This is a genomic window from Winogradskyella wichelsiae (assembly GCF_013403925.1).
Lineage (GTDB): Bacteria > Bacteroidota > Bacteroidia > Flavobacteriales > Flavobacteriaceae > Winogradskyella > Winogradskyella wichelsiae.
This window is the reverse complement of the sequence record NZ_JABFDJ010000009.1, coordinates 1-115,343: the sequence shown is the minus strand read 5'-3', so window position 1 is coordinate 115,343 and position 115,343 is coordinate 1. Positions and strand designations below refer to the sequence as shown.

The following is a 115,343-nucleotide window of genomic DNA, read 5'->3' as shown; positions in this document are numbered from 1 at the left end:
GTATTTATTTCTATTGCTGATAAATTATTATTTAAAAGTGGAAGTTATACTGTAACAACTAGGGCCAATGAAATTTTAGCTAAAGTTGCTAAAGTTATTAATAGCAAACCTGATTTTGAAGCTATGGTAGAATCTCATACAGATAACGTACCATACAACAAACCACCATTAGTTGACAACTGGGATTTAAGTGTAAAACGTGCAACATCTGTTGTTAGAGTTTTAGAAAGCTTAGACGTTAACCCTCAACAATTAATTGCCGCTGGTCGTAGTTCTTATGTGCCATTAGTAGAAAATGATTCTGCTGAAAACAAGGCGAAAAACAGACGTACACGTATTGTTGTAATGCCAAAAATTGACCAATTCTATGAAATGGTTGAAAATGAAATGAAAAATTTATCTGAAGAAAAATAATCTTAGTAGATTTTAATATAAAAAAGCCCAATGCAAATGCATTGGGCTTTTTGTTTTAAATCGTTATTATTTCAATTTCTCTTTTAGAATCTTCATCACTCAGTCTTATCACTTTAATTATTTTTTCTTCGTTAGATTTTCCATAATTTCTATAAATAGTAACTTTTAAACTTGCAGGTCCTGTAATTTTCTGAACACGGTCAGAGTAATAATCCACTGACACTTTATAGTCTCCTTTTTGAGCCTGTTTTATCCAATAACTTTCTGGACCATAACCTTCTGTTAAATCTTCTGATAATCTATCTCCAAATTTAGAAGTATCGTGTCCATAATAGATAACTTCATTTACAGGGTTTTTAACATACAAATCTAGATCCGTTTCACCATGATTCCAATCTACAACAACTCTAATATCAGTTTCTATAGATTTATACACTTTCCTTAATTCTCTAGACCTAGTACTGTTATCTGTATTTACTAAATGGCACAACTCTACATAAGCAATCTGCTCAATTCCATAATACATTTTTTGCTCATCCTTTTCTAATAAATCACCATTTATGATTTTAAGAAATAAATCAATTGCTGCATCAATATCCCCATTAGCTCCATAAGCTAATGCTAAATCTCTATAAGACTGTGGGTGCTCTGGACGTAATTCTAATATATTTTTATAAACATATATGGCCAAATCAAACTTTTTGTATTGCTCAAGTTTATAAGCTAAAGCTCTAATAAGTTCATGATTATCTAATTCTATTTCTATAAGATTAGTTGCGACTCTTAAAGCAAGATCTATTCTGTTTTTAGTTTCAAAAAAATCAGCTATATCCAAAAAGAACGATGGTATATTTCTATAATTCTCTCTAATTTTTAAATAAGCTTCATAAGCTTCTTCTACAGAATCCTGTTCACTTAAATACTGAATATAAGAGGCATTCTTATCCCATGTTTTCAATGTTAATTGCTCTTCTATTTTCTTATTTAATTCGTCTATCTCTTCCTTATTCGTTTTTTCACCTTCCTTTGTTGTAATTACAACGACTCCATTAGCACCTTTAGAACCATAGATTGCTATTGCATTAAATCCTTTAATTACAGATATAGAAAGTATATCTTCTGGATTGAGATGAGAGATATTACCAGTATAAGGAAAACCATCTATGACGTAAAGTGGCTCTTGGTTTCCATTTACCGATCCAAAACCTTTAATGCTAACCGTTGTGTTTTCTTTGAGGTTGCCGTTAGAATTAACAACATTAACACCTGCAACTTCACCTTCTAAAGATTGAGATATATTGTTTTCTATACTTTCATATGATATTGTTGATACTGATGTTGTATTAGACTCCTTTGCCATCGTGGCATAACCTGTCACTACAATTTCATCTAGAGATGCAGTATTATCATTTAGAACAATGTTTAAATTAGTATTAGAGCTTAACTTTTGTTCTACGCTATCCATTCCTACAAATGAAAACACAAGAGTTTCATTGGGTGCTGCATTAAGTGCAAATTTTCCATCAAAATCGGTTTGTCCTCCTCTATTAGTGCCTTTAACGATAACAGATGCGCCTGGTAAAGGTAAGCCATCACTAAATGTCGTTACATTACCGTATACAATAGCTTTTGTAGTGTCTATGGTATGGGTTACAATTGGACTTGGGTTTGTATGTTGAGAATGAGCATTAAATGTGCGTGTATCTGTATTTGAATTAGATACAGGACTGACATTATCTTTCGGGTTCTTATCTATTGATTTTGTTTTGATCATAAAATCTTGATTATACCAATCTCTTATTATTTTATAATCCGATTTTAGATCCGCTTTCTTATTCTCTAAATCAACAAGTAAGTTCTGTTGTTGTAATTTTGATTGTGATAATCTGCGCTTATATTCGTCTATTAATTCTGAAGGTGGTTCTATTTTGTAGCGTACATAATCTTCTATTCTATCTAATACAATCATTGATGTATAAGGTGAAATTAAATGGTAAGCTCTAGCCAATTCTATGATATCTTTTTTATTTTCTTCTTTATTTTTAGTTAGATAATTAAGCTTCGCTTTTGCCCATAGGCGCTTAGATAACACAGAATTTGAAGATGACGCCATGTTTACTTTTATACGTTCTGTAATTTCATCACCATAACCAAACAATAATTCAATAGGTTTCAAATCAACATATTTTCCGCTTAAATTGAAATTTTCATTAATAATAGTATTGGGTTTTGGATAGATTTCAAAAAGTGAATTAGCATGTTTTATACCAAGAAACTGAAATGCTTCATGCTTTAATTTTTCTAAAGCAGAATTTGTTGACGTATTATTTAAATTGATATAATTCCCGCCATTATCGGATGCCATAACACCTAATAATTGATGATTTGCAGAACTAACAGAATTTAAACAATATAAAGATGAATCATTATCAAAATTTAATGTTCCTAAATTATGTAGACCATCTGAAAACAGTAATATTTCATCAGACTTTGGTATAGATAATCCTTTATAAGATGTTCCACCATCATATCTAATTCCTTTTAAAGCATTAATTAAATCCTTACTCTCCCCTTTTTTAATGCTGTATACCGTATTACTAATTTCAGTATTACTAAATACTACTAAACTTACTTTTACATCGCTTAGATAATTTAAATAATTATAAATTAAATCTAACTCTTGCACTAGGTTGCGATAATGCATAGAATAAGAAGCATCCCAAAGTATTGTTATTGATTTAGGTTTAATTTTTAATCTCTTTTTTGGCACAAAAGTTTTACTCAGATGAAAATACTCCTCAAATGATTGTAAAGCAAATACATCTTTAATAGGTATTTCTAATTTTAAGTCTTTGTTAAGTAGTGTTTTTTTCTCATGGTATGTTGCAACAAGACTATTGTCGGTTTTATTAAATTTAAGGGCTTTATTAAAACTATCGGCTACAACTGGTAATTGATCTAAATTATGACATTTAATTTTAACTTTAAAATCATTTAGAGCTTCTTTAAACTCAAAAGGAATTATAAATTGATAGTTACCTTCATTTACTAAAAGGTTTTGTTCATAGGTTATTATAATGCGCTTATAGCCATTAGCAGGAATAGGATAAACTCTGGCTTTGTAATTATTTCCTTGTGTTTGCTCTAATAATGCTGGATCTATACGTTGCTTAATAGTGCTTTCATAAGCAACTCTGCCTAATTCTTTCTCTACAACAACTGCCGATCTTAATTTTCCATTTAAGTCCATAGCAAAATGAGATACACTCTGACCTTGAGCTAATGGAAAAGCCAATTCACCTTCTAGAACTTTATTGAGTTCGTTATAAAACGTCATGTTGTAAGTTACAGCGGCGTAGTTTCCAGAAATCTCTACATTTACCTGTAGTTTATCTAGTTTTAGCTTGGACTTATCTTCTAATTTTACGGATGGAAAGTTTTGAGAATAACTTGTTACTGATTGCAGTAATACAAATATAAAGAGAAATAGTTTTTTCATTGGTTTGGCTTTTAATGTTTAATTAAAACTAAATGCCAAACCAATAAAATAAAACTTATAATGAGTGAAGTATGCGTTCCAGTGAGTTTAACGCTCTAAAACCTTTTTTATAGTTTTGTTTCTTTGAATTTTTCCATTTACTGTTTCTAAAAATTTGTCAGTTGTATAAATTTCTTTTGGAACTTCAAACTTAGTTAATCCTTTTAATTGTTTAATTCTATTATGAATACTTTCAACTGAATCTCTAGGGTTTTCTATTATTAAAACTAGTTTTTCTCCCAGTGTACCATCTTCTTCCCCTGCTACAATAAAACGCTCATCTATTACGGGTTGTAACTTATCTTCTATTTGTTCTGGAAATAATTTAATACCACCTGAATTGATCACATTATCAAAACGACCTAAAAGTTTAAAGCTTGTTTCTGATTTAAGATCTACAATATCATTGGTTACTAAAATTTCTTCAACCAATTTTGGAGCATGGATGACTAAACAGTTTCTTTCATCGGTATTGAAAGTAATATCTTGTAAAGCATTAAAATATAATTCTTTTTCACCAGACTGAGACTGTAATGATCTAACAGCAACATGAGTTACAGTTTCTGTCATTCCATATGTTTCATAAAATCGAGATGGACAATCTTTTATTTTTTCAATTAAAGGCTTTGTAACTTTAGATCCACCAACAATTATGTTTTTAAAATTATTTACATAATTAAGAGTATGCTTTAATTGTAAAGGAATCATAGCACCAAAGTCATAAACTTTCTCATAATCAAAAATAGGATGTCCACTAGGCTCTACAAAGTCTATTTCTAATCCTAATACTAAAGCACGAACAAACATCATTTTACCAGCAATAAAATGACTTGGTAAACAATGTAAAGCTTTGTCGCCAGGTTCTAATTTAAAAAAATTACCCGTAGCAATGGCTGAGTTTACCATAGCTTGTTTTGTTAATTTAATCAACTTGGGTTTTCCGGTAGAACCCGAAGTCGTTACGTACAAGTGATCTCTATGATCTAACCAATCAATTAAAAAATCTCCTGTAACTTTTTCATAAGGCTCACCTTCTTTTATAAGACTGTAAGCTACTTCTTTTAATTCTTCATGGGTAAAATGAAGTCCGTTAAATTTAAAACGATTATGTACTTTGTCGTAAGTTGGTGTCATAATTACTCTATTATTTTATAATCTTCTTTTGTTGGTTCTATAACTTTTCCTGTTAACTTTTCTTTCCAATTGGTCCACCCATATTTTTTAGATAGAATAAATAATAAGATCGGATAAACAATTAAAACTGGCGCTACTATTTCTGAAACAGCCATTTCTGTAGGGTCTGCAATAGATGTAAATAAAGCATCTGTCTGTAAAGCTGACCAATCTGAAGTTACTAACAATGCTGTAAAAATATTATTTGCTGCATGGAAGCCTAATGCTAGTTCCAGACCATCATCCATTAACGTCATAATACCTAATAACAATCCTGTTCCGATATAAAACACCATCATAATTGGTCCTAATTTTTCGACTTCAGGATTAAGTCCGTGTAATAAACCAAAAATAATTGATGTTATTAATAATGGCGCCCATCTATTTTTTAATATCACCCCAAAACCCTGCATAAGATAACCTCTCATTAAATACTCTTCAAAACTAGTTTGCAATGGAATAAAGAGAATAACAATGACGCAGAGAATTATAAAAGGCTTTAAATTTAAATTAAAGACGTAATCTTCTGGAGCTAAATAATAAGATAAAAATGTGGTTCCTATTGAGAACACTCCCCAAATGATAAACACAAACCAAAAGCGTTTCCAATCTATTTTAGGCCTTGCTGTTGTTAAATTTAAAAAAGATTGTTTATGAAGTAATTTGGATGACAGAATAATACCAACCAAGCCAACAGCAAATGAAAAAAGCATTAAAAATAAAAACAAGTTATTACCTAGTAAAGATGACATTTGCGTCATATCACTAACAGCAGCAATGTCGGCTCCATTAACAACTTCTATTCCTAAAAAAATTAGTAAAGGGATCATTCCTATAACTTGCCAAAAGATAAATATGACTATTAAACCTACTAAATATCTCCACCAATCATGCAATACACTAAAGGCTTGTTCTATGTAATTCATATTATAAATTAAATTTCCAATTATGTTTTAAATTGTAATGCAAAGTACCATTTTTTACAATTAATGGCGAAGAAAAATTATTAGTAAATAAACCTCCAGTTCCTAAACCTTGTGGTAACTTATTATTTAACGTATAAGTCCACTGTGCAATTGCATTGAGTCCAATGTTACTTTCTAAAGCACTTGTAATCCAATATTGTATTTTTAAATCTTCTGCAAAATTAATCCATTGGTTACTGCCTGAAAAACCACCAACTAAACTCGGTTTTAAAATAATATACTGTGGATTTATGGTTTGAAGCAGTTTTTGTTTCTCTTTTTGTTCAAATACACCAATTAATTCCTCGTCGAGAGCAATAGGCAAAGGTGTATCTTCACAAAGCTGAGCCATTATTTCAAATTGTTTCGCTTTTATAGGCTGCTCTATAGAATGTAATTGATATTCTGATAATTGTTTCAATTTTTCTAAAGCATCTTTGGGAGAAAAAGCTCCATTGGCATCTACACGTAATTCGATATCTGAAACAGAAAATTCTTTACGAATAGATTTTAAAATATTTAATTCCGTTTGAAAATCTATAGCACCGATTTTTAATTTAATACAATTAAAACCTGCCTTAATTTTTTCTTTAATCTGAGTTTGCATAAAATCTTCACTTCCCATCCAAACTAAACCATTGATAGGAATACTAGCTTGTCCTGCACTAAAATCTGAAGGAAATAACTGAAATTGATCTACACTTTCTAAAGATTTAAACGCTGTTTCTAATCCAAATTGAATACTTGGAAACTCTTTTAGTTCAATTAAAAGTTGTTCTAAACCTAAATTAATATTTTCGCAAGTCCACTTTAATTTAGTTTCATAATCAGGTCTATCATCTATTGATAACCCTCTTAAAATACCGCACTCTCCTACTCCTTTTTTACCTTCATTTTCTAATAGAATAAACCAAGTCTCTTTTGTGGTCATCACACCTCTCGATGTACCGCTAGGTCTTTTAAAATCAAGTATGTATTTTTTATAGTTTGCTTTAATCATTTTAAAAATTATGATGCATGCTTAATTGTAATTGTCCTTTACCCCAATTTACCGTTTTTTGATTCATCCAACCTAATTGAAAACGGATATTTGGATTTAAAACATATCCTAAACCTAAATAAGTTCGGTTTCTATCAAAAATTTCAACTTCATTTCCATCACCTATGTCGGTAGCCCCATTTATAAAAATCTCATTATATATAGCTGCATATATGGCTTTTGGTGCTAATTCTTTTTTATTCAAAGGCACATTCAAAAATATATTATAGCGGTAACGCGTTCTAAAATCCTGATTTTCAACGAAACGTTGTTCGTACCTAAATCTATGGGTTATGTAAAATCTATTTCCTAATTTCTGTGGAATTAAAGCTTCTTGGTAAATTCGGTTTTCAACTGAAGTATCATCACTCTCACCAAATTCACCACTTGTAACATTTCCATAACCTAAGGTAAATTTAACGTTTACATCTTTTGGCGAATATGTAATACCAGAACGTAATAACAATTGCTCCATATCTCCAACACCTTGCCAATCTCTATATTGAAAATCTCCTTGAATTCCCCATTGACTATCCTTAAATTGATGATTGTAAAAATACATGTACCACGCCCCTGTTTGTGACTCATCTACCTGAGAGTAAATACTGGTCACACTTAGGCTTAAAAATAAAATAAGTGATTTTAACTTCATAAATCTTGTTTAGTTTTTAAAGTATAAAAATACGCATCTCGTATTTTCTAAATGCTAAATAATTCTAAAAAAATCTTATTTGTAAAGAAAATCAGATGCCCGTATTTAGATCGCAACCATGCTGGAATATTTATTATTTGGGATAAACTATTTGGTACATTTTCAACCGGAATTAAACAATGAAAAAGTAAAATATAATTTGGTTACTAATATCAATACTTATAATCCTTTAAGAAATGATTTTTTTGAATGGGGATCTATGTTAAGAGATGCTTTTAAACAATAAACGAACTTAAAAAATAGAATTCTATACTTTTTTGAGAAACCAAATTGGCAACATGATGACTCCAGTAGTGCAGTAATGATTTAAGAATAGAATGTTTAAAACAGAGAAACACTTAAAAACTAATTAAAAATCATTTAGCTTCATCCTTATTTAAGGTCCAAATTAAGGCTTTCTCTTTTGTTGCTCTAAAAATAGTATTATGATGCTCTTTAGGTTTATTTGAAAATTTCCAAATTAAAGTTTCAGGTGATTTATTTTTTAAAATTTCAGAAAAACTTTTAGAATGAATAGAAATATCTTCTGCATCAGACGCAGCAAACCAAAGCTTAATACGTTTTTCTGTAAATTTTTCTAAATAATGTTCGGTATTCTTAACTAAATAATGATCGTTCCACCATAAAGAAGGATCCATGGCGATATAAAAATTGAAAGTTTCTGGTTGTAACAATAAGGTTTCTATAACAAAAAGTCCTGCTAAAGATTCTCCAATAATACCTTTTTCACTAGTTGTTCTATATTTTTTATCTATTTCTAATATTAATTCATCTGAAATAAATGCTCTAAAATCTTTTGCACCATCCGTTAATGGACAATATTGTGCATCATCTTTAACTTTAGAAAAGCCAGATAAATCTCTTCTTCTATCGGTATTAGCAATGCCAACCAATATAATTGGTGGTATACTTTTATTTTCTACCAATTTTGAAATTGTATTCGCTATATGTGGAAAATCTTCATTAACAACGCCTCCGTCTGGCATATATAAAACAGGTAAAGAATCATTACTAGTTTTATAATTTGGTGGTGTCCAAACATTAATAACTCTTGTTTCTTTCAATAATTTAGATGTTATCTTAAAACTATCGTGAAGAGGAATTGGATCGTTATATTGAGATCCGTTAGAACAGCTCAATATTGAGATAGATATAATAAGTAAGGCTATAAACTTATTCACTTCTTTAATTTTGATAGTTAAATTAAAACATTCGAAAATAAAGGTAACAAATTAAATTACAACTCCATAGACTCACCTACTGCTAAAAGCATTAAATCTTTATTTTTATCAAAGAATTTGCGTTTAGCTTCTTCATGATCAATTTCAATGTAACCAAAAGTATCATAATGGTAACCTAAAATCTTATCGCATTCTATAAAATCACTCGCAAGTATAGCATCTTCTATGCCCATCGTAAAATTATCTCCTATAGGTAAAATAGCTAAGTCTAGTTTGGTTTGCATCGGAATTAACTTCATATCCATTGTTAAAGCTGTATCACCAGCTATATAAATGGTTTTATGCTCACCTTCAATAATAAATCCACCTGGTTGTCCACCATAAGAACCATCAGGAAAAGAAGAAGTATGAATGGCGTTTACGTATTTAAGATTTCCAAATTCAAAATCCCATGACCCTCCGTGATTCATTGGGTGACCTTCTAAGCCTTTATTTTGATAATAGGTAATGATTTCAAAATTAGAAACGATGATTGCACCTGTACGCTTCGCAATAGCTTCAACATCTAAAATATGATCTTGATGTGCATGCGTGACTAATATATAATCTGCTTTTAATGTTTCTATATCAATACCAACAGCTTTTTCGTTACCTGTAATAAAAGGATCAACTAATATGTAAATATCTTTAATTTGAATGCCTAATGAAGCATGTCCGTAAAATGTAATTTTCATGTTATAATGATTTAAAAAACGATACTAAGCTTTAAAATTAATATATAATATACCCAACACCTAAAAGTGTAGCGATAAAAAATGTAGACAATGCAACTACTTTCAGTTGGCTATCAAAATCATCTGCATTTTTTGCTGCTTTTACCTTTTTAAGGTGAATAATTAAAGGTATAAAACCCATTATATATATAAAGTTGTAAGGCTCTACGTAATACAAGATTGAAAATATAACAATTAATAACATAGCTCCAATAACAAGTGCAAAATGGTATTTTTTAGCACGCTCTTTCCCCAATTTAATGGCTAAAGTAATTTTACCTGCATTGGTATCTGAGTTAATATCCCTCATATTATTTAAATTTAAAACTGCCACACTCAATAAACCGAGCGCAATTGCAGGTATAATAACAACATGATCTAACTTATGTATATAAAGAAAGTAACTCCCTATTGTACTTAATAAACCAAAAAATACAAAAACAAAAACATCACCAAGCGCACGATAACCGTAAGGTGAATCTCCCATCGTATAGTTTAAGGCTGCATAAACTGAAAAGCCACCTAAAACTATAAATAAAAGCGCATATAGAATGCTACCAGCACCAAAAGCAATCCAAATAAGTAGCATTGTAGTTATGATAACTACAAGGATATTAAACTTTATGGCTTCTAACATTTGCCCGGGTGTAATGGCACCACTTTGAATGGCACGTTGTGGACCTAAGCGTTCATCATTATCTGTTCCTTTAACACCATCACCGTAGTCATTAGCTAAATTAGATAATACCTGAAGGCTGATTGTTGTTAATAACGCCAATACAAAAACTAACACATTAAAACGACCATTATAATATGCAAAACAACTCCCTAAAATAATACCTGATACAGAAAGCGGTAAGGTTCTTAATCGCATGGCAGAAAGCCATGGTTTAATTTTGTTCATTTAGATTAAATTAAGGAATCCATTTTTTTGGAAAATTTGGTTTTCTTTTTTCTAAGAATGCATCTCTACCTTCTTTGGCTTCATCCGTCATATAAGCTAATCGTGTAGCTTCACCTGCAAAAACTTGCTGACCAACCATGCCGTCATCAGTAAGATTCATGGCAAATTTCAACATTTTAATAGATGTTGGTGATTTTGCTAATATTTCTTGAGCCCATTCATAGGCAGTATCTTCTAATTCTTCATGAGGAATAACGGCATTAACCATTCCCATATCAAAAGCCTCTTGAGCAGAATAATTCCTTCCTAAGAAAAAGATTTCTCTTGCTTTTTTCTGCCCGACCATTTTGGCTAAATATGCAGAACCATAGCCACCATCAAAACTGGTAACATCAGCATCTGTTTGCTTAAAAATAGCATGTTCTTTACTGGCTAAAGTTAAATCGCAAACCACATGCAAACTATGACCACCACCAACAGCCCATCCTGGTACCACAGCAATAACAGCTTTTGGCATAAAACGAATAAGACGTTGAACTTCTAAAATATTTAAACGGTGATAACCATCTTCTCCAACATAACCTTGATGACCTCTTGCTTTCTGATCTCCACCTGAGCAAAAACTCCATATACCATCTTTAGAAGAAGGCCCCTCTGCACTTAAAAGTACAACCCCTATATTTACATCTTCACCAGCATCATAAAATGCATCATAAAGCTCTGATGTGGTTTTAGGTCGGAATGCATTTCTAATATCTGGTCTATTAAATGCTATTCTAGCGACTCCATCACATTTGTGGTAAGTTATATCTTCATAGGACTTTGCAACTTTCCAATCTATATGGTTCATATTTATCAATGTTTAAGCAACAAAAGTAAGAAATTAATAATAATACTTTTAGTGCTTTTTTTTATTTGATTTTATTAATTATACGAAATATATTTGCACCCCAAAATATTAATTTACAATGAATTACAATCCTAAATTATATACAAAACCTTTTAAAGCTTATAATTTAAAAATAGGAAAAGTATTTCTCTACGAAAATTTTATCGTTACAGAATTCGATGAAGGAGCCGATATTAGTTTTGATAACTTCAATGAAGTTTCTGAAATAATATTATTAAGTTATAGAGATAAACCATTTGGATTTATAGCAAATAGGACAAACTCTTACTCCATTAAATTAAACGATGCATTTGCTTGTTCTAAAGCTTATAAAAACCTTAAAGCTTATGCCATAATTGCATACAGTGATCTAACAGAAAATATTATTGAAATTGAAGATTATTTTTTCAAGTTTAATAGAAAAACTTTCAGAGATTTTGAAAATGCAATTAATTGGGTTGAAGAAACCTTAGAGACAGAAACAGTTTTACCTTAAAGCAAATAAATACCGTCTTCTTTAATCTCTATTTGGCGTTCTTTATATAATGACCCAACTGCTTTTTTAAAATTCTTTTTACTCATTTGAAGTAAATCTTTTATCGTTTCGGGATTCGATTTATCATGTACAGGTAAAAAACCACCATTATCATGCAGTTCGTTTAAGATATGTTCTGCATTAGGTTCTATATTTCTATAACCAATTTGATTTAAAGAAATATCTAATTTATTATCTGGTCTTACTTTCTTCACTAAACCTTTTAGTCGGTCACCTACACTAATATCTTTAAAAATATCATCGTTAAAAATTAAACCTAAATGTGTTTTGTTTACAATCACATTCATACCTAATTCTGAAGGATGCGAGACAATAAGGTCAACTTCATCAAACTGAGCAACTGTTAACTCTTTATTATCTAAAAAACGATTTGTTTTACTAGATGCTACTAAACGCTCTGTTTCATCATCTAAATAACAATGTACTAAATACCAACCGCCAGACTTCATTTTAAAAGCCTGCTCTCTAAATGGGCAAAATAATTCTTTTACTAATCCCCAATCTAAAAAAGCACCATATTCAGTAACTTGATTACAACGTAGTAAAGCGAAGTCTCCATTCTTAATATAAGGTTGGTCTGTAGTTGCAACCGGACGTTCTTCATTATCTAAATAAACAAAGACTTCTATTTTATCACCAATTTCAAATACTTTAGGTACATATCTATTTGGTAAAAGAACTTCTCCTTCATTTCCATCACCCAAAAATAATCCTGGTTCAGTATCTCTTAAAATTTCTAACGTATTGTATTCTCCTAAATATATCATGCGGCAAAGATAAATATATTTTCATGAGATTTTAAAAAGAAGTTTTAATGTTACTAAAATAAATTTAACACATAAAAAAAGCCTCATAAATAAATTTATGACGCCTTGTTTATAGTAAAAATTCAATATTATGAATAAATAGATTCTTTTTTAAAGTGTATTGTCAATAGGTAATAAATAACAACTCTATATTTAGATCTGTTAGAACGACCATATTTTTCAATAGTAGCATCAATAGCTTTATCTAATGTTTCGCTATCTGCTAATCCTAATTTCTTAATTAAAAAATTATTTTTAACCGTAGCTAATTCTTTTGGGTCAGAACCAGAAACAGTTGATGAATCTGCGTTATAGATTGAAGGTCCTAAACCTACAGTTACTTTTGTTAGTAAATCCATATCCGGAGTCACACCACATTTATCTTTTAAATCTGCTGCGTACTTCACGATTAAATCATCTCTTTTGCTCATTTTTGATAGTTTTTAATTAATAAATTATCCCCTTAAAGGTACTAATTTTTAGACACAAAAAAAACGAAAAAGTCACAACTTAACATTTCAGTACTAATTACTTAATATATTTAAAAAACTCCATTAGTGCCTTATCGTTTATTTGAGATGGGGTAAACACTTCTAATAACTTAGGCTCTTTACTGCCTTTATAAAATAAATTTAATTGCAGGTCTAGCTCTTTTTGGTCATTAGCCCTTACATATTCAAAACCGTACATATCGCATAACTGTTTTGCGCTTAAATGATGTTTAGTCTCAAAATACCGGTCAAAATTTTCGGTATCTTTATGTCCAGGAAGAATTCTAAATATGCCACCACCTTCATTATTAATAACAATAATTCTAAAGTTTTTAGGGATATAATTATTCCATAATGCATTACTATCGTAGAAGAAACTAAGATCGCCTGTAATGAATGTTATGCGTTTTTCTGATACAATAGAAGCACCTATTGCTGTGCTTGTACAGCCATCTATTCCACTAGTTCCTCTGTTACAAAATACATCAATACTTTTTGGAAATTGAAACAATTGAGTATACCTAATAGCGGAACTATTGCCTACTTGAAGTTGACTCTGTTTTGGAATCTGCTTTAAAATAGAATTAAACACTGAAAAATCAGAAAATGAAAGTGATTGTAAATAATCCTCTTGTAATTTTCTTCTTTTCTGACGTATCGCAAGCCAACTACTTTTATAGGTACTCTTTGTATGATGTGTTACTTGCGGCAAAAACGAACTTAAAAAGGTATTAGGGCTCAGTTTTAGATGTTTCTCTAAACAGAAAAATGTATCATTAGCTCTATACAAATCAACGTGACAATGAAACTCTGGTTTATAAGTTCTTAAAAATGCTTTTATTTTCTTTGAAACAATTAATCCACCAAAAGTGATTAAAACATCTGGTTGAAGCGCTTTAAAATCTTCTTCCTCTAAAGGTGCAATCATTTTATCTATGCCTGGAAAAAAATCGGGGTGATGCACATTAGATGTCGTCTCTGTTAACACAATTACGCTATCATCATCTGCAATTTCTTGTATCCATTGCGCTTCAATTGCATTGGGTTGTAAGACACCTATTAAAATCATTTTTCGTTTAGCACCGTGCCAAACATCTAACAAACTTTTTACTTCAAAATTATCAACTTTTTCTTCTTTATTTTGAATTTTGAAAGGTTTTGGAGTTATCGATAGCTCTTCTACAGTTTCGTATAACGGTTCATCAAAAGGACAATTAATATGTACAGGTCCTGAGTTTAATTTAGCTATTGTAAGCGCATCATGAATTTCTGATTCATTATGAGATTGAATATCTTTTTGAAGTCCTAAAAGACGTTCTAACTTATTTTCTATACTTTTTAAAATTGGACGTTCTTGTTCTGGGTTCGATCGTTCTCCTTCTTTAATATCAAGTTTTAAATTGGCGTTATGCAACACGTGCTCTCCATAAACATTTTTTTGCTTAATAGTCTGTCCATCTCCAATGTCTAATAAATGTTTTGGCCGATCTGCAGATATAACCACCAATGGAATATTACTGTAATAGGCCTCTGCAACCGCTGGATAATAATTTAACAACGCGCTACCAGACGTACAAACTAAGGCTACTGGTTCTTGTAATTGTTGTGCAATGCCCAATGCAAAAAAAGCAGCACAACGTTCGTCTACAATACTATAACAATTAAAAAACTCATCGTGTGTAAAACCAATTGTTAGGGGAGCATTTCTACTACCTGGCGAAATGACAATATGTTTTACATTATGACTTTTACATAACGTAATTACAGTTTGTGATAAAGGTATTTTTGAATATATCATATAATCAATCTTCCTGTTTCTAATACAATAGGAACTTTTTTTAGTAATTTACTGTTTTTATTAATTTAATACAGAACCAATAGTTTGAGATTTATTAACTGTTTCTTCCCATTCGTTTTCCGGATTAGAATCTTTTGTAATTCCACCGCCAACATAAATTAATGCTTTAAAATCTTTAAGTTGCATACAGCGCAAATTCACGTAAAAATTAGAATGTTTTCTTACTACAGCATACGCATTGTTTTCAACATTACGTCTGTTTGTATTTCGTGTCCTTGATTGCTTTAAATTTAATTCTCCTAAGAAACCAGTATAATACCCTCTGGTATAATTTTCATTTTGAAGAATAAAATCTTTAGCTTTTTGTTTTGGAAAACCACAAACTGCAGGTGTTGGATGCAAAGCTTCAATTATAGATTTTAAATTAACTGCAGCGTCTATAAAACTTGTAATTCTAGATTTAAGATGAAGCAAATTACCTGCTCTTACCGTTTCTACTTTAGAAACCTTGACTTGTTTAGAATAAGGAGTTATTTGATTCGTTATATAATCCGTTACAATTTGTTGTTCTTCAAATTCTTTTGCTGTCCAGCTAACATCTAAATCTGCATTATAAGCTTTTGTTCCAGCTAATGAGATAGTCGTTAATTGCTTGCCTTCTACTTTTAATAACAACTCTGGGGTTGCTCCTAACCACAAACCTACTTTTGGATGATACCAGCAATAGACCATGGCATTTTTATAGGTATTAAAAAGCTTTTTAAAAATGGTAAAAGGATTTTTATTTTTTAAGTCTTTAGATTCACATCGGGATAGAACAACTTTTTTAAGACCGCCTTTATGTATTGTGTCTACACCTTTTGAAACTAAATTAATGTGAGCTTCTTTCTCTGAAGCTTTAATAGAAACAGAATTAAAACTTTTCTCAATATCTAAATGCTCTATTTCTATAGTTGAATGTATACAATCTGCTTCTGGCAGCAAAATACTTTGTTCTTTAAAATCGAAAGGCGAAAATACAAATCCACTTTCGGTAAAGCTTTCTGTTTGATGTAATACAGTGTCTTTTTGTAACCAACTTTTTACAACTGAATTAATTGGTCTACTGTAAACAACGAAGGGTAATTTGTTAGAATACTGAGTTTCTAACGCTTCAAAAAATGAATCTTCATTCATCATTAATTTATTTTTTTGGAAGTGAGATTGTTGATAAACGGCAAATAGAAATAAGATTGTCTTCTCCGTCTGTGACTCTAATATCTAAGAGTTGTGTGGTTCTGCCTTTGTGCAAAAAGGTAGCTTTCGCATAGATAAAACCTTCTTTTACACTTTTAAGGTGATTTGCCGTTATCTCTAAACCACGAACAAACATTTTTTCTGTATCTATAAATATATGCGAGGCAAAACTCCCTACACTTTCGGCTAAAGCTGCCGTTGCTCCACCATGTAAAACACCATCGGGTTGATGAACTCTAGAGTTTACAGGCATTCTGGCTACTAAAAAATCATCGCCAAAGTCTACCATAACAATTTCTAAAGTTTCCATTAAAGTATTTTTGCTTGCTGCGTTGGCTTTAGCTAAGAACTCCTCTTTAGTCATTTGCATATAAAAACAGTATTTTTGAATCTATTACAAAGATACAGAAACCGCCTAGAATAATGAATTCGCAAGAGAAAGAAATCACATATACAACTCGTAACTCCTACTCTACTTTAAACACGCTAACAGAACAGACTAAAACAGTTTGGTTGGTTTGTCACGGTATGGGTTATTTAAGTCGGTATTTTTTAAGGTATTTTAAAAACTTAGACGCTGAAGAGAATTACATCATCGCACCACAAGCACCGAGTAAATTTTATATTCAACCTAAAATGCATGTTGGTGCCAATTGGCTAACTAGAGACCAAACCGACACTGGTATGGATAATATTCTTAATTATATGGATGCTGTTTTAGAAGCAGAGAAAATTCCAGACAGTATTAATTTTATTGTATTTGGTTATTCTCAGGGTGTTAGTGTAACTATGCGTTATTTAGCAAAAAGACAATTAAAATGTAACCAATTAGTATTACATTCTGGTGGCATACCAATAGAATTGAAGGCTGATGATTTTAAGTACTTATCTAAAGCGACCAAAGTAAAATTAATTTATGGTACCGAAGATGAATATTTAGATTCGGAGCGCATTGAAAAAGAATCAGATAGAGCTTTAGATTTATTTGGAAAACGTGTTGAATTTCTACCTTTTAAAGGGAAGCATGTTGTTAATGTAAACTATATTAATAGCCTAATTTAAAAAATTAATTTAATAATTTTCCAGTACTTTCAAGTTGAGCCATTATGGTCTTTAAATGACCTGCTTTTATAGGTTTTATGATATAGTCTGAAATATCACTAATTTCTTTAGCTTTTGCTATATCTACAGGATCTACCGAAGAAGAAACCATATAGATAACAATCTTTTTATTCAACTTAGGTTTAATTTCAACATACTCTTCCATAAATTGAAAACCATCCATTATAGGCATATTAATATCTAGAAAAATTATATCTGGAAGTTCGTCGTTATTAGAAAGGTTATCTACCATAAAATCTAAAGCCTCTTCTCCATCTGAGAAAAGTAATATTTTCTTACTCAATTTTATTGACTCTAAAATTTTAGTAATAGTAAATTGGTAGATATCGTCATCATCAATTACACAGATATTGTAATGTTTATTCATGCTTTTAAAAAATTATTGTAAACGTTGTTCCCTCATTAACTTTACTGGACACAGAGATAGTTCCTCCCATTGCTTCAATTTGAGTTCTGGTCATATATAAACCTATACCTCTAGCTTCTGGATGACGATGAAATACTTTATTTAAACCAAATATTTTTTCACCATGTCTATCTAGGTTGATACCCAATCCATTATCACTAATCTTTAATCTTATTTTCCCTTCTAGATCTTCAGACTCTATAATAATTTTAGGTATCCTATCCTTTGACTTGTATTTAATAGCATTGCCGACTAAGTTAAGAAAAATACTTTCTAAATAAATTTTATCGCAACTAATTTTAGGAACTTTTGTAAAATTGGTTTTTATAATAGCATTAGTCTCTAAAATTTCACCACTTAATATCTCTGTTGTTCTTGTTACAACATCTTCAAATAATACTTCTACTTTTTTTCTTGATTTATCATTTCTAATTTTTACGGCTTCTACTAATGTATTTAGAGTTAAGGTAAGATGATCGATAACGGTTTTAAACTTACTAATTAACAGGTTTTTTTCATCCTCATCTGATGAATCTTGATAAAAACCTAAAAGTGAATTAAGATTACTTACAGGAGCGCGTAAATTGTGAGAAGTGATCTGAGCAAAATCTGCTAATTGACTATTTCTAATGATTAATTTCTGCGCTAATATCTCTAAATCATTTTTAGCATTGAGTATTTTTGTCTGTGCTAATTTTTGAACAGTAATGTCTCTTATTGCTGCGGATAATAATAAACCTTGCTCTGTTTGAAGTGGACTGAGGCTAACCTGTATTGGTATTTCATTTCCTTCTTTATTTAAGCCATATAATTCTTTTCTTGCCGTTGATAATTTTTTATCAGGATGAATGTTAAAAAAACCAGTACGATGCTCTATATGCATCTCTTCAAATCGTTTAGGAATAAGCATTTCAATTTTCTTACCTATCAACTCGTCCATTTGATAACCAAATAATCGTTCTGCTTCTTTATTTATTAGTTGAATTTCATCATTTTCATCTACAATTACCATAGCATCTGGTGCTGACTCTAATAAACCTCTAAATTTATTCTCTTCTAGCCTTTGTTCCGTAATATCTTGACAAGACCCCATCATCTCAATAACTTCGCCTTGCTCATTAAGTATTACCTCACCTAAAAAATGAACCGTTTTTATGATTCCATTACCTGTTATAATACGATGTATAAAATTACTAGGAAACTTTTTTTCTACAAATGAATTTTGCACGTATTCTGTAATAAACGTTTTGTCATCAGGGTGTATATGACTAAAAAACGTGTTGTACGTTAGGTCTGTTATGCTTTCATCGTATTCAAAAATTCTATATAAATTAGTAGACCACTTTAAAGTATCGGTAGCAACGATCCACTGCCAATTTCCTATCTGAGTTATTCTTTCTGCAAAATTTAGTAAATAATTTTTTCTTAAAAGTTCTGTTTCTGCTAATTTTTGAGCCGTAACATCTTGGCAGGTACCAATCATTTCAACAATATCTCCCTTAATATTGGTAATAACTTCCCCTAGAAGTTGAATAATTTTCACTTCTCCATTTCCTGCTATAATACGATGTGTAAACCTTTTAAGGTTTTTCTCTACCCGTGTTTGGTCAAAATAATTAGTTACAATGCTTTTGTCTTCTGGATGAACAAAACTAAAATAGGTGTCAAAACTTAAATTTTTAACGTCTTTATCTAGTTGAAAAATATTATATAAATTTTCTGACCACTCTACTTTATCTCCAACTGTATCCCATTGCCAATTACCCATCAAGGTAATCTGTTCAGCAAAATTTAGTAACTGATTTTTTCGTAAAAGTTCATTCTTAGATGCTTTTCTTTCTGTTATATCTAAAGCAACTCCTAAAAAACCTAACTTTTTACCTTGCTCATCTAAAATTGCCGTTAAGGTTAATTCTACCGGAAAAGTTGAACCATCTTTTCTACGATAAGTCCATTCTCTAGTATCAAAAGCTTTATTTTTAGCAAGTTCTAAATAAGGATCAAAACCTAAAATATTCTTATTGTATCGCTTTGCTATATTTAACTTAAATTCTCTCAACTCACTTTCAATATGATAAATTTCTGGTTCTTTTAAACCGATCATTTCAGAAGCTGAATAGCCTAGTAAGGCTTCGGCTCCGTTATTAAAATTACTAATTATACCATTATTGTCTGTTGATACTATAGCAATTGGCCCAGAGTTTATTAATGCTTTTAATTGGGTGTGAGCCTTAATTAATTCTATTTCAGATGCTTTAACAGCAGTAATATCTTGGCTAGTACCATTTATTTTAATAACCTCGCCTTTGGTATTGGTTATAACTTCACCTAAAGCTTGAATCGTTTTTACGACTCCGTCTCTTGTTAAAATACGATGTGTAAATGCATCAAATGTTTGGTTTTCTATTATTTTATTTACATAATTATTTACCAAATCTTTATCTTCTGGATGAACCAAATCATAATAAGTCTCAAAATTTAAATCATCGGTATTACTATCTAGATTGAAAATATTATATAAATTGTCTGAGCTTTCTATTTTATCTGTAGAAAGATCCCATTGCCAATTTCCCATTAAAGTTATTTCTTCAGCAAAACTTAATAAATGGTTTTTTTGTAAAAGTTCATCTTGAGCAATTCGTTTTTCAGAAATATCTGTAGAGACCCCCAAATATCCTATCACTTTTCCTTTTTCATCTTTTATCGATGTTAACGTTAATTGAACAGGCATAATTGATCCATCTTTTCTAAGATACGTCCACTCTCGAGTATCGTAACCATTGGTTTTAGATAATTCTAATTGTGCACTAAATCCTTTTGGGTTCTTATTATATTTTTGGGCTATATCTAGATTAAATGCATCTAATTCGTCTTTTAAATGATACAAAATAGGTCTTTGCAATCCTATCATTTCATCTGCAGAATAACCTGTTAAGATTTCCGCCCCAGAATTAAATTTACTAATGATACCATCTTTAGTCGTCGTAACAATAGCAATCGCTTTAGAATCAAATATGGCCTTCAACTCCGTATGAGCTTTATTTAGGGCTAATTGTGAAATTTTCTTCTCATTTATATCTTGAAAAACCCCAAAAATCCTTGTGCATTTACCATTTGCAAATTCTGCTTGACCAATAGCACGTGTCCAAACAATATTACCTTCTAATGTCACCAACTCAACTTCTACATCATAAGATTTTCCTGTTTCTATAGCTTCATTCACCGCTTTTTCAATAGTATCCCTGTTATTTCCTTTCTTGAAAAATTGAATGGCAGTATCTAAATCTAGATGAAAACTTTCAGGAGCTTCATGTATTTCAAAAACCATCTTACTCCAGAATACAGTATTTTTAATTAAATCTACATCCCAGGTTCCGATACGAGAAACTTCATTAGATTTTTCTAATATTTTTTCTGTACGAATCTTTTCTTCTTCTTTTTCTTTAATATGAGTAATATCACCAGTATGCATTAGCAACCCTCCGATCTTTCCTTCAGAGATATACCAAGGACGTACATCCCAAAAAATCCATTGTACGCTGCCATCTGCACGTACAAATGGGGCTTCATCGCAAATATCAATGGCACCATGAAGACATTTTTTATGATTGTTTTTCCAATCCTCTCCTATCTCAGGAAAAAGATCATAATGACTACGACCAATGATTTTCTCATTCTCCATTTTGTAGTCAGTTATCCACCGTTGAGAAGCTGCTATGTAACACATATTATTATCAAGCATAGCAATAGCCGTCGGAGCTTGCTCAATAAACACTTTATTATATGCTTCTTTAGCCTCTAAATCTGCTTTAAGCTTCTCTAATTCTAACATACTAGCTTTTAGCTTATTATCAGATTCCTTTAAGCTTTTATATGAGTTTAATAATTTTTCATTTCTTTTAAAGAGCTGTTTTAAACTTGGTACTACTATAAATAAAACCTCTATTAAAATAATGATGAATGCAATAATTACAAACGCATAAACTATTTTCTTCAAAAATTTTAGATGCTCTTCTGTTGCTTTTTGATATTCGTAAACTAAAATATCAGTATTTCTAAGATATGGGCCTTCTAGTGCAGAAATAACAACCATATCATTGTAAAGATTTGATACCTTATAATTTTTAACAATGTTTTTACCAGAACTAAACATCTTATTTTGGTAAATCTCATTAACATTTAATAATGAATCTATTTTATTGTTTTTCCAATTTTCATTATTATTTGAATGTAGGTATTTGTGTCGGTTATCCCATTCTATTAAGAGTGAATCTAAAATTTTTGCTTTTTCAGTATTTAAATCTGGTGTATGATTATAACCAATATCGTAAGTTAATTTCGCTATATTTTGGCTTAACATTCGCTGTCTGCCAGATACATTAATTAAATGCGCATCCGAAATTTGAGAATTAATACTATGTTGCAAAAGAAACAACATAGCTAGTATAATTATAATAAAAGTTGATACAAATAATATGTATCTATTTTTAATTGATTTTTGTAATATCTTCATTAAAAGATGATCTATAATTAAATATGCTTACTGAATAATATTTTGGTTCAAGTATATCGTTTATAAATAGCATATTATCTAAAATATAGAACTCTAAATATGACTTGGGGGCAATTTTACATAAGTGTAATAAAATGTTAAAATACAAAAAAAAACTTAGGACCAATGTATTTGATCGAATTCTCTAAATCATTTATTATAAATAGGTTAAGAAAATTAGATAATACCTATAACAGCTATTACTTTTTGTAATATTTAATAATAAAAAAAATAACAATTTATATAAAGACCAATTCTAAATTGAATTATTTACACTCAAAGCAACTCAAAAATTCTTTGCTTAAGTCCAAGTCTTCTGATCCATTTAAAGGGCTAACTATTGTTTCTTTTTTTTGAATTATGGAATAAAATTCTTTAGCGTAAGATTTTAGGTTATCACGTCGATCTTTAATTTTATCTATAATTTCCGTTCCATCCAAATCCCTTATATTCTTTGGCCAAACAAGTAAAGATTCTTGTAATAATTGATCTGTTAATAAGGTTTGAAGGTCTTCTGCTTCTTCAATAAAAATTTTTTCTGATGTTTTCTTTAAAAAATATACATCAAAAGGATAGACCAAACCTGCCATGAAATCTATATCGTGCTCAAAAGGACGCAATTCTTTTACAACATATTTATTAGATAATATTTTTGGAATCACCCCATCAACATCAAAAAAAGCATTATCACGGTCACCAGCAATAGGCACAGCTTTATAACCATTAACTTCTTTTTTAACCGCCCATGCCCACTGTTTAGCATGTCTATCCCAATCACCAATTAGTAAATCAAACAGTCGACTTCTAACTAAGGCTTTTGTATCTACATGCAAAGTGTCTCTGAGTTGAAGCTTTAATTTTTGTAAATTATCTGTATCAGTAATCTCTATAATATCATTTAAATGGGTATAATTGACTTTACTCTTAGATTCATACTCTAATAAAAATAATCTATTTCCATAAGCCTCATTAAATCTACCTAATGTTTTTTGTTTAGGAACAAAAACAAGTTGTGGGCTTGTGTGTAATACATCGACTCTATCAGCTAATTCTGAAACAAGAATAGCTGCGTATGGATGTTGAGAAGAAATACCATCAACGACGATATTTTCTAGATTCAAAGTTTTTAAAAAATCTGGAATTAAAGGATTTACATCTTTATTTACACTTCTCAAAGTATAACTAATACCATCATTTCCTAATAATTCTAAAGAATGCGTTTGCTTTCCCCCTCCTTTTTTTATAATGGTCATTCCCCCTCTCAAGGTATCTAAATATACAATAGGTACTTTAATTTTCGCAGACCAAGCAGCTCTATATTGTTCGCCTTGAACTACTTTTTTCAGTCCATTAGCCTTGTATAAATCACTCGCTGATAGCTCAACAGAATCATAATCTTTAAAATTAATATGCGCAACATTCTCTACATTATAAATAATTGATTTTGTAAAAATCTCATCAGTCTGTTCTGCAGACCAATATAACACAACCAAAGAGCTTACAATAAAAATGACAATAAAAGTCAAAAAATAACGCTTAAACATAATTTAGAATTTCTTTCTAAAATTAAATTTTAATCAGTTGAACTCTTAACTCTAAACAAATATTTAAGAACTGATTTACTAAAGCTACATCTATTACTACTTAGTTAATTTTGAAACGATCACACTTACCGGAAGAATTTCTTTAGTGTGTTCTATACTCGGCCCTGCTACCCAAACCGTTTTGTAGGTTGCTTTTTTAGCCGCATTTTCAGTAGCTTTCATACCAATTGAAAAACGAATCATTTTAACCCATTTTTTCAAACTTTTATTCTTGTTTAATAAACTTTCTATCCAAGTAGTTTTAGTACCAATTTTCTGAACATAAGGCGTATTAATAACGGTACAAGGCGTACCAGAAATACGTTCAGTCATTATAATATCTTTAGCTCCGTATTCTACGCAAGCTTGCTTATAATCGTCTGTAACACCTGCTTCAACCGATGCTATAAAAGGACTACCAACAGAAACACCTTCTGCACCATAACTCAACATTTTATCGATATCAGCTTTACAACCCACGCCTCCTGCAGAAATAACAGGAATATTTAATTCTTTACTTAATAAATTTGTTAACGCTTCTGGCGATAAGTTTCCTCGGTGTCCACCAGCTTCATTGTTTACAGCGATAGCTGCATCTGCACCCAATTGTTCTACTTTTTTAGCAAATTTTAAATCGGTAACATCACAAAACACTTTAATACCTGCTGCATGTGCTTGTTTAATTGTTTCTTCAGGACTTCCTAATGAGGTAATAATAAAATCACAACCTTCTTCACAGAGCACTTCTAATTGTCCTTTATACTTCACATTAGATTTATTCACAATTAAATTAAATCCAAAAGCACCACCTTCAACTTTAGATGCTTTTAACGCTTTAATAGCAGACCTTAATTGATCTAATGTTCTGTAATTTAATGCAGGAATACAACCTGCAATACCAGATTTCATAGCTTCTGAAACCATAGCTACGTTAGACACCAAAAACATTGGTGCTTGTATAATTGGAAATTTTAAGTTGAGAATCTGGGTGAGTTTAGTTTGCATATTAAGATCGCTTATAGTAACAAATATACTGTATTTTATTATGCGCGCATAATATCATATTACGAATTAAGAACTTAAGTGCATAAAAAAATAAGATAACACCAATATTATATCTTGTAAATAATAAATATACATAAAATGATATGATTTAAAATTTAACACGAATAAGACCTAAGAGCCTGTATTATTCTAAAAATCGATAATAACCGCATTTTAAATAAGCGCCTTCTGTAAATGCTATTGGGTGATCACTATCGTGTTTTGTTTTAAGTTCTACCTCAAAAAGCCTGTGTTTAGAATTTAAAACTTGAGCGTTTAAATCGAAAAATGCTTGTGCCAATACTCGAGAAGAACAAGATGCTAAAACTAAAAGGCCATTTTTAGAGGTAAGCTTCTCCCCTAACTCTGCTAATTGCCCATATTTCTTCTTCGCTAAATCAATTTCAGATTGTTGTTTGGCAAAACTTGGCGGATCAATAACAACTACATCAAAAGTTTTTCCTTTTGCAATTAAAGCCTTCATTTCTTCAAAAGCATCACCGGAAATGGTTTTATGCTTGCCAGAATAAGCATTTAATTTTCCGTTTTCGCGTGCCATATCTAAGGCTTGCTTACTTATATCTAAGCTTGTTACTTCCGTTGCTCCATTTGCTAAAGCATGTACAGAAAATCCACCAGCATAAGAAAACACATCTAAAACTGTTTTTCCTTTACTCATTTCTCCAACACGTTTTCTATTGGCTCTATGATCTAAGAAATAACCTGTTTTATGACCTTTAATAACGTTTGCACTAAATTTTACGTCATGCTCAACAAACTCCACAACTTCATTTTCTAGCACACCATATATAACTTCTCCATCTTTTAAATTGTGTTTATCACTATTTTGAAGACCTCTACTCAAACGCATTACAACTGTTTTGGCTGAAGATATTTGTTGTAAACTTTCTAAAATAGGTTTTAAATACGGCAACCATATTTCTGAATATACTTTTACAACTAATACTGAATCATAAACATCTGCTATTAAGCCCGGAAAACCATCATTCTCACCAAATAAAAGTCGGTAACTATTGGTATTCGTTTTAAGTAATTCTGAACGTTTCTCAAAAGCTAATTCAATTTTATGTTGAAAAAAATCAGCATTAATCTCAACTTTTGTTTCCGCATTATGAATCATTTTAATTCGGATTGGTGATTCTGCATCGTAAAATCCTAAACCAACCACCTTGTTTTTATTCTTACTAAAGATAATAGCCAAATCACCTGTTGCGGCATCATCATTTATTTTAGTAATACTATTAGAAAACACCCATGGATGTCCTTTAACAACGAATTGCTCGCCTTTTGCATTAAGCTTTACGGCTAGTCGTTTAGGTGTGTAATTAAAGTGAATATGATCTGAAAAAGACATGCTTATATTTTAGGCTTCGAAAGTACGAAACTTAAATATATTGGCATTCTTATGTTGGTAGTAATATTGCTTTATTAGCTAAAACTTCTAATTAATGTCTAATCGTAAACCTATAGAAAGCTTATTAATATCTTCAGGGTTATTTTTAAAGATTGGGTTTACATTGTATTTAACATAAAGGCTTACATCTCGATATCCCATATAAATACTTGGTCCAAAATTAAAGGTATGCATATTAAAGTCATCCTTTTCGGTTAACCTAAAATTACTTCCATCTTGTTTATATCTAATAAATTGTGAAGTATGTAACCTCACAGAAAAATACCCACCTAATCCTGCTCTAAAACCACGTTGAGAACGCAAATAAGTTTTTCCTGTTTTTTCATGATATTGTGGCTTAGAGAAATCTATTTCTAAATGCACTGGTAAACCTATAGATAGGTTATCTAATCTAGATCTTTTTAGGTCATAACCAATATCTTGATACGTTGTTTCATCTCCATTGGTTACCAATATATCATTATCATTTTTTGGCCTTATATCATCAACCATCATAGATAATCCAAATTTTAAGTTCCAAAAGTTTGTTTCTTCCTTAAATCTATATTTAAACGTAAAACCTAACTCACTATTTCCTAATAGATTTGACTTGAATCCATTACCGTAATAACCACTATTATCGTTTAATATTTTATTAATCCCAAAAGCTAAAACAAACTGCGTTGTAAGCCGTTTTTCAACTTTTAAACCACTTATAGAATCCTTGTAAAAATTTTCTTCTTCAAAAACAGATATTAGTGGTGTATTCCATTCATTATCATCCTCATTCAATTCTAGTTTACCACTAACTTTATCTTGAATTAAAGCTTGTAATTTTTGTTCTTGACTAAAAACACCACTATTAATTCGGTCTGCATGATATGCTGCTAGTTTCTTTTTTTCTAACACAGCACTTTCTAAAGTTATCTCTTTATTTTCTACTTTTTTATCAAGCTTCTTGATTTCCTTTTTTAAAGTACGCTTTTCAGAACTTGTAATAGAATCAATTCTAGAGGCTATAATTGCTGCTTTTGCTTCAAAAGTATTGGTTTGTGCCATTAAATATGAGGTACAACATAACACGGCAATACATAAAATTGTCTGCTTCATAATAAAATAATTTTAATTGATTAATGGTTGTGTTCGTAATTTCTATTTGCAACTGCTTCTTTTAGTTCTTTAAGCTGCTTACCTGCTTTTTTAAAAATACTTTTATTTTTTTCGTCAAATAACTGTGTTTCCATCTTAACCAATAGCTCTTCAGATTCTAGGTAAGTCTTTATTTGCTTATTGTGATTTTTATGCAATTCTAAACTACTATCTGCCATTGTAACTTGCAAAAGTTTTTCAGCCGTAATATATTGAAACGGTTTTATTTTACTATCGTTTGCTAATCTCTCAACCCCTTCCTCTTTTATTGAATCTTTTTCTTTAAATAGTTTTACTCTATTTTCAACAAGAAAATCTTGTTTTTTTTGAAAGGGAAACTCTTCTTGAACAAGCTCTTGTTTTAAGGTTTTACCTTTTGAATTAGAAATTAATTTCTCTTTTTCAATTCTTGTTTTTATGGGCTTCAATTCTTGTTGCTCTTCTAACACAATAGCGTTATTTTGATCCTTTAAATCTAGCGCATCGTTTTGTTTAAGTTGTGGTTTGTTTTTTTCGAAACCTATTTTTACTGGCTGTTCTATATCTTGATTTTTCAAAAAGAATTGACTACCAACTAAAAACAATCCTATTATAAAGGATGCCACTACAGCATAGTTTAACCATAGTTTTTTCTTCTTTTTAGGTTTTGTATTTAATGCTACAATTAAACGATTTCTAGCTTCAGAAGATGGTTTAATACTTCGATCCTTAAAATTCTCTTTAATTAAGTTTTCTATATTATTTAGTTCCATTCTCTTTCAAATTTAACTGTATAAGACTATTTTTTAAAAGCTTTTTAGCGTGTGCTAATTGCGATTTTGAAGTTCCTACACTAATTTTCAATAATGCTGCAATTTCTCGATGCTTATAGCCTTCAATGACATAAAGGTTAAATATGGTTTTACAACCTACAGGAAGTTGATCTACAGCTTTCTGAATAACATCTGAAGTTGAATCTTCAGTTTTTGAAGCTGGCTGTATAAAATGGTAATCTCCTATTTCTACAACGTTGAATTTATTTTTATGAATTCGTAAATATGAAATACATTCACGAACCATAATCCGTCTTAACCAACCTTCAAAACTTCCGTAAGGTTCATATTTTTCAATATTTTGAAATGCTTTATGAAATGCTGTAATCATAACATCTTCTGCATACTGTAAATCCCTAATGTATTGCCTACAAACCCCAAGCATCTTTCCAGAATACTTATCATATAGTGCCAACTGTGCTTTTTGATTGTACTCCTTAGCGAGTTCAACAAGCAAATCTACACTTTGGTTTATAGTTCTTAATTTTGACATTCTTATAAGCTAGTCTTTTATATATTTTCTTTAATTTTAAATTTTAAAAATTAGTGTGCATATCAATAATATTTATTGATTTTAAATGTTGTATCTAAATATTATTCCTGCATTTAATATACCACCTGGTGAAAAATTACTATAAGTTGAAACGACTCTTAAGCCATAGTTAAGTCTATTGTTTAAATTAAAAACTGTTTGAATTCCTAAATCTATGCCAAGTCCATTATTATCATCTTCAAGAATTTTTTCATCAAAATTAACGTATGAAAATCCAAATAAGGATTCAAGTTTAGTGTTTTCAGATTTTAAAAAATCATAAGTTACTTGAATTGCATATTTATCTAATTCATAGTTTGTATCTAAGGCTTTACTTCTCATCGTTGCATTTGCAGCTGACAAATAAATACTCATATTAGAATTAATAGAGTAACCTAAAAATCCTTCAATATTTTCTCCAGTATCTTTACCTACGAATTGTTCATTTAATGCAAAACCCATTGAAAATTTTGATGTATCTGAATCTTTATCTTGAGCTATAGCGAAATTGATATTAAATGTTAGGACTAAAATTAAAATGTAGTTTACTTTTCTCATAATAAGTATTTTAAATTTGTTATTAATTTTTATTGAAGTACACTTTCAAGTTGGCCTTCTATTAATAAAAACGCTTTTAAATAAACAATGGTTGGATGAGAATTAAAAAAAGTTAAAATAAATGTAAAACAAAAAAACGCAATCAAATTAATGATTGCGTTTTTTACTTTATAATATCAGTCTTTAGCTTTTTCAAGCTTTCAACTTTAAGCTTAATGCTTATTTCACTTCTTCGAAATCTACATCTTCAACATCGCTAGAATCATCAGCTGGTTGCTCTGCACCTGCTTCTGGTCCACCTGCTGGTGCTCCTTGTCCTTCAGCTTGCGCTTTGTACATTTCTTCACTTGCTACTTTCCATGCTTCGTTGATTTTCTCTAAAGCTGGTTCAATAACTGCGATATCTTTTGATTCGTATGCCGCTTTCAATTCTTCAAGTGCTGCTTCAATTGGCGCTTTTTTATCATCAGATAATTTATCACCAAATTCTGTCAACTGACTTTCAGTTTGAAAGATCATAGAATCTGCTTCGTTTAATTTCTTAGCATTTTCTGCAGTTTTAGCATCTGCTTCAGCATTTGCTTCTGCATCAGCTTTCATCTTTTGGATTTCCTCTTCAGTTAATCCAGATGATGCTTCAATTCTAATATCTTGAGTCTTGTTAGTCGCTTTATCTGTAGCAGATACTTTAATGATACCATTGGCATCAATATCAAATGTTACTTCAATTTGAGGTGTTCCTCTTCTTGCTGGTGGAAGACCATCTAAATGGAAACGACCAATTGTTTTGTTATCTGCTGCCATTGGACGCTCACCTTGTAATACGTGAATCTCTACTGATGGCTGATTATCTGCTGCTGTTGAAAACACTTGTGATTTCTTGGTAGGAATCGTTGTGTTAGCCTCAATTAAATTAGTTTTAACATTACCCATAGTTTCAATACCAAGAGATAATGGAGTTACGTCTAATAAAAGAACGTCTTTTACATCACCACTTAATACACCACCTTGAATACCTGCTCCTAGAGATACAACCTCATCAGGATTTACACCTTTACTTGGTGTTTTTCCGAAGAATTTCTCTACTGCTGCAACAACTGCAGGGATACGAGTAGAACCACCTACTAAAATAACTTCATCAATATCAGATTTAGATAAACCTGCTGCTTTTAATGCAGAAGCACATGGCTCAATTGTACGTTTTATTAAATCGTCAATTAACTGCTCAAATTTAGAACGTGTTAATGAACGTACTAAGTGTTTTGGTCCACTAGCTGTAGCTGTAACGTATGGTAAGTTAATTTCTGTTTGTGCAGAAGAAGATAATTCAATCTTCGCTTTTTCAGCAGCTTCTTTTAAACGTTGTAAAGCCATTGGGTCTTTACGTAAGTCCATATTTTCGTCAGCGATAAATTCTTCAGCTAACCAATCGATAATACGTTGATCAACATCATCACCACCTAAGTGTGTATCACCATCTGTAGAAAGTACTTCAAATACACCGTCACCTAATTCTAAGATAGAAACATCATGTGTTCCACCACCAAAATCAAATACTACGATTTTTTGATCAGTACCTTTTTTGTCCATTCCATAAGCTAAAGCTGCAGCTGTAGGTTCGTTAATAATTCTACGAACTTTTAAACCTGCAATTTCACCAGCTTCTTTAGTTGCCTGACGTTGTGCATCGTTAAAATATGCTGGTACTGTAATTACAGCTTCAGTTACATCTTGTCCTAAATAATCTTCAGCAGTTTTCTTCATTTTTTGAAGAATCATAGCAGATAATTCTTGAGGCGTATATAAACGACCGTCAACATCTACTCTAGGTGTATCATTATCACCTTTTACCACTTTATATGGTACACGTTCGGCTTCTTTTGTAGACTCAGAATACTTATTTCCCATAAAACGTTTAATAGAATAAACTGTTTTTGTTGGGTTAGTAACTGCTTGTCTTTTTGCTGGATCTCCAACTTTAATTTCACCACCTTCAACGAAAGCGATAACTGAAGGTGTTGTTCTTTTACCTTCAGCGTTTGGGATTACAACTGGCTCATTACCTTCCATTACAGAAACACAAGAGTTGGTTGTACCTAAATCAATTCCAATAATCTTACTCATAATATTTATTTGTTAATAGTTTTTCGCTCTCACGAAAATTATAATGTTATTATTTTTTTATACTCGATTAGTATTAGTCAATGATTATGCCATGCCAAAAAATATGACATGATGTCACTTTAATTAATTGTTATGTAATTCAATCCTCTCATAACACCTAGAAAACGTACCGATAACTTTCCTAGAAATTTGTTCATTTATTTATAACATTCTGTGAATGCTCACGAAACTTTTGGTTAATAATTTCACACAAAACTAAAACAACCAAAAACATGAAACACATTTTACAATTATTCTTTATTTTTTTTGCGTGTACAGTTAGCGCACAGTTAGATACTGGAGATATGGCATTTACAGCCTTTAATGCCGATGGAGATGATGATTTTGCCATGGTCACCTTTGTAGATATTGCTGCAAACACAACGATTTACTTTTCTGATAAAGAATGGATAGGAACTGAATTTAATTCTGGGGAAGCTAATTACGAATGGCAAACTGGTACTAACGTAATTACAGCAGGAACAATTATTACATTTTATACCATTAGTGCAACACCAAACGTGTCGCATGGAACTATTATTGGTTCTCCTGGAGGAATGTCAGCTTCCGCTGAAGCTATCTTTGTTTACCTAGGTACAGATGTAGATACACCAACAACCTTTATTGCTGCTGCTTCTAATTCCTCTTCTGCTTATGATGATGGCGCCGGAACAGGTTTAATAGGAACTGGATTAACTGAAGGAATAACGGCTATCACTTATACTAACGGAACTGATATTGCTCAATATAATGGACCAAGAACTGCTTTTACAGCTAACGGATATTTGGTTGCTTTAAATGACATGACTAATTATGACTTACAAGATGACAGTGGTGATCAGGGAACTGATGGTGTTGCTCCAGATGTGCCATTTAACACAACTCCTTTTATTATTTCTACTTCTGACACCAATGCACCTAGTGTTGCTAATATTCAAACAACAGATCAAAACACCGTTGAAATTACATTCACAGAAGCCGTAACAACTACTTCTGCTGAAATGCTAAATAATTATGTTTTTAATCCTGCGTTAACAATAAGCACTATTGTTTATGATAACACTACTTTAACTGCAACTATTACACATTCTGGTTTTACTGAAGGCACAGCTTACATTGTAACCGTTAATAATTTGGAAGATTTAGCAGCTAACACGCAAACAACGGCCTATGTGAGTGGTGATTTATTTTACAACGGAACAGCTTCAGGTTTAATTATTACAGAGATTATGTACAATGCACCTTCTAATGATTCTGATGCGCTTGAATTCTTAGAAATTTATAATAACGGAACATCCTCTATCGCTTTAGGTGGAATTACAGTAAACGACGAAGGTAATTTCAACTTCACGTTCCCTGAAATGACGCTTGCTGCTGGTGAGATTGTACTATTAGCAACAGACAAAGCTTCAGCAGATGCTTTTTATGGGGTTTCTTTTTTAGATATGCCACAAGCCATTTCTAACGCTATAGGTAATGGTGGTGAATTATTAGAGATTAAAAATTCTGATGGTACTATAATTTCTCAAGTTGAATATAGTGATGATGCCCCTTGGCCAACTACTGCTGATGGTAATGGTCCTTCTTTAGAATTATTAAATCCTAATACTAATTTTAATGAAGGTACTAACTGGACACCTGCAACAAACTTAGTAGGTCAATCTTTAGGGGATGATGTTTTTGCTTCACCTGGAAGTTACACACCAGTAACCAACGTTACGCCTCAAGTGAGCTTTACAGAAAGTACTTATGTAATTAGTGAAGACGGTACGTCTATAGATATTACTGTAGAATTATCTGCAACACCTAATGATGCAGTTTCTATAGATGTTAGTTTAGTTACTGATGAATTATTAACAGCAACTGAAGGTGATGATTTCACTTTTGCTAACCAAACTTTAACTTTCCCAGCAAACACAACAGAGGCTATTACAATTACTATTCCTGTTCTAAATGACGCTTTAGCTGAAATGGATGAGCTTTTTATCTTAGAACTTTCTAATCCAACTAACGCAACACTTGGTGCTCATGAAACTTCAGGAGTTTATATTTTAGATGAAGACCATATGATTCCTGTTCCTACAGATGTTTTGGGTATGGAATATGTATCAAGCTATTTAGTAGACGGTGCTGGTTCTGCTGAAATTGTAGCACACGATCCTGTTTCTCAACGTTTATTCGTTTTAAATTCAATAGCTCAAAAATTAGAGATTTTAGATTTCTCTAACATCACTAACATTACTACAATCAGCTCTATAGATTTATCGACTTACGGTGACCCAACAAGTGTTGCTTATAGGAATAATATAGTAGCTCTTGGTATTTCTAAAGGACCTTTAGAAGATGGTGTTGTTGTGTTTTCTGATATTGATGGTGTAATTTCTTCTACTATTACTGCTGGTAATCTTCCAGATATGGTTGGTTTCACACCAGATGGTACAAAACTTTTAGTAGCAAATGAAGGACAACCTAATGATGATTACTCTGTAGATCCTGAAGGTAGTATTTCTGTTATTGATGTTACTGGAGGATTAGGAAATATTTCTCAAACCAATGTTTTAAACATCAACTTTAATAGTTTTGATAGTCAATTAGCATCACTTCAAGCAGAAGGTATTAGAGTATTTGGACCTAATGCTACGGTTTCTCAAGATATGGAACCAGAATACATTACGTTTTCTAACGATTCTCAAACCGCTTATGTAACGCTTCAAGAAAACAATGCTGTTGGTGTTATTGATTTAACAACAAATACGATTACTAATATTTTACCTTTAGGTTTAAAAGATCATGCTTTAGCAGGAAATACTTTAGATGCTTCAGATAATACCGATTTCATTTTCTTAGCAAATTGGCCAATAAAAGGAATGTATATGCCAGATGCAATTGCTTCTTACGAGGTTGGTGGAGTCACTTATTTAGTAACGGCTAACGAAGGTGATGCAAGAGAGTATGACACTTATGCCGAAGAAGAACGTGTTAGTGATTTAAACTTAGACTCTACTGTTTTTCCTAATGCTGAATTTTTACAATTAGATAGCAACTTAGGTCGCTTAACGGCTACAACAGCTACTGGTGATTTAGATAATGATGGTGATATTGACGAAATTCACGTATTTGGTTCGCGTTCTTTCAGTATTTGGAATACAGTAACTGGTGCTTTAGTTTTTGATAGCGCTGATGATTTTGAACGTATCACTGCAAACGATCCTATTTATGGCGAATTATTTAACGCTAGTAACAGTAATAACAACTTTAAAAACAGAAGTGACAATAAAGGTCCTGAGCCAGAAGGTGTAACTGTAGCAGAAATTAATGGTGAGTTTTACGCTTTTATAACTTTAGAACGTGTTGGTGGTCTTATGGCATACAACATTACAGATCCTAACAATGCTGTTTTTGAAAAATACATTAACAACAGAGACTTAGGAGATGACGAAGGTGGAGATTTAGGTCCAGAAGGAATTATCTATCTAACACCAGAAAACAGTCCTAATGCTACTGGTTTAGTTATTATGGCTAACGAAGTAAGTTCTACCTTAAGTTTCTATGCACTTAATAACGACACTTTAAACACGGATGAATTTACTTTAGCATCTAATGCTTTTAAAATGTATCCTAACCCAACTAAATCTAACCAAACGGTTTATTTTAACCAAACTGTTTCTGTAGCTTTATTTGATATTCAAGGTCGTGAAATAACGTCTAAAGAAGATACTATGAGTTTACAATTACCTAGCTTAAATGCTGGAACATATATTTTGAAAACAAATTCTGGTGAAAGCATCAAGCTTTTAATCAAGTAAGAATTTCAAAAACATAGTATTTAGAATTAAACACCTTCAAATTGAAGGTGTTTTTTTATTGAATCATTTTTTCTATAAATACTATTTTTAGTTAAATGCAATTCAACATGAATAAGAACGTTTATATTTTCTTACTTTCATTAAAAATTATAACACTATGAAAAAAATCACTTACTTATTATTTGCGCTTACATTACTACTAACCTCTTGTGAAGGTGACCAAGGACCACAAGGACCACAAGGATTTGATGGAGAATCTGCAATAGCTTTTGAAATGAGTGGTAGCTTTAATTCCGGAAATAATTTTGAGATACAAGAATTCTATGATTTTCAAGTTTTTGAAAACGAAGTTGTACTTGTCTACAGACTATGGGATGTTACTGACAATGGTTTAGACGTTTGGAGGTTATTACCACAAACCATTTTTTTTGATGATGGTAGTGATTTGGTATACAACTATGATTTTACACAAAAAGATGTTATTGTTTCTCTAGATAGTTCTAGTAATTTGAATAACCTTGGAGCAGAATGGACACAAAACCAAATATTTAGAGTTATAATTGTGCCTGCATCAGAATTAGATAATATAGATACATCTGATTTTAATTCTGTTATAAATACCACTAACATTGACACTTTTATTACTGAGTAAATATCACTCTTCATTTTAAGTTTTAAAAATCCTGAAATTCATTTTCAGGATTTTTTTATTTGCAGAATTATTTTCTTTTAACAAACAACTTCTATATTTGCCTTAAGACTAAAATCTGTTTTTAAATGGAATGTATTTCAATATTCGATATGCTTAAAATTGGTGTAGGGCCATCAAGTTCTCACACCTTAGGACCTTGGCGAGCTGCCGAACGTTGGATTAAAGAATTAAAGGATAAAAAACGTTTTGATAAGGTCGAAAATATCACCGTTGATTTATACGGTTCTCTATCTTTAACAGGAAAAGGACACGCTACAGATTTCGCTGTTGTTTTAGGCTTAACAGGTGCAGATCCAGAGCGTATGCCAATTGAAGATATCGACACCATTATTAATAATGTTAAAACAACTAATGTTTTAATGTTTAATAATGAAAAAGCCATCCCATTCGATTTTAAAAACAATATTATTTTTAATCGGAAATTTTTACCATTTCACTCTAACGGAATGGTATTTACAGCCCGAATCAATGGTCGAAATTATAAATCAACCTACTACTCTATTGGTGGTGGATTTGTGGTACAAGAAGAACGAAAACTATCTAAAGCCAATAAAATAATTTTCTACTGCACATTCCCTTATCCAGTTTCTTACGGAGACGAATTACTTAAATTTTGTGATCAATTACAACTTCCTATTTCTGGTGTAGTTTTAGAAAATGAAAAATCTATAAGAGAAGAAAAGTCTATAGATTTTGAATTAAAACGCATTTGGGATACCATGTTAGAATGCATGTACACAGGTTGTCATACCGAAGGTAATTTACCTGGTGGACTCAATGTAAGACGACGTGCTTTTGATATGCATAAAAACTTAATTGGCGAACATAAATATGAAAACCCACAACAATGGCTTGAGGTAATTAGAACCACTGAAGTGAAATTCCGACAGATTTTAAAATGGGTAAGCTGTTTTGCTTTATCCGTAAATGAGGTAAACGCTGCACTTGGCCGTGTGGTGACTGCTCCTACAAATGGAAGCGCAGGTGTTGTTCCTGCTGTATTAATGTATTATTTAGTCATTGAAAATCATGATGCCGATTTTGAAGATATTAAAAAATTCCTTTTAGTGGCAGGCGAAATTGGCAGTATCTTTAAAAAAGGAGCTACCATATCTGCTGCAATGGGAGGTTGTCAGGCAGAAATCGGAGTCTCTTCAGCTATGGCTGCAGGTGCTTTGTGTGAGTTACTTGGCGGAACACCAGAACAGGTTTTAATAGCTGCTGAAATTGCTATGGAGCATCATTTAGGTTTAACCTGCGATCCTATTGGTGGTTTGGTACAAATTCCTTGCATCGAAAGAAATTCTATGGGAGCTATAAAAGCAATTAATGCTGCCGAATTAGCATTAGATACAGATCCTAAAAATGTAAAAGTACCATTAGACAAAGTTGTTGCGACAATGTGGGAAACGGCTAAAGACATGAGTTCTAAGTACAAAGAAACCTCTGAAGGAGGATTGGCAGTTGGAGTTCATTTGACGGATTGTTAAGAATTCGCGCTCTTCTATTGCTACATTGATTATAAATTACACATTCCACAGTATTTATAGTTAAGATTAAGCTGTAGTTTAACAATTCTCAGTATTTTTACAATCGATTAAAAGATACACAATGTCAACAGCAAAAAAAGAATACAAAAGAATTACAGTAAAAAGCCTTGTAGATATGAAATCTAGAGGTGAAAAAATATCAATGCTAACTGCTTATGATTACACCATGGCAAAAATTGTTGATGGTGCAGGTATTGATGTTATTTTAGTTGGAGACTCAGCAAGTAATGTTATGGCTGGTCACGAAACAACTTTACCAATTACTTTAGATCAAATGATCTATCACGCTTCTTCTGTTGTTAGAGCAATTGACCGTTCTTTAGTTGTTGTAGATTTACCTTTTGGAAGCTACCAAAGTGATCCTAAAGAAGCGCTACGTTCTGCCATTAGAATTATGAAAGAATCTGGCGGACACGCTGTAAAAATGGAAGGCGGTAGAGAAGTTAAAGAATCTATTAAACGTATTTTAAATGCAGGGATCCCAGTGATGGGACACTTAGGTTTAACTCCACAATCTATTTATAAGTTTGGAACCTATACTGTTAGAGCCAAGGAAGAGCAAGAAGCAGAACAACTAAAACATGACGCTCTAATGCTTGAAAAAGCAGGCTGCTTTGCTATTGTTTTAGAAAAAATACCTGCTGCACTAGCAAAAGAAGTTGCTGAAAGTGTATCAATCCCCGTAATTGGCATTGGTGCAGGTAATGGAGTAGATGGACAGGTCTTGGTATTACATGATATGCTTGGAATGACGCATGAGTTTAATCCACGTTTTTTACGTCGTTATATGAATTTATATGAAGAAATGACTTCAGCTATTTCTCAATATGTAGATGATGTAAAAACTGAAGATTTCCCTAATGATAATGAACAGTACTAGTAAGCAGTAAGCAGTAAGCAGTAAGCAGTAAGCAGTAAGCAGTAAGCAAAAATTAATTTTCAGTGTATTTGTGAGTCGTAATTCTAATAAAATTCTTTCTAATAAAGATAATCTTCAAGTTCTTCATGAAGACAACCATATTATCGTTGTAAATAAACGTGCTGGCGATATTGTGCAAGGAGATAAAACAGGTGACAAGCCTTTAAGCGACGTTGTGAAGTTTTATTTAAAAGATAAATACAATAAAGAAGGTAATGTGTATCTAGGTGTAGTTCATCGCTTAGATAGACCAACAACAGGTATTGTAATGTTTTCTAAAACGAGTAAAGCATTACCTAGACTTAATAAGTTATTTGCAGAAAAGACAGCTAAGAAAACCTATTGGGCTTTGGTTAAAGAACAACCACCAAAAACGAGCGACACCTTAGTTCATTGGCTAAAAAAGAATCCTAAAAATAATAAATCTACTGCATATCATAAAGAAGTTGAAGGCAGCAAAAAAGCTATTTTACATTATAAAGTCATCCAAAAACTTGATAACTTTTTTCTACTTGAAATTGATTTAGAAACCGGAAGACATCACCAAATTCGTGTGCAATTAGCATCAATTGGTTGCTCAATAAAGGGAGATTTAAAGTACGGTTTTGATCGTAGCAATAAAGATGCTAGTATAAGTTTACATGCTAGAATCTTACGTTTTGTACATCCTGTAAAAAATAAAGAGGTATTCATTACAGCTCCATTACCAAATGATCCACTTTGGAATGCTTGCAATATTTAAATTATTCTATATGGATATTCCAACGTAAGTGTCGTCCCTTTATACTTTTGAGATTCTAGGTTATATTTAGCACTTAATAGTTCTGCTCTTTTTTTCATGTTAATTAATCCAGAGCTTTTTGCTACAGATTCAATGTCATAGCCGATACCATCATCTTCAATTTTTATTATTAATAATTGTTCTTGGTAAGATAAAGTAACGTTTAGATGCTCAGCTTCAGCATACTTCAAGGTATTTGAAAAAAATTCTTGAAGAATCCTAAATAAGATAATTTCATCTTTTCTATTCTCAAAATTTACCTTCTCTCCTGTTATTAATAAAGTAGATTCAATAAGCCCTGATTTATTTAAGCGTGCCACTTCATTTTTTAAGGTAGTATCAAAACCTAAATTAAAGATGACGTCGTTATTTAGAGATTTAGACAAAGCTCTCACTTCTTCTAAAGAATCCTTTAAAGCCTTAGCTGCATTCTCTACACCAGATTTAGCTTCGCCATTAATACTGCTTGCAACGGCACTCATTTGCATGGTTGCCAAAACTAACATCTGTCCAACATTATCATGCAATTCCCTACCAACATATTTTAAGGTTTCTTCTTGTATTTCTTGTTGCGTCTTTAACAACTCTTCATCAAACCGCTGTTGTTGCTTTACTTTATCTATTAAAAGTTGATTTTTTCGTTTTTGAAATATTATGAAGAAAATAATGATTAGTGCACAGATAATAACTAAAACACCTATCATATAAACCAATAAATATCGTTGTGCATCTGTAGTTACTATTTGGTCTCTGACCTGCAACATATTAAAGCTATAGTAAGGGTTAAATAAAAGATAAAATTAACAGATAAATAAATTTGCCATTTTAGAATAACGAAATTCCAATCTGCAGTAGAAAAATAAATTTCGTAAAAAACTATAGGAACAATAAGTATACTCCACAATAAAAAACAAGTATTGATATAAAAATATATAGTTTTATAAAATTGAAAAATTAAATTACTCTGCAATATTTCAACATAAAATACTGATGAACAAACTAATACCATCCATAAACTCAAAACAGCTACAAATGAATTTAATGTTGTAAATAACAAATCAAAATTAAAAATCCCATAAAGAATAAACAATACTACATAAGCTATAAAACAGTATTTTAAAGCTATTCTGAAACGAGGATTGCTACTAATTTTATAATTGACATAAAATAAAAAACTTACAACACCTCCAAACCAAAATATATTAGATAACCAATAGTTTTTTTCAATCAATGTGCCTTCGATTAAATCAAATTTATTCAAACTCTTTAGGTATTGTGGATAACTATGAAGTAAATCAATAAAAAACGCAAAAACTAAAAAATAAATTAAAAATTTAGCAGCAACATGACTATACTTCTTAAAAAGAATCAAGCCAATAACTGCTGCTAAAAATTCAACAGAATAAGTTAATAAAAAATAGTTTTGTTTTAAAAACTCTTCCATTAAAATAAATCTATTGTGGATAATTAGCACTTGGTGGATGACCTGTACCTCCAATATTTAATCCATCTGATTTTTTTAAATCATCACTTCCACCTTGCATAGAAAAAAAACTACCTTCAGATTTATTTGCATAACCCGTTGGTACAAAAAATAAAGTGGTTAAACCTGGCTCTTCCGTGCTGTTATCTGGATAAGCGCCAAGATATAAACGCAGTCCATCTAATGTATTTCCATTTTCCATGGCCTGCTGTTTAGCATACGCTAAATAAGCTTCAATATCCTCTAATTTATACCAAGAGGACCTATTGTCACCGGTTTTAGAATCCTTAAATAAAGAATCATTAATAATTTGATAACGCTCATTATAAGCTTGATCTAAGGTCATAATTTCTTCAGGTGTAATAACTCCTGGTGGAGGTTTAATAGTTGGTTGTTCTGTTGACATATCTTGGTTATTGTTATAATAAAAATACATAGCTAGTATGCCTAGTATAATTCCTAGGATAAGTGATGCGATTTTTTTCATGATTACTGGTTGTATAGCGTTAATAGCGTGTGTAAATTATTGCTTTTATTTTACAATTTTTAGGTTTGGTAAGCATTTTCTCTCCATAAAAGCCATACATTCTCATTTTCAATGAATTACCTATATCCTTTTGACTTAAGATATTAATGGATTCTTCTGTTAATTGCAATAATATTAGATAACCTCGCATAATTCAAGAATCACACATCATAACAATTAATTAAACAGATTTAATGAATTGAACACCGTTATTGATAATCTTAAAGCTATTAAAAGATAATGCATTAGACTTCAACTTAATTCTAATGACATTTTTTAAAACTGACTTTCCATTAAAAAAAGCGTTGCTAGCACAAAAAATAAATGCAACAAAACTATGGATGAATTACCAATTAGAGATCAAGAATAAAAGACCATAATGAAGGTATATTACGGTTTGTTTTTTAACTAATAGCCATCACATTTTAACCATTAAATTTATTAAAATTCCACAAACTAAACACCATTTTAAATCGAGTCCGAAGCATTATAAAAACACAATATTAATCTCGGTTTTAGAATAATTAATTCACCTCTTAATATAATTTTAAACATCCAATTTAAACTGTCCTACATCTAAAAAAAAGAACATAAAGCCACATCTAAATCCTCATCAGATATTGCAATATTTTTAATTCTCCTAGACCTTAATCTTCGAATTATTTCAATAATTAAAAGGTAAAAAAAACACATCATTGACATCATCAATAGTAGATATTTAAAGATTTAACTATTAACAATTTGCAATAATCACTTAAATAAACAATTTAATTAATTATGACAGATATGCATAGAAACAAAATCACACAACACCCATCAATAACTATTAAAAAAAAAGCACTAACCAAACTTTTTCCAACCTTAAAAATCACCTCTAATTTATTATTGAATAACAGCATTTCACCCATCGAAATCCCTGATCAAACACTTCAATATTTTAATAATACTTCAGCATCTCTTTACATAATGAAAACACCTATTTAAGCAACACCTCTACTCTATTAAATTGTATTGTGATTTACCTAAAAACACATTCAGAACAAAAACTAAAACAACCACTTATTTATAAAGAATTAAGAAATTAATCTTCTATAGAATTCAGAGCATAAATAGCAAAACTACCCAACCAATGACCCCCTTCATAACTATCGCCAACAATACTTGGCAATGAATAATTAATATGTTTATTCGCTAAATTTTGAAGATGTTTGTACTCTGGTAAATCTTTAGAAATATAATTAAGACTCCATGCTCTGGAAAAATTAACACCATCGAGATGCACTAATTTCCCATCAGTTCTATCTGAGACTTCACCAACAACAATATCAAAATCGGCTTGAATTAATTCTGGCATGAAATCATTTATCCAAATCTTAAAATCCTCCCTTGATAACACGCGCTTCATTAAGGCAGCTTCCTCTAAGCAAGGTGACAAAAAATCGAAACCACTTGGCTCCCATTCTATTGGACAATCTTGATCATTTTCATAAAAATCCTTCGCTCTATTTTCTATTAAAGTCATTAATTCTGAATGTTCTACTGCAACCGCATAATCATAAGCAAAACTTAATCCAAATGCGGTATTTGGATGTTCACCTACTCTAATTGGATAATTTAATTTGGGTAGAAATTCTAAATACTTCCCAACAATCATATTCGTCATCGGTTGCAAATTAGCTTCTAATTTACGAGCCAACGGATTATCCCAGGTGTGCAATTCTTCAGCAAGCTTCAATAACCAGGCCCAACCATAAGTTCGCTCAAAAGACAAATTGTATTCCCCGTCAAAATAAAGCAATTCTTGTTCTATGTTTTTCTTTGAAATATGCTGAAGTAATTTCTGTCCTATTTCTGCTCTATTATCCAAATCCGGAAAATCCTTTAACAAAGACACCAAACTCCAATGGCCATGAACAGCAGAATGCCAATCGAAACAACCATAAAATGCAGGGTGTAATTCTTTTGGAGTCTTTAAATCAGAAGCATTACCAATCGTTTGATTAAGCTTGTTTGGATATTCCGCATCCATACAATGCAATGGTAATTGCGCTAAACGGTTAGCTTGTTCAAGATTTAAAACCGGAGTTTTTACAACCTCAACTTCTACAACATTAGCCGAGATCTCAACTTGTTTTTCTTCATTATTTTTACAACTAAAAACAAACAATACTCCTATTAAAATGTAATATTTTTTCATTAAATTTCTCAACTATTATTATAAATTGTTTAATTAGGTAAAGGCAATTATTAAACTATAAATCAAACACTAATGATTTAAAAATATAATTAACCTAACCAACCTTCACGATCTAAACTACGATACTGAATGGCCTCACTAATATGTGCTCCTAAAACATCACCAGAACCTTCTAAATCTGCGATTGTTCTAGAAACTTTCAGAATTCTGTCGTAAGCTCTTGCGGATAAATTTAAGCGTTCCATAGCAGATTTCAAAAGTAACATTGAAGGTTCATCTAATTTGCAATATTTTCGGATTTGCTTCGTGTTCATTTGCGCATTGTAATGAATATTTTCCAATTCTTTAAAACGTTCCGTTTGGTTCTCTCTAGCTGAAGTTACTCGTTTTCTAATATCAACTGAAGATTCTCCATTACGCTCGTCTGCCAATTTCTCAAATGGCACAGGAGTAACTTCAATATGAATATCTATTCGGTCTAAAAGTGGTCCTGAAATCTTTCCCATATAACGTTGCATTTCTGCAGGTGATGATGTTATTGGAGAGTCTGGATCATTAAAATAACCACTTGGACTTGGATTCATACTTGCCACTAGCATAAAAGACGAAGGATAAGTCACTGTGAATTTCGCTCTAGAAATGGTGACTTCCCGATCCTCCAAAGGTTGACGCATCACCTCTAAAACTTCGCGTTTAAATTCTGGTAATTCATCTAAGAATAAAACTCCATTATGCGATAGAGAAATTTCGCCTGGTTGCGGGTAACTTCCGCCGCCTACAAGGGCTACATTCGAAATTGTGTGGTGAGGACTTCTAAAAGGCCGTTGCGCCATTAAACCCGTATGTGCTTTTACTCTCCCAACAACCGAATGTATTTTTGTGGTTTCTAAAGCTTCATGCAAAGTCATTGGAGGTAATATACTCGGTAAACGTTTTGCTAGCATGGTTTTACCAGAACCTGGTGGCCCAATAAGAATAATATTATGACCACCTGCCGCTGCGATTTCCATACAACGCTTAATGGATTCCTGTCCTTTAACGTCTGCAAAATCAAACTCTGGGAAATCTAGATTTTTATAAAATTCTTCTCGCGTATTAATAATCGTTTGCTCTAAGGGTTCGCCTTTATCGAAATGATTAATGACTTGCATGATGTTATCAACTCCAAAGACTTTTATATTATCTACAATAGCGGCTTCTTTACAATTTTGAATCGGCAGAATGATATTTTTAAAGCCTTCTTCTCGTGCTTTAACAGCAATTGGCAATGCTCCTTTAAAAGGCTGTAAACTTCCATCTAAGGACAGCTCTCCCATTATAATGTAATCCTCTAAGTTTTCTGCTTTAATCTGATTAGAGGCCGCTAAAATACCAACAGCCAAAGTTAAATCGTAGGCCGAACCTTCTTTTCTTAAATCGGCAGGTGCCATGTTAATAGTGATCTTTTTACCTGGAATTCGGTAACCATTATTTTGAAGTGCAGCAGCTATTCTGTAATTACTTTCCTTAATGGCATTATCTGGCAACCCGACCAAATGGTAACCAACACCTTTGTCAATATTAACCTCAACGGTAATTGTTGAGGCTTCAACTCCAAAGACAGCACTTGCGAAAACTTTTTTGAGCATAAATGATTAGTTTTCTTAAAATTAAGAAAATCAACGATATAAAAAAGCCTTTCAAAATATAATCTTGAAAGGCTTCAGTTATGATACACTATAATATCTATCTTTTAATAAATCTTTTAATCATTTTATTAATGCCAGATTGAATTTCTAAAAAGTAAACTCCATTTGATAAATCACCAACATTGATTGTTGAATTATTATTGTTTTTTAAAGTATTGATACGTCTACCATTTACATCGTAAATAGTAATTTTATCAATAACTACAGTCGATTCAATATTTAATACATCAGCAACTGGGTTAGGGTATATTCTTATAGCATCTTCTAAGCTTTCATCCTTTACTGATAAACTAGAAAGTGCATATTCAATGACTAATTGAGGTCCTGCAGTACCATCAAAAGCTTCTGCTTCACGCTCTCCACTTCCATTGATTACAAAAGTCATAGCACTAAACATTGTCCAATCTTCTTGCGCTAAAACTTCCTCTACTAATGAAGCAATATTTGGTGTTTGCTGATTGACGCCTGCATCTCCTATATTTTCAGTTTCCCAGGCAGGTATATCGTTCCAGCTTACCACATTATTTCCAAGTGTTCTAGATGAAATATCAAAATCTGTGTTTGAGAATTCTAATGAATTTGCATTAGCTTCTGCTCTTATCTCTACACTTGTAGGATCAGAATTATCATCATCTACCGTAAATTGAATATAAGCATTTGTAATTACAGCATCAAAAGGTAATTGTATATCCGTAAATCTTACACCTACAAGTTGGTTAGTAGAACCACTTTCATCAACGAGCTCTAAATCTGAACTCCCTAAATCCATAGCTCCTGTTGCCACCTCTTCCTCAGCATCATTATTAGATCTATTAACTTCATAAATTAATGTACCCGTTTCTAGAATACCTTCACAATTACAATTACCATCTTCTACATCAAAAAACGTATCTGCATTACCATCGTCACAAGACGTTCCATCAGGCTCACAAGGTGTTTGATAATATAATTTTAAGATAGGTGCTGCTGACCCATCAAATGATTCTGCAACACGCTTGCCAGAACCTGAGATAATAAATGTAACTGCGTTTCCGCTTAACCAGTCATCTTGAGCAATAATTTCCTCAACGATGTTTGTAACGTAAGGTGAACGTTGATTAAGCCCCGCTTCACCGGTAGTATACCACATAGCAACATCATTCCAATTTACAGAACTCATTGTTAGATCTCTTGAAGTAATATTATTTAAATCAGAAGTAAAAGTCGCACTCTCTGTTGCCAACTCCCCATTGATCATTAAATTAGTAATATCAGCATCTGCACTTGTTTCATCAGTTTGAAATTGCAAGTATGCTCTAGATAATACGGCACCCTCTGGCATTTGAACATTATCAAAACGCACTCCAATGACTTGATCAATACCATCATAAACTAGTTCTAAATCTGAACTTTCCGTATAAACAAGTCCTGTTCCTATTTCTTCTTCAGCATCATCACTAGAATTAAGTACCTCACTAATAGCCTCTACAACATCATCAGGAATTCCATTACAATTACAGAAACCATCTTCTTCATCATTAATTGTACTCGCATCGCCATCATCACATGGTGTACCGTAAGTAGGACAGTCATTAGACTCTAATGAATATGTTATAATTAGCTGAGGTGCTGCACCAGAATCACCATTAAATGACTCTGCTGTTCTTTCACCAGAACCTGATATAAAAAAGGACATAGAACTATATGATAACCAATCTGGTTGATCTACAATTTCTTGAACAATAGTTCTTAAACTTGGTGTTTTCTGATTTTCTCCAGCCTCTCCTACAGTTTCCCATGCAGGAACACTACTCCAAGTGACTGCGGCGTCTGTTTTTTCTCTAGATGTAATATTGTAAGCCTCTGTAGTAAAACGTAAACTATTAATAGCTTTCTCACCTTTGATAACTAAGTTAGTTGCTACTGAATTAGATTCATCTGTTGTAAATTGAATAGCTGCATCTAAAATAACAGCACCTTGTGGTAAGGTAACGCCATTAAAGCGCATACCAACAGTTTGGTTGAATTGATCTTGGTAAGCATCATAAACCATTTCTAAATCAGAACTATCTGTATACATCGCTCCACCTGTTTCTGCTTCTTCAGCATCATCATCTTCATGATTTATTTGGTAAGTTAACGTCCCCGACTCTTCTACTCCAATACAATTACAGTTACCATCTTCAAAATCTAAAACCGTATTAGGATTTCCGTCATCACAAGTCGTACCTTCTGGATTACATGGCAATTGATAGAATAATTTCAATTCTGGTGCTGCCGAACCATCAAAAGATTCTGCGATTCTTACTCCTGAACCTGATAAAATAAATGTCATTGCATTACCGACTTCCCAACCTGTTTGAGAAATAAGTTCATATACAACATTATTTAAATATGGTGTACGCTGATTAACACCAGCTTCTCCTACTGTTTCCCATTGTGCAACATCGTTCCAGTTTACAGCGCTAACCGTTAATGGTCTTACTGAAATATCATTATTATTAGAAGTGAATGTTTCACTAGCTAATGATAATTCTCCATTAATGATTAAATTAGTTACATCACTTTCAGTACTTGTTTCATCAGTTTGAAACTGGATATAAGATCTATATAATGTAGCGCCTTGTGGGATTTGAACATTTTCAAAACGAATACCCACCAATTGATCGATATCATCATAGATTAACTCTAAATCTGTACTTTCCGTATAAACTAAACCTGTTCCAATTTCCTCTTCAGCATCATCACTACTGCTTTGTACTGCAATAGTTTCTTCTACTAATTCAAAATCTGGCACACCTTCACAATTACAAAAACCATCTTCTTCATCATATAAAGTCGTTGCATTTTCATCATCACAAGTTATACCTACAACAGGACAAGGATTATCATCTATATTAGAATTAGAGATAGTAACAACACTTCCTGTTTCTGGTGAAAAGATATTTAATGCTTCAGGCAATGTAAAAGGATCTGTATTACTTCCTTCTGCAACCTCATCTGCATTATTAACATCTATGGTACGTAACTCAATTTTTTCGTTATCAACAAAAACTAGTTTAAATTGATTGAAAGACCCTGAGTTTCTTGTCCAACTCTTATCGTCATCATTATCTCTTAATGGTGCTCCCCAACATCCTTCACCTGTGTAAACAGTTCCGGCTTGTTCTTCAATAACAAAACCTTCATCATTTCCTGGATCTGATGATGGTTTTATTGGCCATGTTGTTTTAGCCATGTGCGAATCACAATCTACAACCAATCTTACTTGTTGGTCATAAAATAATTGTGCCCATGCTCCATATTGTGCATTTCCTTCAGATTTACCTGAAGTATGTGGACGCATTGGCTTATGATATTGTGCCATTTTCCATGTTAAATCAGAAGACGTATTTAAATCATCTTCTAACCAAGTTAACTGATCACCAAGCACTGAAATTTCAGAATTTAACGTGTAAGTTCTAATCATATTATTTCCCCACGTCATTGCATAATAAGAATCCGCGTTTGGCGTATCAAAAAGGTCATATATAGAAGATGTGTTTTCATGATTACCTCTAGCTGGTACAATTGGAAACATTCTTCCATCTGCAGCTGTAGTTAGTTGCCAATCCTCAAACCAATCTTGCCACTCTGAATCACTATCAGCATTGGTCATATCTCCACCAAATAAAACGGCATGTGGTTTTAACTTACTTACTAATTTATTAGCATTTTGTCTTGGTGTTCTGTTATTTCTAGAATCTCCTCCCGCAATGAAAAACAATCTACTATCGTCATCTGGTGCTGTTCTAAACCAAAATTGTTGACTTACACCTTCGCTATCATTTATTAAAAAATAATAATTTGTATTTGGTAATAAACTAGATAATCTTGCAAACTGATTGGTCATTCCTTTTGCTGACGTCTCTCTATCTACCGTTTTATTAAAAGCATATGCACTAAAGTCAGTACCATGATCTATGGTATCATAATAAACAGAAGCATTAGAACCAGAAATTTGATTCCAAGCCACAGTAATTGTTGTTGCAGGATCATCTAAAAGAATGAGCCTGTACTTGTCATTATTTGCATAACCTAAGCGAACTAGGCCAAGCAGAATAAGAAACATTAGAGGTAATTTTAACTTCATAGCATTTTTTGTTTTAGTGTTTAGTTTTAAGGGTTTTATCGTAAATTCCGTATAACATTAAAGTCGCCAGAGGCAATAGACCATGCGGCAATCTGTAAACTGTTAAATAAGTGAAGTGATGAATTGAGTTCAGGAAAAAGTCATAGTTAAAACCAGCAACTATTCTTGCTAGCGCCGTTAAAATTCCCCAAATGATGATATAAATAAAAGCAGGTTTCACCAATTTAGGAACAAACAGAAAAACTGCTGCTATGACATCTAAAAGGCCAACTGCAAACAATAGTTGCCTCGCATGAGTTTCTGTGACACCTAATATTTTAATGGTTATATCTATAAAATGACCTGGCACATATATGAATCCCATTGCAAAAAGTCCATGCGGAATAAACGTCAACGCAATTGATACTTTTAACCAAAAAATAAGTTTCTGCTTATTAAGTGTTTCAAAATCTTTAGTAAAGAAGAGTACTAAAGGTGCCGCAAATTGCATGGTAAGCTCAAAGAATTGTAAGAAGTCATAGTTTTTATCTTTCACCATACATACACCAAGTATAAATAAGATGAATAAACTAAACCCTATAATACTTTTTTTAAGTTTTATATAAGGAATCTGTTTCCAAAAGAGACTGACAAATGCGGACACAAATAATGTGACGCTAAAAAACAAGGTAAGATTCGCTATGCCTTTATTGGTTTTAGAACTTGTAGCATAATCATACCACGGCGTGTTAAAAACATTTTCTACAATAGGACTCATTAAGCTTTCATCCCAAAGGATGGCTCTAAATGGTGCTCCGAAAAAATAAAATTGGTAGGCTCTTGCTATAAAGATTAGAAAAGCGCAAATCTGGATTATAAAAAAGGGTTTCAGTTTCATTTCACAAAAAAATGAAATTAAAACCCCTAAGCTATTACGTAAATGTTATTCGATTATTACAATATTTACACAATAATGTTATGCATATTATTAAATTATTACCACAATCTAATTTTAAGACAAAATGATGAATACTGAATGTTTTTCAATTATAAAATTGAATGCTTTTGTTTAAAAACTTAGTTTTCTGTCACAAACTCTAAAGCACGTTTTTCGTTATAATACACATTCCCCTTATCTATAAACGCAACATGACCGCCATATTTTGGCATTTCTAAATAGACATTTGGGTTCTCTTTCGCTTCTTTTACAGGATAACATCCCGATGACAAAAAAGAATCATTGAGTGCATTAATGATTAAAGCTGGGATTTTAATATTCGGCAAAAACTGAGAACAACTCGATTTCTCATAATAATCTAAAGCATCTTTAAAACCATGTGCTTTTGATGTGTATATATCATCAAAATCTTTTAAGGTTTTAATAGCATTAAAATCGGCCATAGATATATCATTAGGAAATTGCTCTAACTTAGGCTTCAATTTATCTTTTAGATGTCCTAAAAATCGAATGGCATAATGTTTATTCTTCAAGCTTAGTAATTCGCCACATGAACCTTTTAAATCACAAGGTGAGGATACAGCTATGACAGACTTTAATTCTGTAGGAAGTGCTCTACCTTCTCCCACGTATTTTAATACCATATTAGCACCTAAACTTATGCCTTTAATATAGATTTCATCATATTGCCCTTTTGATAAAACATGTTGTACCACAGCATCTAAGTCTTCCGTAGCACCAGAGTGGTAACTTCTAAACAACAGATTTGGTTCTCCACTACAGCTTCTAAAATTTACAGCACAAGCATCTATATTGTTTTCATTAAATAGTTTTGCTGCTCCCGTAATATAAGGGCGTTGTGCACGACCTTCTAAACCGTGAAGTAAAATAATAACTTTATTAGACCTTTGCTTGGCATAGCTCCAATCTAAATCTAAAAAATCGGTATCTTCTAAAATGATACGTTCTCTCGTTTGCTCTACTCCTTTTACCTTTCGTGCTAAACCTGAAAACACGGTTGACACAAAACTTTTTCTTGCCCAAAATGGCGGTTTGTAGGTAGATTCTATTACTGGCATCTTTCTTAATTATCTCTATTTAAATTTATTCTATCAACCTTGCTTATCGTCAGTTCGAGTGAAATTGCTTTTTTGCAATTTTGTATCGAGAATATTTTAAAGCATTAATTACTAAAAACTTCTCGATACAATTTCTCATGCTTCGAAATCACTCGAAGTGACGACTCTGATGTGATTGTTATATATTATTTAAGTACAGTAAACTCAATTGCTGAGTCATTATACACTTTGTGTGTTTGTTTCTTAAAATCTGATTCCTTAGCTTCAAAAATATTATCTACATAAGTCTGTGGATTTGCATCTATATAAGGAAAGAATGTACTCTGTATTTGTACTTGAATTTTATGTCCCTTTTTAAACGTATGAAACACATCTTGTAACTTTATGTTAACTGCTGTTTTCTCATTTGGAATAAATGGCTCTGGTTCTGACATACTGTTTCTAAAACGACCACGTAACACTTCACTTCGCACCATCATGTGGTAATTACTTAGTTTTAAGTGATCTTGAACATCTTCTGTGTTTTCAGTATCTGCAGGATATACATCAATCACTTTTACAATCCAATCTGCTGCTGTTCCTGTGGTAGAAACCTTTAATTTTGCTAAAATATCACCTGCTAATGTAACATCATCTCCTAAAACTTCTGTTTCAAAAGTTAACACATCTGGACGTCTCGAAGCAAAACGTTGATCGTCTGTCATGAATTTACGTGGTGTAAATCCAACACCTATATCTTCCGTATATGGCACGGGCTTCATTGGGTCACTAACAAAATCAGATGTTGCTATCATACGATTTTCTTGTTGTGTTAAACGCTCGTAAGGTTGCATAAAGTAATCTTCTTTAGTTGTGTTTTCTGGTGGCCAAGTTTCAAAAGATTGCCATTCTTTTGTCCCCGTATTAAACATTTGCGCTTCAGCTAAACTAGTATCTCCATTAGCTTCACCTTTTAAGAAATGATTAAAGAACTTCGTTTCAATATGCTTCTGAAAGTAATCAGATATACCGTCTCCAAAATGAATATTACCAACCACTTGTCTTTCACTATTTCTAGCCCAATCACCATGACTCCATGGTCCAAAAACTACGGTATTGTAATTATTGCTATTCTTTTCTATAGCTTTATAAGTATTAAAAGGTCCGTATAAATCTTCCGCATCAAACAAACCTCCAACAATCATTGTTGCTGGTTTTATATCTTTTAAATATTGAATAATTCCTCTAGACTTCCAGAAGTCATCATAAGTAACATGTGTTTTCAGTTGCTCCATAAACACATTGGTACTATCGTAGAATGTATCTAATTTACTTAACGGCATATGATCTAAGAAAAACTGATGCTGGTCTTCTGTTTGTAAATCTGGTAATGTATACCAAGATTCAGTTGTGGGTTGATCTTTCATATAACCAAATAAACCTGTTGCTCTCCAATAACTTAACATATAAGCGCCATTATGAATAAAATCATCAAAGAAAAAATCACCAATACACGCTTGTGGTGACACCGCTTTTAATGCAGGATGCGAATCTAAAAGCGAATAGGTGGCATAAAAACCAGGATACGAAATTCCGTAAGTCCCAACATTACCATTATTATGCGCTACATTATTTACTAACCATTCAATAGTATCGTAAGTATCACTAGCCTCATCAAATTGTTTTCCTGTTTTATTAGGAATGTAAGCACGCATATTATCGTAAACACCTTCACTATTCCAACGTCCTCTAACATCTTGATAAACCATAATATTACCTTCTTCCATGAGGTATTTATTAGGACCTATTTTGCTTTTAAACTGATCTTCACCATAAGGTTTACAACTGTATGGTGTACGCATCATTAACATCGGATACGTCTTAGAAGTATCTTTTGGGCTATAGATTGTAGTGTGTAATTTTATACCATCTCGCATGGTAATCATTACTTCTTTCTTGGTGTAATTATCTTTAGCAAACGTATTTTCTACTTGAGCAACTTTAACATTAGAATCTGTTGACTTTGTTTCTTGACAATTTGTAAGAGTGAATACAATTAGGGTAATGAGTAAAATTCTTTTTATCATAATAACGTTTTATTTTTTTGAAAGGTTTAAAGATATATATATTGAATTTATAGCTGTTAACTTCTAAACATTACAGCAAATAATGAAACCTTAATTAACTTCAACAGAAGTAAACTCAAATTTACCACCATTAAATAAACCTTTATCACTCAGTTTTAAAGCAGGAATAACAAGCAATGCCATAAATGATAAACTCATATAAGGTGCATGAAGTTTACTCCCTAATTGTTTAGCCATTTTGTCTAACTCAGCATATTGTTTACCAATAATTTCGGCATTTTTATCACTCATAATTCCAGCAACAGGAAGCGCAACTACTTTTTGTTCCGTATTGCTAACCGCACAAATTCCGCCTTCATTTTCTATTAATAGATTCACGGTTTTACAAATCGCTTCGTCCGAAACACCAATAGCTATGATGTTATGAGAATCGTGACCAACAGAACTTGCAATAGCACCTTCTTTTAGTCCATAATTTTTAATAAATGCAATAGCAGGTTTATCATTTTTATAACGATTAACAACGGTCATTTTTAGAACATCTGTTTCTGTATTAGAAACTAAATTACCGTCTTTAATTGTAGATGCCGTAACGATTTCATTAGTGACTAATTCGCCATCTAAACACTCAATAACCCTAATTTCTTTAGCTTCAGATTCATATTTAAAATCAGAAACTTCTTTTTTATCCGTGTTGAAGTTATTCAAATTTTGAAATTCAACATGCTTTATTTTTGAAATGCCATCAGCATAAACCACTTCCCCATTAATATAGGTCTCAAGCGTTTTAAAATCTTTTAAATCTTCCACAACAATACAATCTGCGGTATCGCCTTTCTTCAATAAACCAACATCTAAGCCGTAATGTTTTACCGGATTAACACAAGCCGCTTGCAACACTTTAAAAACGTCATTTCCTTTAGCTACAGCTCTTGCACAAACCTGATTAATATGCCCTAATAATAAATCATCTGGATGTTTATCATCACTACAAAACATCATATTTTGGTAATGTTCATCGAGTAAAGTAATTAAAGCTTCAAAATTCTTAGCCGCACTACCCTCGCGGATAATCACTTTCATACCCTTTTGTAGTTTTTCTAAACCTTCATCAAATGTAAAACACTCGTGATCTGTAGAAATTCCCGCAGAAATATATTTTGTTAAATCATCTCCTCTCAATCCTGGTGCGTGACCATCTACAGGTTTATTATAATATTTTGCCCATTCTATTTTTTTCAATACTTCAGCATCGTCATAAATAACCCCTGGGTAATTCATCATTTCTGCTAAATACTTAATATCCGGATTTGCCATTAAGGTTTTAATATCATCCGAATCGATAACCGCTCCCGCCGACTCAAAACTCGTTGCTGGCACACAAGATGGTGCACCGAAATTAAATTTAAATGGTGTTTTTTTACCGTTTTCAATCATAAATTCTACACCAGCAACACCCAAAACATTTGCAATCTCATGCGGATCAGAAACTGTAGAAACAGTTCCGTGTTTTACAGCAATTTTAGCAAACTCTGAAGGCACCAACATAGAACTTTCAATATGAATATGTGCATCTACAAAACCAGGCAAAATGTAATGGTTTTCACTACAATCCTTTTCTTCAATACTTTTAATTTTTCCGTTTTCAATAGTGACTTCACCTTTAAAAATTCTACGGTTTTGTATGTCTACGATGTTTCCTTTTAATTTCATAAGTTCTATGTCGTTTCTGCATTACATACAGAATGATAATTAATTTTTATGAGGCTTTAACTGTGAGCGCCAAATATTAAGATTTAAGCTCTATTTTCAAAATAGAACGCGTTGCTTTGGTTACTTTAAAACGATCATCGGCACGTTTACCAACAACCCAAACCACATTTTTATTCGAGGTAAGCAACCAGGTATTTTCTTTTTCAACTAAAGAAAACTTTTCATCTTTAAGATATTTGCTCAGCTTCTTTTTTCCATTCATCCCTAAAGGTTGAAAAAAATCACCTTCCCTCCACAGTCGCAATTCTAACGGAAAACTTACCTTTTCCTTATCTATATATAAGGCGTTATCGTTTTCACTGTCTATAGATTCTATAGGTTGAATTATTAATGTACCAGAAGGAATTTCTACTTCAGAATCTTGTTCTGTTATTAAAATTCTTACTTCACTTAATTCAGAATCCTTTAAGCCGGTAAGAATTAAAAACTCACGATGTTTTATTAACCGATGGGAATTAGATTGGATTAATTTCCCGGATTGCGCATCTAATAAGTCAACGATATCATTCCATTCTGTAAATCCGTAATCTTTAAATATTTCAAATAAATAAGCTTTAGGATTGTTTAATTTTTTAAATTCTGAAATCCTGTATGTATTATCATTTTCGTCTTTAGAAACTAAAGCTCTTTTTAAAACGGCTGACAAACTTTCTTCTACAATATCTGCCGTATCACTTAAATTAGTGAGTGTATTTTGAAAACTATCCAACAAATTTGGGTTAATCTGTTTTAAAACAGGTACCACTTCGTGACGTAATTTATTTCTTAAATATTTACGAGATGCATTACTCGCATCCTCACGCCATGTAATATTTTCTTGTTGTGTAAAAGCTTCAATCTGATGTCTAGAAAACGGCAATAATGGTCTTACAATATTTCGGTTAATCATCGGGATTCCGGTTAAACCATTTAATCCTGTACCACGCGTAAAATTAATAAGGAAAGTCTCTAAATTATCGTCAGCATGATGTGCTGTAAGTATATAATCGTAGTTTAAATGTTGTGCTAATTCTGCAAACCAATCGTAACGAAGCTCACGCGCAGCCATCTGAATAGAACATTTATTTTTATCTGCATAGGCTAACGTATCAAAATTCTGAACAAAAATCTCAACTTCTAACTGCTCTGCAAGAGCAACTACAAAAGCTTCGTCTTTATCACTTTCTTTTGCTCTTAAATTAAAATTACAATGCGCCAAAGCGAAATTTAACTCTAAAGATTGACATAATTTGGCCAATACAACACTATCTATTCCGCCTGAAATGGCAATAATAAGCTTGCTTTCTTTTAGAATAGAAAGCTTATTTTCTATATGATTTTTGAAGTCTTTATACACCTTTCAAAGGTATTGAATTTTATTGTTTCTGAAATTGAAGTCTTATTAAAAATAATATAAAATATGATTTTAAGCTCACTAACAAATGACAATTATCATATCTCAAAAATTTGATTATCGTTATCTTTAAATGAATTTAAAATCTAGAAGTTATGGCAACTATAAATAATATAAAACCAAAATATACACAAACTAATTTTGACAAAAAGGTACTTTCCGCTCTTCCTCATTTACATCCTTATGTAAAACATAGAATTTATATTGCTGAAACCACGGGTATTTTACCTAAAAACATGTTTTCTTCTAATGGGCTTATAGACGAAAGTATTATTATACTTTATAGTGAAGAATTTGATAGAAATGCTGATGCAATGGCTATTCGGTTAGCGTTATTTAAAATTGTAGATAATTACATGAATGTGTTATTTAAAGAAGAAGCACATCATAAAAACACCATCAGTACAGATACTTTTTTAAATAAGGAATTATCTAAATTGAGTCAAGATTATACCATTGATGCCGATTTCGATTTTATTCTTAATACAGAATTAAATGATATTTCTTATCATCAAAATGAAAATGAACCTTTGCATTTATATGCCGATAAAGAAATCTCTATATTAAACGCATTTGAAGTTGAAGATTTATCTTCTACTCCAACTAATCAAGTCTTCGGACAGCTTTACAATTGGTTACCTTTTAATGTTTCTAATATTGTGGATTTACACGTTATTGGTAAATTAGATTTTGAATCTATTGCTAAAATTAAAAATATTGAACCTAAACGTATCATTTCAATTTTTGATAAAGTGAAGCGTACTTTTAGAAGACATATAGGTTAAGTTTTCCATATAGCCTATTTAAATTAGTCTCTTTATTTACCTCATATTAAGAGGCTTTTTAATTCTCTAAAGCCTCACGCATGGCTTTTGCTTTAGTTAAACATTCTTCATATTCTTTAATAGGATCACTTTTAGCAGTAATAGCACCTCCTACAGAATAAGAAATGTATTTATTAGTTGCATTATAAAGAATACTTCTAATAATAACGTTGAAGTCAAAATCGCCACTTGGTGTAAAATAGCCTACGGAACCAGAATACAAACCTCGTTTGGTTTCTTCTAAATCTTCAATAATAGTCATTGCTGAAATTTTAGGAACTCCCGTCATGCTTCCCATCGGGTAACTTGTTTTTATAATATCTACAGGATGTGTTTCTTCTGTTACTTTTGAAGATACCGTAGATATCATTTGATGCACTTGCATAAAAGAATGTACTTTGCAAAGCTCCTCAACCTTTACGCTGCCTTTAATTGCGGTATGCGACAAATCATTACGCACCAAATCTACAATCATAATGTTTTCGCTACGTTCCTTTTCATCTTTTGCTAATTCAGTTTTTAACCTTTCATCTTCAACGGTATCTAAAGATCGTTTTGCGGTTCCTTTTATCGGCTGAGAAATAATTGAATGTCCTGTTTTCTGAATATAACGTTCTGGCGAAGCAGATAATAAGTATTTGTCATTATATTTTAGAAAAGTTGCAAACGGTGGTTTAGAAATTGCGTTTAATTTATTAAAAGTTTCAAGTGGATTAATTACACTGTCTTCTGCATAAAATTCTTGACAAAAATTAGCTTCATATATATCTCCACGGTGAATATGCGCTAACATTTTATCTAACTTTTCAAAATAAGAATCTTTATGAATTCTTAGTTTTATTTTAATTTCATTCTGAAGCTTTTCAGTACATTTATTTGATAAATTTTGAATCTCTAGTAAATCACTTTCAATTTCATCATCTACCATTTTTAGATACTGAACTTCAACTTGATTCCCTTTAATAAGAAACAACTTTTGAGGCTGAAAAAAATACAAATCAGGAAATTTTAAACCATCAAAATTATTCGACTTTAAACGTTCTGTTGTGTTTTTTAAATCGTAAGTGAGGTAACCGAAAATCCAATCTTTTGTTGTGGTTTGGTATTCTTTTAGACGTTCAAAAGCATCATAATAATCTGTATGAATTGCCGTAAAGCCTTCTACAGCCAAAACCGCATCGTAATTACTATATTTATCTTGGTGGTGGTTGGAATCTAACCATACAACATCTATAAATTGCTGACTCCAAAGCAATGCGTTTTGCTTAAAGTTTTCAATGTCTTCTATTTGGTGAATTTCTGTTGTTCTCAATGTTAAAATAATTGCTGCAATTTACCTAAATTAAAGCTTGTTAAAAAATAAATTTGAAACCTTAGTGATTATAAAAATAACAGAAGAATCGTATCTTTCAAAAAAATAAATAGTCCATGTACAGTTTAAAAAACGACCTATTAAATATCCATATAAAATCTAAAGGTGCTGAATTAAGTAATATTACTTCCGTAAAACATGAAACGGAATTTTTATGGCAAGCTGATCCAAATATTTGGGGAAGTCATGCACCAAATTTGTTTCCCATAATTGGTAGTATGAAAGATGATACTTACATCTATAATGGAAAAACATACAATATGCCAAAACATGGTTTTGCTAGGCATAATGAAAAGTTTACTATAACAAAGCAATCCGATTCTAGTATTACATTTTCATTAGTTTCTGATGATGAATTGTATACTTTATATCCTTTTAAGTTTAAATTAGAAATTACTTATGTACTATCAAAAAACATCTTAACCGTAAATCATACCGTTACAAATTTAGACGAAAAAACACTTTATTTCTCTTTAGGCGGCCATCCGGCATTTAACTGTCCAATTTCTGATGATGAAGATTACACGAATTATTATTTAGAGTTTGCAAAAACAGAAAATAGCCAATCTTACTTATTAAATATGGATATAGGTTTACTTACAGAACAAACAAAACCTGTATTTACAGACGGAAACAAAATTAACTTACGTCCAGATTTATTTATTGAAGATGCTTTAATTTTCAAAGATTTAAAATCGAGAATAGTAAGTTTAAAGCATAAAACCAAAGGAAACCTCTTAACTGTGAAATTCGAAGATTTTAAACAGTTAGGAATTTGGGCCAAACCAAATGCTCCTTATGTTTGTATAGAACCTTGGTTGGGTATTGCAGATAATGAAACAACTGATCAAAAAATAGAAAATAAGGAAGGAATTTTAACACTAGAATCAGGTGATAATTTCTCTGCTGCTTACCATATTGAAATAGAAAAAACGCGTTTAGTGTAAGTTGATTAATAAAGTGGTAGCTTTGCACCAAAATTTTACAATAAAACTTTACAACGTGACTTTTAACGATCTTAATTTAAATACACCTTTACATAACGCTTTAGACGATTTAGGTTTTACAACTCCGACGCCTATACAAGCAGAATCTTTTAATGTAGTTGCTGCAGGTAAAGATGTTGTTGGTATTGCACAAACAGGTACAGGTAAGACGTTTGCTTACATGTTGCCAATTCTTAAAAATCTAGCCTATTCTAAACAAGAAAACCCTAGAGTTTTAATCTTAGTACCAACAAGAGAATTAGTTGTACAAGTGGTTAGTGAAATTGAAAAATTATCTAAATACATCAATAATCGTGTTTTAGGTGTTTATGGTGGTACTAATATTAATACACAGAAACAAGCTGTAGCACAAGGACAAGATATTATTGTCGCAACACCTGGTCGTTTATATGATTTGGCCGTGAGTAGAGTTTTACAATTAAAATCTATTCAAAAATTAGTAATTGATGAAGTCGATGTAATGCTAGATTTAGGATTTAGACATCAATTGTTAAATATATTTGATATTCTTCCAGAGCGTCGTCAAAACATTATGTATTCGGCTACAATGACTAAAGATGTTGATGAATTAATTATAGATTTCTTCAAAAAACCATCAAAAATATCAATTGCTGTTTCTGGTACTCCATTAGAAAACATTGCACAAGTTCGTTACAATGTTCCTAATTTTTATACAAAAGTAAATCTCTTAGAAGAATTACTTGGTGATAAGGATCAGTTTTCTAAAGTCTTAATTTTTGTGGCTTATAAGAGAATGGCTGACCGTCTTTTTGATCAACTAGAAGAATTATTTCCAAGTCAATCTTGTGTTATTCACTCTAACAAAACTCAGAATTACAGATTGCGTAGTATTGAACAATTTAGAGAAGGTGAAAACCGATTATTAATAGCCACAGACGTAATGGCTAGAGGTTTAGATATTGAAGGCATTTCTCATGTTATCAATTTTGATACACCTGATTATCCTGAAAACTATATGCACAGAATTGGTAGAACTGGTCGTGCTGAAAAAGAAGGACAATCTATTTTATTCTCTACAGAGAAAGAACTAGAAGGTTTAGAGCGTATTGAAGAATTAATGCAGATGAAAATTGAAACTAAAGATATTCCTGAATATGTTGAAATTTCTACTGAATTAATTGAAGAAGAACGACCACAGATTAGAGAACATAATAATCCTATAAAACGTAGAGATGAAGATGCTCCTGGACCGGCTTTTCATGAAAAGTCTGAAAAAAACTCTAAAGAAAACTTAGGTGGGTCTTATAAATTTAAGATTGCAGCAAAGTATAAAAAGCCTAAAACTAGAGGTGATAAGAATTATAATCAACGTAATAAGAAGAAGTAAATTTATTATAAAAAAAAGCTCACTAATCGTTTGATTATCGAGCTTTTTTTTTAAAAGTTATTAAACATTAATTATTACCAACAGCTTTTAGAGAATCTAACTGACGTTGTAGCGCATTAATCTTATCTGAATTATCTTCTACTTTTGGAATGCTACTAATAGAATCTATCTGCTGCTCTATAATATCTTCATCTACTTTTGGTACTTCTTTATAAAAATACCCAATGCCTTCACTTGCTCTCCAAGCTTCATTTAACTGATTATAAACTTCCTCATCCCAAGTACTTGGGTGTTTTACATCAATCCAAATAACATCTCTGTATTCACTATCAATTAAAACTAAATCTGGCGTCGCAGAACCATCAAATTGTTGTGCATCTGTTGAGCTGATAGAAGAAATTGTTCCTAAGAAAAACATACGTTTTCTTCCTGCAATATTCTTAATATAAGGTCTAAACTCCACAGGTGTACTTGCAGACCAATCGTATTCTTTTCGAGATTCCTTAACCTTTAAAGGCATTGCAGAGACACCTGCGTAACCTTGCTTTTTTGAAGCGTGATCGTAATAATATAGCTTACCTGATCCGTCTGCTGGTACAAATACACTATAACTTAAACTGGTACGCTGATTTCCTACAGGCTCTAAACCAAACCAATGATATAATCCGCTGTAAGCATCAGAATTTGAACCCGAAAAATCAAAATCGGTAACATAAGGTTGTTGGTTTTGATCTTTTGGCATTAAAGGAATTTTTACTGCTGTTTCCATATTCCATGGTAATGGATCACTAAAACCACCTAAAAATTTTAAAGACTCTGCTTCTAACTGCGATACTTTTTCAGATAATGTATTCTGTTTCATCAAAAACGGATAATTTTTAATTTCTTCAGGACTCACATAAGTTCCTTTTCCTATAGTAATACGTTCTAAATAATCATTAAAATCATGTTCTCCATTTTCAATAATCATTACACCTCCAAAACTTGGATAAGGAAAAAAGAAGCCTTTCCATTTAATCAAACTCACGACTTGAACCCATTGACCTGAATCATTTTTCATGTAAAATGTATCACTTGGCTCGTGATTAAATAACATCCATGGATTAAAACGTTGCACCACGGCATTGTAAGTATTTCTACTAAACTTTAAAGATTCACCTATAGAAAATGTGACATCAATACGATTTTCGTTTGAAAACCTTGGAAATGGTGTGGTACTGCTCACAGCAAATAATTCTTCCGTATTATCATTAATACGTTGCATTACATATTTTTCACTTGGCTGAATGGCCATTGTCCACTTATTCTGACCATCAACTCTTACTAAATGCGGTAACGAAACATCTTTAGTTTCTCCTACACTTTCATTCGCCATAGAAAACACATTTCTTAAGGGTTGAATACGTTCGTTTTGTGTTAATGGAAGTTCATTGATTTCAACTTTATCCATGCTATTAAACACATTGTACGTTTTCATATAATCGTACATTTTATAATGCCAACCCACAACATATAAAATTCCGAAGAAGACAATTAACAACGCCAATATTCCTAAACGGCCACCAACATTTGCAGACTTCCTGAATTTACGCAAGCCTAAAAACAGCACTAAAGCACTCATTAAAATGATGAATATATACTTACGCACAAATAATAAAACGGGCTGATAATCGTCCCTAAAAAAGAATAATAACACTATTAGTAGCAATACTACAAGAATGGTAATTCCTTTTTGCCTCCCTCCTTTTTTCCAATATGATTTTATCATGATATAATTTCCTGTAAGAACAAGAATCTCCTATTTTTATTAATAATTGTAATCCTTTTTGTTATTAAGCATCTTAGATATTCTTGATTTCTCAAGAATCTATTACATAAGACCCTTATCTTTTAAACGATCACGTGCACTTTGCTTTTCGACCTTTGGTTCTGCATTAATATCTTCTTTCAATTCTTCAATTTCTTTTGAATCTCTAGTTGTTAAATCTTCTATAAAGTCTTTTCCTTTTTCCACAACATCGTCAAATTTATCTTCTAAAGAATCACTTTGTTCCTCTATAACTTCGGTTGTTTTAATCACAAAACTTGCTAAATAAGTTCCTATTAATGCTCCTACAGCAAAAGATGCAAAAGCAGATACGCCGTTATAACTGCTAAATACAGAAATTGGCGTTAAAAATTCAACAACCAAAGCAGCAACTAAAACGAAACTTACCACAAAAATGATACGTGGCAAAAGAGTTTGCTTATAAATAAATCCTTTGGGATTATCGGGACTCATTTGCAGCTCCTTACTATTGACAATTTTGTTTAAAAAACGGTAAGCGCCATTACCGTTAGATTCTCTCCAATACAGAAAGATACCGAATAAAATGGCTGCGATGAAGATAACAAGTTCTATTCCCATGATTGTTTGTTTTATATTTTAGATTCCGCGTTAATTACAGAATACTGGTACCTATTATATTAGTCTAAAAAACTTAGATATTGTTACTGATCCTTTCAATTACCCAATCTTTAAATGAATCTTCCCAAGTTTCGTAACTCTTATAAAATTGCTCTTTATCATACCAATACAAGAATAACATATCCTTTGGTGCAATATTAATCAGTAATTTATGAATTAAATCGCGATGTTCTGCTGATAATGATGAATGTGGTTGATGTAACGCAAAGTAAAAAGATTGTTCTACAATATCTTCAATCTTATACGCATTACTGCGTTCTAATTTTTCGAGATAAATTTCGACACTCATAACCTGCTTACGAGCATTAATATCTATTTTATTTAAATAACTTTTAAATAAGCCTTTATCATCTAAAATAGCTTTAATTGGATGTTCTGTTTCTTTAAGAAACTGTGCCAATTCAAACTTTTTAACTCGATCGTAATTTGATGTGGTTACAACAGCTTCTAAATCACATTCAATAATAATGTGGTCTTTAAGCTTAGCAACTAATTCTGGTTGAGAAATGTGATAAATCAACACATCATGAATGGTATCTTTAATGGCTTCTTTATAAAATTTTTCATCTTTAAAAATAACGATTGGTTTTATAAAATCGCGAAGTAAATACACGCCTCCAAAAGCTCTAGTAAAAAATGAACTGGTTGTAAAATGTAAAGTCTCTATATTTAAATCTCGCGCTCTTAAATCTCCATAAGTTTTAGCCGAATTTAGTAACTGTTGCTGAATATCTTCATCAATAAAATTATTTCCATTTCTAAATTTATTAACGAGTTGTAATTGCTCTGTTTGCTTTTCTTCTAAATTATCAATAAGCCTAAATGTGATTGCAACATCTTTATATTTTAAAACGTCTAAAGGCTCATAAAACACATCTATATTTTGATCAAATTCTATACAAATTGCAGAATCTCGGGTAATATCATTAATCTTTTCTCCATGGGTTTTAAACACCAATTTCATCATTTCTCTATCAAAAGAATGAAATGGCAAATAGACTGGTTTCCCTTTTTGTAATGGTGAAATTATAATTCCGTTTGGGTTAGCTTCACCTTGATTAAGGTAATGCATATTCTTCTTTTCTTCTGCAACTTCAGGACTCCAACCTACGCCATCAATAGAGAATGATTTGAGCTTGGTTTCTGTAAACCCTAAAGTTTTTAGGCATTTATTATAACGATCCACTAATTTCCCACTAATAGGAATCAGTTCACTTCTAAATAAATTGGCTTGTTTTAATTTGTCCATCTTCATTTTCCACCAAAGTGGAATACTATTTTTGTTATTCCTGAGAAAGCAGGAATCTAATTATTATAACAACTTATTGATTTGCGCATACTGTACTAACATAATTGTTTTTGCATCAATAATCTCTTCGGTTTCAATCATGCTGATAACTTTAGAAAACGGAAGTTCTAATACTTCAATCTCTTCATTTTCAATTTCCAATCCGCCTCCTTCACTTATTTTTAAAGCATCTGTATATTCTGCTACATAAAGAAATAATTTTTCGGTTAATGCGCCAGGTGAAGTGTAAGTTTTAAAAACTTCTTTAGCCTCACTAATTTTATAACCAACTTCTTCTTCTGTTTCTCTAAGAATCGTTTCTAAGGGTTTATCATTATGTTCTATAGAACCGGCACAAACCTCAATAGACATGCCTTCACTTTTAGTGTTTTCATAAATTGGCATTCGGAATTGCTTGGTTAAAATAACAGTTCCCTTTTCTACATTATATAAAAATATTGCTGCTCCATCTCCACGATTGTAGCATTCTCTTGAAATCGATTTCCATTCGCCATTTTTAAATTGGTATTCGTAATCAATTTTATCTAAAGTAGCCCAATCCTTAGAAAGGTTTGTCCTTTTTATATTTTTTAAATTTTTCATGAGATTCCTCTTCACTCATGCCTAGTTATGTTGGATTAACAATAACTGAGCACTTTTACTTTTTAATTTATTACTTATTCCCAAACAGCTCGCGAGCCTTACTATCAATATTCATTTGATTTATTCTAGAATCTACCTGACGTTTAAAATCGGTATCTGCAATAGTAGCAACATTATCTAAATAACGAATCACTTCTTGTCGTCTTATATCTGAAAAGTTTAAACCTTTCATATTAGATTTCATCAACTCTTGAAGCATATTAAACTTAGTTTCGTAATTCTTTTTGAAATACTTTTCAGGATGCTCAAACCAATCTTGTTCTAAATCAAAATCTGTTAATCGTAATGAAATTGCCGATTGAATATTACGCACATCTCTTGAAGAGAAAAACGGAAATATCTTCTGAATTTCTTTATATAATGCAGCATAAAACATATGATCAGTCGTTTCATGAAGCTTTTCTACCTTATCAAAAGTTTCATGAACACGAGCTTCAGAAGGCACATCAATAGTATTTAAAATCTCCCCCATACTATTAGCTAAGCCCTGTTCTGATAAATACTTATAGACTTCAGGATCATTCATGTTCACAAAATCGGGCATGGTATCTTGTAATTTTTTCCACCAAATGTAATCTTGATCTACAAAATCGTGTTCAGAACGTGCACCATCAATTTTAAAACGTCCTTGCACACGCGAAATAACCGCTTTATCTAACATCTCAGGTAAATTGGTAAATAACCCAATTGAGCTATTTCCATAATTAACGGCATAAGCACCTTCTGTATATCTTAAAAAGACACCAATAACTTCTTTCACACCAGCAGAAACACCTTGAGAGGTTCGTTCTTGTAAATTATTTTCAGCATCATCTATAGGTGCAAAAATTAATTTAGTTGGATCTTGTAAAGGTTTCATCCATTCTACCATTTTTTCGGCAGAACCACCTTGAAATGTACTAATTAACGTGTCTGGCATGGGATGAAACAAAAACGGAATGTCTAAATTATCGGCATGTTCTTTCAAGCGTGTTGCAATGGCAGCAATAAGCATACTTTTTCCTGTTCCAGGAATTCCGTACCCCATAAACACAGGCATAAATCCTCCTAATTCTTGAAATGGATTTTTCTTTGCTTCAAAATCATAGCTTAACATACGCTCGGTTAAACGGCGGCCAAAATGTTTAGCATCCTTATTCCCGACAATTTGTTCGAACTGAATTTTATTAAATTCAATACTCTTTGCGGTTCCTGAAAAAGCATTATCCCAACCTGAAATAGCAAACTCTGATTTTTCGAGCTTATAGGTTCTATCTACAATAGTTTCCGTATATTCTAAAGTGCTTTTACGCATCTGAATCTCTTCAATTAAAGCTTCAAAATAAACCACTGTAAAATCTAAAACATCTCTATCTGATTTAATAATCTCTGGATGCCCTAAATATTTATCATAATAAAACAATTGACACGAAATTCCTTTTAAAGGGGATAAAAAAGACACCTCCGGAATTCCGGCAAATTTCTGTTTCATCACTGATAAATCATCGGAAGCATGAGGTTTTAAATCGTGTAAAATCTTATAAGCTACAGCAAACAACATAAATGCTGTTGACGTATGCATTTTACTTTCGTACTCACGTCTTCCTGAACTATCTAAAGCGGATTTATTTTCACTTAAACTTGATAATCCTGAAGCATCGTAATAAGAATCCTTGATCCAAGTTCCTAGCACAATCCCTTCTTGAACGGCATATAAAGTTTGGTTTAAGAAAATAGGAAGTGCAACAGATTCTGGCAATAAACGTTTCTTTAGTGCCAAAATAGTTTTAGAAACGGAAGTTACATTAACATTACTTCCATTATTGGCTCGCGATAAATACAAAAGAATAGATTCGTCTTTAGCATCATTATCTTTGCTTTTTGCACGTTGACTCTGCTCCCACTGAATAGATTTTAAATAAGTGGTAGCTTCATCACGAAGCATATCGAGTTCATTTTGTTTTATAGGAAAAGTTGAGTTGTGTTCCATATTTTTATAGTCTTCAGTCCTTAGTATGCAGTCTTCAGTGCTTACTGTTGAGGCTTATCTCGGACTTATTTATATTTTATAATCCGAATTTATTAGGGTTCTTGATCATATAATTGATAAGTTTTCCTATTTCTTCGCTTTTATATTGTAATTCTTGTTTCTTAATTTCTGTTATATATCCACATGCTAAAGCAAAATCTAACCATAATTGTGTTTCAGAATTTTCACTATCTGCATCCGATAATTTACTTTTAAAATGCTTTTCATATTGCCGTTTTCGATAACCTTCAGCAATATTTGAACATACAGATCTACTTGACCTAATCATTTGTGATGTTAAACCAAACATTTCAGACTTAGGAAAATCTTTAGTCAATTGGAATATTTCCATTGCTAACTCGAATCCTTTTTGATAAGCCAATAATGTTTTAAATGACATATTCTTTTTTACTTTTCATTACTGACAACTGAAGACTGGATACTGCTTACTTGAATTGGTGACATCGCCAACTTATTCATAATTTCAGGTGTTTTATTGTATAGCATTTGAATGATACGATGTGGTGCAAAAATATAACGCTGCCTATACATAGCATCCCAGCGTTGAAAGGTTTGTTTACTAAAAAAGCTACCTTCTTTAAATTCGCTACTCGATTTTAATTCATCTATTTTAAGAGATATAGCATAAGATTCTAACGGAATCTCTTTGTTTGCTATACTCTGCAAAATGGCATGCGTTAATTTATTTTCGTCCTTTGCAAATACATTGTGAATTGGTCCTAAATCCACACGTTTTATAAGCTTCGGAAATACTTTTGGTAAACGTTTATCTATTCCGTAAGCCATGGTATCGAAAGCCATTTCTCTATCTGCAACATTTTTTAGGGTTTCATAGATTTCATCTTTATAACTTTCTACATTTTTACCATCGTAATTAAAATACATATAACAAACAAACGGTCGGTTATGAGATACATCATAGAAACTCCAACTTACTAAATGTTCTGCTACAGAACCTTCTGGTGCTGGTATAATCTTTCCTTGTACAAAACGATTAAAAATATATTCCTTTTTAGCTGAAGAATAATAGACTATGGATGCAGCTTGAAAGAGTTTTCGTTTTGGAATTGGCTCTTTTTTTCGCATTAAAGTATCTAAGAATTCATCTTTTAGTGTTTCAATTCCTGTAAGTTTTTCTAAGTAATCTTCTCGTAAAGCTAAATCGTTAAAGAGATAACGGAATTCTAAATAATTTGGAAAACTAGAATCTGTTAAATCTACCTTCATATTTTCCTCGTCGTCATACATGTATTTTACACGCATAGCTTCTATAGAATACAGTAACAAATCACTGTATTGCTTAAATAAGAGTAATTCTTGTTGATTTAATATTTGCTTTTCTTGTACCGCAACAATGAGTTCCTTGAGCGAGAAATCTATCATTTTGTGATAGAACACGTATTGCTCTTTGGAATCTAATATGGCGGAATCTAAAGGTGTAACGATCATTTTTAGTAAACAGTTGGTTGTATTCAATTAACTCTAAGTTATGTTATGAATACATTTTTTAAAGATTATACTTTTCTTTACATATATGAATTTCGGAAACAATTTTCTCTTCATTTTCGCCATAATTGATTTCCGTTTTTAACTCACATTCTTCATGATCATTGGTGTGAATAATAAAAATTACAGAGCCAATTGAAATTAAAATGACAATCATTGAAAAAAGAAACGTGTTATTCACAATCTATTTTATTCTAAAATCATTTTTTTGTTTTATATCCCATTTACGCTTTACAATAAAAATCAAGAAAAGGAAAAAAGAAGAAACTGCAGAAACAGATAAAGTTGAAATAATATCTTTTTCATAAAATAAAAAATAACTCACAATTGAATTAATTACAAAAAAAACAATTACGAATAGTAATAATCCTCTATTAGTCATAGCCTTACTTATGTTTTAATTATTAAATTTTCTCTTTTTTGAGAATTATTTTTCCTTTTTTGAGCTCGAGTAAACGCGTTAAGGATTAATTTCTCATTTTTATTGTTCTCATGATTACTTTCCCAAAAAACGGCATCCTTTTTTCTTTTTCTTAAAAAAAGATATAATGGAAAGCTTAACCTACTTTTGCCTTTAAAACAAAAGTAGGTAACGCTATTATTAAATTACCCTAACAAATCATCTTCAGTAGATGCTGGTTTTGGTGCACTAGCTGGTTTTCCTGCTGTATCTCCTGAAGGAGCATTTGCATCTGCTGCGTAGTAATCTTCAAAAATTTCTTTCATATCAATGCCGTAACGCTCTGCAAAATTCTTCTGAATAGATTTATCCTTCTCTCTAATTTCTTGCAACGCTTCAGCATAACTTCCGTAAACACCTTGCATAACTTTTTCGTGAACAGGAATATTGTCCATCATTTCTTGACGTGCACGAGCACTTGCAGTATGCATTGCTGCTAACGTTTCACCAATATGCTCATCTGTTTTAACCCCTAAATGTTCTAATATTGCTGCAAATTCTTGATCTGTACGTGCTTTTAAAGCCACAACATAACCATCATAATACTTAAGACGCTCATCCGTATCTGACTTTAATTTTGCACGATGTGTTTGTAAATTGCTACGTAACGACGTTAATACTTTAATCGTTAAATTATGCTTGTGTACAAAACTATCTTTTGAAGCTGCAAGCGTAGTGTAAGCATTTTTAAGCCCTTCTAACTCCTCTACTTTTTGCTCTAAAGTAGTCACTTTACTAAGTGCTGCTGAGTATTCTGTAGATTGCTTATCCGATACTTCTTCTAAAGCCTGACGTGCTTGTTTTAATAAAGCATATTCCGTTTCCAGCTTATCCTCTACTTCTTTTTTCTTTTGAAGTGCTTTTGTATGATTATTAGAAGCGTCTACAATAGCCGTTTTAAGACTTTCTTCAACCTCTTTAATTTCTACTTCTCTATCTTTTAAACGTTTGATAGCTGCCTGACTTTTAAATGATAATTCATTTAATAAAGTCTGAATATCTGCAGTTTCAATACGCTGTTGAAACATTGCTTTTGCTTCATTATCTGCTGCATCACGTGTTTTTTGTGCATTTTTAAGTTCTGCTTCTGCATCATTAATTTTACTTTTTCTTCCCCAAAGATTATTCCACCAGGTATCTGGTTTATTATTAGCATCTTCAAGTTCTACTTTAGCACGCTCTAAACGTTTAATAGCATCGTCTATCACTTTTTGCTCTGAAGCATTTAATGCCGAAAAACCTTCGAACATAATTCCCACTTCATCTTGATAATCTGTTAAGTCTTTAATAGCATCTAATAAGGTAGAACGATCTTTTTCTGCCATATCTACAACATTATCTAACGTTGCATTAAGTATTTTCTGACGACTTTCGGGATCATCTTCCTGAGCAAGCTTAGACTTCATTTGGTCTATGGCTTTTCCCCAGTTAACATCGACTTTCTCAGTCTTTTCTTGTGAGTTGGTTTCTAATAAATCAAAATCATCAGACATATTTTGGTAGTTTTAAGGTTGAATAGTTTTAGGTTAACAATTTCGGTAAATTTTATGATTATAAAAACTTTACTTACTAATTATATGTAGCTAATGTTATAAAAATGTTACACTCTGATCGTTTTTAATGCAGAATCAATATCTTTATAAAAAACCAAAAACAACATGAAAACACTGACACACATCTTATTACTAGCCATTATCACAACTACTTTTAATTGTAAAAATGATACTAAAAAAGAAATTATAACTACCACTATAACAGAAACAAATATAGAACCAACACTAACCAAATCTTCGTTAAAAATCATCCCTATCTCTCACGCAACAATGGTTTTAGAGACAGAAAATGAAACGATCTATGTTGACCCAACTGGCGGATCGGAAGCTTTTGAAGGACAAAAAACACCAACTTTAGTATTGATTACTGATATTCATGGTGATCATTTAAACCTTGAAACTTTAGAAGGAATAGACATGTCTAAAGCAACACTTATTGCACCAGCTGCGGTTGTAGAAAAATTATCAGATAGTATTGCTTCTAAAATTATAACCTTAAAAAATGATGACTCATTCAATTTAGAAGGGATAAATATTAAAGCTATCCCGATGTATAACCTGAGAGAAGAAGCTTTAAAATTTCACACTAAAGGTAGAGGAAATGGCTATTTATTAACTGTAAATGATGAACGTATCTATATTTCTGGTGATACAGAAGACATCCCAGAAATGCGAAATCTAAAAAATATTGATATCGCTTTTGTTTGTATGAATTTACCATACACAATGCCTGTAGAAAGTGCAGCAAGTGCTGTGTTAGACTTTAAACCAAAAAAAGTATATCCTTATCATTATAGAGGAACCGAAGGTTTAAGTGATATTAATAAGTTTAAATCCTTAGTAAATGAAGGAAATGATGCTATAGAAGTTATCTTTTTGAATTGGTATGAATAAAATAGTAGAAACAGCTAATTGTTAATAAGTTAAAGAAAAAATTAAAAAACTACTGAAAACATTGTGGCTCACCCATGTTAATAACCTTTTAATCGATAATAATTTAACTATAACGTTGTAAATTATTTAATATTAAGCATTTAACATTCATATTTTATTTATATTAGCACCTTAGAAGGTAAACCCAAATCTTAATCTTTAATTAAAATGTTTAATATCATAATTTCTACTTACTTAATTGTGACTACAACGCAGCTCACTCTTGTTTTGATATCAGTTGCTTCTATTTTTTTGGTTTTTATTCTCGTAGCTATAATTAAAATGTATAAGCTGAAAGCTGAGAATAAGAAATTGATGGAGACTACCATATTTAAAGATATGGATGAATCTTATGAAGATTTTACAGGTGGACACCTTTACGGAGATAATTAAATTTATTTTAAAATGGAACTTTATCTATTACTTTTTGTAAGAGCAGTATTACATGAACCTTCTGATAAAACGGTTAGTATTCTGTCAATTGGCCTTATAGTAATGATTATATTATGGTTTTTGTTATTTCTTAAATATAGAAAATTAAAAGAAAAAGTAGATCGTTTAGAAGCAAAAGTATAAAATAAAAAAGCCAGCATTATCTGCTGGCTTTTTTATTTTGAGTTGCTGGAACATTATCTTACCAACTTTCTATACTTAATTCGTTTTGGCATTAAATCCCCACCTAAACGTTTTTTCTTATTTTCTTCGTAATCACTAAAACCGCCTTCAAAGAAATAGACTTGAGAATCACCTTCAAACGCTAAAATATGGGTACATATTCTATCTAAAAACCATCTATCGTGACTAATAACAACCGCACAACCTGCAAAGTTTTCTAAACCTTCTTCTAATGCTCTCAATGTGTTTACATCTAAATCATTGGTAGGTTCATCCAAAAGTAATACGTTTCCTTCTTCTTTAAGTGTCATAGCAAGATGTAAGCGGTTACGTTCACCACCAGAAAGCAATTTTACTTTCTTGTTTTGCTCACCTCCTGAAAAATTAAATCGACTTAAATAAGCTCTAGAATTCACTTCTTTTCCGCCCATCATTACCAACTCTTGCTCATCACTAAAGTTTTGCCAAATTGTTTTTTCAGGATCTATATTGGAATGCTTCTGATCAACGTAAGCAATCTTAGCGGTTTCACCTACTTTAAACTCACCTTTATCAGGAGTTTCTTCACCCATAATCATTCTGAAAATTGTGGTTTTACCAGCACCGTTAGGCCCAATAACACCTACAATACCTGCTTGTGGAAGATTAAATTTTAAATCATCGTACAACAATTTATCATCATAACCTTTAGCCACACCAATAGCTTCTATAACATTTGTTCCCAAACGTGGACCGTTGGGAATATAAATCTCAAGTTTTTCATCAAGTTGTTTTTGATCTTGACTCATTAATTTATCGTAGTTCTTCAAACGTGCCTTTTGCTTTGTCTGACGGCCTTTTGCACCTTGACGTACCCAATCGAGCTCACGCTCTAACGTCTTTTGACGCTTAGATGCAACTTTACTTTCTTGTGCCATACGTGTTGACTTTTGATCTAACCAAGATGAGTAATTTCCTTTCCAAGGAATTCCCTCTCCTCTATCTAACTCTAAAATCCAACCTGCTACATTATCTAAGAAATACCTATCGTGAGTTACAGCAATAACAGTTCCTTTATATTGTGCTAAATGATGTTCTAACCAATGTACTGATTCTGCATCTAAGTGGTTAGTAGGCTCATCTAATAGTAAGACATCTGGCTCTTGAAGTAACAGACGGCATAAGGCAACACGACGACGTTCCCCGCCTGAAAGTACTCCGATTTTCTTGTCACCATCCGGAGTTCTTAAAGCATCCATTGCGATTTCTAGCTTAGTATCTAATTCCCAAGCACCTGCAGCATCAATCTGATCTTGTAATTCGGCTTGACGATTCATAAGCTTTTCCATTTTATCTGGATTGCTATAAACCTCTTCTAAACCAAATTGATCATTAATACTATTATACTCATCAAGAATAGCAACAGTTTCAGCCGCACCTTCTCTAACAATTTCCATAACAGTTTTGTCATCATCTAATTTCGGTTCTTGTTCTAAATAACCTACAGAATAGCCAGGTTGAAAAACGACATCACCTTGATAATTATTATCAACACCTGCTATAATCTTTAATAATGTAGATTTTCCAGATCCATTAAGCCCCAGAATACCAATTTTTGCTCCATAGAAGAAACTTAAATAGATATTTTTTAAAACTGGTGTATTTGCGCCAGGAAAGGTCTTTGTTAGACCAGACATTGCGAAAATTACTTTTTTATCGTCACTCATAATTCTTTATTGTTTTTGAAAATTAAACATTACTGTGGTATACAATATTGTTTACATTCGACCTTTTAAAGCGTTAAAAACCCATGCAATACAATAGAATCCACCACCAACAGCAGCAAATCCCCAGCCAGCAACATCATCGTATCTAAATGCACCAAGAGCAATCAATCCACATCCTACAAATACCATTATCCAAGTAGCCCAAGCTAATACTGTGTTTTTATTCATTGCCATAGTCAATCTTAAATTTAATAATTAGTTAGTTCACAAATATCGTGAAATTTAAGAAGAAATTGTATAAATTCTTTATGCTTTTACCAACCTATAGTCCATTAACACCATACAAACCCAAGAGTTTTTTTAAAATTATTTAAACATTAATACCTAATGATATTTTAAATTATAAAATAATTTTACAAACTAATTTGAAATTTATTTATTTCGATTAAAAGTTCATCATTAAGTTCTTTATTTACAATTTTTTCTTCTAAAAAATTATCATTAAATGAAGGTAAAGAAAATGTTCCTACAATATCTGCATCATGACGAGGAAATCTATCTAAAGCAATTTGAAGAACGGATTGCCCTCCTCTAGCTCCTGGCGATGTTGCCATTAATAACATTGGTTTATTTAACCAGTTCTTTTGTTCTAATACAGAGAGCCAGTCAAATAAATTTTTAAATACTGCAGAATAAGCGCCATTATTTTCTGCTAATGAAATTATAATACCATCGCTTTTCTTTAACAGATCTAAAAATATTACTGCATTTTGAGGTATGCCTTCTTTTTTATGCAAATCCTGACCGTAAATTGGCAATTCAAAATCATTTAAATCTAGAATTTTAACATCCACATCTTTAACAAGACATGCCGCATAGGTTGTTAATTGTTTATTAATTGATTCAGAACTATTACTTCCTGCAAAGGCTATTATTTGTTTCATTTAATGTGTATTTATTTAATGTTAAAAATACAAAACCACAATTAGTGTTCCTAGGAATAAATTTTGATCTAACAAATAATCATTTTCGAAACATCGAATCGTTTTTGTAAATTCGTGCAAAACAATATTGCGCAATGGATATCAAATTCAACATAAACGAAGACCATAATAAACTTCTTCTTTCCGATTTAAAAAAACGATTGGTAAAAGTAAAATTAGGTGGTGGTGAAAAAAGTATTGAAAAACATAAAGCTAAAGGTAAAATGACGGCACGAGAACGTGTAAACTATCTTTTAGATTCTAAAGCGAAATCTATAGAAATTGGCGCTTTTGCAGGAGAAGGGATGTACGAACAATATGGAGGTTGCCCATCAGGAGGTGTTGTTGTAAAAATGGGTTATGTAAAAGGAAAGCAATGTATTGTTGTCGCAAATGATGCTACTGTAAAGGCAGGAGCATGGTTTCCTATTACAGGAAAAAAGAATTTACGTGCACAAGAAATAGCCATTGAAAATCGATTACCAATTATTTATTTAGTTGATAGTGCAGGTGTTTTTTTACCAATGCAAGATGAAATTTTTCCAGACAAAGAACATTTTGGACGTATTTTTAGAAACAATGCCATAATGAGTAGTATGGGAATTACGCAAATTGCTGCGGTTATGGGAAGTTGTGTTGCGGGAGGCGCTTATTTACCAATAATGAGTGATGAAGCCATAATTGTTGATAAAACAGCTAGCATTTTCTTAGCTGGAAGTTATCTCGTTAAAGCGGCTATTGGTGAATCTATAGATAATGAAACTTTAGGAGGTGCGACCACACACTGTGAAATTTCAGGCGTTACGGATTATAAAGCCAAAGATGACAAGGATGCTTTAGATAAAATAAAATCTTTAGTTGATAAAATTGGGGATTTTGATAAAGCTGGTTACAATAGAGCTGAATCTAAAAAACCAAAAGATAACCCTGATGACATATTTGGTATTCTTCCTAAGAGTAGAGCTGACCAATATGATATGAAAGAGATCATTAAGCGTTTGGTTGACGACTCTGAATTTGATGAATACAAACAAGATTATGGTAAAACCATCATTACAGCTTATGCTAGAATTGAAGGTTGGGCTGTAGGTATTGTTGCTAATCAAAGAAAATTAGTTAAAAATAAACAAGGCGAAATGCAATTTGGTGGTGTTATCTACAATGACTCTGCTGATAAAGCTACGCGGTTTATAGCCAATTGTAATCAGAAAAAAATTCCATTAGTTTTTCTTCAAGATGTTACAGGCTTTATGGTAGGTAGTAAATCTGAACATTCAGGCATTATAAAAGATGGTGCTAAAATGGTAAATGCTGTAAGTAACTCTGTAGTTCCAAAATTTACTATTATATTAGGGAACAGTTATGGTGCTGGTAATTACGCTATGTGCGGAAAAGCTTATGATCCAAGATTGATTGCCGCTTGGCCAAGTGCAGAATTAGCTGTTATGAGTGGAAATTCTGCTGCAAAAGTTTTATTGCAGATAGAAACTGCTTCTCTTAAGAAGAAGGGTGAAAAAATTACTAAAGAAAAAGAAGATGAATTATTTAACAAAATAAAATCGAGATACGACGATCAAGTATCTCCTTATTATGCAGCTTCTAGAATATGGACTGATGGAGTTATAGATCCACTAGATACCAGAACTTGGATTTCTATGGGAATTGAAGCAGCTAACCACGCGCCTATTGAAAAGCCTTTTAATATGGGAGTTTTACAGGTTTAAACATACTTCTTAAATTATTATATAAAAAAAGAGAGCGCAAATTGCGCTCTCTTTTTTTATATAATAATTTAAGATGCTATTAAAGAGTTATCCCTTCTCGTTTAGCTTTCTTTTCTGCTTTCATTTCTTTTAAACGTTCCATTGATGCACCAAAAATCCAGTATGGTACTACAAAGGTTAAAAGGAAAATTAATAACCAAAATCCAATAGTTAATATGGTTAAAAATGCTAAAAATCCTAAATATTGATCAAATTCGAACATAATTCTTTTGTCGTTTACGTTTTGTTAGTACAAAGATATAACCAAAATCTAAATTTTACAATACCTTGCCCTAGTTTTATTAACAGGTTATTAAAATTTAAAGTGCTTTTACTAATAAATCTGCTGTTGCCGGATTAGTTGCTAGTGGTACATTATGCACATCACACAGTCTCATTAGCATTAAAATATCTGGTTCGTGAGGATGACGATCTAATGGATCTCTAAAAAATAAAACCATATTACATTTACCCTCAGCTACTCTTGCTGCAATTTGAGCATCTCCTCCTAAAGGTCCAGACATAAACGCATCCACTTGAAAACCTGCTTTAGAAACTTTCTCTCCTGTAGTCCCTGTGGAAATTAAATTAATTCCTTTTTGATGTAAAACTTCATTATGTTCATTTAAAAATTGAACCATTTCTGCTTTCTTACCATCGTGTGCAATAATAGCAATTTCCATATTATAGATTATTTACATGATAACTCACTAACCCTTCAATTGGACGCCTGATAAAGTTACCAACTTTAAATCCAAATTCTTTAGCGACTTCTTTTATTTCCTTTTGAGCAAAATAAGCTATAGAACCAGCAAAATGTACTAGTGTACCTGCTTTTAATTCTTCTTTATATTGAAGAATCATGTTTTCAGAAAATAAACGAATCCCTTTTGTAATAAGCGTACTAATATATTCTGAGTCTTTATTTATAAACATAAACTCTGCATGATCTGCTAAATAGGCACTAGGATTTGTTTGTTTGTAAACATTAAACTTAATATAATCTGCATCTAGATTATGCTTATGAGCAAATGCTACTCTAATTGTATCTGGCATTTTATTAAAAAAGTAATCTCTAATTAATTGCTTACCAAAATAATTACCACTAGCATCATCCATTAATATAAAACCAAGACTAGAAACACGTTGATGTAAATTAGCACCATCGTAGTAACTACAATTAGAACCTGTACCAAGTATACATACTACAGCGGCTTCGTCATTAGAATTTATACATGCCCTAACGGCAGCATAAGTATCTTCTCTAACTTCTACAACTGCATTAACAAAATAAGACTCTAAGATAAACTGTAATAAAAGCCTAGGCTTGTCCGTACCACAGCCTGCACCATAAAAATAAACGTGAGTTACATCTTCTGCAATCTCCATTAACTCTTTACTTTTCCTTATAATTTTATTGATTTTTTTCTCTGCTACTATTGCAGGGTTTAAACCTTTGGTTCTTATCTTATCAACGGTTTGTTTACCATCTTTATCTATTGCAATCCAATCGCACTTTGTAGAACCACCATCTGTTATTAAAATCATGATAATGTATATAAATAAAAATTCCGTAGTTTATGACAAATCATAATTCTACGGAATTTTCAGAATTAATAATATGTATTAAAGGTTATTTACCTTTTGAGCTAAATCAACTAATTTGTTTGAATATCCAAATTCGTTATCATACCAAGAGATTAACTTGAAGAATGTAGAATTTAATTCAATTGAAGCATCAGCATCAAAAACACTAGTTCTTTCTTCACTTACGAAATCTTGAGACACTACAGCATCTTCAGTATAACCTAAAACACCCGCCATAGATCCTTCTGATGCTTTTTTCATAGCAGCCTTAATCTCAGCTAAAGTTGTTTCTTTTTTAGTTTTAACTGTTAAATCTACTACAGAAACATCAACAGTTGGTACTCTAAAAGCCATACCTGTAAGTTTTCCGTCTAATTCTGGAATTACTTTACCTACTGCTTTTGCAGCACCTGTAGAACTTGGAATAATGTTGTTAAGAGCTGAACGACCTAAACGGTAGTTTTTACGAGATGGTGCATCTACAGTAAATTGTGTAGAAGTTGCAGCATGAATCGTTGTCATTAAAGCTTCTTCTATACCGAAGTTATCTTCGATTACTTTAGAAATTGGTGCCAAACAGTTTGTAGTACAAGATGCATTAGAAACAATGACATCACTAGCAGTTAATTTATCATCGTTTACTCCCATTACAAACATCGGAGCATCTTTACTTGGAGCAGAGATTACTACTTTTTTAGCACCACCATCAATATGATATTGAGCAGTCTCTAAAGTTGTAAAAATACCTGTACATTCTGCTACAACAGTTGCTCCAGCTTCATCCCATTTAAGACTTTTAGGATCTTTTTCTGCGGTAACACGGATTGTTTTTCCGTCTACTACTAAGTGTCCATCTTTTACTTCAACAGTTCCATCAAATCTTCCGTGAACTGAATCGTACTTTAATAAATATGCTAAATGTTCTACGTCTAATAAGTCATTGATCGCTACAACATCTACGTCGCTACGTTTAACTGTTGCTCTAAAAACAATTCTTCCTATTCTACCGAATCCGTTGATTCCTAATTTCAAATTTGCCATTACTTTAAATTTATATTAATGTTTACTCGTTATTTATATTGACATGATGTCTGAAACTCTTAAAAGTTCCTTATTTATTTTTGATTTTCCTTTTACGGCTTGGTCAAATGGTGTTAAATCCATAACATCATTTTTAAGACCTACCATATAATTACTTTTACCCGTAATTAAACTCTCTACAGCCTTAACTCCCATTCTACTCGCTAATACACGATCGAAACAAGAAGGTGAGCCACCACGTTGCATGTGACCTAAAACAGAAACTCTAACTTCGTACTCTGTCATATTTTCTTCAACATAGTCCTTAAGTTCAAAAACGTTTTTACCAATTTTATCCCCTTCGGCAACAACAACAATACTAGATGATTTACCCGATGCTTTACTTCGTCTTAAAGAATCTAATAATCTATCTAATCCTAAATCTTCTTCAGGAATTAATATTTCTTCTGCACCTGCACCAACACCTACATTAACTGCAATATGTCCTACATCGCGTCCCATAACTTCTATAAAGAATAGTCTATTATGTGAACTTGCGGTATCTCTAATTTTATCTATTACTTCAACAACTGTATTTAAAGCCGTATCGTAACCCAGTGTATGTGTTGTACCAAAGATATCATTGTCTATCGTTCCTGGTATTCCCATTACTGGAAAGTTAAATTCTTGATTAAAAACCATTGCTCCAGTAAAGCTACCATCTCCACCAACTACAACAAAAGCGTCTATACCAGCTTTTTTTAATTGCTCGTATGCTGCCTTTCTACCGTCTACTGTTCTAAAAGCTTTTGATCTTGCAGATTTTAAAATAGTACCACCTTTATTAATGATACCTTTTACACTTCGTGCATCCATTTCAACAAAATCCCCATCAATCATACCTTCATAACCTCTATAAATACCGTAGCATTTAATACTATGAAAGGCACACGTTCTAACAACTGCTCTAATCGCAGCATTCATGCCTGGTGCATCTCCTCCGGATGTTAAAACACCTATTTTTTTAATTGTTTGTAGCATTGTCTAATTTATTTACAGTAAAATTAAGAAACTATACATAGATTAAACTGACTATTATCATAAAAAGATGAGCTAAATTCTAATTCAATCGTTTTCGTTAATAAGTATTTAAAATAACGTTGTATAATTTACGAAATTCATAGTTTAGTTTTCGATTTTTCATCCTTCATCATCATATAAGCAGGAAGCATGTCGTTATCATCAGCCTTCTTTTTTTCACTCTCTTTCTCCTGACTTTTATCCTTTACATTTTCTCCTGAAAAGATAATTTGAAGCAATTCTTTAAAGGAATCAAATTCTACATTGTAAGATAAACCCACGCCTTGAGTATACCCTATTTCTTCACCAAAATTACGAATACTATTTTCTCTATTAAATACCTTAGCTCTAAGCGTTCCGTCTTCATTTAATAGCAAATCAATTTGGACATCTCCGCTTATAACTGTCTGACTAGCACTTCCAAAAGGTACACCAACTTTACCGTTAACCAAAATCTTATCACTTATTTTTGTTTGAAGCGTTACACCTACCTTATTATCCGTTTGTAACTCTGGTGTGTCTTGACCTATTTCAAAATCAAAACCAACATCTAAATTTCCATTACTAGTTCCGAAAAGATTGTTAACAATCCCGGTGAGTCTTTCGGATATTGTGCCTGTAAAATTAGCACCTGTAACTCCACTTGAAAAGCCTCCAGACATTAAAAAGATTAAGGCTTGATTGTCTCGTTCTTCTTTTGAAGACAGCCTATACTCTAACTCTGATTTTACTGTAGAACTAACATTAGGAAACCTAAATGCAAATTGTGGATCTGGTTGTTCTAAATCTCCCGTTAAATGAATTTCAACTTCTACATCAATACTTTGGCTTATAGGGTTATCTAAAAGCACTGACGGGTTTGCGCTACCTGCATAAAGTGCTTTTAAGTTAATCTCAGCACCTAGAGGATCACCTTCCCAAACTATACTTCCCCCTTGTTCTACTCTAAACTTCTTTTCTACAAAACCACCATATTTAAAATTGTAAAATCCTTCTAACACCACAAAATCTCCCCACATATTAAAGGTTCCATTTGTATTAATTAAAAAGTTTAAGCCTCCGACTCCTTTTCCTTTAATTGTACTTCCGGCTTCTTTATCTATTACAATTTCTATCGTTGCATTTTCATTAACATTTAAGTCGAAATCTAACACCAATCCTTTCACTTCGATTTGCTGTGTAATTTCACCATTTACCCTATTTGCCTTTTCTTCTGGACTTAAAAAATGAATAAAAGAGTTATCACCAAAGCTCTCTGAATCATTTAAAGGTATAAAAAACTCGGTACCAGCCTCCGTTCTTCCATTTATAACTTTGATGACCAATTGCTCGGTTGGTCCTTTAATTTCTGCTTTACCAGAAATAAAACCTGTACCATAATATAATTCATCTTCAGACTCTTCTGTATCTAAAACGAGTAAACGATCTGTAGTTAATTCTAACCCTAATTTCCAATCTGAAAAATTATCGTGTGCAATGAATCCATTTAAATTTCCTTTTGAAAAGTATTTAGAATCGGTCATAGCAACATCATTAAAAATGAATTGTTGACCTCTAAGTGATACTTTAGAATCGAAATCGAAACCATAATCTACATTAAGATATGGAATAGACAAACCAGCTCTATCAAGCAGTAATTCTCCATAAATTGCGGGCTTATTTAAACTTCCGGTAACATTAGCATAACCAGAAACTAAACCTCTAATATTATTAATTACACCTTCTCCTAATGGATTGAGGGGATCTAACATGAATTCTTCGAAAGTTACATCTAAATCTATAACAGGGTTTTTATTAGAAATATCTATCATTCCCTTTGCTTCAAATGACTTTAAATTATCATTGATCAGCGTTACATCAACATCGTAATTAGTGATAGAATTGTTTCCTTCTATTTTAGCCGTAAGATTACCTAAGTCGTAGTCGTTAACAAACAACCCACTGATTTCTACATTAGATTTGGGTAGATAAACGCCATCAGTTTGTTCTACATACAATTTACCGTTTACAATACCTTTTAGCGCTAAACTATCAATTCTAGGTGTTATTTTAATTAGTTCAACATCTTTAAAATCGACATTAAACTTTTTATTTAATGAATCATTTATTTCACCTGAAACTAATATTTCTTCGTCTTCATGTGCTATACTAACCGGAAAAATATTGAATGTTTTAAAGTCTCGATCAAACTGTACTTTATTAAGACTATCTCTTTCAGAATTTAATAACCAATCATATCCTTTAAATCTAATATCTGATTTTCTTATTCCGACTACTGATTTATTCGACTTATCAATTGTGTAGAATAAGTTGAGTTTAAAATCATCTGTGTTATTTTCTCCTCCTTTAAATTCTGATTTAATTAATAAAGTATCTCGTTTTGTAACATTAATAAGACTAAACTGAGAAGCATTATAGATCCCTGTACTTAAACTATCAATCTCTATATATGTATTATATAAAGGATTGCTATTATCTATATTTAGATTTATATTGTTAGCGAAATAATCTTTAAATTTAATTTCTGGTGAATTAAATGTTAGCTCAAATCCTTTTTCATCTGTTTCTATTCTTCCTTCTATAAACGTGTTTTTACCAAGTATTAAATCCTTAAAAAAGACAGCTGCAATTTTAGAATAAATATTGAATTTAAAATCTATATACTGTCCTTCTTCAATTATATTTGGTACATAATTGGTATAAATACTTCCAACTGAATTTTCAACTAAACCAAGGATATCTTTTGTTTTAAATTGACCTGTTATTTTTCCGTCAATAATATCTGGTGAGTTTATAGAAATGGTGCGTTCTTCATTATCAAAGGAAGATACAATATCAAAATCTTCAAACGAGTAATCATTATCTTGATTCTTATACGTTGTATTTTTAATATTAATAGCACCTACAGCATTATCTAAGGTTGTTCCTGTTGCTGTCATAGTAACTAACCCTCTAAATTCTGAAACACGATCTCTAGTTACGAAATTTAAATTACTAAGATTAGCATAACCTACATTAGCTTTAAAATCGAATTTTTTCAAATCTTCAGAAAAATCAGCTAACCCATTAAAATCGAGTTGAAGGTTAAGGTCTTCTATCTGCATAATACCGTTAAAGATACTATTACCAAGATTACCAGCAATCATAATATCTCTGTAAGTATAGTTATTATAATTTAAGACAAATACATCACCTGTTACTTTAGTGTTTAAATTCTTTATGGTAAATCCTTTTCCGTTAACATCTAGATTTAAAGACGTGTTTTTAACTAAAGGATCGTTTATTAATTCACCTATATTAAACTCATCTAATGCTACATTACCTATATAATTTGCATTATCAATGTTATCAATATTAGTCAGTTTTAAATTCGATTTTATAAAGCCTAAATCTGTATCAATCTCTAAATCTGCTTCAACGCTTTTAGCTGTTATAAATGAGGTTCCTTTTATTTTAAAATTTCCAACCTTAGAAATTACTGTGGGAATAGAATTACCTAAAAGTCTTGGTAATAATGCTGTTAAATCTCTATAGTTAGAGGCTAAATTCTGAAAATTACCCCGTAAAGCAAAACTATCGTCTTCTCTACTAAATAAATTTTTAAAAGTAATATCTCCTATAATTCTTGTATTGCTAGATGTACTTACATTAAGGTTTTTAGCTTCAAGATTATTTAATGTTCCAGATAGATCGGCATTAAAATTAGCATGTTGATTCGTACCAAACTCGTCGAAAAATGCATTAAGTTCTGTTAAAGAAATATTTGACTCTCTAAAACTAGCTTTTATATTAACCTTGTCTGTAAAGTATTTTAAATCTTCTCGTTTATAATCAAACCGTAAGTCACCTTTTAGCTCAGAAGCATCTGTTTTTATACTTAGATCCCCAAAATTCATATGATCTAAGGTATATTCAAAATTTGCCATTAAATTCTTAACAGCTATTCCTCTATTATCTATGAAACTAAATTTATTTATTCGAGAACTTACCTCTGGACCATTAATTAAAAAATTAGTGGTATTTGCTTGTAAATTTGTAAACTCGAAAATTTTTGGGGTTTCTAGATTTTCGTTAATCATTCTAAAAAGACCATTCTCTATAGAAACATCGCTAGATGAAAACAGAAATTCACTCGGACCAACTCTAGGATTATCAGAGTCGAACTTTGCAACAAACACATCTAAGTTTGTTTCTTCCTGACCTATATAAGTCACTAAATTGAAAACAACATTCTGAAGATCTATATCACCAAAGTTAAGTTTACTTTTGTATAGATTCCTAAAACTAATTATAGAACTATTAAGTTCTCCTACACTAATTAAGGTATCTTTTTTGTAATCTTTAATTAAAATCTCTTTAAGCTCTACATCTCCATTAATCTGAAAACCAACTCTTCCGATATTTATATTTGTCTTAAAATCAGTATTAACTCTATCCGTAATGTATCTACCCAAGCGTGTTTGAACTGCTGGAATTGAAAGAATCAAAAACAAAATAAAAAAAAGGAGCACTATTATGCCTGCCAATTTTCCTATTATTTTGAGTATCCGTTTGATAGATTTTATGAGTTTTAATGTGTGAATTCTTATTACCTTTGTCCTTACAATACGTTGTTAAATATAGCATTGGACTATAAACGGTAAAATTAACAATTATTGTGCCTAATATCGACTATGGAAAAAGAAAATATTTACATTCTAGGAATTGAGTCTTCTTGCGATGATACCTCTGCCGCAGTACTATGTAACGACAAAATTTTAAGCAATGTTGTAGCTGATCAAAAAATACATGCAGAGTACGGAGGCGTTGTGCCCGAATTGGCTTCAAGAGCACATCAACAAAACATCGTTCCTGTTGTACACCAAGCCATTGAAAAAGCAGGCATTAAAAAGGAACAATTACATGCAATTGCATTTACAAAAGGACCAGGATTAATGGGATCTTTACTCGTAGGTACATCTTTTGCTAAATCTTTAGCCTACGGATTAGATATCCCTCTTATTGATATCAACCATATGCAAGCTCATATTTTGGCGCATTTTATAGATGAAGAAGATCATAAAAAACCATCTTTTCCATTTTTAGCCATGACAATTTCTGGTGGACATACTCAGATTGTAAAAGTGAAAAGCTATTTTGATATGGAAGTTTTAGGAGAAACCATTGACGATGCCGTTGGTGAAGCCTACGATAAAAGTGGAAAAGTTTTAGGTCTAGGTTATCCTGCAGGACCAGAAATAGACCGACGCGCACAATTAGGTAACCCAAAAGCTTATAAATTTACAAAGCCTAAAGTAGAGGGATTAAAATTTAGTTTCTCTGGTTTAAAAACTGCTATTCTTTACTTTGTTCAGCGCGAAGTAAAAGCAAATCCAAATTTTATTGAAGAAAATCTTAATGACATTTGTGCTTCTATACAATACACCATAATTGGTATTTTAATGGACAAATTAAAATTAGCAGTGAAGCAAACTGGTATTAATCATATTGCTATTGGTGGCGGAGTTTCGGCTAATTCTGGAATAAGAAAAGCATTAAAAGATGCTGAACAAAAATTTGGATGGACAAGCTACGTTCCTAAATTTGAATACACCACAGATAATGCTGCTATGATTGCTATTGTTGGCTATTTAAAATATTTAGAAAAAGATTTTTCCGATTTTAATGTGATGGCGACAGCTCGATTAAAACTCTAATTATTTCAATTTCTTTAGTCAAACCCAAATAAACCGACAACAACTTCTTTTTACGTTATATTTTTAAAATTGTTAAAACATCTGTTAACATCTTATTTGCTTTAATTCTATAATCGTTCAAAATTTAGTTGTTTTGTACTCAACCCAAATCATATAAAATTAATTAAACATGAAACATCTTTTTACGCTCTTATTTTTATTGCCAATTATCAGTTTTGCTCAATCAGGCCTAGAAGAACAATTAGATTCTATTTCTACACCAGAACAAGCAAAAACCTTTTTAAAAGAGAACAAACCTAAAAAAGGAAAACTATTTACTTTTAACAAAGCAAAACACAAAACCAGATTAGCTGATGAGTTGTTTAGCATGGCTAAAGGTGGCAAAAAAGTGATTAGAACAGATTTTAAAAATACATTTTACAAAGTTATTGATAAGGCTGATGTTAATTATGCTAAATTTAGAATTATTGAATTTAAAGCCGCTAACACATCAGATGATGACGCTATATCTAGACGGAAAAAAGTATTATCTCAATACATACAAGGTTACCGTTTTAAAGACTTAGCCAAACATAACTCTGAAGGTATTACTGCTAAAATGGGAGGTGATACAGGATGGATTAAAGAGGGTGAAATGTCTGAAGCTTTTGACGCCATTGCTTTTAAAGAAAATCATCCTGTTGACGAAGCTTTTATGGCCGATGATACAGAACATAAAATTTATTATCTAATTGTAAAAACCGAACCTGTAACACTAATTGAAGAAGTTACTGTTTTAAAATTTACTGAAGCTATTGAATAATGCAATTGTTTTACAACCAACATATCACAGAAAAGGATTCCAGCTTTAATTTCGATAAAGACGAAAGCCGGCATATTGTAAAAGTTTTAAGAAAAACCATTGGAGACACCTTACAAATCACCAATGGTAAAGGTTGGCTTTTTAATGCAGAATTAACTTTAGCAGATCAAAAACATTGTTCCGTAAAAATCCACTCTAAAAGCTTACAACCAAAACGAAATTACAATCTTCACTTAGCTGTTGCTCCAACAAAAATGAATGACAGATATGAATGGTTTCTAGAAAAAGCAACTGAAATAGGAATTGAAACAATTACACCTATTTTTTGTGATCATAGCGAAAGAAAGATAGTAAAACTAGAACGTTTTGAAAAAATTCTTCAATCTGCAACCAAACAATCTTTGCAATATTATTTACCAAAGCTTAATGACCCGATGAGCTTCAAGGATTTTATTAGTCAAGGTTTTACGGATCAAATCTTTATTGCACATTGTGAAGAAACAGATAAAAAATCTTTAAAATCGCAATTAAAACCAGCAAGTAATTGTACCATATTAATTGGCCCCGAAGGTGACTTTAGCGTTAAAGAAATTGAAATGGCGTTGCAACACAATTTTATTCCTGTAACTTTGGGTGAGACACGTTTACGTACAGAAACAGCAGCCATTGCCGCTTGCCACTCTGTTGCTTTTTTAAATGAATAAACACATGAGAATCATATTTACGCTATATTTTACCTTTTTTACTGCTTTATTGTTTTCTCAAGATGTTGCCATTGTAAAATACAAAGGCGGAGGAGATTGGTATAGTAACCCAACAGCATTACCTAATTTAGTAAAATACTGTAATGACAATATAGATACTAGTATTAATGAAAACATTCAAACTGTAGAAGCAGGAAGTATTGATATTTTTCAATTTCCTTTTTTACATATGACGGGGCATGGAAATGTGTTTTTCAGTGATGGAGATGCCGAAAATTTAAGAAATTATCTTATTTCAGGTGGGTTTCTTCATATTGATGACAATTATGGAATGGCCCCCTATATTACCAAAGAGTTGAAAAAGGTATTTCCTAATAGCGAATTAATCGAAATCCCTAAAGATCATAAAATATTTAGTGCTGCTTTTGATTTCCCTAACGGCTTACCAAAAATCCATGAACACGATGGAAAAGCACCACAAGCTTTAGGAATTTTTAAGGATAACAGATTGGTTCTATTATTCACTTTTGAAAGTGATTTAGGAGATGGTTGGGAAGATCCCGAGGTACATAATGATCCTGAAGACGTCAGAGAAAAGGCGCTTAAAATGGGCGCTAATATTGTAAAGTATGTTTTTGAAAATTAAACTATACATTAGACAAAATATCATATCAGTTTATTACTCATTCAAATGCAACTAAACCACTATAATACCAACTTTAAAAAACAAAAACACCCTATTAAAGTTATTTGCGATAATGTTTCAAACGCTCCAAACATGGGGAGTTTATTTAGAATTGCGGATGCTTTTGGTATAGAAGAATTAATATTTTGTGGTGCAGATATTCAACTTGGTAAGCGCATGACTAAAAGTTCGCGTTCTACAGAAAAATACGTTGTACATTCTATAAAAAAAGATATTGAAAACGTTATTCAGGATTTAAAAAATAATAACTATTATCTCATTGCATTAGAAATCTCAGAAAACAGTCAACCTTTAAACGAATTTAAGCTTCAAACCAATCAGCCTATTGCCATAATTTTAGGAGATGAAAATTTTGGTGTATCTGATTCTATTTTAAAACAAGTAGATGCTACGGTACATATTAACATGTTTGGCAATAATAGTAGTATGAATGTCGTACAAGCTACAAGCATTGCGCTTTACGAACTTACCAAACAACTTAATTTCTAAATTTGCCTTGCTGAATTTAATTCAGCATCTTTGAGTAAATAAATACAGATGAAATCAAAAACAATTTCTAAAGGAATTTTAAGAGCATTAGGAGTTATAGTCACTGTTATTTTGGTGTTATACTTCCTTTTTAAAATCCAGTCTGTAATTGTTTACATCGCTATTGCTGTGGTTATTTCTTTAATCGGAAGACCAATAATTCTATTTTTAAGAAACAATCTAAAATTTAACAACACAATTGCAGTGGTTACAACAATGCTTTTGCTTATTGGGCTTTTAGTTGGTTTGGTTGGCCTATTTATTCCTCTCATTATTGAGCAGGGTCACAATTTAGCGTTACTTAATATAGAACAACTTCAAGGTAATATTGAAAATCTTTATGACCAGATTGTTACCTATTTTCAATTTAATCATATTGATGTTGAACAATCTATAAAAGATTCAAACCTCTTTTCTAATTTAGATTTTGCTATTATACCTAACTTTCTTAACAGTTTTATAAGTGGCTTGGGCAGTTTTAGTATTGGCTTATTTTCAGTTCTATTTATATCCTTTTTCTTCTTAAAAGATAGCAAATTATTTGAAGATGGCTTAATGACTTTTATTCCTAATGGTAATGAAGATCGCTCTAAACGATCTATTGCAGCGATAAAAGATCTATTATCTCGCTACTTTGTTGGACTCATATTTCAAATTTTAATTCTATTTATAATCTATACCATTGTGCTATTAATTTTCGGAATTGATAATGCTATCGTCATTGCTTTTTTATGTGCACTTTTAAACTTAGTACCTTATATTGGTCCTCTAGTTAGTGGCTTTTTAATGCTGCTTTTAAGTATGTCTAGTAATCTTGGAGAAAGCTTTAGCGAAGTTATTTTACCAAAAACGACTTATGTAATGATTGGTTTTATCTTTGCACAATTGGTTGACAATTTTTTCAGCCAACCTTATATTTTTTCAAAGAGTGTAAAATCTCATCCTTTAGAAATTTTCTTAATAATTATTATCGCAGGTATCTTATTTGGTGTTGTAGGGATGATTGTTGCTATACCAACCTACACTGCTTTAAAAGTTGTTTTAAAGGAATTTTTATCAGATTATAATATTGTTAAAAAACTTACTAAAGGTTTATAATTTAATTTTGAACACAGCGATTTTAAATATTGAAATTCAAGAATTTATAACTAAACATATAGATTCTAATCCTTCAGAATTATTACTGAAAGGTTTACCTTTTAAAAACGTAGATCCTAAATTAATAATAGAACAGATTGAAGCTAAAAAGCGTTGTCAAAAAAAGCTTAGTACTTGGTTCTGCACTGAAAACATATACTATCCAAACAAACTTAACATAGAACAAACATCTTCTGAAATTACAGCAGATTACAAATCTTCTTTAATTACAGGCCATACTATTATTGACCTTACAGGAGGTTTTGGTGTAGATGCCTATTACTTTTCAAAACAAGCTAGAGAAGTGACACATTGCGAAATTAACACAAAGCTTTCAGAACTTGTTGCACACAACTTTAAAGCCTTAAATGTTTCAAATATTAATTGTGTAAGCTTTAATGGTATTGAAAGCCTAAAACGCATTAATAAACCATTTGATTGGATTTATATTGATCCGTCTCGAAGAGATCATTCTAAACAAAAAGTCTTTTTACTTTCAGATTGTGAGCCTAACATTAAAACGCATAAAGATGTATTTTTAAAATACTCTAAAAACGTGATGATTAAAACATCTCCTTTATTAGATTTAACAGCAACGCTGGCAGATTTAGGTAATGTAAAAGAAGTTCATATTGTAGCCGTAAATAATGAGGTAAAAGAATTACTTTGGATTTTGGAACGCGATTACAAGGATGACACTTCTATTAGAACGGTAAATATTATAAAAAGGGGAACTCAGTTTTTTGATTTTAACTTTAAAGACGAATCATTTTCTACAGCAAATTACAATCTTCCTTTAACTTATTTATATGAACCTAACGCTGCTATTTTAAAATCTGGTGGTTTTAATTCTGTAAGTGAAATATTAAGACTCCATAAATTACACAAACATTCTCATCTTTATACTTCTATTGACTTAATAGATTTTCCTGGCAGACGGTTTAAGATCGATAATATTCTACCCTACAATAAAAAAACATTTACCAAAGCAAATATTGCAAAAGCTAATATTACAACACGAAACTTTCCAATATCCGTGAGTGATATTAGAAAAAAACTAAAAATTAAAGATGGAGGAGATACATATCTATTTTTTACAACAGATTATGAGAATTCTAAGATAATTATTGTTTGTTCTAAAGTACAAGATTTGTTATAAGAAGCCTTTTTGCGCTACAACCATATCATTTCCCCATAACCTCACTAAATAAGAAATATCAATAGGAAAAAATGAAGATGAACCATCTCTATTGTACTTAACAGGGCAGCTTATACGACTATCCTCAACAATTTCACAATAATTTTTATTATCATCTGAAATAAATATTTCACCAGAATCGATTTTCTCATATACTTTTTTTAAATCAATTATAACATATTTTAAAAATGTAGATGATTTAGATGCTGTCTTTTTAGTGCAATCTAAAATACCATAAGTAAAATAGTGTGCTTTCATTTTATAATATTCAGATTCGTGCCTTTCCTTGTGTTTATTTTTATCACGTCTATATCTAATAGTAAAATCTGTAAACGATTTATATTTTTCTTCTCTAAAACGTTCTTGTACGCTCATAATAGAATTCCCATTTCTAAATACATAATCAATACCGTCTAACATGTCTATATGTTTAGCATATTCTTTTTTTAATTTTACTTCTTGCCAAAATATAGGTTTATAAATAATGGGTAGTGCAATATTTTTATGCACATAATCTGTAAAAGCTCTATCATTTTTATAGCTAGACATATTATAATTTAGAACAGAAGTACTAGTTTTAATATTATTTTAATAATAAAATAAAACAACTAATAATCTTATATATCTGATAAATATACAGTTAAAAAAACAATTAAAAATAATGTTCTTTTTTCTATAAAAAACTCACTAAAAAACTTGTGTTATTTTAAATGTTAATATATATTTGCACCCGCAATTAAAGGATATGTTCTTTTAAAATATTGGAGAGGTGCCTGAGTGGCCGAAAGGAACGGTTTGCTAAATCGTCGTAGGTGGAAACACTTACCCAGGGTTCGAATCCCTGTCTCTCCGCAAAATTTACTACAGTAATTGCACTGTAAGTATTTTTTAAGATAACCAATTCGGGGTGTAGCGTAGCCCGGTTATCGCGCCACGTTTGGGACGTGGAGGCCGCAGGTTCGAATCCTGCCACCCCGACTTTTATTGAATTTTTAGAGTTTTACTCTGAATGGTCGCATAGCTCAGTTGGATAGAGCACCTGCCTTCTAAGCAGGCGGTCCTAGGTTCGAATCCTAGTGCGATCACAAAAAGCCTTAACATTTATGTTGAGGCTTTTTTGTGTCTAAAAAACACTTATATTAAACTGTAAATCAAAAGGATACACCTACTAATAATTAACAAGAACAAGTCTGAATTGAACAAAAATTATGACTAAAGATTAATTATTAGGTGAAATTATTTTTATAAGATTTCTCGATTACGCACACTTTACGCACACAAATTGATTTTTAACACTATTTTAATAAAATATGGTGGCAAATACCACGAATATAATTTCAATTTAGGATATATTCAAAAACTCTTATTCTATCAGAGATATCATATTTAGAGATGTTATGAAAGACATTTTTAATATAATACTAGACAAAGCCTAGCAACAAACAATTAAAATAAGTTTTTATTGACTTAATTCTTGAAGCTGTTCATAAACCTCTGAAGGTCTACTGCCAATCTCAAGCGTCCATTTTTTTCCAGATATAACATTTTCTATTCGTGAAAAAACGTCATCCCTTGAATAAGAAACTAATAAAAATAGGGAGGAAATAATCAATGTGAATTTTGTTTTCATATCGATAAATTTCATTTTTTTAGTAGATGTATAAATTCGAAATTGGTTGCGTCAAGTTGTTATAAAAATATGAATATATTCTATTCTAATTTACATCGAATTGCTTTTTCAGATATAAAATTAAAGATTGCATAAAAAACAGAAATTAACTCACTATAAAAAAATCCATTAACCTAACAGTGAGAAAATCAAAAAATTACCTAAACTATAAAATATGTGGGCTGCAATGAGTTGCATATAAAATACCTTATAATTGATTCTCGGTGAATTGGGTGTTATTTTAAATAGTATAGTACACCCCAATATTCCTAATATACCTATGATTACACCATACACTATAGAGCCCAAGACATGTTGAATAAGTGCTGTATTAAGCCATAAGTAGGTATAAATCATTAAAAAGAATCCTCCAATTAAAAAATGTACTAACCAACCTAAAGTTACATATTTTGGACTTTCTTTTTGGTTTAAAGAATGACCACTCATAACTTTAGAAAGAAGAATATTCTCTCTTAATTCATATTTCAAAATCACACTCATCAGTGCACTAAATAGAGTCATGGCTCCGACAGAAGTAAATAAGGCTAGTAAGTAAGAAGATATGTTCATTTAAATTATCAATTAAAACTCAAATTATGATGACTAAAGTTATATTTCCAAAAACAATAAGCTTGGATTTGTGTTTGTATTAAGTGACACTCAACTTCCCTGAGTGCTCCCAATAGAAATGTTCGACCTCCGATAAATATTCAATTCCTGATACGCTTAATAACAGATAAACTTCGCATTTATAAACTCAACATCAGAAAACTTATTCTATAGTAATTTACCTGGTTCCAATGATGACATAACCTCAGAATGTTTTTTCTAACAGGTCCCGATGTTATGCCAACCTACACATAAAATTTTTACAAAGCAGCAATTAAGTAATGATTAACAAAGCAACGGACAGAGGAACCATCGGATAAAACATGCCCCTCTCCATAGTACTCCCCCTATCAACTATTATTAAGATATCAGCGCTACCAAAACCAAGAACACCGCGCTTTCCTATACAATAATTTGCAATAGCTCAAAATAATGAGTACATGTATTATAATTTCAAAATAAATTAACAAGGTATAATCACCAAATAATAGGTTCAATAGATCAAACGTATATGCATTTGAATCCATCCTAATATACAAATTTTTAATTGATGATTTTTAACTTCCTATAATTTCACCACCATTAACATGAATGAATTGTCCTGTAATATAACTGTTATCTTCACTAGCTAAGAATACGTACGCAGGACCTACTTCACTGGGTTGTCCTGCTCTACCTAAAGGTGTATCTTGTCCAAAATCTGATATATCATCGAAACTCGAAGGGATTAAAGGGGTCCATATAGGGCCTGGGGCAACACCATTAACCCGAATTTTTTTAGAAGCCAATTGTGCCGATAAAGACCTTGTAAAACCTACTATTGCTCCTTTCGTACTTGCATAATCAACTAAATGCTCGCTACCTCTATATGCTGTAACAGAGCTCGTATTTATAATGGTATCGCCTTCCGTTAAGTATTCTAACGCTGCTTTAGTTAAATAAAAATAAGGATATATGTTAGTCTCGAATGTTTTATGCAATTGCTTTTTAGTTATATCTAGTAAAGAATCCTGTGGAAACTGCATCGCTGCGTTATTAACAACAATGTTTAATTGACCATATTCCTCAATACAAGCTTGAAGACAATGGATACAATTAACTTCATGTGATAAGTCGGTTTTAATGAGTAAACATTTACTCCCCATTTGTTCTACTTCGGCTTTTATAGATTGTGCATCTTTAGTTTCTTCTAAATAAACGAGAACGATATGAGCACCTTCCTTGGCGAAGTGCAAAACGGTACTGGCTCCTATACCACTATCACCTCCAGTAACCAAGGCGACCTTATCTTTTAACTTATCCGAACCCTTATAACTTGGACGCATAAGAGTTGGTTCTGGATTCATTTTATGTGCTTTACCAGGTTGTGTTTGGTTTTGCTCTGGAAACTCTTTTTTAGGCATGACTTTGAAGTTTAAGTTTTTCAAATTAAAAACTTAAATCAAATAAAACGGAACTTATATGAAATAAAAGTTAACTCAATCCCTTTCAATCAAAACTTTAAAGCATCATTTAACAACAAGGTTATGAGGTCTGTGTAACGATTTATAATTGCTATATTTAAATTAAATAAAGTCATTTAAAGATGCCCCTAAACCCACATCTATTGTCTACGATTTTGAAATTGCTAGTGTTATTTTTCTTTTTGAGCTATTAGTTTCTGTGCTTATATTTAAGGGTATTTATCATATTTTGGATATCACAATTAGCATTTCGCTTTTCATCATCATGGTAATTTTCACCTGAAATCAGCGTTCCGATGCTAAAAATTAAAACTCTGATTAATAGAGTCACTAACGTTTACCTAATAACTAATTTCTCAAATTAAAATCTCACTCCCGTATTAGATTTTTAGACGGGTAGGTTTTTAACCATTTCCAGTCTATCCCAATGGCGATGCTTTGCAATAGCATTTACAAAATCCGTAGGATTTCTATTTATTAAAAGGGCTGCATCCTCCTTATATTTCGAGGCGAAAGTATCATTAATTAAATCTTCGCCTTCGGCATCTGTAGCAATGACTTTACAATGCTTAAAAGCTTCATTTATAAATTTTATAAATTTTGATTCTTGCCTTAATGCTTCAATAGATACTTTACCTCCTGGAACATATATGGCATCAAATAACACACTTTCAGTGGTCATAATAGCGGCATCTACCTTATGTTCCATATTCTCGTCGCACTTCACTTGACCACCGTGAGGGGCTATTAATTTTATAACAGCTCCTTTGTTCTCAAGAATATCTTTTATTTTTTTAAAATTTTTCATTGAAAAACCATCTGCTACCAATACAGCAATTTGCCTCGTGGCAATGCTTTCAAACTTAGTGTTTGCTTGACTTAACGAGGGAGCAGCATCGAGATAGTTTTTCTTTTTTGGGGGTTGTTGTTTTTCCACCTCAGCATCTGCTCCTATAGCTTGATTGACAGGCTGTTCTATAGATTTTGGAATTTCAAGGCCTAAACCTTTTGCTATTTTTTTTGCTAAATCAGTATCAATTTGAGCGACAACCCATAACATACGTTCCTGGATGTGCTGATGATTACATTTACCGAGTTCAAAGGTATAGGCATCGGCCACGTGCTGTTGTTCCCATGCAGATAAACTTCTATAAAATAATGCAGGCTGTGAAAAGTGATCATTAAAACTTTCACTACGTGTTCTTATTTTTTTAGCATCAATACGTTCTTCATAGGAATGAAAAGCACCTTCAGCTATTTTGGATAAATGAGGACAACCACCACCTAAACTATTTGGGAAGTATGCGGTTTGGCCTTTAGGAATATCCATTTGCATTTTACCATCTCGCTGGTTATTATGCGTATCTACTACAGGACGGTTGATAGGAATTTGATGGAAGTTAGGTCCGCCTAATCGAGACAATTGCGTATCTCGATATGAAAATAAGCGGCCTTGTAACAAAGGATCGTTCGTAAAATCTATTCCTGGAACAATATGACCTGGTAAAAAAGCTACCTGCTCGGTTTCTGCAAAGAAATTTTCCGGATTTCTATTTAAAGTCATTTTTCCAATAATTTGTACTGGAACCATTTCTTCAGGAATCAATTTTGTAGGATCTAGTAAATCAAAATCATATTTAAATTCATCTTCTTGAGGCACTATTTGAACGCCTAACTCCCACTCTGGATATGCTCCTGCTTCAATAGCATCCCATAAATCACGTCTATGAAAATCGGAATCTGCTCCACTAATCTTTACGGCCTCATCCCAAGTCACAGAATGCACACCTAATTTTGGTTTCCAATGAAACTTCACAAAATGAGAGTCTCCTTTTTCATTAATTAATCTGAACGTATGAATACCAAAACCTTCCATCATTCGAAAACTACGAGGAATGGCTCTATCACTCATGACCCAAATTTGATTATGAAGGGTTTCGGTAGTACGAGACACAAAATCATAAAACGTATCGTGAGCAGAAGCTGCCTGAGGAATTTCTTTATTGGGTTCCGGTTTCACGGCGTGAATTAAGTCTGGAAATTTCATGGCATCTTGAATAAAAAAGATTGGCATATTATTACCTACTAAATCCCAGGTACCTTCTTCTGTATAAAATTTAACTGCAAATCCACGAACGTCACGTGCTAAATCGGTAGAACCTTTAGATCCTGCAACGGTTGAAAATCGAGCAAAAACCGGGGTTTTACGATTAACATCTGTAAATATTCCAGCCTTACTGTATTGTTCTATACTGTCATAAAGCTCAAAATAACCATGAGCTCCACTACCTCTGGCATGCACAATACGCTCTGGAATTCTTTCATGATCAAAGTTTGTTATCTTTTCACGTAATATAAAATCTTCCAAAAGCGTAGAACCGCGTGCTCCTGATTTTAAGGAATTATTGGTATCGTTAACTTTTAAGCCTTGATTTGTCGTCATTGCGGTGCCATCCATAGTCTTGTGAGACGCTTTTAAATCTTGTGTTTTTTTTGATTCAAGTGGATTATTCTCGTCATTTGCCATATTGGGATGATTTTTCGTTAGTATAAATAAATCAGTATTAATTTTCTACTTATATAATAAAATCAAAAGTGCTTATTTTTAAAGATTTAGATTAACGCAATTAAAAAAAAAATGACCTCATATAAACAGGTATGGCTAGTGAAAACTCAGAAAAACTTAAGGCTTTTTGAGCCGCTTTTACAAATGAAAAGGCTCTCATTGTAAGGTGTTATTAGAATATTTAGGCATTAGTTTGAGGCAACAGCTAAGATATAAATAACGGACACCATATTCAATTTGAACTTAATTTAATTTGAACTTAATTCAATTTGAACTTAAAAATTATAAATTTAAAAGTAGTGTTAGCTAAATAAATTAAAAATGAAAAGAAGAGTCTGGATGATGTCAAAAAAAAGAATAATGATCTTATCTCAGATATAAATTAAGGATGACATCCATTTCAAATTAAAACAAAGATTGAATATGAAATCAACCTCAGTAAGAAGTAGAATCGTTAATTTGAGCTCTTTTTAAGTCGCTCTAAATACGGAAAAGAAAACTATCCTTACTTAAATTTTGCTTGTGATTTTTCCAATTCAGTTGAAGAATTTGTTCCAGGTTTTTTTTTAGTAAATTAAAGCAATTTGGCTTGTTTACGTACAGATTTGCACCACTTAAAAAAGAATCATTAATATCTTTATCTGCCAGAGATGTAGAATACATCGCTATAGGTATATCCTTTAATCTAGGATGATTACGAATATCGATTAAACTTTGCAATCCATTTTTTATGGGCATATTGAGGTCGAGAAATATCATATCAGGAAGTATAATCTCAGGTTGAAAAAGATAATCCATCAATTTTTGTCCTTGTTCAAAAAGCAACAAATTAGTTTTTATGGATATTTCATCCAATGCCTCACTAAAGAGTAATCTATCATCTTCATCATCATCTGTTAATATTATATGGACCAAATCAGCACTCATATGTATACCATAGTTTAGCGAGTGTAAAAGTAAGCTTTTTTTTATAATTGATTTCGAGATTGAAATTATTAAAAGCAACAATTCATTTTTTTCTTCAAAAAATAATAGACTTTATTTTTTTAAATTAGCTCAATGAAAAAAGACAAAGGCAATGTATCAAATGAAATAAAGATATTCTTAGCAGATAATGATGAGAAAGATGATCTTTTTTTTAAAGAGACCTTGCATCAGTTACCGCTAACAACACAACTTAGGTCCGTATATGACGATGACGAACTTATGCTTTTATTAAAATCTTTTTGGTCAGGCAAACAAGCAGATACTAACCCCTTTCCAAATATTATTTTTCTTGATTTAAACATGCTTCCAAAATCTGAGTTGAAAGGTTTAGCTGAAATTAAAGCGATTAATACCTTAAAAAATAACCCCATAGCAATAATATCGTCAGCACTAGATACGGAGACTGTTGCTATGTTATATGATTCTAAAGCTAATTACAATATTCAAAAACCAGGTAACTTTTTAATATTAAAAAAAAAGTAAATTTTCAGACGATTGGCCAAACATGCACTCATAATTTAAAAAAGACCATAAGAGATACTTTTAGTCTCCAACCTTATAATTACTAATAGAATGAATCACGAGAATACATCACACGACTTCTTAAAAGAAGGAGGCGAAATGGGAAAGCTTATTAGAGCAAAAGATTGGAGCAAAACAGCTTTGGGAGATCTCAAGGATTGGCCAGCAAGTTTGAAAACCATGGTTTCCATGATGTTGGAAAACCCGATTGGAATGTATATCGCTTGGGGTAAAGACTATACACAAATATACAACGATGGTTACCGACCTATATTAGGAACTACCAAACACCCTGATGCTTTAGGAATAAGTACAAGAGCTACGTTTTCTGAAATTTGGCATACGATAGAACCCATGTTAGATGGGGCAATGGATGGAACCCCTTCTAGATTTTTCAATGTGATGCTTCCGCTCAACCGAAACGGTTTTATAGAAGAACGTTTCTTTGATTTTGCACACAGCCCAATACGTACTAAAAACGGCAACGTTGGAGGCGTTTTGGTGACAGTTATTGAAACAACCAGTAAAAAGAGAGCGGAAGATAAACTTAAAGAAAAAACAAAACAACTTCAATTTGCTATTGAAGCCACCGATCTGGCGACATGGTCAATAGACCCTATAACGAAAGAAATTACAGGAAATGATAGACTGAAAGAATGGCATGGGTTAGCTCCAGAAGCTGAGTTTAATTTAGAAACGGGTTATAACCTAGCAATTGAAGAAGATCGAGAATCTTTAATAAATGCCATAGAAGCAGCTATGGAGTTTTCATCAGGAGGGAAATTTGATCACCAATATAGTATGATCAACCCCATAACCAAACAATTACGAGTTGTTAGAGCCAAAGGAAAAGTAATCTACACCCCAGATAAAGAACCGATAACATTTACAGGAACGTTACAAAACATTACTGAAGAAGTGATGGCTCGCAGCAAAAAAGAAGAAAACGAACGAAACCTGCGATTGATGATTCTACAGGCACCCATTGCCATTGCTATTTTTCGTGGACCTAATTACTTGGTTGAAATTGCAAATACCAAGGCTTTGGAACTGTGGGGAAGAACAGAATCTGAAATTTTAAATAAAGACTTGTTTACAGCGATGCCTGAACTTAAATCGCAAGGAATAATGGAGTTTCTTGATGGCGTTAGAACCACTGGTCAAAGATTTAACATCAATGAACTGCCTGTTGAATTAATGAGAAATGGAAAATTGGAAACAGTTTATATTAGTTTTTCTTACGAAGCATTATATGACGGAGATGGAAACATAAATGGAGTTATGGCTATAGGAGTGGATGTAACCACCCATATATTGTCCCGCAAAAAGATTGAAGAAAGTGAACAAAGTGTTAGGACATTAGTGGAAAATACTCCGTTTCCTATTGGTGTTTATATTGGTAAAGAACTCCGTATTGCTTTTGCTAATCAATCTATAATGGATGCTTGGGGAAAAGGCAACGATGTCGTAGGAAAATTATATACCGATGTTCTTCCGGAATTTGAGAGTCAACATATTTTTGAGCAACTACAAGAGGTTATTAATACAGGGGTGCCCTTTCACGTAAAAAATAAGCGTATTGATTTGGATACAAATGGCGTTTTAAAATCCTACTATTATAATTATAGCTTCACGCCTTTATTTGATGCCAACGCAAAAGTATATGGGGTTATGAATACGGCAGCAGAGGTAACAGAACTTAACCTTGCTAAACTGAAAGTAGAAGAAAGTGAAAAACGATTTCGAAATTCTGTAGAACAGGCGCCTTTAGGTATTGCTATTTTTAGAGGTTCGGATTTTAAAATTGAAATGGCCAATGAAAACTATTTATTACTTGTAGATAAAAAAGCGAAAGAATTTATCGGCAAACCGCTTTTCGAATCCTTACCCGAAGTTGAAGATACAGTAGCTCCTTTATTTGCAGAGGTGATAAGTTCGGGAAAGCCCTTTTATTCTCCAGAATTACCTGTTTTATTACAACGTAATGAGGAATTAGAACAAGCCTATTTTAACTTAGTCTATCACCCCTTAAAAGAAGAAAACGGTGAAATCTCAGCAATTATGGTGGTCGCAACAGAAGTCACAGCAACCGTAAAAGCCAAACATTTACTTGAAGAAAGTGAAAGGCATTTTAGAAATATGGTCATGCAATCCCCTATTCCTATGACTATTTTAAAGGGTAAAGATCATTGCATTGAATCGGCTAACGTGGCCATGTTCAAAACCATATGGCGCAAAAAAGAAAAGGATGTTATTGGAAAATCCATTTTAGATGTTTTTCCTGAATTGAAAGCTCAAAAGTATCCAGAGCTATTAAACAGGGTTTATAATTTAGGGATATCGCACACCGAAAAAGAATCAGTCGCTTTAGTAAAAGGGGATGACGGTATGAAAAAGTTTTATCTCGATTTTGAATACCAAGCGTTGCTAGAACCTCATGGAGGAACATATGGTATTATGATTACTGTAAACGACATAACCGATAAAGTGGAAGCGCGCCAAAAAGTGGAAGAAGCAGAAGCACGATCACGTTTGGCAGCCGAAGCGACCAATCTGGCAACATGGGAATTAGATTTAAATACGCGTAATATAATCCATTCACCGAGATTAGCTGTTATTTTCGGACATGACAAATCTACCATACTCACACACCAACAAATGCGAGATCAGGCACATCCAGAAGATTTACATGCTGTCATCGAAAAGGCGTTTGAAGAGGCCTTAATTACAGGAGTTTATAGTTACGAGGCCCGACTAATAAAACCGGACGAGACCTTCTGCTGGATTAGAACTCAGGGAAAAGTGTTTTATGACGATCAGAAAAGACCTATTAAAACATTTGGAACATTACGTGATATTACTAAAGAAAAACAGCAACAGCAAAAACTCAGTGAAAGTGAACTTAAATTTAGATTACTCGCAGATTCCATGCCGCAACACATATGGACTGCTGACACCAAAGGCGAGATAAATTATTTTAATCAGTCGGTATATGACTATTCGGGCTTGACAGCAGAACAAATTAATACTAATTGGTTACAAATTGTTCATCCCGATGATAGAGAAGAGAACATTAATACATGGTTAAATTCGATTAACTCAGGTAATGACTTTCTAATTGAGCACCGTTTCAGAAGATATGATGGAGAGTATAGATGGCAGTTAAGCCGTGCCATACCTCAAAAAAATGACGCAGGTGAAATAAAAATGTGGGTGGGTACGAGTACAGATATCCAATCTCAAAAAATGTTTACAAATGAACTAGAAGATCAAGTTTTTCAAAGAACGAAGGAGCTTAACGAGAAAAATACAGCCTTAGAAAAAATGAATAAAGAGCTACAATCCTTCGCCTATATTTCGAGCCATGATTTACAAGAACCGCTTCGTAAAATTCAGATCCTAGCCTCTCAGATCATGGACAGAGAAGAACAAAACCTCTCAGACAATGTCAAAGATAAATTTCATCGGATGCAAAAATCAGCGCATAGAATGCAAACGCTGATTCAAGATTTACTGTTGTATTCTCGCACAGACAGTAAAGATCGTAAATTCGAGAAGGTAAACATAAAATCTATTATTGAAGATATCGAAGATGATTTAAAAGAAGATCTGAGACTTAAAAATGCCACATTTAATCTGGGGCCAATGTGTGAGATAAATGTGATTCAGTTTCAGTTCAGGCAGTTAATTTTGAACATCGTAAGTAATGCGCTTAAGTTTTCTAAAAAAGATACACCCCCACAAATAAGGATCTCCTGTGAAATTGTAAAAGCAAAAAAACTAAAAATGGAAAAGAGATTGCCGAGAAAAAAATATTGCCATATTATTTTTTCAGACAATGGTATTGGTTTCGATCCCGAATACAGTAATAAAATTTTTGAAGTGTTTCAACGTTTGCACGGTAAAGACCAATATAGTGGTACTGGTATAGGGCTGGCAATTGTTAAAAAAATTGTAGATAATCATAAGGGTACCATCTCCGCCACTGGTGTCTTAGGGAAAGGAGCCAGATTTGATATTTATATACCTGTCTAAAACGATGCCTATAAAGTTTTTCAACACCTATTAAGTGAGATAATGGGCTTCAAAAATTAAAAAACACAGGTATTTTCTAATGTAACGGATTGAGTTAATAAAACACATCATATGCATTAATTCGGTGATTTAATTCCATTTAGATTTGTGATGTTACCTACTGTAGGCCTAGGTCATATGTGGAGGTCCTATTAATTTAAAAGCATAAATTATGATAAGAAGTATTCTTTGGCTAGTAGCAGTGATATGTATTGTGGTTTGGATGTTAGGGTTCTTTGGTTTTATCGCAACATTAGCAATCGGGAGCTTCATACATGTTTTTCTAGTGATTGCAGTAATAGTCATTTTATATAACGTTATAGCGAGAAAACGACCTTAAAATTAAGAGCTATGTTTCCAGAGCAATTATTAATTTATTTAGCCGATGATGATGAAACTGACCGTATGTTATTTCAAGAGGCATTTAATAACATCATTTCAGATATCGAAGTCCTTTGTTTTGATAATGGAGTTACCTTGATGGACAATCTTCTAAATGAAACGAAACCACTACCTCAAGCTATATATTTAGATTTAAACATGCCCTTAATGAATGGTATAGAGTGCTTAAATGATATCAAAAATGAAGTAAAACTTCAAGACATTCCAATTTTCATTTATTCCAGTATGATTGATATTTCTGTTATTGACGAATTGCAGAAGTATGGAGCAAATCTCTATTTAGTGAAACCTAATTCTTTCAATAAACTAGTGTCAATACTATGCAAAAGCCTGGACTATTTAGCGTCTCATTTTAATAATGAAATCGTGAACGAAGAATTTATTGTAGATAATTGATTAAATACAGCCTAACCTTTCAAATCGAATGCAGAGAAAAATGACAGTTTAAAAAACGGTTATATCACTAAATTAAAACAGAGGAAGGCTCGTTTCTTATCAAATTTAGTCAACTTAGTAATCCATGGAATTTTTTTTAGAAATAGAATTAACTTTGGGACTCATGACTTTAAAGATTTAAAACACTTGCTATGACCTGCTTAATTTGTGGGATATGAGTAATAAATGTTATGACCCATAGAGTTGGTATTCATTACCACCCATACTTAAAAACACATACCAAATTTAAATGATTGAAAAAATGAAATCCTAGTAATTTTGTTCTATTTTAAACGGACAGACCTTCATTAAGCTAATACCTTAAGCCAATTATGTAGAAGATTAAATGCTTTTACTTATATAAATCTCCAGTAAAAGGCACTCCACCACTCTACTTTAAATTTATAAGGCTATTCCCTATTTCAACCATCATATATGCACGTCCTTGTTTATGTTTTTAATTACAAAACTACTATACCCCTTCACAAACACACTTAAACCTTATCTTTACTGGAATAAAACACAATATAACCGTGCTACAACGACGCTATAAGCACTACATAACCACGCTATAACCTGTACTTTATATTTCCTGAATCTAAATATAGATTAATGTTTGAATAGAAACACTTAATTAATGGTTGACTTGTCCATATAATTTGCAGTAAGCAAATTTTCTATAAATATATTAATACAAGTTTACCAACCTACTGGTAATTTTTATAGATGAACCGACAACAAACTTAAAGGCTATGAAATAAAAAAGGTCATCCTATAATTAAACATCTAACCCCGCTTATGGCGGACATAAACTATTTTAAAAATCTCTAATGCCAGGTTTTTAAATTATTCTGACTCGCTTCATACATTACTCACGAATGAAAAAAAGTTTTCAATAGAATCAAAATTATGTGAAATCAATTTTTTCTTTAAACGCATTTTACTTACCCTCACACTCTGGGGAGAAATTCCTAATACCCCCCCCATTTCAGTACTTGTGATTTTTAATTTTAATAAAACCATTAGACGAATTTCTCCTTCAGTAAATTGAATTTTATTTTCATTTATATAAGCAAAAAAAACAGGGTAAATAGTTTGGAATTTTTCTTTAAATATGATCCAATCTTGAGATGTTAATATTTTTTTTTTGGATAATTTTTTTATTTCTATATTTTTTTTGGATACTCTCGAATTACTATTATTAATAACATTTTGGAGGTTTGATATGACCTCACTTTTTTTTGTTAAATCTAATATGTAAGACTTTAGTTCTTGCTCTTTTATGTCTAGTATTTCGTTTGAAGCTTTTAATTTTAAAGTAACTTCCTTATTTTTTAATTCTATCTTGGATGTATATTTCAAAATGAATAATAGGCCCAATAAGAGGACTATATATAGAGAGATACTAATAATTATAATTCTATTTTGAATAAGTTCTTTATTTTTTTCAAGGTTATGTATTTTTAAATCTTTGATTTCAGCAGACATTTCAGCTTGAGAATTGGCTAAAATTTTAGATTGATTTGTTATAAGTATCTTATTGTTTAAGTCATTAAATTTTTTAAAATAAAAAATTGCAGAATCCAATCTATTTAATCGCTCGTATATTTCCGACATTTTGTGATATGCATCCTTTACTCTTACATCACTATCTATTTCTTTAGCTATTTTTAGACTTAGATACCCATATCTTAAAGCATCATTCTCATTGTTTTTTTTTGCATAAATGTCTGCTAAATTATAAAAGGTTGCTGCTAAGCCATCTTTATATTTTTGTTTTTCATAGCTGCTAATTGCTTTAAAATAATTCTGTTCAGCTTCATTTATTTGTCCTTGATTCTTATATATTTGCCCATGATTATTATATGAAATACCAAGTTCTCTATAAAGTTTATTCTTATTAAAGATGTCGATTGCCTTTTCATTAAATAAAAGAGCTTTGGTATATTGCCCTTGTTCTTTTAGTATTAACGCTTGGTTGGTATAAGTTAATCCTAATAATTTATGCAAGCTTAATTCATTTGCTAATTTAGAAGATTCTGAATAAGCCTCCATAGCATCCTTATTATTTTCCAAACGCCAATAAATGAGCCCAAGGATATTAAGAGTGTTAGCAAACTCGATTCGATTTTTTTCAAGTAAAGCTCTTCTATAAGCACATTTCCCAATAGATAACGCTAATTCGTAATTCCTTAGTTCCCATTCATCTATTGCCAAATTATTAATTACACCAACATCGTAACCAATATACTTTTGACAATCGTCCTCATTTTTTTCTTGAAATTCTAATTTGGTGTCATCCTCTTTAATAAGTGAAAAAAAGGCACGATCTCCTTCATTGTTTAGTATTATAAAAATGATTACTGGAAATAGAACAAATAGTCCTATTATGATTATTTTAATTCTATTATTGTGTAACATTTTTAAATATTAGTATGCTCTAAACTATGAAATATTATTTCACAATCATTTTTCTGGTAAAGCTAAAGGTATCAGTTTCCATACTATAAAAATACAATCCAGTTTGAAGATTTGAAATATTTAAATCCAAAACATTGTTGCCAATTGGGTAAAATTGATCATCAATAGTCATTATTCTTCTACCCTGGTAATCATAAATTTTAAAATTTACATTACTGCTATATGTTAAATAAAAAGGAATTGAGGTATTAGTATTCCCTGGATTAGGGTAATTTTGTCCCAGCCAATTATGCTTAATATCTGGAGATGTCACTTCATCAATACCTAAAACCTCATGTTGCGTTTCGAAGAAATACAATCCTTCAAACACATTCATTTCATGCGATACACTACCACCAATTAATAAGCGACCATCATTCAACGGATTTAAGCTAATAGGCTGATATGATGACAACTCGAGGCCCACAAAAAATTCCTCTGAACTATTGCCAAACTCATCTAATAAAAAAAGACTTGCAACTGTAAATGCACTTGGAGAATAAAAATTTCTATTAGGGTATGTCGTATCAGACGCTTGATTAAGAATATAAACGTTGTCTGAATCATCCACATACATATCTCTGTAAAAACGATTGACTTCTGAATTTGCAGACCACACTTGATTACCATCATTATCAAAATTTACTATAGCAATACGATTACTTCCTTCAGGTGATAAACTATAACCAGATATTATAACATTACCAGAAGCTAATTGCTTTATTGTGTAAGGGCTAATTGACCGATCTGTTTCAGTATAAGAAGATAGCCATTGATTTAAACCATCAGAATTAAACTTTAGTACTATGGCTTCTCTTAAAAATGTACTACCAACACTATATCCTGTAACATAAATATCATCGGTGTCATTTAATAAAACTTCTATACCAGATGAATTATGATTATCAATAGACATAGGAGAAAGCCATTGAAATGAACCATCATTGGAAAGTTTCATTAAAACCAAGTTAATATTTTGATTAAACCAATCACCTTCACCGATATGACCTGTTACATATATGTTGCCATTTGTATCTACTTTACCCGAATTTAACGCATATATATTATCATTTATTTCTGATGATTCGTGAAATGTTGTCCATTCTTCATTACCAGATGATGAAAATTTAGAAATTGTAAATATTTTGTTTGAATCTGTCTGCTCTTGTAAAGAAGTTCCGGCTAAAAATATATTATCAGAATCATCCAAAAACAACTGATATAAATTAGGGTTGAAATATTCTTTTTCTGTTTCCCATAATAAATTACCCTGTGGGTCATATTTTTTAAGTCGAATAGATTGATCTTCGTAGCCATTTGGCACTAAGTACACAATTATGTTGTCAGATGTATCAACATTTATTATAATACCGTTACTTGGATTTCCATTATCTTGATTATAGTTTTTTTGCCATTCAACTTGACCCAGATCGTTATATTTAACTATTTGGAAGTTTTCTAAATATTCATTATTTACTATTGTGCCGTATTGTCCAGCCACATATACGTTATTGTTGCTATCATTAACAGATGAAAGCATTGTCATTTTAGTAGAAGTACTTGCAAATATCTCTGACCATTCTGTAGTATTGGCATCTAAAGGTAATTTATCAATTTCAAATACATCTCCATTATTTGAATAAAAAGACCTTGATACTATTTTTGCATTATCAATATTTACATCAATATTAATTAAATTTACAAAACCTCCGAAAGGTGAGAACGGAATTATATAGTTTGTTTCTCCAATTAAATCACCAGTTTCATTAAGCTTGTAAATATCTATTCTTTGTTCAAAAGTTGTTTGATCCATACCAAATGAGGAAATGAAAATTTCTGAATCTGAAATAAATTCGAAATAAATATTTTGCGGATTTACAATGGCGTCTGATGTGTAATCCCAATTATTCACACCATTTTCATCATAGGAAACTAGCACTACACCATCTTCAGAAAAACCTCCAGAATGTATTCCAGAAACAAATATATTATCATCTGAATTAGCATAAATTTGATAGGCATCAGTTAAATCTCCATCATATTCAAAGGTTTCTGCCCAAACAAGATCACCATTTAAATCGTATTTTATGGTCCCCATTTTATTATTAGATGTATTGAAAGTCCCTGTAACATAACTATTTCCGTTGGCGTCAATGGTATTACCGCGAGCAATAGAATTAGTTAGGGCACCTTGATCATTATATATATATAAATTACGCCAATTTTCAATACCCATAGAATTATAACTAATTGAATAATAACCTTGCATAAGATTGGAATCATATCCAAATCCTGAAATTAGAATGTTATTATTAGAGTCTATAGAGATATCTAGAGGCTCATTCCATGTATTGGGTGTGTAATTAGCATCTGCAGCTGTCCATAATAGAGCACCATTATTATTATATTTTAAAGTTAAAAAACTCATACCTTGGCCAGTGTAACTGACTCCTGTCACAACTATATTTTGTGCATTATCTAAACTTATTGCAGTCGGGGTATCCAATCCGTTAGCTATTCCGTTAAAAGTATGTTGCCAAATTATATTTCCGTTGGAAGCATCATATTTTATAGTTTTTATATCCATATTGTCGCCATTCCAATTTACGCCACTTACAATTGGGTTTCCTAATGCATCTAATGCGATTACAGTTCCAAATTCTACACTATATAAATCGGTTTCTTCCCTTGCTTCCCAAAGGATATTACCATTGTCGTCTACTTTAATTGTAACAAAATCACCTTTCGGATTATCTGGATTAGAAGTAGTACCTGTGATATATACATTTGATTCATCATTTATGCTTGCAAATGGGATATTGACTCCGTTATTGGTATTAGAAAAGTATGCATAATCAGAATCTGTCATCACATTATTTACGTTGACATTAGAACGTTGTGAATTATTTATATTTGATACTTTTGAAAGAATACCTTCTGTCATGGATGTTTCCATTCCGAAGTAATTTTTAGTCTGAACTTCTTGTGCAATTGAAGAATAACTAATAAAGTATAGAAGGAAGCAAAGTAATTTATAATACATCATATATTGTTTTGTTTCTAACAATTATAGCAATTTCGGTTACGTAATGAGTAAAATCTATGTATACATTAGTGTTGACATTGATGTTTTTTTTAATTCATTAAAAAGTTGACATCTAGAATAATTATGATACTCTAAAAGAGCCTGGCATAGAGTTTAAGCTATAAGCATATTACAATTAGATACAACATTCCAACCACAGTTGCACTAAATACAATATGCTCCCCCAACAAGCTGAAAGTAAAATGAAAACTTAGTAAGTGGTGGCGGATGGTCGCGTAGAGGGAACATAAGTTTCCCTACTACACCAAATAATACTGCTGTAAAACGAAAGATTAAAGCATATAATTATTTGTAATCAATGAGAATAATGGTTCTAAAAACAAAGTACCCATATAAAACACCATACCAATCGTATCGTTCAAACACCATTCAATCTATATTCCAAAATCAGATTTTCTTATAATACAAGTACGATTCACCAATTGTTGTAAACGTTTGGGTTCACTAAAATTAACATTAGAAGCAGCGAAACTACATACGGAAAACCAATCATAAGTCCTAGAGCCATAGGATTAATGAGTGAAAATTTTAGTACAGTCAAAGCGTTAATTTTTAGTTTAATTCTAAGGGGTGGATTAAAAAAAAATCGAAAATTAATCATGACTGCTAACACAAGCTGATTTAGCTTAATCAATTGTTTTATAAATTTTTAAAATCCTATAAAGTTTAGAACATTTCAATCTTTAGCGTTAAAAAATGTTCGCTTTAGGCTAAAGCACGATATAAATAGACTGTAATTTAGTAGAGCTCATTTAAATATAATTACCATTAGTATGTTAAGAGCACTTACTTAAAAGATGCGTATTTTAATTAGACAGATGAAGATTTTTTATGAGTTAAATTCAGAATGTAGAATCAATTATAAGAACACAATATTATGCCCAACACAGAGATGTCTTTAAATAGTATGCCAACAGTAAAACAGCTCATTCCAAAGTTAGAATCTGGTGCAAAAACTGTTACTAAATTACCCCATGGTGGCTTTCTGTTTTTGGAACACGATGTACCCTCATTACTTATTTACCGAAAAAAAGAAAACGATTCTGGTACCGATAGATTAATACGCGCAGGAGCATCTTACCTTGTTGTAGGCACAGCATCTTTTCAATACTACAAAACCTTTATAGAAGATCTTACCACATTAATGTCGAATAATTTTGGATCGTTTATCTTATTGGAAATATTTACAGGGTCAACGGGAAGCGAAACGTTTAAAGTAAGAGGACCATCACATAAATTACCAGTTTCATTACAGGTTTTAAAAGATGAATTACTTAAAATTAAATCTAGACAGTTTAACGTAAATTTAGATGTATGTGTCGAGCAAACAAAAATGCGCCAAATTGTAAGCGAAAAGCCGTTACTCGAGATTTCTCATATTAAACAACGCGGAGCCACACTTATAGGTTTAGAAGTTCCTCCTGTATTTCGAGACGAACAAGGGCACATGTATCCTTTGTACTTTAGAGACTTTCAAGAACAATTTATCAAAGCCATACAACGTGCTGTATTCGAATTTATTAGAGTACAAACCACCTCTAATCTTACCAATTATCATGCGCTAGGGAAACGTTCCATACATGAGGAGGTGTTTAAAATAGACAAACAACTTACCGAGATCGAAAATAGTTACCAATTTTTATTATTGGTGGCACCAGTTAATATCCAAGCGCTACGCCAACAGTTTTTCGATTCTCATTTTAAAAAATTAGACCGGTATCATTACCGATTGCTCCCAGTAGATCCAGATATTTTAAAACGAAAATTATATAATTTACGTATCGATGAAATAGATGATCCTGCACTTTCATTTTTATTCGATGAAAAACGAGCAGAAATTGATCAAGAGCTTACCATGCTTAAAGAACGTGACACAAAAAACTTTTTTTACAGTAGTATTCGCTTGTATAATGGATTGGATAAAGCTTTAATTACAGAAGCCGAATTGATCCTCCAGAACATACCCGAAAATCATGAAGAAGGTCAACGTGCGGTAATAGACACGTCCGAATTTGGTGACTTAGCAAAACAAGAGTTTGATTATTTTAAAGAGCAAGATCCCCATTTTAATTCTAAAATTCATATTCGAGACGATGTGAATATCATGATGGTTTCTAAGGGGGAATTGTATTTACCTTCAGATTATACCATGAGTAAAAACGATGCTAAAGCACTTATACAACATGAAATCGGGACTCATGCCCTAACCTATTACAACGGGACTCAACAACCGTTAACACAAATGGCTTCTGGCCTTGCTAATTACGATGCCTTGCAGGAAGGAATAGCTGTGTTAAGTGAGTATTTATCGGGCGGATTGTCTGGTAACCGGTTACGAATTTTAGCAGGACGTGTAGTGGCTGGTGCAGCCTTAATAAACGGAGCCGAATTTCACGAAATGTTTTTCAAACTGTATTCTCAATACGATTTTACAAAAGAGCGTGCTTTTAATATTACCTCAAGAATGTTTCAAGGCGGTGGCTTTCTTAAAGATATTATTTATCTAGAAGGCCTAGTACGTCTGCGTAATTTCTTAAAGGAAGGTGGCGAATTAGTGCCTCTGTTAAGTGGAAAATTTGCATTACATCACATCGATTTAATTCAGGATCTTAGAGATCGTGGTCTCATTTTACCTCCTAAAATAACCCCTAGATATTTAAACAATGAAGATTTCAACCTTAAAATAGATAAACTCAAGAAGGGCTTGCCCATCTCTAAAATGATATAATTATGAAAATTTGTTTTGTTATTAGTGCTATAGAAACTGAAGCCATTGGGACTTCGGTTGTTATTATGAAAAAAGCGTACGAGAGAGGACATGCCTTATATGTTATGGGTGTTGGTGATTTTATATTTAAACAAGACACTCCAATGAGTCTGCGATGTACCCTTGTTAAAAAAAATTTAAAGTATAAAACTGTAGAAGAGTTTTGGACACAAGTACAGGAAGACGCCAATAAAAAAACGGTAATTACCAGTAAAGACCTAGACGTATTATTTTTAAGAAATAATCCAACAGAAGAAACAGACGACCGAAGGTGGGCAGAACATAGCGCCATTGCTTTTGCTCGTATGATTCAGCTAGAAGATGTATTGGTTTTAAACGATGCATTTGCCATGTCTCATGCCTATATAGATAAACTGTATTTTGAAGAATTACCACCAGAAATTAAACCCAACAGTTTAATAACTCGAGATATAAACGATTTACTTCAATTTTGGGAATCTGTAGGAAAACAGATGGTTTTAAAACCTTTAGAAGGGTCTGGCGGACAGAATGTATATCTTATTGGAAAAGATAAGAAAAATATACATCAGATTTTTGAAACCCTAATCAGTCAAGGATATGTAATTGCTCAAGAATTTTTACCAGAAGTGTCTAAAGGCGATGTACGTGTTATTCTTATGAATGGAAAAGTATTAGAAGAAGATGGAGAAAAAGCCGTAATCCGTCGTCTTAACAAAGATAAAGATGAATTTAGAAGTAATTTGGCTTTAGGTGCCACGGCTAAAAAAGCAAAATACACCAAGAAAATGCAACATATTGTAGAAGTCACTGCACCTAAGCTTATTAAAGATGGGTTGTTTTTTGTGGGCCTAGATATTGTTGATGATAAGCTTATAGAAATAAACGTTTTGAGTCCTGGCGGATTAGATTATTGCGAAGAAATTGGACTACCTGCCTTTACCACCACCGTTATTGAAGCGATTGAACGTAAAGTTGAATACAAAAAACGCTATAAAAATAAAATTTCCAATAAAGTTCTCGCGACCATGGATTAAGTTCTATAGTAATTAAATCATTTCAATAAAATTAAGCAACAATGGAAACCAATAGAATTGTAGGAAAATATACAAGTCATAAAAAAGGGCCGTTACTTATTGTAACGGCCGCCGTACACGGAAATGAACCTAGCGGAGTACAAGCTCTAGAAGCTGTATTTAAAAAATTACAGCATGAAAAACCTGTAATTAATGGTGCGTTTGTAGGTATTCTAGCCAATACAAATGCTTTAAACCGCGGAGTTAGATTTATAGACGAAGATCTTAATCGGACATGGACAGAAAAAAATTTAAAATATAACATTTCTGATACGAGTGAAAAACAAGAAATGTATCAGCTTATAAAAGTTATAGACGGGCTCTGTGAAACCGAGTATACCGATCATTATTTTATGGATTGCCATACCACCTCTTCAGATAGTTTGCCCTACATGTCTGTTCAAGATGTAGGCCAAAATTTAGAGTGGGCACAACACTTTCCACTTCATATTATTAAAGGGTTTTCGGATATTGTAGAAGGTACTATCGACGGATATTTTAGTAAGGTAGGAATTACCGGTTTTACCTTAGAAGCAGGTCAACACGACAGTGATACTAGTAAAATCTATCACAAAGGCATAATTTGGATGCTACTTGAAAAAGCATGCGATTTACAAGTAAAGGATTTAAAGCCAATTCCACCAGCGGTTGAGACTACAGTTAAAAGTACCGACAAGCAACGTACATTTAAAATTATTCATCGCTTTGGACTAAACCCAAAAGACGATTTTAAGATGCAGGCTGGCTTTGAGAATTTTCAGCCAATTCATAAAGGACAACATTTAGCAATTTTAAATGGTTCAGAAATTTATAGCACTTGGGATGCTTTTATTTTTATGCCCTTATACCAAGCCAAAGGAAACGACGGATTTTTTGTAATTGAAAGTATTCCAAAATAAACAGCTATAGGTAATAATAGGGCTACACACAAAACTAAAAATTATTCATAAAAATGAACTGTATGTACATAACTACAGCTTTGGTAAACTCTTCTTAAAAAATGAAACCTTTCCTAGCAATGAATTTCATTAAAATATGAAGTTAAATTATAAAGCTTAGAATAGTACTCTTAAACACTATTTTTAAATATCTGATTAGCAAAAACCACCACTCAACTTTAAATTTATAAGGCTATACCCTATTTCAACCCTCATATATGCACGTCCTTGTTTGTGTATTTAATTACAATATGACTACAACCTTTTACTAACACACTTCAACCTTATCTTTACTGGAGTAAAACACAATATAACCGTGCTACAACGACGCTATAAGCACTACATAACCACGCTATAACCTGTTTACAATAGTGTGCCATTGGGTGTTTGTCACTTTTTATCCATTAGAATCTTTGTAAGATTCATTGGTGGCGATTGAAAATTTTGCAACTTTCTTACCGTTTTCAAGGTTTGTAATTTCTGG

Annotated in this window: 91 protein-coding genes, 3 tRNA genes and 1 pseudogene (1 of these 95 running past the window's edge); 33 read left to right on the top strand and 62 right to left on the bottom strand. The window is 31.9% G+C overall.

What is annotated here, in order from left to right; all coding sequences use genetic code 11:
- Nucleotides 1-414, top strand: partial view of an OmpA/MotB family protein gene (locus HM985_RS16065; protein WP_179377230.1) — the end only. The gene continues 444 nt to the left of window position 1, outside the view; the window shows 414 of its 858 coding nt (coding positions 445-858); its start codon lies off the left edge, out of view; its stop codon occupies nucleotides 412-414.
- Nucleotides 415-469: 55 nt separating this feature from the next.
- Here the strand turns inward: HM985_RS16065 and HM985_RS16060 are convergent, their stop codons facing one another.
- The 9 genes from HM985_RS16060 to HM985_RS16020 form a co-directional block, all read right to left on the bottom strand.
- Nucleotides 470-3,913, bottom strand: coding sequence for a VIT domain-containing protein (locus HM985_RS16060; RefSeq protein ID WP_179377229.1), 3,444 nt, complete (start codon nucleotides 3,911-3,913; stop codon nucleotides 470-472).
- 87 nt (nucleotides 3,914-4,000) lie between these two features.
- Nucleotides 4,001-5,086 (bottom strand): AMP-binding protein, encoded by a 1,086-nt coding sequence (locus HM985_RS16055; protein WP_179377228.1) that lies wholly within the window; start codon nucleotides 5,084-5,086, stop codon nucleotides 4,001-4,003.
- Nucleotides 5,087-5,088: 2 nt separating this feature from the next.
- The gene (locus tag HM985_RS16050; RefSeq protein ID WP_179377227.1) at nucleotides 5,089-6,051 is read right to left on the bottom strand and encodes a CPBP family intramembrane glutamic endopeptidase; all 963 of its coding nucleotides are present in this window, start codon (nucleotides 6,049-6,051) and stop codon (nucleotides 5,089-5,091) included.
- Between the two features lies 1 nt (nucleotide 6,052).
- Nucleotides 6,053-7,090: an o-succinylbenzoate synthase gene (locus tag HM985_RS16045; protein ID WP_179377226.1), complete on the bottom strand. Its 1,038-nt coding sequence runs from the start codon at nucleotides 7,088-7,090 to the stop codon at nucleotides 6,053-6,055.
- Nucleotide 7,091: 1 nt separating this feature from the next.
- A complete protein-coding gene (locus tag HM985_RS16040) occupies nucleotides 7,092-7,781 on the bottom strand; it encodes a DUF2490 domain-containing protein (RefSeq protein ID WP_179377225.1) in 690 nt (229 codons plus the stop codon).
- A gap of 416 nt (nucleotides 7,782-8,197) precedes the next feature.
- Complete coding sequence (locus tag HM985_RS16035) at nucleotides 8,198-9,022, bottom strand: alpha/beta hydrolase (protein ID WP_179377224.1); 825 nt, start codon at nucleotides 9,020-9,022, stop codon at nucleotides 8,198-8,200.
- 56 nt (nucleotides 9,023-9,078) lie between these two features.
- On the bottom strand, nucleotides 9,079-9,756 hold the full coding sequence (locus HM985_RS16030; RefSeq protein ID WP_179377223.1) for a metal-dependent hydrolase: 678 nt from the start codon (nucleotides 9,754-9,756) through the stop codon (nucleotides 9,079-9,081).
- A 37-nt stretch (nucleotides 9,757-9,793) separates the two neighbouring features.
- The gene (gene menA, locus HM985_RS16025) at nucleotides 9,794-10,699 is read right to left on the bottom strand and encodes a 1,4-dihydroxy-2-naphthoate octaprenyltransferase (protein WP_179377222.1); all 906 of its coding nucleotides are present in this window, start codon (nucleotides 10,697-10,699) and stop codon (nucleotides 9,794-9,796) included.
- A gap of 10 nt (nucleotides 10,700-10,709) precedes the next feature.
- Nucleotides 10,710-11,549: a 1,4-dihydroxy-2-naphthoyl-CoA synthase gene (locus HM985_RS16020; protein ID WP_179377221.1), complete on the bottom strand. Its 840-nt coding sequence runs from the start codon at nucleotides 11,547-11,549 to the stop codon at nucleotides 10,710-10,712.
- 118 nt (nucleotides 11,550-11,667) lie between these two features.
- On the opposite strand from HM985_RS16020, the gene HM985_RS16015 reads away from it, so the two are divergent.
- On the top strand, nucleotides 11,668-12,084 hold the full coding sequence (locus HM985_RS16015) for a hypothetical protein (protein ID WP_179377220.1): 417 nt from the start codon (nucleotides 11,668-11,670) through the stop codon (nucleotides 12,082-12,084).
- On the opposite strand, the gene HM985_RS16010 is transcribed toward HM985_RS16015, so the two are convergent.
- The 5 genes from HM985_RS16010 to HM985_RS15990 form a co-directional block, all read right to left on the bottom strand.
- The gene (locus HM985_RS16010; protein ID WP_179377219.1) at nucleotides 12,081-12,911 is read right to left on the bottom strand and encodes a CvfB family protein; all 831 of its coding nucleotides are present in this window, start codon (nucleotides 12,909-12,911) and stop codon (nucleotides 12,081-12,083) included. The genes HM985_RS16015 and HM985_RS16010 overlap by 4 nt on opposite strands.
- Nucleotides 12,912-13,039: 128 nt before the next feature.
- Nucleotides 13,040-13,381, bottom strand: coding sequence for a DUF2853 family protein (locus HM985_RS16005; RefSeq protein ID WP_179377218.1), 342 nt, complete (start codon nucleotides 13,379-13,381; stop codon nucleotides 13,040-13,042).
- Between the two features lie 97 nt (nucleotides 13,382-13,478).
- Entirely contained in the window at nucleotides 13,479-15,239 is a 1,761-nt protein-coding gene (gene menD / locus HM985_RS16000; RefSeq protein ID WP_179377217.1) for a 2-succinyl-5-enolpyruvyl-6-hydroxy-3-cyclohexene-1-carboxylic-acid synthase, read from the bottom strand.
- 60 nt (nucleotides 15,240-15,299) lie between these two features.
- Nucleotides 15,300-16,418: a chorismate-binding protein gene (locus HM985_RS15995; protein WP_317167141.1), complete on the bottom strand. Its 1,119-nt coding sequence runs from the start codon at nucleotides 16,416-16,418 to the stop codon at nucleotides 15,300-15,302.
- A 4-nt stretch (nucleotides 16,419-16,422) separates the two neighbouring features.
- Nucleotides 16,423-16,845: a PaaI family thioesterase gene (locus HM985_RS15990; RefSeq protein WP_179377216.1), complete on the bottom strand. Its 423-nt coding sequence runs from the start codon at nucleotides 16,843-16,845 to the stop codon at nucleotides 16,423-16,425.
- Nucleotides 16,846-16,898: 53 nt separating this feature from the next.
- Here HM985_RS15990 and HM985_RS15985 point away from each other — a divergent pair, with 53 nt between their 5' ends.
- Nucleotides 16,899-17,537 carry an alpha/beta hydrolase gene (locus HM985_RS15985; protein WP_179377215.1) on the top strand — a complete coding sequence of 213 codons (639 nt, stop codon included), beginning with the start codon at nucleotides 16,899-16,901 and terminating at the stop codon, nucleotides 17,535-17,537.
- A gap of 4 nt (nucleotides 17,538-17,541) precedes the next feature.
- Here the strand turns inward: HM985_RS15985 and HM985_RS15980 are convergent, their stop codons facing one another.
- From HM985_RS15980 to dnaK, 10 genes are all read right to left on the bottom strand, one after another.
- The gene (locus HM985_RS15980) at nucleotides 17,542-17,964 is read right to left on the bottom strand and encodes a response regulator (protein ID WP_179377214.1); all 423 of its coding nucleotides are present in this window, start codon (nucleotides 17,962-17,964) and stop codon (nucleotides 17,542-17,544) included.
- 4 nt (nucleotides 17,965-17,968) lie between these two features.
- The gene (locus HM985_RS15975) at nucleotides 17,969-22,441 is read right to left on the bottom strand and encodes a PAS domain S-box protein (protein WP_179377213.1); all 4,473 of its coding nucleotides are present in this window, start codon (nucleotides 22,439-22,441) and stop codon (nucleotides 17,969-17,971) included.
- 380 nt (nucleotides 22,442-22,821) lie between these two features.
- Nucleotides 22,822-24,099 carry a hypothetical protein gene (locus HM985_RS15970; protein WP_179377212.1) on the bottom strand — a complete coding sequence of 426 codons (1,278 nt, stop codon included), beginning with the start codon at nucleotides 24,097-24,099 and terminating at the stop codon, nucleotides 22,822-22,824.
- Between the two features lie 96 nt (nucleotides 24,100-24,195).
- Nucleotides 24,196-25,158, bottom strand: coding sequence for an NAD(P)H-dependent flavin oxidoreductase (locus HM985_RS15965; protein WP_317167142.1), 963 nt, complete (start codon nucleotides 25,156-25,158; stop codon nucleotides 24,196-24,198).
- A 169-nt stretch (nucleotides 25,159-25,327) separates the two neighbouring features.
- Nucleotides 25,328-26,557: a class I SAM-dependent rRNA methyltransferase gene (locus HM985_RS15960; RefSeq protein ID WP_179377210.1), complete on the bottom strand. Its 1,230-nt coding sequence runs from the start codon at nucleotides 26,555-26,557 to the stop codon at nucleotides 25,328-25,330.
- Between the two features lie 87 nt (nucleotides 26,558-26,644).
- Nucleotides 26,645-27,706: a hypothetical protein gene (locus HM985_RS15955; protein WP_179313233.1), complete on the bottom strand. Its 1,062-nt coding sequence runs from the start codon at nucleotides 27,704-27,706 to the stop codon at nucleotides 26,645-26,647.
- A 20-nt stretch (nucleotides 27,707-27,726) separates the two neighbouring features.
- Nucleotides 27,727-28,497, bottom strand: a complete 771-nt coding sequence (locus HM985_RS15950; RefSeq protein ID WP_179377209.1) for a hypothetical protein — start codon at nucleotides 28,495-28,497, stop codon at nucleotides 27,727-27,729.
- Nucleotides 28,484-29,050: an RNA polymerase sigma factor gene (locus HM985_RS15945; RefSeq protein WP_179377208.1), complete on the bottom strand. Its 567-nt coding sequence runs from the start codon at nucleotides 29,048-29,050 to the stop codon at nucleotides 28,484-28,486. Before HM985_RS15945 ends, HM985_RS15950 begins: the two co-directional genes overlap by 14 nt.
- 81 nt (nucleotides 29,051-29,131) lie before the next feature.
- Nucleotides 29,132-29,647, bottom strand: coding sequence for an outer membrane beta-barrel protein (locus HM985_RS15940; RefSeq protein WP_179377207.1), 516 nt, complete (start codon nucleotides 29,645-29,647; stop codon nucleotides 29,132-29,134).
- 219 nt (nucleotides 29,648-29,866) lie between these two features.
- The gene (dnaK, locus tag HM985_RS15935; protein WP_179377206.1) at nucleotides 29,867-31,771 is read right to left on the bottom strand and encodes a molecular chaperone DnaK; all 1,905 of its coding nucleotides are present in this window, start codon (nucleotides 31,769-31,771) and stop codon (nucleotides 29,867-29,869) included.
- A gap of 272 nt (nucleotides 31,772-32,043) precedes the next feature.
- On the opposite strand from dnaK, the gene HM985_RS15930 reads away from it, so the two are divergent.
- From HM985_RS15930 to HM985_RS15910, 5 genes are all read left to right on the top strand, one after another.
- Nucleotides 32,044-35,616 (top strand): choice-of-anchor I family protein, encoded by a 3,573-nt coding sequence (locus tag HM985_RS15930; protein ID WP_179377205.1) that lies wholly within the window; start codon nucleotides 32,044-32,046, stop codon nucleotides 35,614-35,616.
- A 157-nt stretch (nucleotides 35,617-35,773) separates the two neighbouring features.
- Nucleotides 35,774-36,268, top strand: coding sequence for a hypothetical protein (locus HM985_RS15925; protein WP_179377204.1), 495 nt, complete (start codon nucleotides 35,774-35,776; stop codon nucleotides 36,266-36,268).
- 125 nt (nucleotides 36,269-36,393) lie between these two features.
- Nucleotides 36,394-37,818: an L-serine ammonia-lyase gene (locus HM985_RS15920; protein WP_179377203.1), complete on the top strand. Its 1,425-nt coding sequence runs from the start codon at nucleotides 36,394-36,396 to the stop codon at nucleotides 37,816-37,818.
- Nucleotides 37,819-37,939: 121 nt separating this feature from the next.
- The gene (gene panB, locus HM985_RS15915) at nucleotides 37,940-38,758 is read left to right on the top strand and encodes a 3-methyl-2-oxobutanoate hydroxymethyltransferase (RefSeq protein WP_179377202.1); all 819 of its coding nucleotides are present in this window, start codon (nucleotides 37,940-37,942) and stop codon (nucleotides 38,756-38,758) included.
- A gap of 70 nt (nucleotides 38,759-38,828) precedes the next feature.
- On the top strand, nucleotides 38,829-39,539 hold the full coding sequence (locus tag HM985_RS15910; protein ID WP_179377201.1) for an RluA family pseudouridine synthase: 711 nt from the start codon (nucleotides 38,829-38,831) through the stop codon (nucleotides 39,537-39,539).
- Here the strand turns inward: HM985_RS15910 and HM985_RS15905 are convergent.
- From HM985_RS15905 to HM985_RS15895, 3 genes are read right to left on the bottom strand one after another with little or no spacing between them, the layout of a single operon-like run.
- Nucleotides 39,536-40,342, bottom strand: a complete 807-nt coding sequence (locus HM985_RS15905) for a sensor histidine kinase (RefSeq protein ID WP_246285053.1) — start codon at nucleotides 40,340-40,342, stop codon at nucleotides 39,536-39,538. The two genes, HM985_RS15910 and HM985_RS15905, sit on opposite strands and share 4 nt — an antisense overlap.
- Nucleotides 40,318-41,022, bottom strand: coding sequence for a hypothetical protein (locus HM985_RS15900; RefSeq protein ID WP_179377200.1), 705 nt, complete (start codon nucleotides 41,020-41,022; stop codon nucleotides 40,318-40,320). The genes HM985_RS15905 and HM985_RS15900 overlap by 25 nt, the downstream gene beginning before the upstream one ends.
- Before the next feature lie 10 nt (nucleotides 41,023-41,032).
- Nucleotides 41,033-41,548 carry a hypothetical protein gene (locus HM985_RS15895; protein WP_179377199.1) on the bottom strand — a complete coding sequence of 172 codons (516 nt, stop codon included), beginning with the start codon at nucleotides 41,546-41,548 and terminating at the stop codon, nucleotides 41,033-41,035.
- A gap of 825 nt (nucleotides 41,549-42,373) precedes the next feature.
- On the opposite strand from HM985_RS15895, the gene HM985_RS15890 reads away from it, so the two are divergent.
- On the top strand, nucleotides 42,374-42,571 hold the full coding sequence (locus tag HM985_RS15890; protein ID WP_179377198.1) for a hypothetical protein: 198 nt from the start codon (nucleotides 42,374-42,376) through the stop codon (nucleotides 42,569-42,571).
- Nucleotides 42,572-42,668: 97 nt separating this feature from the next.
- Here HM985_RS15890 and HM985_RS15885 read toward each other — a convergent pair whose 3' ends face one another.
- From HM985_RS15885 to tilS, 8 genes are all read right to left on the bottom strand, one after another.
- Nucleotides 42,669-43,784 carry a DUF2891 domain-containing protein gene (locus HM985_RS15885; protein ID WP_179377197.1) on the bottom strand — a complete coding sequence of 372 codons (1,116 nt, stop codon included), beginning with the start codon at nucleotides 43,782-43,784 and terminating at the stop codon, nucleotides 42,669-42,671.
- Nucleotides 43,785-43,873: 89 nt separating this feature from the next.
- Nucleotides 43,874-45,412, bottom strand: a complete 1,539-nt coding sequence (locus HM985_RS15880) for a YifB family Mg chelatase-like AAA ATPase (RefSeq protein WP_179377196.1) — start codon at nucleotides 45,410-45,412, stop codon at nucleotides 43,874-43,876.
- Between the two features lie 97 nt (nucleotides 45,413-45,509).
- Nucleotides 45,510-49,583, bottom strand: a complete 4,074-nt coding sequence (locus HM985_RS15875; protein ID WP_179377195.1) for a T9SS type A sorting domain-containing protein — start codon at nucleotides 49,581-49,583, stop codon at nucleotides 45,510-45,512.
- Nucleotides 49,584-49,596: 13 nt separating this feature from the next.
- Entirely contained in the window at nucleotides 49,597-50,460 is an 864-nt protein-coding gene (locus HM985_RS15870; RefSeq protein ID WP_179377194.1) for a hypothetical protein, read from the bottom strand.
- A 179-nt stretch (nucleotides 50,461-50,639) separates the two neighbouring features.
- A complete protein-coding gene (locus HM985_RS15865) occupies nucleotides 50,640-51,599 on the bottom strand; it encodes a YheT family hydrolase (protein WP_179377193.1) in 960 nt (319 codons plus the stop codon).
- Between the two features lie 185 nt (nucleotides 51,600-51,784).
- A complete protein-coding gene (locus tag HM985_RS15860) occupies nucleotides 51,785-53,665 on the bottom strand; it encodes a CocE/NonD family hydrolase (RefSeq protein WP_179377192.1) in 1,881 nt (626 codons plus the stop codon).
- A 90-nt stretch (nucleotides 53,666-53,755) separates the two neighbouring features.
- On the bottom strand, nucleotides 53,756-55,378 hold the full coding sequence (ade, locus tag HM985_RS15855) for an adenine deaminase (RefSeq protein WP_179377191.1): 1,623 nt from the start codon (nucleotides 55,376-55,378) through the stop codon (nucleotides 53,756-53,758).
- Nucleotides 55,379-55,454: 76 nt separating this feature from the next.
- The gene (tilS, locus tag HM985_RS15850) at nucleotides 55,455-56,774 is read right to left on the bottom strand and encodes a tRNA lysidine(34) synthetase TilS (protein WP_179377190.1); all 1,320 of its coding nucleotides are present in this window, start codon (nucleotides 56,772-56,774) and stop codon (nucleotides 55,455-55,457) included.
- A 152-nt stretch (nucleotides 56,775-56,926) separates the two neighbouring features.
- Between tilS and HM985_RS15845 the strand changes: the two genes are divergently transcribed.
- A complete protein-coding gene (locus HM985_RS15845; RefSeq protein ID WP_179377189.1) occupies nucleotides 56,927-57,616 on the top strand; it encodes a hypothetical protein in 690 nt (229 codons plus the stop codon).
- A gap of 58 nt (nucleotides 57,617-57,674) precedes the next feature.
- Here the strand turns inward: HM985_RS15845 and HM985_RS15840 are convergent, their stop codons facing one another.
- Nucleotides 57,675-58,967: an anthranilate synthase component I family protein gene (locus HM985_RS15840; RefSeq protein WP_179377188.1), complete on the bottom strand. Its 1,293-nt coding sequence runs from the start codon at nucleotides 58,965-58,967 to the stop codon at nucleotides 57,675-57,677.
- 116 nt (nucleotides 58,968-59,083) lie between these two features.
- Here HM985_RS15840 and HM985_RS15835 point away from each other — a divergent pair, with 116 nt between their 5' ends.
- The gene (locus HM985_RS15835) at nucleotides 59,084-59,974 is read left to right on the top strand and encodes an aldose 1-epimerase family protein (RefSeq protein ID WP_179377187.1); all 891 of its coding nucleotides are present in this window, start codon (nucleotides 59,084-59,086) and stop codon (nucleotides 59,972-59,974) included.
- Nucleotides 59,975-60,029: 55 nt separating this feature from the next.
- Complete coding sequence (locus HM985_RS15830) at nucleotides 60,030-61,382, top strand: DEAD/DEAH box helicase (protein ID WP_179377186.1); 1,353 nt, start codon at nucleotides 60,030-60,032, stop codon at nucleotides 61,380-61,382.
- A gap of 67 nt (nucleotides 61,383-61,449) precedes the next feature.
- Here HM985_RS15830 and HM985_RS15825 read toward each other — a convergent pair whose 3' ends face one another.
- The 9 genes from HM985_RS15825 to HM985_RS15785 form a co-directional block, all read right to left on the bottom strand.
- Nucleotides 61,450-63,150 carry a hypothetical protein gene (locus HM985_RS15825; RefSeq protein WP_179377185.1) on the bottom strand — a complete coding sequence of 567 codons (1,701 nt, stop codon included), beginning with the start codon at nucleotides 63,148-63,150 and terminating at the stop codon, nucleotides 61,450-61,452.
- Nucleotides 63,151-63,252: 102 nt separating this feature from the next.
- Entirely contained in the window at nucleotides 63,253-63,789 is a 537-nt protein-coding gene (locus tag HM985_RS15820) for a YtxH domain-containing protein (protein ID WP_179377184.1), read from the bottom strand.
- A gap of 73 nt (nucleotides 63,790-63,862) precedes the next feature.
- Nucleotides 63,863-65,098, bottom strand: coding sequence for a DUF6638 family protein (locus tag HM985_RS15815; protein ID WP_179377183.1), 1,236 nt, complete (start codon nucleotides 65,096-65,098; stop codon nucleotides 63,863-63,865).
- A 63-nt stretch (nucleotides 65,099-65,161) separates the two neighbouring features.
- On the bottom strand, nucleotides 65,162-65,740 hold the full coding sequence (locus HM985_RS15810) for an NUDIX domain-containing protein (protein ID WP_179377182.1): 579 nt from the start codon (nucleotides 65,738-65,740) through the stop codon (nucleotides 65,162-65,164).
- 70 nt (nucleotides 65,741-65,810) lie between these two features.
- Complete coding sequence (locus tag HM985_RS15805) at nucleotides 65,811-67,769, bottom strand: AAA family ATPase (RefSeq protein ID WP_179377181.1); 1,959 nt, start codon at nucleotides 67,767-67,769, stop codon at nucleotides 65,811-65,813.
- Between the two features lie 76 nt (nucleotides 67,770-67,845).
- Entirely contained in the window at nucleotides 67,846-68,208 is a 363-nt protein-coding gene (locus HM985_RS15800; protein ID WP_173589423.1) for a four helix bundle protein, read from the bottom strand.
- An 8-nt stretch (nucleotides 68,209-68,216) separates the two neighbouring features.
- Nucleotides 68,217-69,305 (bottom strand): hypothetical protein, encoded by a 1,089-nt coding sequence (locus HM985_RS15795; protein ID WP_246285048.1) that lies wholly within the window; start codon nucleotides 69,303-69,305, stop codon nucleotides 68,217-68,219.
- A gap of 31 nt (nucleotides 69,306-69,336) precedes the next feature.
- Nucleotides 69,337-69,492 (bottom strand): hypothetical protein, encoded by a 156-nt coding sequence (locus tag HM985_RS15790; protein ID WP_179377180.1) that lies wholly within the window; start codon nucleotides 69,490-69,492, stop codon nucleotides 69,337-69,339.
- Between the two features lie 449 nt (nucleotides 69,493-69,941).
- A complete protein-coding gene (locus tag HM985_RS15785) occupies nucleotides 69,942-71,288 on the bottom strand; it encodes a coiled-coil domain-containing protein (protein ID WP_179377179.1) in 1,347 nt (448 codons plus the stop codon).
- Nucleotides 71,289-71,453: 165 nt separating this feature from the next.
- On the opposite strand from HM985_RS15785, the gene HM985_RS15780 reads away from it, so the two are divergent.
- The 3 genes from HM985_RS15780 to HM985_RS15770 all read left to right on the top strand — a co-directional run bounded on the left by HM985_RS15780 (nucleotide 71,454) and on the right by HM985_RS15770 (nucleotide 72,857).
- Complete coding sequence (locus HM985_RS15780) at nucleotides 71,454-72,242, top strand: MBL fold metallo-hydrolase (protein ID WP_179377178.1); 789 nt, start codon at nucleotides 71,454-71,456, stop codon at nucleotides 72,240-72,242.
- 207 nt (nucleotides 72,243-72,449) lie between these two features.
- Nucleotides 72,450-72,674, top strand: a complete 225-nt coding sequence (locus HM985_RS15775; RefSeq protein WP_179377177.1) for a hypothetical protein — start codon at nucleotides 72,450-72,452, stop codon at nucleotides 72,672-72,674.
- Nucleotides 72,675-72,686: 12 nt separating this feature from the next.
- Nucleotides 72,687-72,857, top strand: coding sequence for a hypothetical protein (locus HM985_RS15770; protein ID WP_179377176.1), 171 nt, complete (start codon nucleotides 72,687-72,689; stop codon nucleotides 72,855-72,857).
- 53 nt (nucleotides 72,858-72,910) lie between these two features.
- On the opposite strand, the gene ettA is transcribed toward HM985_RS15770, so the two are convergent.
- The 3 genes from ettA to HM985_RS15755 form a co-directional block, all read right to left on the bottom strand.
- On the bottom strand, nucleotides 72,911-74,602 hold the full coding sequence (ettA, locus tag HM985_RS15765) for an energy-dependent translational throttle protein EttA (protein ID WP_179377175.1): 1,692 nt from the start codon (nucleotides 74,600-74,602) through the stop codon (nucleotides 72,911-72,913).
- A gap of 51 nt (nucleotides 74,603-74,653) precedes the next feature.
- On the bottom strand, nucleotides 74,654-74,836 hold the full coding sequence (locus tag HM985_RS15760) for a CAL67264 family membrane protein (RefSeq protein ID WP_173589417.1): 183 nt from the start codon (nucleotides 74,834-74,836) through the stop codon (nucleotides 74,654-74,656).
- 179 nt (nucleotides 74,837-75,015) lie between these two features.
- On the bottom strand, nucleotides 75,016-75,546 hold the full coding sequence (locus HM985_RS15755) for an NADPH-dependent FMN reductase (RefSeq protein WP_179377174.1): 531 nt from the start codon (nucleotides 75,544-75,546) through the stop codon (nucleotides 75,016-75,018).
- Nucleotides 75,547-75,680: 134 nt separating this feature from the next.
- Between HM985_RS15755 and HM985_RS15750 the strand changes: the two genes are divergently transcribed.
- Nucleotides 75,681-77,309, top strand: coding sequence for an acyl-CoA carboxylase subunit beta (locus HM985_RS15750; protein WP_179377173.1), 1,629 nt, complete (start codon nucleotides 75,681-75,683; stop codon nucleotides 77,307-77,309).
- A gap of 79 nt (nucleotides 77,310-77,388) precedes the next feature.
- Here the strand turns inward: HM985_RS15750 and HM985_RS15745 are convergent, their stop codons facing one another.
- The 6 genes from HM985_RS15745 to HM985_RS15720 all read right to left on the bottom strand — a co-directional run bounded on the left by HM985_RS15745 (nucleotide 77,389) and on the right by HM985_RS15720 (nucleotide 85,522).
- Nucleotides 77,389-77,571: a hypothetical protein gene (locus HM985_RS15745; RefSeq protein WP_179377172.1), complete on the bottom strand. Its 183-nt coding sequence runs from the start codon at nucleotides 77,569-77,571 to the stop codon at nucleotides 77,389-77,391.
- A gap of 97 nt (nucleotides 77,572-77,668) precedes the next feature.
- Nucleotides 77,669-78,031 carry a methylglyoxal synthase gene (locus HM985_RS15740; protein WP_179377171.1) on the bottom strand — a complete coding sequence of 121 codons (363 nt, stop codon included), beginning with the start codon at nucleotides 78,029-78,031 and terminating at the stop codon, nucleotides 77,669-77,671.
- Between the two features lies 1 nt (nucleotide 78,032).
- Nucleotides 78,033-78,896 (bottom strand): N-acetylglucosamine kinase, encoded by an 864-nt coding sequence (locus tag HM985_RS15735; RefSeq protein ID WP_179377170.1) that lies wholly within the window; start codon nucleotides 78,894-78,896, stop codon nucleotides 78,033-78,035.
- 78 nt (nucleotides 78,897-78,974) lie between these two features.
- A complete protein-coding gene (gap, locus tag HM985_RS15730) occupies nucleotides 78,975-79,976 on the bottom strand; it encodes a type I glyceraldehyde-3-phosphate dehydrogenase (protein ID WP_173589409.1) in 1,002 nt (333 codons plus the stop codon).
- Between the two features lie 33 nt (nucleotides 79,977-80,009).
- The gene (pfkA, locus tag HM985_RS15725) at nucleotides 80,010-80,996 is read right to left on the bottom strand and encodes a 6-phosphofructokinase (RefSeq protein ID WP_179377169.1); all 987 of its coding nucleotides are present in this window, start codon (nucleotides 80,994-80,996) and stop codon (nucleotides 80,010-80,012) included.
- Nucleotides 80,997-81,133: 137 nt separating this feature from the next.
- On the bottom strand, nucleotides 81,134-85,522 hold the full coding sequence (locus tag HM985_RS15720) for a translocation/assembly module TamB domain-containing protein (protein ID WP_246285046.1): 4,389 nt from the start codon (nucleotides 85,520-85,522) through the stop codon (nucleotides 81,134-81,136).
- Between the two features lie 186 nt (nucleotides 85,523-85,708).
- Between HM985_RS15720 and tsaD the strand changes: the two genes are divergently transcribed.
- From tsaD to HM985_RS15685, 7 genes are all read left to right on the top strand, one after another.
- The gene (gene tsaD, locus HM985_RS15715; RefSeq protein WP_179377168.1) at nucleotides 85,709-86,731 is read left to right on the top strand and encodes a tRNA (adenosine(37)-N6)-threonylcarbamoyltransferase complex transferase subunit TsaD; all 1,023 of its coding nucleotides are present in this window, start codon (nucleotides 85,709-85,711) and stop codon (nucleotides 86,729-86,731) included.
- 169 nt (nucleotides 86,732-86,900) lie between these two features.
- A complete protein-coding gene (locus tag HM985_RS15710; protein WP_179377167.1) occupies nucleotides 86,901-87,533 on the top strand; it encodes a peptidylprolyl isomerase in 633 nt (210 codons plus the stop codon).
- A complete protein-coding gene (locus HM985_RS15705; RefSeq protein WP_179377166.1) occupies nucleotides 87,533-88,237 on the top strand; it encodes a 16S rRNA (uracil(1498)-N(3))-methyltransferase in 705 nt (234 codons plus the stop codon). Before HM985_RS15710 ends, HM985_RS15705 begins: the two co-directional genes overlap by 1 nt.
- A 4-nt stretch (nucleotides 88,238-88,241) precedes the next feature.
- On the top strand, nucleotides 88,242-88,883 hold the full coding sequence (locus tag HM985_RS15700; protein ID WP_179377165.1) for a DUF4159 domain-containing protein: 642 nt from the start codon (nucleotides 88,242-88,244) through the stop codon (nucleotides 88,881-88,883).
- Between the two features lie 45 nt (nucleotides 88,884-88,928).
- Nucleotides 88,929-89,432 (top strand): TrmH family RNA methyltransferase, encoded by a 504-nt coding sequence (locus HM985_RS15695; protein WP_179377164.1) that lies wholly within the window; start codon nucleotides 88,929-88,931, stop codon nucleotides 89,430-89,432.
- Between the two features lie 48 nt (nucleotides 89,433-89,480).
- Nucleotides 89,481-90,569 carry an AI-2E family transporter gene (locus tag HM985_RS15690; RefSeq protein ID WP_179377163.1) on the top strand — a complete coding sequence of 363 codons (1,089 nt, stop codon included), beginning with the start codon at nucleotides 89,481-89,483 and terminating at the stop codon, nucleotides 90,567-90,569.
- A 7-nt stretch (nucleotides 90,570-90,576) separates the two neighbouring features.
- The gene (locus HM985_RS15685) at nucleotides 90,577-91,767 is read left to right on the top strand and encodes a class I SAM-dependent methyltransferase (protein WP_179377162.1); all 1,191 of its coding nucleotides are present in this window, start codon (nucleotides 90,577-90,579) and stop codon (nucleotides 91,765-91,767) included.
- On the opposite strand, the gene HM985_RS15680 is transcribed toward HM985_RS15685, so the two are convergent.
- Nucleotides 91,762-92,355: a hypothetical protein gene (locus HM985_RS15680; RefSeq protein ID WP_179377161.1), complete on the bottom strand. Its 594-nt coding sequence runs from the start codon at nucleotides 92,353-92,355 to the stop codon at nucleotides 91,762-91,764. The genes HM985_RS15685 and HM985_RS15680 overlap by 6 nt on opposite strands.
- Before the next feature lie 214 nt (nucleotides 92,356-92,569).
- On the opposite strand from HM985_RS15680, the gene HM985_RS15675 reads away from it, so the two are divergent.
- The 3 genes from HM985_RS15675 (at nucleotide 92,570) to HM985_RS15665 (ending at nucleotide 92,891) form a co-directional block, all read left to right on the top strand.
- Nucleotides 92,570-92,658 (top strand) — tRNA-Ser (locus tag HM985_RS15675).
- Nucleotides 92,659-92,709: 51 nt separating this feature from the next.
- Nucleotides 92,710-92,784: transfer RNA gene (locus HM985_RS15670), tRNA-Pro, on the top strand.
- A gap of 33 nt (nucleotides 92,785-92,817) precedes the next feature.
- Nucleotides 92,818-92,891, top strand: a tRNA-Arg gene (locus tag HM985_RS15665).
- A gap of 713 nt (nucleotides 92,892-93,604) precedes the next feature.
- Here the strand turns inward: HM985_RS15665 and HM985_RS15660 are convergent.
- From HM985_RS15660 to HM985_RS15645, 4 genes are all read right to left on the bottom strand, one after another.
- Entirely contained in the window at nucleotides 93,605-94,045 is a 441-nt protein-coding gene (locus HM985_RS15660) for a hypothetical protein (protein ID WP_179377160.1), read from the bottom strand.
- A gap of 596 nt (nucleotides 94,046-94,641) precedes the next feature.
- Complete coding sequence (locus tag HM985_RS15655; RefSeq protein WP_179377159.1) at nucleotides 94,642-95,487, bottom strand: SDR family oxidoreductase; 846 nt, start codon at nucleotides 95,485-95,487, stop codon at nucleotides 94,642-94,644.
- 448 nt (nucleotides 95,488-95,935) lie between these two features.
- Complete coding sequence (locus HM985_RS15650; RefSeq protein ID WP_179377158.1) at nucleotides 95,936-98,074, bottom strand: catalase; 2,139 nt, start codon at nucleotides 98,072-98,074, stop codon at nucleotides 95,936-95,938.
- 519 nt (nucleotides 98,075-98,593) lie between these two features.
- Entirely contained in the window at nucleotides 98,594-99,040 is a 447-nt protein-coding gene (locus HM985_RS15645; protein WP_179377157.1) for a response regulator, read from the bottom strand.
- Nucleotides 99,041-99,172: 132 nt separating this feature from the next.
- On the opposite strand from HM985_RS15645, the gene HM985_RS15640 reads away from it, so the two are divergent.
- From HM985_RS15640 to HM985_RS15625, 4 genes are all read left to right on the top strand, one after another.
- Complete coding sequence (locus tag HM985_RS15640) at nucleotides 99,173-99,583, top strand: response regulator (RefSeq protein ID WP_179377156.1); 411 nt, start codon at nucleotides 99,173-99,175, stop codon at nucleotides 99,581-99,583.
- A 90-nt stretch (nucleotides 99,584-99,673) separates the two neighbouring features.
- A complete protein-coding gene (locus tag HM985_RS15635; protein WP_179377155.1) occupies nucleotides 99,674-103,657 on the top strand; it encodes a PAS domain S-box protein in 3,984 nt (1,327 codons plus the stop codon).
- Nucleotides 103,658-103,868: 211 nt separating this feature from the next.
- Complete coding sequence (locus HM985_RS15630) at nucleotides 103,869-104,036, top strand: lmo0937 family membrane protein (RefSeq protein ID WP_218843429.1); 168 nt, start codon at nucleotides 103,869-103,871, stop codon at nucleotides 104,034-104,036.
- 11 nt (nucleotides 104,037-104,047) lie between these two features.
- Entirely contained in the window at nucleotides 104,048-104,494 is a 447-nt protein-coding gene (locus tag HM985_RS15625) for a response regulator (RefSeq protein WP_179377154.1), read from the top strand.
- A 900-nt stretch (nucleotides 104,495-105,394) separates the two neighbouring features.
- Here the strand turns inward: HM985_RS15625 and HM985_RS15620 are convergent.
- Together HM985_RS15620 and HM985_RS15615 are read right to left on the bottom strand one after the other, a co-directional pair.
- Nucleotides 105,395-106,954, bottom strand: coding sequence for a tetratricopeptide repeat protein (locus tag HM985_RS15620; protein ID WP_179377153.1), 1,560 nt, complete (start codon nucleotides 106,952-106,954; stop codon nucleotides 105,395-105,397).
- 34 nt (nucleotides 106,955-106,988) lie between these two features.
- Complete coding sequence (locus HM985_RS15615; protein ID WP_179377152.1) at nucleotides 106,989-110,039, bottom strand: T9SS type A sorting domain-containing protein; 3,051 nt, start codon at nucleotides 110,037-110,039, stop codon at nucleotides 106,989-106,991.
- A 937-nt stretch (nucleotides 110,040-110,976) separates the two neighbouring features.
- Here HM985_RS15615 and HM985_RS15610 point away from each other — a divergent pair.
- From HM985_RS15610 to HM985_RS15600, 3 genes are read left to right on the top strand one after another with little or no spacing between them, the layout of a single operon-like run.
- On the top strand, nucleotides 110,977-112,827 hold the full coding sequence (locus HM985_RS15610; RefSeq protein ID WP_179377151.1) for a flavohemoglobin expression-modulating QEGLA motif protein: 1,851 nt from the start codon (nucleotides 110,977-110,979) through the stop codon (nucleotides 112,825-112,827).
- A 2-nt stretch (nucleotides 112,828-112,829) separates the two neighbouring features.
- Nucleotides 112,830-113,882, top strand: a complete 1,053-nt coding sequence (locus HM985_RS15605; protein WP_179377150.1) for an ATP-grasp domain-containing protein — start codon at nucleotides 112,830-112,832, stop codon at nucleotides 113,880-113,882.
- Nucleotides 113,883-113,923: 41 nt separating this feature from the next.
- Nucleotides 113,924-114,820 (top strand): M14 family metallopeptidase, encoded by an 897-nt coding sequence (locus tag HM985_RS15600; RefSeq protein WP_179377149.1) that lies wholly within the window; start codon nucleotides 113,924-113,926, stop codon nucleotides 114,818-114,820.
- 439 nt (nucleotides 114,821-115,259) lie between these two features.
- On the opposite strand, the pseudogene HM985_RS15595 reads toward HM985_RS15600, so the two are convergent.
- Nucleotides 115,260-115,343: pseudogene (locus HM985_RS15595) on the bottom strand (single-stranded DNA-binding protein); the annotation flags it as partial.

Excerpts from the sequence above, each read along its gene's own strand:
- HM985_RS15955 (WP_179313233.1), bottom strand. The coding sequence starts at position 27,706 with ATGAAGCAGACAATTTTATGTATTGCCGTGTTATGTTGTACCTCATAT.
- HM985_RS16020 (WP_179377221.1), bottom strand. The coding sequence starts at position 11,549 with ATGAACCATATAGATTGGAAAGTTGCAAAGTCCTATGAAGATATAACT.
- HM985_RS15630 (WP_218843429.1), top strand. The coding sequence starts at position 103,869 with ATGATAAGAAGTATTCTTTGGCTAGTAGCAGTGATATGTATTGTGGTT.
- HM985_RS15745 (WP_179377172.1), bottom strand. The coding sequence starts at position 77,571 with ATGTTCGAATTTGATCAATATTTAGGATTTTTAGCATTTTTAACCATA.
- tsaD (WP_179377168.1), top strand. The coding sequence starts at position 85,709 with ATGGAAAAAGAAAATATTTACATTCTAGGAATTGAGTCTTCTTGCGAT.
- HM985_RS15930 (WP_179377205.1), top strand. The coding sequence starts at position 32,044 with ATGAAACACATTTTACAATTATTCTTTATTTTTTTTGCGTGTACAGTT.
- HM985_RS15790 (WP_179377180.1), bottom strand. The coding sequence starts at position 69,492 with ATGATTGTCATTTTAATTTCAATTGGCTCTGTAATTTTTATTATTCAC.
- HM985_RS15735 (WP_179377170.1), bottom strand. The coding sequence starts at position 78,896 with ATGATTTTAATAACAGATGGTGGTTCTACAAAGTGCGATTGGATTGCA.
- HM985_RS15760 (WP_173589417.1), bottom strand. The coding sequence starts at position 74,836 with ATGGCAATGAATAAAAACACAGTATTAGCTTGGGCTACTTGGATAATG.
- HM985_RS15905 (WP_246285053.1), bottom strand. The coding sequence starts at position 40,342 with ATGTTGCAGGTCAGAGACCAAATAGTAACTACAGATGCACAACGATAT.
- HM985_RS15610 (WP_179377151.1), top strand. The coding sequence starts at position 110,977 with ATGCCCAACACAGAGATGTCTTTAAATAGTATGCCAACAGTAAAACAG.
- HM985_RS15865 (WP_179377193.1), bottom strand. The coding sequence starts at position 51,599 with ATGCCAGTAATAGAATCTACCTACAAACCGCCATTTTGGGCAAGAAAA.
- HM985_RS16030 (WP_179377223.1), bottom strand. The coding sequence starts at position 9,756 with ATGAAAATTACATTTTACGGACATGCTTCATTAGGCATTCAAATTAAA.
- HM985_RS15805 (WP_179377181.1), bottom strand. The coding sequence starts at position 67,769 with ATGGAACACAACTCAACTTTTCCTATAAAACAAAATGAACTCGATATG.
- HM985_RS15655 (WP_179377159.1), bottom strand. The coding sequence starts at position 95,487 with ATGCCTAAAAAAGAGTTTCCAGAGCAAAACCAAACACAACCTGGTAAA.
- HM985_RS15875 (WP_179377195.1), bottom strand. The coding sequence starts at position 49,583 with ATGAAGTTAAAATTACCTCTAATGTTTCTTATTCTGCTTGGCCTAGTT.
- HM985_RS15625 (WP_179377154.1), top strand. The coding sequence starts at position 104,048 with ATGTTTCCAGAGCAATTATTAATTTATTTAGCCGATGATGATGAAACT.
- HM985_RS15755 (WP_179377174.1), bottom strand. The coding sequence starts at position 75,546 with ATGAAACAAATAATAGCCTTTGCAGGAAGTAATAGTTCTGAATCAATT.
- HM985_RS15945 (WP_179377208.1), bottom strand. The coding sequence starts at position 29,050 with ATGTCAAAATTAAGAACTATAAACCAAAGTGTAGATTTGCTTGTTGAA.
- HM985_RS15740 (WP_179377171.1), bottom strand. The coding sequence starts at position 78,031 with ATGGAAATTGCTATTATTGCACACGATGGTAAGAAAGCAGAAATGGTT.
- HM985_RS15645 (WP_179377157.1), bottom strand. The coding sequence starts at position 99,040 with ATGAGTGCTGATTTGGTCCATATAATATTAACAGATGATGATGAAGAT.
- HM985_RS15800 (WP_173589423.1), bottom strand. The coding sequence starts at position 68,208 with ATGTCATTTAAAACATTATTGGCTTATCAAAAAGGATTCGAGTTAGCA.
- HM985_RS15770 (WP_179377176.1), top strand. The coding sequence starts at position 72,687 with ATGGAACTTTATCTATTACTTTTTGTAAGAGCAGTATTACATGAACCT.
- HM985_RS15825 (WP_179377185.1), bottom strand. The coding sequence starts at position 63,150 with ATGATAAAATCATATTGGAAAAAAGGAGGGAGGCAAAAAGGAATTACC.
- HM985_RS15860 (WP_179377192.1), bottom strand. The coding sequence starts at position 53,665 with ATGATAAAAAGAATTTTACTCATTACCCTAATTGTATTCACTCTTACA.
- HM985_RS15885 (WP_179377197.1), bottom strand. The coding sequence starts at position 43,784 with ATGAAAAAATATTACATTTTAATAGGAGTATTGTTTGTTTTTAGTTGT.
- HM985_RS15690 (WP_179377163.1), top strand. The coding sequence starts at position 89,481 with ATGAAATCAAAAACAATTTCTAAAGGAATTTTAAGAGCATTAGGAGTT.
- menD (WP_179377217.1), bottom strand. The coding sequence starts at position 15,239 with ATGATATATTCAAAAATACCTTTATCACAAACTGTAATTACGTTATGT.
- HM985_RS15985 (WP_179377215.1), top strand. The coding sequence starts at position 16,899 with ATGAATTCGCAAGAGAAAGAAATCACATATACAACTCGTAACTCCTAC.
- HM985_RS15775 (WP_179377177.1), top strand. The coding sequence starts at position 72,450 with ATGTTTAATATCATAATTTCTACTTACTTAATTGTGACTACAACGCAG.
- HM985_RS16055 (WP_179377228.1), bottom strand. The coding sequence starts at position 5,086 with ATGACACCAACTTACGACAAAGTACATAATCGTTTTAAATTTAACGGA.
- HM985_RS15890 (WP_179377198.1), top strand. The coding sequence starts at position 42,374 with ATGCATAGAAACAAAATCACACAACACCCATCAATAACTATTAAAAAA.
- HM985_RS15605 (WP_179377150.1), top strand. The coding sequence starts at position 112,830 with ATGAAAATTTGTTTTGTTATTAGTGCTATAGAAACTGAAGCCATTGGG.
- HM985_RS15810 (WP_179377182.1), bottom strand. The coding sequence starts at position 65,740 with ATGAAAAATTTAAAAAATATAAAAAGGACAAACCTTTCTAAGGATTGG.
- HM985_RS15615 (WP_179377152.1), bottom strand. The coding sequence starts at position 110,039 with ATGATGTATTATAAATTACTTTGCTTCCTTCTATACTTTATTAGTTAT.
- HM985_RS15845 (WP_179377189.1), top strand. The coding sequence starts at position 56,927 with ATGGCAACTATAAATAATATAAAACCAAAATATACACAAACTAATTTT.
- dnaK (WP_179377206.1), bottom strand. The coding sequence starts at position 31,771 with ATGAGTAAGATTATTGGAATTGATTTAGGTACAACCAACTCTTGTGTT.
- HM985_RS15705 (WP_179377166.1), top strand. The coding sequence starts at position 87,533 with ATGCAATTGTTTTACAACCAACATATCACAGAAAAGGATTCCAGCTTT.
- HM985_RS15650 (WP_179377158.1), bottom strand. The coding sequence starts at position 98,074 with ATGGCAAATGACGAGAATAATCCACTTGAATCAAAAAAAACACAAGAT.
- HM985_RS15960 (WP_179377210.1), bottom strand. The coding sequence starts at position 26,557 with ATGTCTTTTTCAGATCATATTCACTTTAATTACACACCTAAACGACTA.
- HM985_RS15995 (WP_317167141.1), bottom strand. The coding sequence starts at position 16,418 with ATGATGAATGAAGATTCATTTTTTGAAGCGTTAGAAACTCAGTATTCT.
- HM985_RS15600 (WP_179377149.1), top strand. The coding sequence starts at position 113,924 with ATGGAAACCAATAGAATTGTAGGAAAATATACAAGTCATAAAAAAGGG.
- HM985_RS15695 (WP_179377164.1), top strand. The coding sequence starts at position 88,929 with ATGCAACTAAACCACTATAATACCAACTTTAAAAAACAAAAACACCCT.
- ettA (WP_179377175.1), bottom strand. The coding sequence starts at position 74,602 with ATGAGTGACGATAAAAAAGTAATTTTCGCAATGTCTGGTCTAACAAAG.
- HM985_RS15925 (WP_179377204.1), top strand. The coding sequence starts at position 35,774 with ATGAAAAAAATCACTTACTTATTATTTGCGCTTACATTACTACTAACC.
- HM985_RS15820 (WP_179377184.1), bottom strand. The coding sequence starts at position 63,789 with ATGGGAATAGAACTTGTTATCTTCATCGCAGCCATTTTATTCGGTATC.
- HM985_RS16015 (WP_179377220.1), top strand. The coding sequence starts at position 11,668 with ATGAATTACAATCCTAAATTATATACAAAACCTTTTAAAGCTTATAAT.
- HM985_RS15635 (WP_179377155.1), top strand. The coding sequence starts at position 99,674 with ATGAATCACGAGAATACATCACACGACTTCTTAAAAGAAGGAGGCGAA.
- HM985_RS15880 (WP_179377196.1), bottom strand. The coding sequence starts at position 45,412 with ATGCTCAAAAAAGTTTTCGCAAGTGCTGTCTTTGGAGTTGAAGCCTCA.
- HM985_RS15895 (WP_179377199.1), bottom strand. The coding sequence starts at position 41,548 with ATGAAAAAAATCGCATCACTTATCCTAGGAATTATACTAGGCATACTA.
- HM985_RS15680 (WP_179377161.1), bottom strand. The coding sequence starts at position 92,355 with ATGTCTAGCTATAAAAATGATAGAGCTTTTACAGATTATGTGCATAAA.
- HM985_RS15780 (WP_179377178.1), top strand. The coding sequence starts at position 71,454 with ATGAAAACACTGACACACATCTTATTACTAGCCATTATCACAACTACT.
- pfkA (WP_179377169.1), bottom strand. The coding sequence starts at position 80,996 with ATGCTACAAACAATTAAAAAAATAGGTGTTTTAACATCCGGAGGAGAT.
- HM985_RS16005 (WP_179377218.1), bottom strand. The coding sequence starts at position 13,381 with ATGAGCAAAAGAGATGATTTAATCGTGAAGTACGCAGCAGATTTAAAA.
- HM985_RS15975 (WP_179377213.1), bottom strand. The coding sequence starts at position 22,441 with ATGTTGTTTCTTTTGCAACATAGTATTAATTCTCAAATTTCGGATGCG.
- ade (WP_179377191.1), bottom strand. The coding sequence starts at position 55,378 with ATGAAATTAAAAGGAAACATCGTAGACATACAAAACCGTAGAATTTTT.
- HM985_RS15970 (WP_179377212.1), bottom strand. The coding sequence starts at position 24,099 with ATGTTTAAGCGTTATTTTTTGACTTTTATTGTCATTTTTATTGTAAGC.
- HM985_RS15700 (WP_179377165.1), top strand. The coding sequence starts at position 88,242 with ATGAGAATCATATTTACGCTATATTTTACCTTTTTTACTGCTTTATTG.
- gap (WP_173589409.1), bottom strand. The coding sequence starts at position 79,976 with ATGGCAAATTTGAAATTAGGAATCAACGGATTCGGTAGAATAGGAAGA.
- HM985_RS15980 (WP_179377214.1), bottom strand. The coding sequence starts at position 17,964 with ATGAATAAACATTACAATATCTGTGTAATTGATGATGACGATATCTAC.
- HM985_RS15785 (WP_179377179.1), bottom strand. The coding sequence starts at position 71,288 with ATGTCTGATGATTTTGATTTATTAGAAACCAACTCACAAGAAAAGACT.
- HM985_RS15815 (WP_179377183.1), bottom strand. The coding sequence starts at position 65,098 with ATGGACAAATTAAAACAAGCCAATTTATTTAGAAGTGAACTGATTCCT.
- HM985_RS16040 (WP_179377225.1), bottom strand. The coding sequence starts at position 7,781 with ATGAAGTTAAAATCACTTATTTTATTTTTAAGCCTAAGTGTGACCAGT.
- HM985_RS15835 (WP_179377187.1), top strand. The coding sequence starts at position 59,084 with ATGTACAGTTTAAAAAACGACCTATTAAATATCCATATAAAATCTAAA.
- HM985_RS15920 (WP_179377203.1), top strand. The coding sequence starts at position 36,394 with ATGGAATGTATTTCAATATTCGATATGCTTAAAATTGGTGTAGGGCCA.
- HM985_RS15710 (WP_179377167.1), top strand. The coding sequence starts at position 86,901 with ATGAAACATCTTTTTACGCTCTTATTTTTATTGCCAATTATCAGTTTT.
- HM985_RS15950 (WP_179377209.1), bottom strand. The coding sequence starts at position 28,497 with ATGGAACTAAATAATATAGAAAACTTAATTAAAGAGAATTTTAAGGAT.
- HM985_RS15990 (WP_179377216.1), bottom strand. The coding sequence starts at position 16,845 with ATGCAAATGACTAAAGAGGAGTTCTTAGCTAAAGCCAACGCAGCAAGC.
- menA (WP_179377222.1), bottom strand. The coding sequence starts at position 10,699 with ATGAACAAAATTAAACCATGGCTTTCTGCCATGCGATTAAGAACCTTA.
- HM985_RS15750 (WP_179377173.1), top strand. The coding sequence starts at position 75,681 with ATGGATATCAAATTCAACATAAACGAAGACCATAATAAACTTCTTCTT.
- HM985_RS16010 (WP_179377219.1), bottom strand. The coding sequence starts at position 12,911 with ATGATATATTTAGGAGAATACAATACGTTAGAAATTTTAAGAGATACT.
- panB (WP_179377202.1), top strand. The coding sequence starts at position 37,940 with ATGTCAACAGCAAAAAAAGAATACAAAAGAATTACAGTAAAAAGCCTT.
- HM985_RS15620 (WP_179377153.1), bottom strand. The coding sequence starts at position 106,954 with ATGTTACACAATAATAGAATTAAAATAATCATAATAGGACTATTTGTT.
- HM985_RS16045 (WP_179377226.1), bottom strand. The coding sequence starts at position 7,090 with ATGATTAAAGCAAACTATAAAAAATACATACTTGATTTTAAAAGACCT.
- HM985_RS15940 (WP_179377207.1), bottom strand. The coding sequence starts at position 29,647 with ATGAGAAAAGTAAACTACATTTTAATTTTAGTCCTAACATTTAATATC.
- HM985_RS15870 (WP_179377194.1), bottom strand. The coding sequence starts at position 50,460 with ATGAAACTGAAACCCTTTTTTATAATCCAGATTTGCGCTTTTCTAATC.
- HM985_RS16060 (WP_179377229.1), bottom strand. The coding sequence starts at position 3,913 with ATGAAAAAACTATTTCTCTTTATATTTGTATTACTGCAATCAGTAACA.
- HM985_RS15660 (WP_179377160.1), bottom strand. The coding sequence starts at position 94,045 with ATGAACATATCTTCTTACTTACTAGCCTTATTTACTTCTGTCGGAGCC.
- HM985_RS15640 (WP_179377156.1), top strand. The coding sequence starts at position 99,173 with ATGAAAAAAGACAAAGGCAATGTATCAAATGAAATAAAGATATTCTTA.
- HM985_RS16050 (WP_179377227.1), bottom strand. The coding sequence starts at position 6,051 with ATGAATTACATAGAACAAGCCTTTAGTGTATTGCATGATTGGTGGAGA.
- HM985_RS15900 (WP_179377200.1), bottom strand. The coding sequence starts at position 41,022 with ATGGAAGAGTTTTTAAAACAAAACTATTTTTTATTAACTTATTCTGTT.